This window comes from Bacillus sp. UNC41MFS5, assembly GCF_000686805.1.
On the sequence record NZ_KK366017.1, the window covers coordinates 1276525 to 1391867 of the forward strand.

The window sequence follows — 115343 nt, forward strand, 5'->3', positions numbered from 1 at the left end:
AACTGAGCAAGCAGCAATCCCATTGGAACACCAATACCATTGCGTTACTAGCAGGGGAGCTTTGTCTTCAAAACGATGCTTTTATTAAAAAGACACAGGAATTTATTGGTCGTGAGCGAAAGAGGCTATTTGCTTTTTTTTATCAAAATAACTATATTGCTTCGTCATCCCACGTAAATTTTTATTTACTACAGGATTCGCTTTTACAGGATCAGTTCTCATTATTTGAGTTTCTTCTTCATCAGGGCATCATCCCACGGCATACATTTAATTTCCCAGGTTTGGAGGGAAGATGGCTGCGTTTTGCGATAAAAGGTTATGAAGAAAATAATCGATTAATGGAGGTGTTAGCTCAATGGCGGCATCAACACTCATCTTCATAACGGGTGGTGTGAGAAGCGGGAAGAGCAGTTTTGCGGAGAGAAAAGCAATAGAAATCGCAAGTAATTCTGGAGGTCGACTTAACTATCTGGCTACGGGTGTTGCTTCTGATTCAGAAATGCAGGAACGAATTGAAAAACACCAACAGGGTCGCTTAGCAGGGGCCTGTCAGTGGAAAACATATGAACAGTCCGTTCAAATAGGGAAGATGGCGGATGAATTTAATGCCGAAGATGTGGTTTTACTAGATTGTCTCACCACACTATTAAATAATGAACTTTTCTCTACTGAGCAAAAATGGGATGAACGGTTTTTAACCACCGTTAAAGATACTATTCTCACTGGGATTACTTCTATAAAGGAACGTGCCGGAACCATGTTAATCGTGAGTAATGAGGTTTTAAATGAATCCTTACTTGGCGAAGAAATGGTGTTTACATATGGCCGTTTACTTGGACAAATCCATCAGTACTTAGTCAGGGAGGCGGACCAAGTGTTCTTAGTGGAAGCAGGGATTCCAATCGTCAGGAAAGGAGCTATATTATGAAAGGAATCATGATTCAAGGGACAGCTTCAGATGTGGGCAAAAGTCTAATCGTAACAGCCCTGTGCCGAATCCTTTCCAACGAGGGAGTAAGGGTCACCCCGTTTAAATCGCAGAACATGTCCAATAACTCTTACGTGACAAGAGACGGAAAGGAGATTGGCAGAGCACAAGGAATTCAGGCAGAGGCTGCTAGAGTAGAGCCTACGGTCTGGATGAATCCAATTCTATTAAAGCCCCGTTCCGCACAGGACGCTGAAATTGTTTATCTAGGGAAAGCGATCGATACCCTTTCAGGGTGCGGGTATCGGGATCACTTTTATGAAAAGGGATTAGCAGTGATTAAGAAATCACTACAGCATCTTGCAGATAAATATGAAGTAGTGGTAATCGAGGGAGCAGGCAGCCCAGTTGAAATTAATTTAAAGGATCGCGAACTTGTTAATATGAAGGTGGCCGAATTGGCGGATATACCAGTTGTCTTGGTTGCTGATATTGATCGTGGCGGCGTGTTTGCCAGTATTGTCGGCACGCTTGATTTACTGGAGCCTAACGAAAGGCAAAGAGTAGTCGGTGTGATAATTAATAAATTTCGCGGCGATCTTAGCTTATTTGAGGATGGCGTTCAGTGGCTCGAAGAGAAAACAGGTGTGCCTGTATTAGGTGTATTGCCGTTTGTGGAAAATCATATGATCGATGGCGAGGACTCATTATCGATCATGACCCAATTTGCCTCTCCGAAAAAAAGGACACTAGATATTGCTGTCATCCACCTCCCGTTTATTTCAAATTATAGTGACTTGGAGCCATTCTTATTTGAAGAAGATGTGACAATCCGCTGGGTCAAACATGCAAGTGAATTCGGACAACCGGATGCAATTATCATACCTGGTACAAAAAGTACCATCAGTGACCTGCAAAATATACGAGAAAACCAGTTAGATATTTTAATCAAAAAACATGTGGCAAATGGCGGTTTTATTGTAGGAATCTGTGGTGGGTACCAAATTCTCGGCGAAGAATTGATTGATAAAGCAGGCAGAGACACAAACATACCGAACTACAATGTTAAAGGATTAAGAATAATCCCAGCGATTACTACTTTTTATCAAGAGAAGGAAACGCATCGTGTCAATGCTCAGTATCACCAAGCTACTGGATTGCCTGCAAATCAACGGCTAGAGGGCTATGAAATCCATCTAGGAAAGACTAACTTCTCTAATGAGGCCATACCGTTTTTAACCTTAGCCAATGGAGAAGAAGATGGTTATTTTGGAAATGACGGTCAAATCATTGGCACATATCTTCATCATCTTTTTCATAATGATGAGTGGAGGAATCAATGGTTAAATATGATTCGGAAAAACAATGGGCTACCGATCCAAGGAATCCAATCGATAAGCGAGTTTAAAGATAAAAGATTTGATTTTTTAGCAAATGAGATGAAAAGTCACATAAAATGGGATCTAATGGAAAAGCTCATCCATCAATGGGGTTCAAAATGATGAAGTTCTGGAAAGGTTTTTTAATAGATCTTCAATTTTTTACGGCCATCCCAATCAGATTAGAATTGCCAATGGACCAGGAACATCTTAAAAAGGCAGTGCAAGCATTCCCGTTAGTAGGATTAATGCAAGGGATTATTTATTCAGTGGTTTTATATCTTTGTTTGGAATTTACTCCTTTTAGCCATCTTGCTTCAGCCTTCTTGCTATGGCTGGCAACAATTCTCTTGACGGGAGGAATCCATCTCGATGGCTGGATGGATGCGAGTGATGCATTTTTTTCCTATCAAGATCAGGGGAAAAGGCTTGAAATCATGAAGGACCCTAGAACAGGTGCTTTTGGCGTTCTGTCTATTTTGATTTTATTAAGCTGTCGATTTCTATTTATTTATGAAAGTATAGCGAATGTAGAAAACGTACTATATATCATGATTGCACTAATTCCGTTTTTAAGTAAAAATGTCATGGGAGTTCTGTTGTTAACAGTAAGGGCCGCCAAAAATGAGGGACTCGGCACATTGTTCCAAAATGCGGCGAAACCGCAGTCTCTTTGGCCGTATCCGATTTACTTAGTCTGTCTACTTATTTTAATTAGTTTTTTAAATAAGGAATTATTCATAATAGGTTTATTAATTCTGATTGCAGCCTGCTGTATATTTCTGTTTCGTCGGAAAGCTATGAACTGGTTTGGCGGTATTACCGGGGATGTCTTAGGGGGTGCTGTGGAAGGGACTGAGTTACTACTGTGGATGACCGTGTGGTTATTGCATTATTCCGTCATGGTGTAACCGAAGAAAATAAACGGAAAGCCTATTTGGGCTGGAATGATTCCCCCTTATCTCCTGAAACAAAGGATCTGGTCATTTCAAAAAGTTATGAGCATTATTATTCTAGTGATTTGCAAAGATGTGTTCTAACAGGAGAAAGATTATTTTCAAATGCTAGTATAAAGCTTGTCAAAGAATTACGAGAAATGAATTTCGGGCAATGGGAAGGGAAAACGTACGAAGAGTTAAAAGAAAATGTTCATTATCGCAACTGGCTGAAAGCTCCTACTATACATCTTCCGCCGGAAGGAGAATCATATCATGAATTCACCAGGAGGGTTGATTCTGGCTGGACTAAAATTACCGACGAGCTTCTTACGTCAAACTTTAAGAGCTGTGCGGTAATTACTCATGGCGGAGTGATCCGCTATCTGTTATCAAGGTATGCACCGGCCAAAAAAGAATTTTGGGCGTGGCAAGTAAATCATGATCAAGGGTACGAACTCATTTTTGAAAGAGAATCACTAAGGAGAGGTGAACGATGCATTTTATTATTGGAGGTGCCTTTAACGGCAAAAGGGCATGGGTAAAGAATACCTATAGCCGTTTCGAGAATAAACATTGGGTTTCAGCTTACGATGGCCACTCTCTCCCGATAAATCTAATTGATTTCGACCAGGGCGTGGTGATACTTGAAGGAGTAGAAATTTGGCTGAAAGATTTAACAGTGACATTCGATGCCGATAAGTGTCGGGAGATCTGGGCAAATTGTTTAGAGGAATGGAACACTTGGGAAAATACAGCCGAACATCGCAAATTAATTGTGATTGGAACTGATATAACCAAAGGAATTGTTCCAATGGAGGTAGAAAATAGACGATGGCGGGATGTAACCGGTTGGGCATATCAAGATATCGCCTCCAAAGCAGAAAAAGTTGACGTCATATGGTACGGATTAAACCAAACTTTAAAGTAAAGGGGAATATGACAATGAGAATTTACACAAGAACAGGTGACAAAGGAAAAACAAGCATCATCGGTGGACGGGTAGATAAAGATGACACCCGTGTTGAAGCATACGGTACCGTGGACGAAGTCAATTGCTTTGTCGGTCAGGCCATTCAAGAACTGGACCCAAATCTATTTAAGGACGTGCTGGCAGATCTTGAAAAAATCCAACATGAATTATTTGATTGTGGCGGGGACCTTGCAAATGTGACGGCAAAGCGGGAATTAAAACTTCACCAAGAATCGATTGATTATCTTGAAAAGAAAATCGATGAGTACATTGAAGAAGCGCCTGAGTTAGAGCGATTTATTTTACCAGGAGGAACCAAACCATCAGCTTCCATTCATATCGCTAGAACAGTGACAAGACGAGCAGAACGATTAGTTGTTAAGTTAGTAAAAGCTGATCCGAAAACATCTGAAATAGCCTTGATGTACCTTAACCGACTGTCAGATTATTTCTTTGCACTGGCAAGAGTGATTAACTTCCGCTTACAGGTCAGCGATGTAGAATATGTTCGCAGTGCGAATGTGTTCAGGGATGGGAAGCGTAAGGAGGAAAAGTAAATGAAAGGAAAATGGGTTAGTGGACTGGCGATGTTAACGGCACTGTCTGTGGTCGGAGCTATGATAAAGATTCCAGCTATTGTCGGAAGCGTCGCGTTGGATGCATTCCCTGCACTTTTGGCAGCAGTTTTGTTTGGAGCAGGGGCAGGTGCAATAGTGGGGGCATTTGGGCATCTACTATCGGCATTAATCGGTGGGTTCCCATTAGGGCCCATGCACTTTTTAATAGCTGTCGAAATGGCTGTGCTGGTTTGGGTTTTTGGGCGCATGTATAAAAATAATAAAATTTTTGCAGGTGTTGTTTTCATCATTGGAAACTCATTGGTTGCCCCGTTACCATTTATTTATTTAATGAATCTAGGATTTTATTTGGGGATTATTCCTTCCTTACTCATTGGTTCCATCATCAATACAGTCATCGCAATGGTTGCAATTCCACGACTAACTTCTCTCGTAAAACATGGATTACCCAATCGGGATGTCAAACAATGAGGGATATCGTAACCATTCCTTTTAGCGGTGGGGACTCCCTCATTATTACTTGTGATAATAGCGGAGCCATTGGAATGAAGGAGCAAGACCATGTTCATGTACCATATGAAATCGTAGCTTATTATGCATTCAGAGTTGCCGCGATGGAATGTATCGCAGCAGGAGGGGAGCCTATTTCAGTACTACTTCATAACTTTTGCGGAAATGAACCATGGGATGAGCTAGTTGGAGGGATCGAAAAGGGGCTTTCCGAACTAGAGTTGTCAGGAGTAAGTATTTCTGGAAGTACAGAAAGTAACTTTCAGCTTCTGCAATCTGCGGTTGGGGTGGTTGTTCTTGGCAAAAAATCACCTGCTAAAATAACCGACCAAACTTTCTCAGAACAATTGAAATTGGCTGTTGTTGGTTTATCGCTAGTTGGAGATGAAGTGATCGAACAAAAGGATCAGGTTGCACCTCTATCGATATTCAAAGAGGTCAGCAAGATTAAGGATATTATGCTATGGCCGGTTGGTTCTAAAGGGATTCTGTATGAACTCAATCAAATGTTTCCTAATGAAAAGATAACACATGACAGGGTGAGCACTACTGTTGATATAATCAAATCAGCTGGCCCATCCACCTGTTTCATGGCGTGTTTTCAACCCGATCAGGAAGAAATCCTCCGAAATATCACGGGGGACTTGTTCCATACCTTAGAAATAAAAAAATAGCACCGACATTGGTGCTATTTTTTATTACTGCTGAATTCTTTCAATGAGAGAATTAACTCCCTTGCCAACCTTATATAAAACTTGATCCAACTTTTCTTTCCAACCTGGAGCATTTTCTTTGATTGTTTGCCCGATTTTCTGAGCATTTTCATTTAATTCCTTGCTAATTTTCTTCGCCTGTTCTTTGATATTGACCTTTGAAGTGCTTTTACCTGCGAGTTGATCATTGATCGAAACAACCTCAAAACGCTCTTTAGGAAGATGTTGCACAGATTTCTTCATAATCTCCTTAAATATAGGCACCACATTGGCAGAACTTGGACTTGGCAAGTAATGTTCTCGGTCGGTTTGGTCAAACCCTATCCAGATGGCGCCAACCAAATTTGGTGTATACCCAACCATCCATTGGTCCTTCGTTCCACTAATATCATTATATGGTAACTGGGTCGACCCCGTTTTTCCAGCAATTTGCACATCAGGAATTCGGGCGCGCCTAGCAGTACCTGTTTCAACAACGTTTAAAAGCATTGATGTCATTTCATCCGTGACATCTTCTGATGTAACTTTTGTGGTTTTTGCTTCATGCTCCGCAATCACATTTCCAGTGGGGCCGACTATCTTAGTAATTAAATGACTGTCTTCCCGCTTTCCGCCATTCGGGAAAGCTGAAAAGGCGTTAGCCATTTGAAGGGGGGAGACCCCTGTACTCATCCCGCCCAGTGCAATGGCTAGGTTCTTATCTGCTTTTTCCACAGGGATACCGAACTTCTTCAAGGAATCGATCCCCTTATTTAAGCCAATCTCATTTAACAACCATACTGCTGGGATATTTAGCGACTTCTCTAGCGCTTTATACATTTCAACTTTTCCTTCATAGGTCTTTGAAAAATTCTCTGGCTTGTAGTTTCCGAAGTTGGTTGGTTTATCAACAAGTTCAGATGAGTATTTATATCCTTCTTCAAGGGCAGGTGTATAAACGGCCAGTGGTTTAATAGACGACCCTGGCTGTGCGCGTAATTGAGTTGCTCTGTTAAAGCCTCGGAATATATGCTCACCGCGTCCGCCAACTAGGGCACTCACTCCGCCTGTAGCAGGATCCATTAGAACAGAGCCACTTTGAACAAGTTTCCCCCCTTTACTACGAGGGAACAAGTAGTCTTCACTATATACTTTTTCAAGTTCAGATTGAAGATTTTGATCCATCGCGGTGTAGAGTCGATAGCCTCTAGTTAGGATTTCTTCTTGAGTTAAACCATATTTATTAATTGCTTCATTCAGGACCGCATCCACATAATATGGATATTTTCTTTCCACATTGCTACCGCCGCCATCCTTAAGGCGGATTTTTTCTTTTTTCGCTTTGTTATATTGCGAACTAGTAATCATCCCTAGTTCTTTCATTTTACTTAAAACAGTATTTCTTCTTTTCATGGCTAAATCATAGTTGTTATAGGGATCTAGGTAATTCGGTGAATGTAGCAATCCAGCAAGCATAGCCGCTTCACTGACAGTAACATCTTTGATATTTTTATCAAAGTATTTTTTTGATGCATTGCTGATACCCCAGGACCCGCTCCCAAAATAAACCTGATTAAGGTACATTTGCAAAATCTCGTTTTTGGAATAAACCTCTTCGATTTTTACCGCTAAAAAAAGTTCCTCCGCTTTTCGCTTATAGGTTCGTTCCGGTGACAAGAGGGCATTCTTCGTTAACTGCTGGGTTAACGTACTGCCGCCGCCGGTGATCCTGCCCGCAAACAAGTTACTGAAAAAGGCACGAGCAATCCCCTTAATATCAAAGCCGCCATGCTCATAGAATCGTTCATCTTCGATTGCCACGACGGCATTTGGGACATACTTTGGCAGTTCCTCGATTTTTATACCTTTGGTTCGATTGGTGGCAACATTACTTGCGATTTTCCCTTTTTTATCATAAATAACGGTCGGTTGACTGAGCCCTTGCTTCAGTGATTCTACATTCGCTCTCATCGCAATCCAGCCAAAGTAGAGAATGGTTGATAAAACAACGACTAGGATTATTAATAATAATATTTGTGTTAAATGTTTATTTTTCCAGAAACGAACAATCTTTTCCCAATAAGGATGCAATTTCTCCATGTGATCTCCTTACTTTCAATAAGTAATTTTCAATTCATTATAAATATTATCAATTAAAAAGACTAGTAAAAACACATATAGCAAGTAATATTCCCATATGTAACCAAAAAAACTTAAGAGACGTCTAACAGTTGTAAAAAAATATATAAACATTGTAGGGGTAAACCGAGTTTGCTTCGTCTATTATGATGAAGTGATTGGGAAACAGGAGGAAATTATGATAACAATAAAAAACCTAAGCCATGATTTTGTGATTGGAAAAAAAGGACGACAAACGATCATTCCAGTACTTAGAGATATTTCTTTTAGTGTTGAGAAGGGTGAAATCGTCACTATTGTTGGTAGAAGCGGGTCTGGAAAATCGACGCTCCTTAACTTAGTTAGTGGTTTCATTCATCCAAAAGTGGGTGAAATTTGGATTAGCGGGGAAAAAGTTTCAGATTTAAATGAATCAAAATTTGCTGACTTTCGGATTAATCATCTGGGATTTATTTTTCAGAGCTTTCAATTGATACCGAGCATGACTGCTTTTCAAAATGTGGAATTGCCGTTGATATTAAAAGGTGTAAATGAAAAGGAAAGAAAAATGCAAACCGAAAGTATGCTTCAAAAAGTGGGATTACTAGATTACCAGGATCATTATCCTGGAGAACTATCTGGCGGGCAGCAACAGCGGGTAAGTATCGCCCGGGCCTTAATTGTCAATCCCCCGATTATTCTTGCTGATGAACCAACGGGCAGTCTTGATAGTGAAACTGAAGAAGAGTTATTACTATTTATTAAGGAATTGAATAGGGACTTAGGAATTACGTTTTTAATTATCACCCATGATGATAAGGTAGCCGATATCGGTAACCGTAAAATAGAATTAAAAGATGGACGCATTGCCGAGGAGGTGTTGGTATGAAGCTAAGAGACCAATTTCGCTTCGTCCGCCAGAATATGAAGAAAAATAGAACAAGAGTATATATGACGATACTTGCAACCGCAATGGGTTGTGCCTTCTTAATTGTGCTCGCCTCTGTAGGATTTGGTTTACAGAAATCAGTGGTCAAGGAGATCACAGAACGGAGGGTCATAACCCAAATTGATGTTCATGGCAAAGAATCAAAGGACCAAGGTGTGTATCGGCCATTAAATGACAAAGATGTCCAATTGTTTGAAAGGATAAACGATGTTAAAGCAGTGACAAGAAGGAAAATGTTACAGCAGGAAGGTGATTTTACGATTGGGAAATATCAAGAATCGGCTCCAACCTTTGTGGCAAATTTTTCGGCTGAAATAAAAGCTGGTTTTGAATTATCTGAGGGCCGTTTACCAAAGGGGAAAAATGAAGTGGTCATTGGCTATAATTTCTTAACTAACCTTGCTGACAAGGATGCGGGCGATGAACTGTATGATGAAAAGGGGCAGATTAAAGCTGAGTATCTTTATAAAGGAGAATTACTTGGAAAAGACATTGTATTAACAGTCCGACAGTTTAAAGACGGAAAACAAATAGAAAAAATGATCCCATTAAAAGTAGTGGGTATCTCTAAAAAGCCAACAAAAGAATGGGCCCAGGATAGTAGTGTCTTTATTTCCGATAAGATGTTAACTGAAATTGAGAGGTTTACGGGGACACCAAAAGGTTACATGTTGGATGTAAATACAAAAGAGGTACCAGACGATCTTGTGAATAATAAAAATACTTATGATGAAGTAAAAATTTATGCTAAAAACATGGAAGCAGTCCAAAGTATATCTGATCATTTAAAAGAAAAGAATTATGCTACATATTCTGTTGTCAATGAACTAAAAGAGGTAAACATGGTGTTTATGATTGCAAAGGCTGGCCTTATATTTATTGGTACGATTGCTATTCTCATTGCTTCCATTGGTATTTACAATACAATGACGATGGCGGTGACCGAGCGGGCCCCTGATATCGGAATCATGAAAGCAATCGGTGCCAACCCGAAAACCATTAAACGAATCTTTCTGCTAGAAAGCAGTTATATTGGGCTAATCGGTGCCCTGATTGGTACGATTGTTTCTTATGGGATTAGCTATACGGTTAACTTTGCGATTCCCTTAATTATCAAACAAGCTTTTGGCCAAGAGACGGATTTGAACCTGATTTTTAGTGATATTCCACTTGTATTACCAATTATTTGTGTGGTGATTTGTTACGGTGTGACAATCATTTCAGGATTGCGCCCAGCACAGCGTGCAACAAAGGTTGATGTCTTAAAAGCAATGCGGAGAGAAGTCTAATGAGGTAAAAAAACATAACGATGATATTAGCGGACAACCATTCCCTTGGCCATGCATATGTTAATAGAAAGAATATTAACATTTTAGGAAAGGGAAGAGGTAGATGATTAACTGGAAAGTACGATTAAAAAACCGGAACTGGGTAATCGCATTTGTATCTCAAATTATGATTATTGCTCAAATGGTGTTAGCGTGTTTAAATTCTTTTGGAATTATTGATTTTCAACTTACGGATGCCATACAGAATGGTGTATTAACCTTCTTGAATGCTGTGTTTGTTTTGTTGTCGATGCTAGGGATGGTACAGGATCCAACCACAAAGGGTTATGGTGACAGTGAACGAGCGCTAACATACAAAGATCCAAACTAATGGTATTTTAGTCAGTTCCATAACGGAACTGGCTTTTTTGTTCTTAGAACAGTGAGAAAATTCTTTACATTAGCCATACAAATTGTTTTACTAGATATTGACAAAAAAAATTGTGAGAGGCCGTACATATATATGGTAAAAATAAAAAGCTATATCGGACAATTTCACCCAATCGTGTGGGTTTTATTAGTTGGAACCGTTTTATCAAGAGGCGCTTCTTTTATGACTCTTCCTTTCCTATCTATCTATTTATCTAGGCATATGGAACTGTCGCCAATCGTCATCGGCTTAACCGTTGGGATGAGTCCATTAATGGCAACTGTTGGTGGTTTTATTGGCGGTCATTTATCAGATCGATTTGGACGTAAACCTGTCATGCTCATCTCATTGTTTACAGTAGCACTTGTTTATTATGGGTTTACGGCGGCGAATGGTGAGGGCTGGTTTATCCTTTTAAACGCATTAAACGGACTGTGCAACTCGTTTTTTGAGCCAACCGCTCAAGCCTTAATGGCAGATTTAACCGATAAGGAAAAGCGGATGAAGGTATATTCCTTACGATATACTGCCATGAATATTGGGGCATCGGTAGGTCCGCTAGTTGGAGCCTACTTAGCTAGTACATCAGCAAAGTTATCGTTTGCAATAACCGGAACCACCTATTTATTGTATGCAATGGTGTTGGTGATCCTAATGAAGAAGCTTGTCTTAACAAAGCCAGGACAAAGCAAAAAGGGTGTCTCCTTTGGTGCTGCATTTAAAATTATTAGAACTGATAAAGCATTAAGGTATCTAATCATTGGTATTATTTTAGTCAACATGGGCTATGTTCAAATTGATTCCAACCTGCCGCAAATACTTGAAGGTGCAGTAGAAAATGGAATTGTCATTTTTTCAACGCTGATTACAATAAATGCAGTAATGGTTGTTTTCCTGCAAATGCCCATTAGTCATGTTGCTGAGAAGTTCAGGCTAATGCAGGTAATGGTTGTCGGAGCTGTATTTATGGCAGCAGGATTAGTCGCCTTCAGTTTTGTAAACGGCTGGGGTACTGCCATTCTGGCAATCGTGTTCTTAACAATTGGTGAAATATTAATTTTTCCATCCAACAGCATGATGATTGATCAACTGGCACCCGAGCATTTGCGTGGCACTTATTTCGGTGCAGCACAATTCCGGAAGATCGGAAACTTTTTAGGTCCTATTATCGGCGGCTTTCTTCTCAGTCAGTTTCAAGGCCAAATCATGTTTTGGGTTCTTACCATCACAACCTTGGGTAGTGTGGTTTTCTTCTTGGCAGGAAATAAATTTTATATAGACACAAAAGTGCCTCATAATAAAAAAACTACAAAATTTACCTAATAGTCCACAATTTAGTGAGTATTTGCTAAAATAAGAATATCCAGATAGTTCCATGGTGAACTGCGCATGATTTTGATCGTACTTTTCAGAGGTTTTTCGAATATGTTTAATCATCTGTTTGAAAAGGAGTCCTTAAAATGTGGTTTTGGATCATTATTTCGGCACTATTGTTCGTTCTTTTGCTCGTAGTTGAGGAATTTTTCTATTATTTTTGGAATCGTTATGTGTATGGGCCAAATATAAAAGAGAAAAGGAGATGGTTGAGTAGATTAGTATTAGGTACGCTTGTATTAATCAAGAGGTTGTTCCATAGAAGAGAAAAAGAATTACCAAAAACCAAGACAGATAAGGGCCTTCCATTATAAGGGAGGCTCTTATTTTATTTATGATAGGAAAGTATACGTTTTGAACTTAGATTACTGTCTAGCTCCAGCGCCCTAGCGGCTAGTGTCCTTCGCTCTCCGCCCTACGATAAGTCAACATCGAATCGCCTCCGGCTCTTCGTGTTTCCTTTATCTCGGTTGGAGCGCTCCAGGCCATACGCCGCTGACCAGAGCGCTTGCACTTTTCTTAATTGGAGGGATTCTGTTTTTCCTTTTTCTTATTTAAATAACCACCAAAGGTATCGATGAGGAAAAACAAAAGAAATAAAAAAATAATTACATATTCAGCTGGCTCCATTACTTTAAAAGGGTTTATTGCCTTCCAAATAATTCCTGAAATATTTATACCCATCAAAAGATCTAGTGAAACAATTAGGATTACACTAAAAGTCGCCAATAAGCCCGATACAAAAAATATCTTCAACCTCATCACACCTTTAGGGATTCTATTTCCTTTATTGTTCTATTCTTTGCAGATCCTTATTCCAGTTGGAAAATGTTCTTCATCCCATTTAAAAACCGCTTCCAATGGGATAAAGTGGCAGCTGTTGGGCATTATATCCAATATTGGATGAAATGTATTCAAATAATATTAAGCGAGGCGGGTATTGTGTCGATTTTGTCTAAAATGCTCAAAAATAAACAAAAAAAGAGACAGGACGATAATTATAGGCAAAAACAAGATCCGCAAAAACCAGAGGACTTGCCTATTCTAAGGGATTATCAAGAGAATATCTCTCGTTTAAAAGAGGAAGCTGGCAATAGTAGCGATGTAAACATTCGAGAGTTTAAGCTTGGTTCCCATAAAGGCGGACTTGTTTTTATTGACGGATTGGCTAGTGATCAAGCTATAGCAGACTATATTCTAGAATCCGTGATAGAAAAAGAAGTACCCGAAGGACCGATAGATATTTTTCAATTCATGATGGATGAAACAATGGCTCTGGGAAATGTAAAGACAATTGAAAATTGGAATCAAGTATTTGATTCATTATTGTCAGGAAATACAGTCATCTTTTTGCAAGGATGCAACAAAGCAATTAGTGGCGAAACCAAAGGATGGGAAAAGCGGGCCATATCAGAACCCTCGACCCAATTGTCGATACGAGGTCCAAAAGATTCGTTTACAGAGACACTCCGGACGAATACTGCTTTAATACGCCGTCGCATAAAAAGTCCTAATTTACGGGTAGATTCCATGAAAATAGGTACTGTTTCCCAAACTGATATCGCAATCTTGTATATAGATGGAATTGCCAATGACAAAATTGTTGGAGAAGTTAAAGAAAGGCTTCAACGAATCAATATCGATTCCATCCTCGGTTCTGGTTATATAGAGCAGTTAATTGAGGATCAAACTTGGACAACATTCCCAACCACTTACCATTCAGAAAGACCGGATGTCGTAACATCCCATTTATTGGAGGGGAGAATTGCGATCGTTTGTGATGGCACCCCATTTGTTGTGACGGTTCCAGCTATCTTTATTCAATTTTTCCAAGCACCGGATGATTATTATTCACGATTTGACATTTCAACTGGTATACGAATATTAAGAATTTTAGCCTTCCTTATTGCAGTAATTGGACCATCTGTGTATATTGCAGCGACTACCTTTCATCAAGAAATGATTCCGACGACCATGGCAATCGCTATTGCTGCCCAACGTGAAAGTGTTCCATTTCCTGCCTTTGTTGAGGCATTAATCATGGAAGTAACGTTTGAAATATTAAGGGAAGCGGGTTTAAGACTTCCAAGGGCTGTCGGCCAAGCCGTGTCGATTGTAGGAGCTCTCGTTATTGGGCAGGCAGCAGTACAGGCTGGGTTCGTCTCCCCAGTAATGGTTATTGTCGTTTCGATTACCGCAATCGCGAATTTTTCCACACCCGTTTTTGCTATGGCGATTGCAGCAAGATTAGTTCGCTTTGTTCTAATGGGATTAGCGACAGTGTTAGGATTTTATGGAATCATGTTAGGGCTAATGTTCATGACGATCCATTTATGTTCACTCCGTTCATTTGGAATTCCGTACATGATGCCGCTCGCACCTTTTAATCTTCATAATCAACAAGATGCATTTGTTCGTTTTCCTGTCTGGGCTATCAAAAATAGGCCCATGTTTATTAGTAAAGGCAATATGAAAAGGAGCGGGGAAAATCAAAAGCCACAACCCCCAAAGCAATCGGAAAATCAATCTAAAAATGGTGAAGAGTAATGAAAAAATGGTTGCTTGTTTTTTTGGTATTAATAATGTCTATGCCACTCCTAAGTGCATGCTGGAATCAGAAAGAACTCACAGATTTGGCCTTTGTGATGGCACTTGGTATTGATCGGGGAGAAGATGATTTGTACCATGTCTCGTTTCAGCTTGTTAATCCCGCGAACGTTTCAGCAGGACAAACTGGAGGAGGTCAGGGTCTGCCGATTGCTGTTTATAAAAGCACAGGCAGAACGATAACTGAAGCAGCGAGAAATGCAACGAAAAAGGTCTCGCGCCGATTATATTATGCACACACAAATTTAGTCGTTATTAGTGAAGAAGTGGCGAGAGAAAGAACGTCGATGCTTAATCTGTTAGATGCCTTTGCCAGGGATCCAGAATTTAGAACTACTACAGAGTTAGTCATTTCAAGAGATGCTACCGCAGAGGAAATCGTCACTACTCTGACTATTCTTGATAAACTACCTGTAACCAAAATTACAAAAGAGATAAAATTTGCTGAAGCAATGAAAGGGGAAAATCTAAGTGTAAGTATTGATGATATTATTGACGGAATCGTCGGAAACGGGAAAGAGCCTATTGTAAATGGCTATCGTCTAATTGGTATGAAAGAAGAAGCTAACAAGGCTACTAATTTGCAAAAAACGACCACTGATGCTTTACTTTCTGCGGATGGACTAGCAGTCATTAAAGATGGTGCAATGATAGATTGGATTGAGAGTAAAAAGTCTCGTGGGGTAATATGGATTTTAAATAAAGCAAAGAGCACCGATATTACTCTTAAATGGAATGGGAAAAAAAATGCCCTTAGTGTTGTCCCTATTCGATCAAAAACCAAGGTTTCACCGGTATTTAAAAACGGAAAACCCGTTATCAATATTAAGATTGAGAACGAGGGCTGGGTGAGTGAAGCAAATACAGCTATTGACTTGATGGATCCAAAAATAATTGGGAAAATTGAAAAGTTAACGGAGAAAGCGATTAAGAAGGAAGTACAGTCGACTGTCAAGGAAGCGAAGCGACTTAAGTGTGATATCTTCGGGTTTGGTGATGTTGTTCATAAAGCCAATCCTGTCTTATGGAAAAAGCTAAAGGGAGATTGGAACAATTATTTTGCAGATCTCGAGGTGAATGTTAAGGTGGATACTTACGTCCGGCGTGAAGGGGTTCGGACGAATCCGTTTTGGTCAGATATTAATAAATAAGGATATATGGAATGAGGGGGGGGCGCTCGAAATGGAAAAGGCAAAAATAAGTGGATTCCAATTGTTCGTGCTTATTGTATTGTTCGAAATGGGCAGCGCACTTCTCCTTAGTCCCGGATCAGAAGCGGAACAGGACGCCTGGATCGCTATATTGTTCGGCCTAGCTGGGGGAATCATTGTCTTTTTTATTTATTATCGCCTATATATGTACTATCCTGACTTGCCCTTAACTAGTTATCTTCAAAAAATAATAGGAAAATGGTTTGGAAAGGTTATTGGTTTTTTATATATAGTCTATTTTATCTATATCGCATCAAGGGTATTGCGAGATTTTGGAGAGTTATTAACCACAACGATATATAATAGTACACCACTATTTGTTATCAATACTTTAATGGTTGTAACTATTATCTATGGGATCCATAAGGGGTTTGAAGTATTAGCACGAGTTTGCGAAATTTATTTTGGAATTGTCTACATTACAGCGATATTCGGCATGTTGCTAATTACCTTTTCTGGTTTAATTCATTTGGGTAATCTCACCCCAATCTTAGAGCACGGATTGAAACCTGTTATTAAAACATTTTTTAAGACAACCCTCACTTTTCCCTTTGGAGAAATGGTTGTCTTTACGATGCTGCTTCCGTTTTTAAATGATAAAAAAAAGGCTAAAATCGTTTGTTTAGGCGGGATGATATTAGCGGGTATTAACATCACCATTACAACTGTAGTAAATATTTCTGTATTAGGCGTAGGTCTCTTTCATCGATCTACTTTTCCCTTATTAACTACAATAGGGAAAATCCAAATTGCCAATTTTCTTGAACGATTAGATGTATTATTTATGCTCTATTTAATTATTGGCGGTTTCTTTAAAATTGCTATTTTTTATTATGCTGCGGTGGCTGGTGCTGCTGATATCTTTCAGTTTAAAAATCAACGCAAGCTGGTGTTTCCAATTGGGATGATCGTACTATTTGGTTCGATAACAATTGCCTCTAATTTTGCAGAATTTATTAAGGAGGGATTAGTTTTTGTCCCGGTTTTTCTGTCGTGGCCATTTCAAATTATCATTCCCTTCATCTTACTAATCATTGCGTTTTTTCGTAATCGAAAGAAAAAAACAAGCCCTGCATAAGCCGAATTGGTTTTGGAAAAATCCGTATTGCTCAGATGTAATATATAACCCTTTTTAAGGGGGGGGAACATACGTCATGGAAAAGGTAAAAATAAGTACAACCCAATTGTTTGTCCTAGTCGTTTTATTTGAAATGGGCAGTGCAATTCTGGTTGGGATCGCGTCCGGTGCCAAACAGGATGCTTGGATAGCTATATTGTTGGGTTTAACCGGTGGATTAATAGTTTTCTTTGTTTATTATCGATTATTTGTGTACTATCCTGACCTGCCCTTAACTAGTTATCTGCAAGAAATAATAGGGAAATGGCTTGGACGGTTTATTGGGGTATTATATGTAGTCTACTTTTTATATTGTGCATCAAGAGTTTTACGCGATTTTGGAGAGTTATTATCCACAACCATTTATAACAGTACGCCTTTATTTGTTATCAATTCCTTAATGATTCTTACGATAATTTATGCTATCCATAAAGGATTTGAAGTATTATCAAGGGTTGGAGAAATTTTCTTTGGAATTGTCTATGTGACAGCGATATTAGGAATGCTCTTAATTGTCTTTTCTGGTTTGATCCACTTAGGAAACTTAAAGCCAATTTTAGAAAATGGGATGAAACCTGTCATAAAGACATTTCTAACACAAACCATTAACTTTCCGTTTGGAGAAATGGTGGTTTTTACCATGCTGCTCCCATTCTTAAGAGATAAAAAGAAGGCTAACATCGTCTGTTTAAGTGGGATGATATTAAGTGGAATAAATATTACCATTACAGTGGTGGTAAATATTTCTGTATTAGGAGTGGGGCTCTTTAGTTACTCCACTTTCCCACTATTAACCACAGTAGGGCGAATTCAAATTGCTGATTTTATTGAACGTTTAGACGTCTTATTTATGCTTTATCTAATTATTGGCGGTTTTTTCAAAATAGCGATTTACTTTTATGCAGCAGTGGCTGGTGCAGCGGATATCTTTAGAATTCCGAATCAACGCAAAATTGGCTTTCCTTTAGGATTGATCGTCTTATTTGCATCAGTTACTATTGCATCAAATTATGCAGAACATATAAAAGAAGGGCTAGTAGTCGTACCTCTTTACTTGCATTGGCCATTTCAAATTATCATCCCGTCTTCCTTACTAATTATTGCTTACTTCCAGAATAAGAAGAAAAAGAAAAGCCCGGCATGATAGCGCAGGCTTAAACTATTTGTTATACTTATTCATTAGCCAATAGATGGGTATTTTTGGAAGTGTTTTGCTTAACAGGCAGGGATATCTGGACAGATGTCCCTTGATTCTTTTGACTGTCGAAATGAATCGTGCCTTGGTGCGATTGAACAATCTTGAAACTTACCGTTAATCCGAGTCCTGTCCCTTTTTCTTTTGAAGAGTAAAATGGTTCGCCAATTTTCTCTAATCTTTCTTTTGAAATACCGCAGCCATTGTCATTAATGTTGATTACTATCTTATTTTCTTCTGACTGTTCTAAATCAATTGAAACAGTTCCACCATTTGGTGAAGCTTCAATTGAATTTTTAATAAGATTGATAAATAATTGCTTGAGTTGATTTGGTTCACACTCAATGACTATTTCATTTTCCGGAAATGAGGATTCGATTTGGACATTGTATAAACTGGCTTCTGTGCTTAACAGTGAAATGACATCCTTCAATATCTTTTGAAGGTTTGCCTTGGTATATTTTAAGATTTGTGGTTTAGCTAATAGCAATAGCTCACCAACAATATGATTTATTCGGTTTAATTCGTCCAACATAATTTGATAATAGTAATCGTGCTTTCCATCTTCCATTTGTAAAAGCTGTACAAACCCTTTTAAAGATGTCAGCGGATTCCTAATTTCATGAGCTACACTTGCAGATAATTCACCTACAATCGATAACTTTTCCGTCCTTCTAAGACGTTCTTCTGTTTCCCTTAATTTGGTAACATCACTGCCATAGCCAATAATTCCAGCAATCTTCCCATTAATAATGATTGGGAGGGAGGTACATTGTAATATGATCCGATTCCCGTTTGCATGTGGAATGTTTATCTCATACAAGACTGGTTTAATTTCTTCAACAACCGTGGATATAAATTTAGGCAGATATCTGACATACTTTTTCGGTAATAAATTTAAAATGTTTTCTCCAATTATTTCTTCTCGTTTGAAGCCGGTAATGACATCATATTGTGAGTTTAAATTGGTAATAGTTCCACTCAAATCCATCATATAAACAATATCTGGACTGTATTCAAACAATGATTTATATTGTTGCTGACTTTCTGCCAATTTTAACGCCATTTCCTTTTTCTCGGTAATATCCCGTCCGATGATTACCAAGCCTTGTCGGCTGCCATCACTATTAAATAAAGGCACTTTGATCGTGTCAAAGATTCTTGCTGACCCGTTTGGGACAGGAAGGACTTCTTCAATTCGAGTAATGCCCCGATTATTCCATGCCTCTTCATCAGAAATTTCACAATATCTAAGAGCATCACCATAAAAGTCAGTATAATTGGCTAATTCAGAGTCCTTTTTCCCTCGATAATCCACATTCTCAAGTTGAAACAATTGTAACCCAAATTCATTGGCTTCAATCCATCGGCCTTCGCCATCCTTAAAGTTAACAAAATCAACCATTGAATTAATTAATGTCGATAGACGTTGTTGATCTTCCTGAGAAACAGATAATTCCTCTTTTTTACTGATAAAAAAATAAAGAAATCCTCCAGTGACCATTATATATAACATCTCTTTTGCTCTTTCAACCACATCAACTATTGAAGAGGGAATAAATTTTTCAATTAAATAATTGGACCCAAAGATCCAAATAATACTTGTAATTAAGTAAAACAGGATCAGCTTTTTTTTATCCATGGAAATCTCCAGTTCTTTTCAATAAATATAGTACATAGTCTATAGTACTAGAAAATCCATTATTTTGGAATAATACAATAGTGAAAATAGTAGATTTAACTGTCTTATTCGATTCTTTTTCCTAAAATAAGTAAATCTCTCTCAACCCCGTCCAGTTCAGCTACATTTGGAAGGTGAGCCCATTTTTCAAAGCCAAAGCCTTTAAAAAGCCTGATACTAGGTTCGTTATGACCGAAAATAAAACCAAGCAGGGTTTTGATGTTCAAACCTGGACAAGCATCCATTGCTTTTTGAATTAAAAATTTACCCAGTTTTCTCCCACGAAAGTCTGGATGAATATAAACACTGATTTCCGCCGTTGCATTATAAGCTGGGCGCCCGTAAAAGGATTGAAAACTTACCCATGCGCAGATTACACCTTGGTCTTCAACAACCCATAATGGACGAAAAGCTGGTGAATGCTCATGAAACCATTGTAGCCGGTTCTCCACTGAAATTGGTTCCAAATCGGCTGTAACCATCCTGCTTGCTATGGTTGAATTGTAAATATTGATAATGGTTTCCAAATCCCTTAAATTTGCATCTCTAATCGTAAAGTCCTCAAACATGTCAATTACCACTCCAGTTTTTTTTATGTCTAATAGCTTTTATATTATCTTTTGGGAGTAACATTATCAATATTGTAATACCATAATCGTTAGAAAAAAGAAAAACCTTTTCTCGAAATTTTAATCCGAGAAAAGGCCTTTTCTTTTCATGACAATCTATTTCTAAACTGCCATTGCTCGTTTCTTGGCCAAAGCCTTACCAGCGGTGGGCCTTGGCATTACTCCTAAGAATGATCTGATTTTGTGACATTTGAGTTTGCCCGTTAATCTGTGCTTTGGTATGCTTCGCTCTCGTTGTACTATAATGAAATAGCTTTGAGTGCGGATCTAATTGATCTTTATAGCTCATCAAATCACCTCATCAAAGGATTTGAAACGAAGATATTCTACTGAATATCATATTTATCATTTGTAAAAAAACAGGAAAATAATCATTAAAACTGAAATAATTAAATCTAAATATATCCTTGTATTATCTGAAAGTTCGGAATAAAATAAAGTTACATACCAACCGGTAGGTATGCTCAGGACTGGTTTAGCATATGAATATTTAACGGCATTAAGCATTAATTTTAGAATAAGAATGGAGTGAATGTTATGTATTTACGTTTGACTGATGAACAAAAATTGGTTCAAAAAACAATTAGAAGATTCGTAGAAAAAGAACTCATTCCACTTGAAAACGATTGCCTTAGAAATGAACGTGAAGGTAAACCAAGTCTTCCTGCCGGAAAACTTAAGGAATTGCAATTAAAAGCTAAGGAAGCAGGATTTTGGGGAATAAACACACCAGAAGAATATGGCGGTGCAGACCTAGGCCAAATGATGATGGCAATTGTGCTAATGGAGGTTTCAAAAACCTTTGTACCGTTTCAGTTTGGCGGCAGTGCAGATAATATTCTTTATTATGGGAATGAAGAACAAAAGAATAAATATTTAATCCCAACGATTAATGGGGAGAAAAAATCTTGTTTTGCCATGACCGAGCCTGGTGCTGGTTCCGATACAAGAAATATTAAAATGACTGCCGTGAAAGATGGAAATGAATGGGTCCTAAATGGGGAAAAAACATTCATCACTGGGGGAAACGAAGCAGATTTTGTAATGGCGATAGCGATTACTGACAAAGAACTCCATCAATCAACACATGGGCGTGAGGGAGTAACATGCTTTATTGTCGACCGAGATATGGGCTGGAAATCAGAGTATATACATACAATGGGTGAATGGGGACCAGCTGGCCTTGTATTCGAAAATGTCCGTGTACCGGAGGAAAATATCCTGGGTGAGTTGCACAAAGGCTATAACCTTGGTCTAGAGTGGATCGGTTTTGCGCGCTGGGTGGTTGGTGCCAGAGCGGTCGGAACTGCCGAACGTTTGCTGCAAATGGCGATTGATTATGCGAAAGAACGAGTCACATTTGGTAAACCAATTGCCGAAAGACAAGCAATCCAATGGCAAATTGCTGATTCAGCAGTTGAAATTGAAGCGGCAAAGTGGCTGGTGTTGAACGCAGCTTTTACGCTTGATAACGGTGAAGATAACCGGCACTTAGCATCGATGGCAAAATTATATGGTGCGAATATGGGCAACAATGTCGTCGACCGTGTCCTTCAGATTCACGGCGGGATGGGGTATACAAGAGAACTACCGATTGAACGCTGGTATCGTGAAGCAAGACTTTGGAGAATTTACGATGGCACAGATGAAATTCAACGAATGATTATCGCGCGGAACCTGATTAAAGGCCATGTTAAGATCGGTCAATATGTATAAAAAATTGTAAGCGCAATCTATAAATGTATTAAACCGGAGGAGAATAGAAATGGCAGGAAGATTTGCAGGAAAAGTAGCTTTTGTAACGGGTGGAAGCCGTGGAATCGGAAAAGGGATTGTTGAGCTTTTTGCCCAAGAAGGTGCTAAGGTTGCATTAATTGATTTGAATGAAGAGGCGTTAAGTGAAACAACCAGTGAATTAAAAGAAAAAGGTGTAGACGTGTATTCGAAAGTTGCAAATGTCGTGGATGCGGAGCAAGTTGAAACCGCGATGAAAGAAGTTTATGAAGTATTCGGATCCATTGATATCTTAGTCAATAATGCGGGTGTAATCCGTGACAATCTATTATTTAAAATGTCGGATTCAGACTGGCAAATGGTCATGGATGTGCACTTGAAAGGGTCATTCAATGCTGCGCGCGCTGCCCAAAAATATATGGTTGAAAATAAATACGGGCGAATTATCAATATTTCATCGACTTCTGCATTGGGAAATCGCGGTCAGGCCAATTATGCTGCCGCCAAGGCGGGGTTACAGGGCTTTACAAAAACACTTGCAATCGAGTTAGGGAGATATGGGATTACCGCCAACTCGGTAGCCCCTGGATTTATTGAAACAGAGATGACCAAAGAAACTGCTGCAAGAATCGGGATTCCATTTGAACAGCTTATTCAAGCGAGTGTGGCAAGTATTCCAGTCGGCAGAAGTGGAAAGCCGGCAGACATTGCCAATGCCGTTTCCTTCTTTGCTGATGAAAAATCATCATTCGTTAATGGTCAAGTGATTTATGTTGCCGGCGGACCAAAATGCTAATAAGGTGAGGTGAAGATCAATTGTTTAAAGACAGGATCGATAAACAATCGAATAAAGTTAAAAATTCTGTTGAAAGAGGAGCAGTTAAGAGATTTGCGGAAGCAATTGGGGACCTTCATCCGATTTATTTTGATGAGGAAACGGGGAAAAATTCTAGGAACCAAACCAACATTGCTCCGCCTACTTTTCCAAGGACGTTTGATTATGGAGACATCGAAGGATTAAATCTGCCAAATAAAGGATTAATCCATGGTGAACAAACGTTTCACTATGAACGTCCCCTAAGAGTGGGAGAGGATATCTACTGCTATTCAAAAGTGAAGAACTACTTTGAAAAAAAAGGGAACTTTGGGGAGATGGGGTTTCTGATTCTTGAAAGCTTTGGTGAGGATGAAGCAGGTGGCTTAATATTTAGTTCAACTTCTACGGTTGTGATATCAGAGGCTGTGAGGAAGGTGTTGGTCAAATGAGTACACTCACACAACTACAAGTCGGAGAGTCTTTAAAAGAAATTCAACTGGATCCTGTTTCAAGGATGGATCTTATTAAATATTCAGGTGCATCTGGAGACTTTAACCCGATCCATACCATTGATGATGAGGCAAAAAAAGCCGGTTTACCAGGAATCATTGCTCATGGAATGTGGACGATGGGGAATCTTGCAAAGCTTTTTACTGCTTATTATGAAGAAGGCTTTATGAAGGATTATTCAATCCGCTTCAAAGGGATGGTCTTTTTGAATGATGTGATCACGTTGAAGGCAACATTGAAAGAAAAGCAGGATAAAAACCTCCGGTTTACGGTGCAGGCTGTGAATCAACAAGGGAATGAAGTACTAAAAGGGGAAGTTTTGTATCACCAATATTAAGCCTGATTGAATTTTGACCCAGCACCAAGAGGAGGACCTCTCTTTGTGGTGCTGGGTTTATTGTTATCTTACGACTGAAACTGACATGAAAAATGAAAAAATTGACGAATAAATAGACGTTGAATATTGTGAAGATTTTGATATTATAGTGATTATCTACATACCAACTGGTTAGTATTTAGTCTCTTACAGAAAATTTTGAGGGATTCGTCTTAGGCAGTCACAAGTTTTGGCTGACATAGTATTCGATTAAAAAAGATGCTTTTATAATAGGGGGAACGACCGATGAATGTGAAAGAGTTGTTTGATTTAACGGGAAAAGTAGCTATTGTTACTGGAGGAGGCAGAGGATTGGGGCAGCAGATTGCTGAAGGGTTTGCTGAGGCTGGCGCTAATGTAGTGGTTTGTTCAAGAAAATTGGAAGCCTGTTTGGAAATCAGTGATGGGTTAAAAAGATTAGGTGTAGAGAGTTTTGCATTAAAATGTGATGTCACAAATCCAGAGGATATTAAGAATGTCGTCGACAAAACAGTGGAGCGATTTGGGCGAATTGATATTCTCGTTAACAATAGTGGTGCATCCTGGGGTGCACCGGTCGAAGAAATGCCGCTCGAAGCATGGAAAAAGGTGATGGATGTCAATGTTACAGGTACTTTCTTAATGTCCCAGGCGGTTGGTAAGGTCATGCTCCAACAAAAATCTGGAAAAATAATCAATATTGCTTCAGTAGCTGGTTTAAAAGGCAGTAATCCCAAGTATATGAATGCTATCGGCTATAACTCTAGCAAAGGAGCAGTAATTACTTTTACGAAGGATTTGGCAGTCAAATGGGGACCAAGTGGTATTTATGTAAATGCAATCGCCCCAGGATTTTTTCCAACGAAAATGTCTAAAGGGTTGCTGGATCATGGGGGAGAGGCAATTCTTGAAGGCACACCCTTAAGGAAGTTTGGTTCTGAAAATGACCTTAAAGGCGTTGCCTTATTCCTAGCTGCACCAGCATCCGATTTTGTAACAGGTGATGTCTTAGTGGTCGATGGTGGTGCACATGCGATGTAGGGGATTCGATCATTGAAGTTGAGAATTCGCTCATTGAACCGGAAAATTCGATGATAAAATTTAGGGAATTCGTGTTGAACGGTAATTTTCTTGTAGTATTAGCAATTCGCCGATAGAACCGAAGAATTCGCTGATAGAACCGGAAAATTCGCCGATAGAACACAGAAATCCGCCGATAGAATCCCGTTTATACCCAACTTGTTAAATTGTATATGAGTTTTTATAAAATAACAGCGTTTACAATAAATTTTAACATTCTATTAAACAAGGAGTGAAGTTCCATTGCTAACCCTTCATTATGAATTTTGGCCTAAAATCTCTAAATCTTTAAAAGTTCCATCCACTTCTCTTTATGACAACCTCAAAGTCAATGCAAGCCGTTATCCAGACCAGGATGCCATTTACTACTACGGCAATAAATTGTCTTACGAACAGCTTGATATCGAGGTTAATGCTTTAGCGGGTTATCTCCAGCACAAATTAGGTGTCAGAACAGGGGAAAAGGTCTTGCTATTTATGCAGAATTCCCCGCAGTTTGTAATTGGCTATTATGCCATTTTACGAGCTAATGCCGTGGTTGTTCCAATCAATCCAATGTTACTTGCTGACGAATTGGAGTTTTATGTAAAGGACTGTGAAATCAAGACCGCTATCGCAGGGCAGGAATTATATGAGTGTATCGGTCCGTTGTTAGGAAATACGTCATTGGCCAATTTACTCATCGCTGCCTATTCGGATTATGCAGGTGAAAGCTTTGTAGGAATGCTTCCAAAAGATGTAGAAACTGCGAGATTTCCTTTTTCAGAAGGTGGTCATTATCTTTGGAACGAGGCAATCCAAGCAAATCTTACACCAACAGAGCATACCGCAAAGGGCGATGATTTGGCATGCCTTCCATATACCTCCGGAACAACTGGTCTGCCAAAGGGCTGTATGCATACCAATCGAACCGTAAATGCAAACACAGTGGGTGCTTATCACTGGTCATCAACGACAGCAAATGCTGTTCATTTAATGTCGTTGCCGCTCTTTCACGTAACAGGTATGGTCCACAGTATGCATATGCCAATTTACAGCGGGAGCACGATGGTTATCCTGACAAGATGGAATCGCGACCTCGCAATCGAAATGATAAAAACATTAAAAATTACCCACTGGGTGACGATTGCGACAATGATTGTTGATTTCCTATCCAATCCCAACCTGAAAGCAGAAGATATTGCCTCGCTAGCTTCTATTTCCGGAGGGGGTGCCGCCTTACCTGAGGCGGTTGGTGAAAAATTATTTAAACTATCAGGATTGCGTTTTGTCGAAGGTTATGGGCTATCCGAAACGATCGCACAAACCCATTTTAACCCAGCGGAACGTCCGAAAATGCAATGTCTAGGCATTCCCTCCTTTGATGTCGATGCTAGAATCATTGAACCTGCGACTGGAAAAGAGCTAGGGGTCGGGGAAGTTGGCGAAATTATCGTTAACGGGCCGCAGGTGATGGTCGGCTATTATAATCGCGAAGACGAAAATAGAGGTTCTTTTATTGACATCAATGGGAAAAAGTTCTTTAGAACAGGGGATATCGGACGCTATGACGAAGAGGGTTATTTTTTCATTGTCGACCGAGTCAAACGCATGATTAATGCTTCCGGCTACAAGGTTTGGCCAACTGAGGTTGAATCTTATCTTTATAAGCATCCCGCGATTCAACAAGCCTGTGTTGTCGGTGTACCAGACCCAAGACGGGGCGAAACAGTAAAAGCCTTTGTCATATTGAACGAAGGCTTTGAAGGGAAAGTGAGTGCAGAGGAAATTATTGAGTGGTCGAAACAGCATATGGCTGCCTATAAATATCCTAGACAGATTGAATTCAGAAAGCAATTCCCAATGACAACGAGCGGTAAGATATTATGGCGCACCCTCCAAGAAGAGGAAAAGGCGAAAGTATCAAGTAAGGTACAGTAAATGCATCTCAATAAGGGGAGCAGGACCATTTGGTTAGCTCCCTAGAACGTAAACAAGTTTATGAAAAAATATAGTTTGGATAGTCTATAGGTCAATCCTCCGGTCATAAACTAATATTTTCGAAGGGAGGGCGATCAATTGTTTAAAATTGTTCCGCTTGAATTAGAGACTCATTTTGCTGAAGGGATTGTAAATGCTTTTTTGGCGATTGGAGACTCAGTTACGTTAATAGACACGGGAAACCCTGGGAAAGTGTCATTTCAACAACTTAAAAGCAAACTACATACGCATGGGTTTACATTAAAGGATATTGATCAGATTGTCCTTACCCACATCCATATCGATCATGCAGGTGGAATTCCTTATCTTTTGGAAGAAAAAGAGTTTCCTATCTATGTCCATGAACAAGCGAGAGGGTCGATAAATGCCAGTATGGACGAGTTTCAACGAGTGCAAGCCTTTTTTCATCAATTTTTAACTAGTTGTGGTGCGGATCCATTAAAGCACATCATCAAACGGCCTTATAAAGAGGAAAAGTGGCGAAATGTTACCTTTATCAATGAGGGCGATGTTATTCAGTTAGGTGGGAAGAAGTTTGAAGTCGTTCATGTTCCCGGTCACAGCCAATCTGATATTTTACTATGGAATCAAGAAACTGGAGATACCTTTGCCGGCGATCACTTATTAAAGGCCTTTTCCGTGAATGCCTTTATCGAACCACCAAATCCTGGCGTGATCAATCGTCCGAGACCGTTAATACAATACCGAAATTCACTTAAAAAAGTAAGCAGACTGCCCTTGAAAAGGATTTATCCTGGTCATGGCGAGGCATTTAGTGATCATTTAGCATTGATCAAAACCAGATTACAAGAACAGGAAAAACGATGCGAGCAGATTCTCGCCATTCTTGCGAGCGGTGGTAAATGTATCTATGAAATTTGCATAGAAATGTATCCTCGTTTGCATGGGCAAACGGTGTTCTTAGGATTATCCCAAATACAAGGCCATTTGGACCTACTTGAAGAAAGGCAGCAGGTAAGATTTGAGCAAAAAGATTCAGTTATCGTCTATCGTTTGACTTAACAAAAATGTCTAGTAAAGGAGTGCTTGTGTGAATCTTAAGGACCTGCTAGAAACAAATATCGCTAAATTCGGTGAGTATCCTCTTATATATTACAAAGAAAAGACAATCACAAATGTGGAAACGAAGCAATACGCAGACCAATTTGCTTGTGGCTTACGACATCTTGGAATTGCTAAGGGTGATAGAGTTATGGTATGTATGTCTAATTGCCCGGAGGTCCTCTTTTCTTATCAAGGGATTACCAGAGCGGGAGCAACGATAGTCCCGGTCATGTTTACTTTGCATCCAAAGGAACTTCACTACATCGCACGAAATTCCGGAGCAAAAGCAGTCATTACTTCCTCCGCCGTACGGAATAATGTGGAACAATCACTAGAGGGCTTGCCAATAAAACCCCAGTTGATTGTTGTGGACCAACCTTCAGATGATCGAACCAAAAACTTTTACGATGTGTTAGTTCCCGCCCCCATATATCAAATGGATGAACAAGGAAACACAGACGATACGGCTGTCATTTTGTACACCTCTGGAACCACTGGAAATCCCAAAGGAGTCCAATTAACCCACAAAAACTTATATTCGAATGCCGAGAATTCCGCAAAACATAATGAAACAGAGCGGGGCACAACACTCGGAGTCCTGCCGCTAGCCCATGTGTATGGTCTGACAATCTCTAATATTTGCTTTCTAACAGGCAGCACAATCGTTATTTTTTCAAACTTTCAATTAGAAGGGGTATTTCAAGCAATTGAAACATATAAAGTGAAGACATTCTCAGCAGTTCCTGCGATGATACACGCTATGGTTTCTTATCCAAGAGCCGAACAATATAATACCACAAGTCTTGAATCAGTCGGTTCTGGTTCAGCACCGTTGCCTGTTGCCTTATTGTATGCTTTTGAACAAAAATTTGGCGCAAAAGTATTCGAGGGTTATGGGTTATCAGAGGCTGCTCCGGTAGTTACTGCTCACAAGAAAGGCATCGAAATAAAGCCCGGGTCGGTTGGGATTCCGATACCAGGGGTAGAATTGAGAATTGTCGATGAAAAGGGCGAGGACGTTCCAGACGGTGTAGTGGGGGAACTAATTGTCAGCGGTGATAATGTCACTCCTGGCTATTACCAAAATCCTCTAGAAACAAATCGAGTCTTAAAGGATTCATGGTTATTTACGGGCGATATGGCCCGGATCGATGACGAAGGCTATGTCTATATTGTTGATCGAAAAAAGGATTTAATTATTCGCGGCGGCTTTAATGTGTATCCTCGTGATGTCGAAGAAATATTAAATGCTCACGAACAAGTATTCGAGGCAGCAGTGGTGGGGGTTCCCGATGAACGAATGGGCGAAGAAATGGTTGCCTGCGTCGTAAAAAAGCCAGATTCAGAAGTAACCGAAAAAGAATTAATCAATTATTGCCAAGACCATTTAGCGAAAAACAAAACACCACGAAGAATTGTTTTTCTAGAGGCACTGCCTAGAAATGGTGTGGGGAAAATATTAAAAACGCATCTCCGCAAGCAGGCATCAGAAATTGTCATCAAACCGTAAAGGAAAAAAGGAGGAGAAGGTGGATGGAAAAAAGAACCATACTAACAACTAGTAGTCGAGGTTTACTTGAAGATTCATTCCCTTATCGTTTATTCCAAAAAGCAAAACGGTTAGGGACGTGGAACCCCGCTGATATTGATTTCAGACAGGATCAAAAGGATTGGAAAGCGATGAATGAGGAGCAGCAAGCAGATATTTTACGGCTGATTTCTCAATTTCAAGCAGGTGAGGAAGCAGTTACATTAGACCTGCTTCCACTCATTATGGCGATTGCGAAAGAAGGGCGTTTGGAAGAAGAGATGTTTCTAACAACCTTTTTGTACGAGGAAGCGAAACATACTGAATTTTTCCGGCTAGTATTGAATGCGATTGGTGAGCGAGGAGACTTATCTCATTTTCATACGGAAACCTATCAGAAAATTTTCTATGAAATTCTCCCAACGACAATGGAACGGCTTATTACTGACCAATCTCCAGAAGCGATTGCTGAAGCATCGGTGGTGTACAACATGTTTGTCGAAGGAGTTTTAGCAGAAACAGGCTATTTTTCCTTTTACAATGCCTTAGAAACGGCGGGAATTATGCCTGGTCTGCTTGAAGGGGTTGGTCATTTAAAAAAGGATGAGTCCAGGCATATCGGCTATGGAACTTTCCTTTTGCAACGCTTGATTTGTGAACATCCACATCTCTTTGATTTTGTGGCAGCCAAGATGGGCGAACTGACTCCGTTAGCGATTAGGTTAAACCAAGAAGGAATCGCAGGAAGGGAGGTAAGCGCATTCGGCGGGGACCCGGAGGACATCATGAACTTTACATTAAAACAACTCTCTGTTCGAATGGAGATCTTAGCGCGGGCAAAAGGCAAAAAAATTGAAGAGATTTATAGATTTTCAGATAGTGAGTTAGGAGTACTCTAAACCGGAAAAGGAGGAATTAAGATGACGGTAAAGGTAGATGTCCAAACATTTCCCCACTTTATTAACGGAAATTGGGTGCCTGCAAGCAGACAAGGAACATTTGATGTGTTTAACCCGGCAAATGGTGAACTAGTTGCAAGGGTGGCGAAAGGAACGAAGGAAGATGTCGACCTAGCTGTAAATGCAGCACGCGAAGCGTTTGACAAAGGGAACTGGAGAAATATGAAGCCCAAAGACCGGGCCAAGGTGTTATATGCAATTTCCCATCGAATTGCCGAACATGCTGAGGAGTTAGCATACTTAGAAGCTATTAGTTCAGGTGGAACGGTACGCCGAATTGGCAGCAGTGATATTCTGCAAATGGTTGATTTGTTCCAAACATTAGCCAACTTTACGGTAGACTACCCATTCTCAGAAACACTTCCTGTTCCGCCATTCCCAGGACCCGCCCACAATTTTATTTGGCGTGAGCCAATCGGAGTATGTGCAGCCATCACTCCATGGAACCTGCCGATGGTGATTGCGACATGGAAGATTGCTCCCGCACTTGCGATGGGGAATACGATTGTCATTAAGCCTGCCAGCTACACACCGCTGTCGACTCTAAAACTAGCAGAAATTATTTCAGCCGTGGTCCCTCCAGGTGTAATCAATGTGGTTTCAGGTCCGGGTGCAGAAGTCGGTGAAGCCTTAGTTAATCATCCAAAGGTTGATAAAGTGGCCTTCACTGGTTCGACAGAGATTGGCAGAGGTATAATGGGACTTGCTGCCGGCACGATTAAGAAAACCACACTGGAGTTAGGTGGTAAATCACCAAATATTCTCTTAGAGGATGCCGATCTTAACATTGCTCTGCCTGGAAGTCTGTTTGGAGTATTTCTCCATTCCGGACAGCTTTGTGAATCAGGGACTCGGCTTTTTGTCCCAGATAAGCTTTATGACCAAGTGGTTGCAGGATTGGCCGCACTCACTATGAAATTAAAGCTCGGTAATCCACTTGATCCTACCACCGATGTTGGGCCAGTAATCTCAAAAAAGCAAAAAGAAACGATCCTTTCCTACATTGAAACCGGTAAACAAGAAGGAGCTACGCTTTTATGCGGAGGCCAGGAAGTAAAGGTAGCTGACTGTGAAGAAGGTCATTTTATCGAACCAACGATTTTTACGAATGTCACCAACGATATGAAAATTGCCCAAGAAGAAATTTTCGGACCCGTCCTCTGTGTGATTCGTTATTCAGACCTGGAAGATGCGATTCGAATGGCGAATGACACCATTTATGGTTTAGCAGCAGGAGTATGGACACGCGATGTTAATAAAGCGTACGCAGTCGCGAGAAAACTGCAAGCGGGTATCGTCTGGATAAATGAATGGCATATGCTCCGCAGTGATGCCCCGTTTGGTGGGTACAAGCAAAGTGGAATTGGCCGCGAAATGGGACAGCAATCACTCGATGCCTATACCCAGGTCAAGCATGTACACACTTCGATGTCACCGGAGTTAGAGCGACGTAATTGGTATGGAATACTGTTTGGCCAAAACTAATGAAGAGGTGTGGATGAATATGAAAACAACCTTATCACAGTTTATGTTACGTACGGGAATATACAGCGGTTCAAATTCAAGGGCGATGGTCCCAAGTCTATTTGCAGGTCTGGGTGCTAAACGCGTACTTCTCTTAAGTGACAGAGGCTTAGAGGCAGCGGGCATTGTTGAAAAAGTAGCTGAAATATTTACCCTGACAGGACATGGCTCTGGTCCTGAATTGGTGGGGCAATTTTTAGATATTAAGCAGGATGCCGAGAGCCGATGTATTAATGAAGCGGTCCGCTATGCACGAGAAATCGGGGCGGATTCCTTACTAGCCGTTGGCGGGGGCAGTGTTCTTGATACCGTAAAAGGGGTAAAATACGCGCTCCACAAAGGATTGACAGATATAAAAGAGGCTATCCCAGGCGGCTTATTGTATGAGTCCTTTCCAAAAGCCAACTACATGCCAATTCCACATATAGCCATCCCGACAACAGCGGGGACCGGTTCAGAGGTTTCACCGATTGCTGTTATTTTTAATGAAGATATCCAAATGAAGACGAATATCATCAATCCATTTATTAATGCAGATATGGCAATCTTGGATCCGGATTTAACCGTTGGACTTCCACCAATGATTACAGCATTTACAGGATTTGATGCCTTAACACATGCCATTGAGGCACTCGCATCCCCGACAGCAACAGGTCTAACCGATGCCTACGCCCTCCATGCTATTCGCCTGATTGAAAAAAATCTGCCAATTGCCGTTGCTGATGGTTCGAACCTTGATGCCCGTATGGATTTATTACAAGCTAGCTTGATGGGGATTACCGCTTTCAGTTTTGCGTTAAACGCAATTCCTGTCCACAATATGGCACACGCCTATGGGGCTTTGTTCCGTATTCCTCATGGTCTCGCTAATGCCGTTTTTTTACCGGTAGTCATGGAGTTAGTCCCTGATTTATATCTTCCTAAGGCAGCGGAATTAGCACAGGCCTTGAATGTAGACGTAAAGGGGGACACCCCGCAAACAGCGTTAGCCAAAGTGATTGGAAAAATTAAATTGCTGCAGTATAAGGTAGGATTACCGGCTGATTTTAAGCAATTTAATATCACCGAAGAGGCGCTCCAACTGGCGATTCCAGCCGTCATGAAGGATCCTGCCGCATTGAGCTTCCCTATGCCAAAAGAATTAATTGCTGCGATTGGACAAAAGGTGGTTCCGTTGACAGTAAAATAGATACCATGAAAAACCATTATCGATGTAAGTGATTCATAATGGTTTTTCAATGATTATTGATAACAGAATAACCAAGATGTATTTCTGTGTTAAATAGGGGGAGAACCGTATGAATCTTACTATTAAAAAACTTATGGAATGTACCATCCAAGATACAATTACGGCTTGGAATAGAGGGTTTGAAGGCTATTTTGTGAATTTAGAAATGACATCTGATATATTTTTTAACCGCTTGGTCAATGAGGGATTATCTATGGAGCATTCATTGGTAGCTTTTGACGGTGAAGAACCTGTCGCGATTGTTTTAAATGGTTTCCGCGTCATCGACGGGAAAAAGACTTCTTGGAATGGCGGGACTGGGATTGCACCCGATTACCGGGGGAAGGGGGTTTCCCAGTTATTAATGGAGGCAGCCTTTAACGTTTATTCTGAGGAAGGAGTTGAAGTTGCCACCCTTGAAGCCATAAAGGAAAATGAACGGGCGATACGTTTATATCAACGATTTGGCTATGAAATAACCGATTCCCTAGTTTATTTAAGTGGGACATTAGATTTAATCCATACTTCTATACTTAATAAATCGATTCGGCCTGAGCAACTCTCAACTTACCATTTTTACAAAGAAAATCTTCCATGGCAATGTCAGTGGCAGAGTGTTAAGTCAGGGGAAGCACAAATTTATTTTGACGAGAAACAGAATCCGCTTGGATACTCTTTATTCAAAAGGGTTTGGAATCAACAAGGGCAGTTGGAGAGAGTATTGTTATATCAGATTGAACTATTTGCTGAAGCTAAAGAGGAAATGATTAAGTCAATTTTGAGTTCGATAACAGGGGAAAATCCGAATCCCATTAACTTTATGACGATAAATGCGTCAGTATCTAATCCTGTCATTCAAATATTAGAAGATTTAGGCTTTGTGAAAACAACGGAGCAAGTCCAAATGGTCAAAAAAATGAATCAATAAAAATTTTTTGAATCCTTAATCATATTATTATATAATTTTCGTTAGGGCCAATCTCAGGTCGATTGGGCTTGACCTACATAAATTAATAGGATTAGGAGAAATACAAATGGAAAAAGTACTTATTTTCGGACACAAAAATCCTGACACCGACACAATTTGTTCTGCGATTGCCTATGCAGACTTAAAAAAACAATTAGGGATGGATGTTGAACCTGTACGTTTAGGACAAATCAACGGGGAAACACAATTTGCTCTTAACCAATTTAATGCAGAAGTTCCACGTTTGGTTGAAGCAGTTGCTAGTGAAGTGAACTCAGTTATTTTAGTCGATCACAACGAGCGCCAGCAAAGTGCCAATGATATCGCGGATGTTCGTGTCCTTGAAGTCATTGACCACCACCGCATTGCAAACTTTGAAACAAGTGATCCATTGTATTACCGCTGCGAGCCTGTAGGCTGTACAGCAACGATCTTAAATAAAATGTATAAAGAAAACAACAAAGAAATTAGTAAACCAATTGCAGGCCTTATGTTATCTGCCATTATTTCTGACTCTTTATTATTTAAGTCTCCAACTTGTACACCAGAAGATGTGGCAGCAGCTCGCGAGTTAGCTGAAATTGCTGGAGTGGACGCTGATACTTATGGACTTGAAATGCTAAAAGCTGGGGCAGATGTTCGCGATAAATCCATTGCTGAACTCTTAAGCCTGGATGCAAAAGGATTTGAGATGGGTGCTAGTAAAGTAGAAATCGCTCAAGTGAATGTAGTTGACACAGACGATGTTCTTGCTCGCCAAGACGAATTGGAAGCGGCTATTTCTACCATTATCGAAGAAAAGAACTTAGACTTATTCTTGTTCGTGGTAACAGATATTTTAACAAACGATTCAGTTGGTTTAGCGTTAGGAAGCAAAACAACTGCCGTTGAAAAAGCCTATAATGTTTCCCTTGTAAATAACACAGCTACACTAAAAGGTGTTGTTTCTCGTAAAAAGCAAATTGTTCCAGTTTTAACTGATATTTTTACTAAAGGTGAGTAGTAAAATAGACCGTTCATGGAGATTTCCATGGACGGTTTTTTTCAGTTTTTAGACGAAACAAATAAATTCCTTCTTTCCATCGACAATCTTTTGTTGTAATCTATTAAATATTTAGAAAACCGAAATTATCTTAAAATACAACAGGAGGAAGGAATACTTGCATGCTGTTTTTGTCACTAATCAGTTCTTTTTTTAATGCGGTGAATGCGCTTTATGCCAAGAAGATTGTTGGAGAAATGAAGGATAATAATAGTTTCATTGTTACTTCATTTGCATACATAGGTTTATTTCTTGGATTAACCTTGCCATGGCTTTATTTATTCAAAGTAAACCTGATCTCGATTGCGTTATTAGTTTTGGTTGTCCTGCTCGATATGGCAGGGAATTTACTTTTCTTTAAAGCGATGAACAAAATCGAGGTATCCGTCCTTTCCGTTTACATGGCATTAACACCATTGTTCACATTTATTCCAAATAGCTTCTTGTATGGCTTCCATCCTTTTGTGCTCGTGTCTGTTTTGTTTATCATGGTAGGCGTCTATTTTCTAAATTTAAAAGGCCGGAACCCGCTGACCCCATTTCTTGAGCTTAGGAAGCCAGGTAATTTATTAGGAATTGCTTCAGCGATTGTATTTGGAGTGAGTATGGTGCCGTCTCAGCAATTACTTGTTCATGGCTGGGTCAATCCAGTGACACTTTATTTTTACCGAGCTTGCGGGATTGCTTTGATTACCTATCTGATTTACCGTCCAAAGGTATGGTTTCCGAGCTTGCATAAACATTTAAGTTTACGTGGAATCACCGTCATCATCCAATGGGTTTGCCTCTTTACGGCCTTAAAGTTTGCTGATGGAACACTGGTTGTCTCTTTGGCCTTCACCTCACCATTATTTGCCGTTTTCTTAGCGTGGTATTATTTTAAGGAACGCATTACTCCTGCGAAGCTAACGGCATGTGTGATTACTATTTTAGGAATTATTATTACGGTTGTTTAAGGGGAGTAATATATAAAGGAGGAATGAGCAGTTGAGCCGAAAGCACTCGACCACCATGTTCATGGCTGGTCTGCAATGGTTATTTTTTATGTTTGCAAATACTGTGGTCATCCCGTTAACAATCGGGGATGCCTTTGATTTATCAGCAGGGGAAATAGCAAGTTCCATGCAAAGAGCATTTATCTATACTGGCATAGCATGTATCTTGCAAGCATTATTTGGGCATAAGTACCCATTAATGGAGGGGCAATCTGGCTTGTGGTGGGGGGCCATCTTAAGTCTTTGTGCGTCTGCTTCTTCCGCTGGCATCAGTTTGGAAGAACTAGGCGGTGGACTTGCGCTCGGGATTATTGGTTCAGGTGTTCTAGTTATGATCCTTGGTGTGTTAGGGATGGGAACGGTGTTAAAGCGCTTATTCACACCAGTTGTGATGAGTACGGTCCTATTTCTCCTCGCGAGCCAGCTGATTGTCATTTTTACAAAAGGAATGCTTGGGCTGGGGACTGGGGATCAGATTGATCTTCCGACAGCAGGGCTTTCTATCCTGTTAATCATCCTCGTTGTATGGATCAATTTGAAGGGGCCTGGTATGATTCGGAACTTTTCCATCCTCATAGGAATTGTAACCGGGTGGGTGGTTCACGCACTATTCTTCCCAGCACCTGCTGAGAATGTAAGTACGTCTACGGAATTTTTTCATTTATTTCCTTGGGGGAAACCTAGTTTTAGCTTGGGTCTCATTCTAATGACGGTGATCACTGGTTTAGTTAATACAACGAATACCATGGCTTCGATAAGAGGGGTTGAGCCAATCTTAAAGACTTCAACCACAGATAACCAATACCGACGCTCATTTGTGCTAACAGGGATAAATTCGATTGTTTCGGGGCTGTTTGGGATGGTTCCATATGCGCCTTATATTTCTTCGCTCGGATTTTTACAGTCTACGCTCATATTTGAGCGGGCACCTATAATCATTGGTGGAGCGATGTTTATTGTCCTTGGCTTGGTACCTGCACTAAGCAATTTGTTTTCGACTTTGCCAATTAGTGTAGGGGATGCGGTTTTATTTGTTGCCTACCTACAATTATTCAGCGGTGCACTCACCAATCTGAATGGAATTCCTTTTAATCAGCGAACAATCTATCGCATCGCGGGTCCAGTGTTGTTGGGAATTGCCATCATGAATATTCCGTCTGAAATGTTTTCCTCGCTGCCAATGTTGGTTCAACCACTGTTATCGAGTGGCTTACTAGTAGGAATTTTGCTTGCGATTGTCCTAGAAAATACTATCGATTGGAATAAACTAGAGAACCCCGTGCCAAATACGGAAAGAAAAATTAGTTAATGAAAAGATAAAGGCGCCCCTAAAAAATTAGGGGCGCCTAGTTATTAGATATCAATATTACACCTGTTGCGTCAACTTATCTTTTAAAAAAGGATAGAGACTGATGGCGAGATGAATATTTAAAAATTGCTGGCTATCGGATAAATCTGTGGAAAGAATCTCTTCAATCCGTTTTAAGCGATACATCAAAGTGTTCGTATGAACATGGATTGACTCTGCTGCTTCCTTCGCATTTTGATTGTGTTCAAGATAGGCAAATAACGAAGGGAGGAGTTCTCCTTTTCGAGATTGATCGTATTCAAACAGCGGTCCTAGCACTTCGATTATAAAATCGATGAGTTCCTCCTCGCTGTTTTGGAGTAGAAGCCGTTGAACACCAAGTTCTTTATAACTAATGACCTGATTTTTTCCTCCAAAGCTTTGAAGGAATTGTAAGCATTTTGCTGCTTCCTGCATGGATCTTGTGACTTTTAATAAACTGGAATGGATTCTGCCAGTCCCAATAGAAACCGTTGTTCCCCAATTTTTTATCTGGATTTCCTGCTGAAATTTTGCAACAAGTTCCTTCACCCGCTGATGTGTATAGTTGGAGGAAACTTTTTGTTGAAAAGTTAGCAAGACAACGATTTGATCGTGATTACGTACGGCCATTCCTTTTAACGGATTTTTTAAAAATACACGGTTGGCCATTTGGACAAGATGACGGATGATACTGTTCTTTTTATGAGTATTGTCCATTTCATCAAGTCGAATCATTACTGCTAAATAATCCCCAAGGGGGTCGAAATCTAGCTGTTTCGCTTTTTGAAGAATAGTGCCATCCATTTTACCGGAGAAAAGAACATCAATTAGTTCCCCATTTATTGTTTCTTGTGCCTCAAATATAGCTTGCTCCTTTACTAATTCGAGGGATATGACCGTACAAGCATGCTCTAAGGCGGCAATATCAACATCACGCATTTTTTCTGGGGAAACGATTATAAGTGATCCATAAAGCGTTGGCTTTGCCCCAATTGGAAGGATGGTTATACATTGATTTTCTTCATTCATGTTTGTTTCAAACAATGAGCAGACGTTTCCAGGTGTTTTGATGGACTCCTGAGCCATATTGCGGATGGCAGATAATTCCTCATCGGATAGTTTGATTTTATATGCAGAGGAAATCAATTCGCCAAGATCATCAAATAACAAAATCGTCTCGCTGGTTGTGTCGTGCAAATAGGTAATTATGGAGTCAAGACCTTCCCCATGTAATACAAGTGCGGCTAACATATTATGGATATCGACTGAGCGGGATAACATCTCATTTTGTTTGGAAATCGTATTATTTAAATCTCCCAGCTGTCTCACAGCCTCTTCCTGCTCGCGGTAAAGGTTTGCTTTCTCCAGTGCAACGGCAGCCTGATGGGCAATCGCAGTTAGAAGATGAATATCCTCAGGGATAAAGTGAAGCGACGGATCAAATGAGTCAAGCGTAATCACACCGATACATTCTCCTTTTAACAAGATAGGAGCACAAATCGATGAATAAGGGAGCGTCGGAATCGATTGATTCATAAGCATATGATTCGTTTCCGATAGTGTGGCTGTTGCTTTTTCAACTTCTGTCCGGTTGTGAAAAATCAAGCATTTTTGCGCTGAAAAAGCTAAGCCAGTCATCGATTCACCGGGTTTCAACCTTACCCTTGTAATTTCAGATGTAAAGTTGCTGTCTGATTTTGGAATGAGCAGATCTTGGCTAGGGTCATAAAGGAACAAGACCCCTCCGTGGGCTGCATCAATGACTGAAACCGTTTGAACCATAATGGAATCGATAATCGTATCAATGTCTAGCGATGAGTTTAATACATTGGAGACATGGATTAATGATTGCAGCTGACGACGGCTAAGAGTTTCTTTCATCATGCACCTCTCCTTTTAATGATGTTAAAATAATGAAAATTTTCATTTCTTTTGTTTATTGTAACAAATTTCACAATAAAACGTGTGATTTTTGTCAGGAAGTATAAGGAAATAGAATGATTTTGATTATTTATTTGTGTTATTACACAAATTGTTTATTAAAAATTTTGTGTAAAATAACATAACAAATATTCTGATAAGTTTTATAATTATAAATACATTAATAATATACGCCATTCTATTAAAGCATTAAACAAATAGGAATGTGGCAGAGAGGATGGAAGAAGTGATTAACGAAGAGAGATTATGGGGTCGTTTGCAACTTCTTAGTGAAATTGGAAAAACTGAATCCGATGGTGTCACTCGTTTATCTTTCACTCCGGAAGAACGAGCAGCTAAGGATCTTGTAGCTACATTTATGAAAGAAGCTGGTTTGCAAGTACGTGAGGATGAAGTCGGAAACCTGATTGGCAGGAAGGAAGGCGTAAACCCTGATGCACCTCTGGTATTAACTGGTTCACATATCGATTCAGTATTTAATGGAGGGAATTTTGATGGACCACTTGGTGTCCTGTCGGCAGTTGAAGCCCTTCAAGTCATGAATGAGCAAGGAATTGAGACAGTACATCCGATTGAAGTGATTGCATTTACGGATGAAGAAGGGGCAAGATTTAGCTTTGGAATGATTGGCAGCCGTGGGATTGCTGGCACACTAACACAAGAGGAATTGCTTAATAAGGATAAGCAGGGGATCTCAATCGCTGAAGCGTTCGTCGCAAATGGACTTGAGCCGGAAGCAATCGGCAAAGCAGTCCGAAAGCCTGAAGAGGTGAAGGCATATGTCGAACTTCATATTGAACAAGGGAAGGTCCTTGAAGGACAAAATCTCTCAGCCGGAATTGTATCAGGATTAGCTGGTCCATTATGGCTCAAGTTTATTTTAGAAGGGGAAGTTGGTCATGCAGGAGCCACACCGATGTCAATCAGGCATGATGCCTTGACTGCAGCAGCAAGAGTGATGCTTGTTATCGAAGCAGAAGCAGGTAAAACTGAAACTACGGTTGGCACAGTCGGACAAGTTCAGGTGAACCCAGGTGGAATCAACATTATTCCTGGCCGGGTTGAATTCTCATTAGACCTTCGGGATATAAGTGAAGTCGTCCGCGATGAAGTAGAGGAGAAGATTAGAGTCCAGGCAGAGCAGATTTGTGAGGCCCAAGGTGTTAAGTTAATGATTGAAGACTTACAGCGTGTTGCACCAGCTCCATGTTCTGACATCGTAAAGAGTGCAGCGAAAGACGCCTTTGTTAAATTAGGTCTAGAAAGCTATTATCTTCCAAGCGGTGCCGGTCATGATGGAATGCAATTGATGGACTTATGTCCGATGGGGATGATTTTCATCCGTTCCAAGAATGGAATAAGTCATGACCCAGCTGAATGGAGTTCTAAAGAGGACTGTACAGACGGGGCGAATGTTCTTTATCATACGGTTCTAAATCTTGCGGTTCAAAAAGTGAATGTAGCAACAAACTAAATAGGAGATGACAAGCATGAGTAATAGTACAACAGTAAATCTTAATCAACTAGCTGAAGAAACAAAAGAACAAGTCATTGCCTGGAGAAGGCATTTGCACCAAAATCCGGAACTATCTTTCCATGAGGAAAAAACATCTCAATTTATTTATGATACATTACAATCGTTTGGAAACTTGGAGATTACTCGGCCGACTAAAACAAGTGTGGTGGCAAGATTAATCGGAGCTGAACCTGGTAAAACACTTGCGATTCGCGCGGATATGGACGCCCTGCCAATTCAAGAGGAGAACACTTTCGAATTTGCTTCCCAAAATCCTGGAGTGATGCATGCTTGTGGACATGATGGTCATACGGCGATGCTGCTTGGTACAGCAAAAATCCTTTCAAGTTTAAAGGATCAAATTAAAGGGGAAGTTCGTTTCTTGTTCCAGCATGCGGAAGAGTTATTCCCAGGTGGAGCTGAGGAAATGGTTGAAGCGGGAGTCATGGACGGTGTAGACCTTGTAATTGGTACACATCTCTGGTCACCAATTGAAAAAGGCAAAGTGGGGGTTGTCTATGGTTCAATGATGGCATCGCCAGACACCTTCTGGATTACTGTTAATGGTAAAGGTGGACATGCCGCACTTCCACACCAAACCATTGATTCCATTGCTGTAGCTGCACAAGTAGTAACCAATCTTCAGCATATTGTCTCAAGGAATACGGATCCACTAGATAGTTTAGTTATTTCAGTAACCCAATTTGTTGCAGGAACAACTCATAATGTTATTCCTGGCTCTGTGAAACTTTGGGGTACCGTGCGAAGCTTTGATCGAACACTTCGCGAATCGATCCCAGCTAAAATGGAACGCGTCGTTAAAGGGATTACAGAAGCACATGAAGCCACATATGACTTTAAATATGAATTTGGCTACCGTCCTGTCATCAATGATAACGAAGTGACAGCTGTGATTGAAGAAACAGTTCGAGAAGTATTTGGTGAAGAAGCACTTGATATGATGAGACCAAATATGGGTGGAGAAGATTTCTCTGCATTTATGGAAAAAGCTCCAGGCTGTTACTTCTATGTGGGAGCGGGTAATGAGGAGCAAGGAATTACTTATCCACATCATCATGAACGTTTCACAATCGATGAAGATGCACTAGAAATTGGGGTAAAAACTTTCTTACATGCGACATTTAAATTTTTAGCTTAAATCACGAAACACAGAACCTTCGTGCAAACTAAATAAATAAATACTTCACGAAGGTTCAGCAATATTAATAGAAAGAAGGCGTCATAATAATATAAAATTGGGGGTTTATCTATGAAATTACATCAGCTTCTTGCAATCATACCGTTTATTGGCTTACTAGGCGGAGTTCCTTTCGTCAATAAGGTCACTCCCTACGTGTTCGGGATGCCTTTTGTTCTCTTTTACATTGTTCTATGGGTAGTAATTACTTCAGTAATTATGGCGATTGTGTTTAAAATGGACCCAGCAAATCAGGAGGAGGAGATCTAAATGAATACTGCATTAATTATTATTTTCGGATTCTTAGCGTTATCTATCTTCCTCGGTGTTCAGGCCCAAAAAGGCAAGGAAATGAGTCTTGAACAATGGTCCGTTGGGGGCCGTGGCTTTGGCACCATCTTCGTATTCTTATTAATGGCAGGGGAAATTTACACTACCTTTACTTTCTTAGGCGGAAGTGGCTGGGCTTACGGTAAAGGTGGCCCAACTTATTATATCTTAGGATACGGTTGTTTAGCTTACATCATGTCCTATTGGCTGCTTCCAGCAATTTGGAAATATGCGAAAGATAACAAATTAATGTCTCAATCCGACTTTTTTGTTAGTAAATATAAAAGCCCATTACTTGGTGTTTTTGTATCTATAGTAGGTGTTGTTGCACTGATTCCGTATCTGGTTCTCCAATTAAAAGGTTTAGGTATTATCGTTTCTGAAGCTTCAGGCGGATCTATTTCATCAACTGCAGCAATCTGGATTGGTGTGATTGCTGTAACTGTATACGTGATGATTTCAGGAATTCACGGTTCTGCTTGGACAGCTGTAATCAAGGATATCATGATTCTAGGTGTTGTTTTGTTCCTAGGTATTTATTTACCTATCCATTATTACGGCGGCTTCCAGCCAATGTTTGAAGCAATTGAAGCTGCAAAACCAGGTTTCCTTGCTTTACCTGATACAGGATTAAGTGTATCTTGGTTTATTTCTACTGTATTATTAACTGCTCTTGGTTTCTATATGTGGCCACATACTTTCGGTTCCATTTATTCAGCACAAAGTGCAAAAGTTTTCCGTAAAAATGCAATTATTATGCCGCTTTATCAACTCGTGTTATTGTTTGTATTCTTTGTAGGCTTTGCAGCAATTCTTCAGGTGAAAGGGTTAGAGGGCCCGGCTGGTGACCTTGCCTTATTAAAACTATCAATGCAGACGTTTGATCCATGGGTAGTCGGATTAATTGGGGCCGCTGGGTTATTAACAGCGATCGTTCCAGGTTCGATGATTATGATGGCTGCGGCTACTTTATTAGCGAAAAACGTTTATAAGGTGTTTGTTCCGAAAGCCTCTGAACAGCAAGTATCTAAATTAGCAAAGAACTTAGTTCCAGTTGTAGCAATCATCGCTCTATACTTCACCTTTAAAGGTGGAGACACGTTAGTAACCTTGTTATTGATGGGGTACAGCCTTGTAACACAATTGTTCCCTGCATTAGTATTCAGCTTAGCTAAAAAGAACGTTGTAACAAAAGCTGGTGCTTTCGCGGGTATTGCAGTTGGTGTATTTACAGTTGCCTACATTACAATCAGTGCTTCAACTGTTGGGACTCTTTTCCCTGCACTTCCTCAATTTGTTAAGGATCTGAATGTGGGTGTAATTGCATTAATTATCAATTTAGTGGTTACATTCGCTGTTAGTTTCGTAACAAAATCTGCAACGGCTAATAACACGAATGAGCGTGTGGCTTAATTAAAAACAATAAAGACACCTCCAACATCGAAGTGCTTCGATGACTGGAGGTGTTTTTATTTTTGTACCAAGTAATTTTAGTCGATCTGATTTTGATTTTCTTCTTCTTTCCTCTGATTCATCATGAAAAATGTTAAAGGCTGTTCTGTTCCTGACATCAGCTTATACACATAGGAAGAAGTGATTTTATAGCCGTCGTCAATTTTCGTGGCCAAATAGTTCGTCCGTTCAAACAGGATCGAACGAATATGATTGATTTGCCGGGAGATTTTGTCCATCAGTGCTTCTTGATTGTCCAAACGCTGTAAAACTCCACCTTGAAATTCTTCTTGTTTAGACATTTTCTCGGCAACCACTTTTTGTAATTCCAACTGTTCATTCATTTGAAGGACAAGTTGATGATTAGCATTCTCGTTACTCTCCAACCGATTTCGTAAGTCGTTTAGTTGTTCATCTAAATGGTTCCAATGGATTAATTGTGTTTCTTCTTGCGCCTGTGTTTTAAAGCCTAATTCTGCTAATGCTTTTTCAAGTACAGCATTTGCCTTTTGTTGTTCATTAATTAGCTCAGAAAAAAAATCCTGTCTTGATAATTCTTGATTCGGTGTGTTTATCTCGTGTTTATTTTTGAAAACATTCGGATGTTCTCTATTATTAATGAATAATCCCATACCTCTCTCCGCCTTTTATGTTTTTAATTGTGATATTTTATGCTTGATGTTCATAAGAGGGGACATGATTGGGCTAGTTCACAGGAGATCAGTTTGTAGTTAACACAAAAAACGCTTGGGGTTCAAAGTGAATAACCCCAAGCGTTTGATGTAAGAATATTGATTTACACGAGCTGTGCTGTTTTCAAAACAAACTTTTCAACGACCTTTGCTACTCCATCATGCATATTAGTATCGGTCACATAATCAGCTTTTTCCTTAATATCTTCTGGTGCATTGCCCATGGCTACACCAAGTCCTGCAAACTCAATCATGGCTAAATCATTATAGCTGTCTCCCATGGCAATAACTTCTTCACGTTCAATTCCGAGCTGTCCAATTAAATGATGGAGACTTGTACCTTTGGTTACACCAGCCTCGGTAAACTCCAAAAAGAAAGGCTTCGAGCGCATCACGCTTAATTGTCCTGCTAACTCCATTTGAAGCTTTTGTTCCACAGCGGCAAGTTTCGATTCTTCCTCAAGCATTAACACTTTAACAACAGGTTCTTTCACAGAATCTACTAAGCTGTCAACCTCAAAGATTTCTAAACCAGTAATTTCACCTTCAATATCGGTATATTGATTTCCAGCTTCGGTTACAATGGAATCCCCGACATAGGTATGTATCCAAACATTCTCACGACGACTTAATTCGTAGAGATTATGAACTGTTTCTGGGGACAATGTACTGCTAAAAAGTTCTTCACCGGTTTGACAGTTTGTTATTTTTGCACCATTAAAAGAAAGAATAAAACTCCCAAACTCCTTTAAACGCAGTTCTTCAGCAATATCATACATGGCATAGGTTGGTCGCCCTGATGCTAATACGACCTTAACTCCAACTTCCTGGGCGTCCATTAACGCCTTCTTTGTACGTGGGGAAATTGTATGGTCGTCCTGTAATAACGTATCATCTAGGTCTAGTACAATCATTTTATATGTCATTTTTGTTTGTTGTCCTTTCCTTACTATATTTCTTTACCCATCTTACTATAATTTCTGGAAAAAAACTTATAACAATTGAATCCAATTTTGAAATAGATAAATAAAATATAGTAAAACTTTAAAAGAACGAGGGTGTGTTCGATGTCAATTTTCGATATTTTTAAAAGTAAATGCAGTTTTTGTAAAAGGAAAGTAAGTCCATTAAGAAAATATATAAATGATCGAGGGGAAACAGTAAAAGTATGTATCCCTTGCTCAGAGTATGCAGAAAGAAGGGCTTTTCGGAAAGTAACATAATAATTTAGCGGGCAATTTAAATGAATAGATTTATTAAGATAATCGATTCATATTTTTGAAAAAATGTGCAATACTTAAGTGAAAGTTTGTTTTTAAGCAACGTAGTAAAGGATGGAATGGGGAATTTCAAATATGAATCGCTGCGGATGGGTTAATCAGGATCCATTGTATATCGATTATCATGATCATGAATGGGGAGTTCCAGTCTACGATGATCGCCTTCTTTTTGAGTATTTGAATCTTGAAGGAGCTCAGGCTGGACTCAGCTGGTATACGATTTTGAAGAAGCGGGAGAACTATCGACAAGCCTTTGATAACTTTGAAGCTGAAAAAATTATCCGCTATGACGAAAAGAAAATTGAGGAACTAATACATAATGAAGGAATTGTCCGAAATAAGCTCAAAATCAATGCTGTCATTACTAACGCACATGCATTTTTAAAGGTCGTCGCCGAATTTGGCTCATTTAGTAAGTACATATGGTCATTTGTTGGAGGTAAGCCGATTCAAAACCACTTTAAAGAAATGAAAGATGTTCCTGCAGTCACGGAAATAAGTGATCAATTAAGTAAGGATTTAAAGAAGAGAGGCTTTAAATTTGTGGGCTCGACCATCTGTTATGCGTTCATGCAAGCTACAGGGATGGTGAATGACCATATTGTCACTTGTATCTGTTATCAAAATGAAGTTCAATTAACGAAATAAAGGAAAAAAGCGATTATCTCAAAGTGAGACATCGCTTTCTTTCGTTTGTGTAAAGAAAAAGATGAAGATGGCAATAGACAATAAAAACAGAAAAATCTCACCTTTTGTTGGCTCGAACGTTGGGAGGTCAGTTAAGGACAAAATGACCACTTCCTTCTTCATTAGATTAGTTTTTCAGGTTCGATACCAAAATGTTCAGTAACAATCCAGCGGAATTGTGTAAAAACCTTTTCTAAATCAGGCAATGCAGGTACGTGTTTAGGTACCCCGAAAATAGGACCAGTCATATTGAAGCTAAATCTGCCTGGTCCTAAAAAGATCCCTGACACATTTATCTGATCACTAATTAATAGGATGGCTAAAAGGATATCTCCAATGTCCAATAATAAGCTCAATGTTTTATTCCCTGATATTCCTTCTAAACGTCCTATTCCTGTTAGCGGTCCACCAACCGAAAGGGCAAATCCTTTTGGTTCTACTATAAGTCTGACAACTGTCACTTGACCTGTTAATAATAAAAATGCAGTAATAATATCAATATTCCGTTGGATAGATATAATTGATTGCAAACGTTTTTCTAAGTCACATGTATTATTCAAAGAATTTCACTACCTATTCAAACTTCATGTGCAACGATCATGACAAGACCAGAAATCTTTGCAGCTAAGACATATCTTTTGTATGGTATGAAGAAAATTGAAGGATGCTACTAAATTAACAAAAAAAGCCCATCAAACTTGATGAGCTTTTTTGATGAGCTATTTATAACTAATTACTTCGGTGATTTTTCAATCATAAAATCAGATGTTGAAATAGGTATAATCTTGCCGCCAATTTGCACATGAATCGTATCGTTGAAAATGGCTTTCACAATTCCCTTTAAGGAGATGGTTGAATTAACAGAGATTTTTTTTGATTCAGATTGATTTGCCACAATATCAACGCCCTTCAAAATTGTTAGAAACTAAGAACAATAAATCTATTAAAGATACATTAAATTATTCGGAAAAATATAATGAATTCCTGCAAGGACAGGATTATTTATTAAAAATCGGTCATGTTATGATCCAACTATTTTGTAAAGGGGTGTTTATACAATAATAGCGGTTTAACATGAACCGTAGTTCAAGTATCGCATGGATAGAATGGTCTGTCAACGAAAACGTGAACTATGGTTCAAATTTTTAAAAAGTGGTATGATATAAATGAGGTGATAAAATGCCAGACAATGATGACCTATTAATTGGTGAATTCCCTTTTCTCCCAAAACAGGAACGGGCGCAGCAAAAAAGGAATGCACTGCTCGAAAGTGGATTACATCTATTTATTTCTAGTGGGTACGAGCAAACGACTGCTAAGGAAATCGCAGCCCATGCCGGGGTGGCGACCGGAACCTTTTATCGGTATTTCTCCGATAAACGCCAGCTATTAATGTCCTTATTGGAAGATAAAATTGACAAGCTTCTTCCACCTGAACCGAGCTGGGCTTCAAGGGATCCGGAATCATTGTTAGCATCATTACTAGAAGCCCATAACAAACGACTTAGTGAGTTAGGTCTGCAGCGTGTCCTGCCTGAATTGGTGTTGAAAGACCCAGGTTTGGCTGAATTTTTAGGTGTTGCACGAAGGAAAATTTATTCAAGAATTCTGTTCGGTTTAAAGCAGGCCGAAGAAAATGGATTAACGTGGAAGGATTTGGATTTAGAAGCTGTCGCTTGGGCAATATTAGTTTTAGTGGAGAATAGTCACGGTAACGATAACCTTGGTGGGAAAAGAACAGATTATCAAGAGATTTCAAAAGTTATTTGCCGGATGGTATTTCCACCAGATATATTAGAGCAATTGCGTGTTTCCGATGAAAAAAATAATCCAAAATTCAATAGTTGAAAGCGGTGTCGACATGATCAATGTACAGGTCAAGGATTTTATGGTGAAGGATGTTATTTCAGCTCGTCCTAGTTCTTCCGTTAAAGAGGTAATGACCTTACTTGTTGCGAAAAAAATTGGCGGTGTACCCATTATTGACGAGGAAGGAGTCTTGCGTGGATTTGTTACAGATGGGGATATTTTGCGGGTAATCAGTCCAGTTGATCGACGCATTCATGATTATTTCTCTTTAATTACGTATGTTGCAGAAGAAAAAATGGAGATTCGTCTCAGCGAACTAGCTGAGCGTGAGGTCATCAGGATCGCTAAGACCCATGGAATCGTAACCATCCATCCTGAAGATGAAATGAAAAAGGTCGTCTCACTTTTGTCCAAGCATCACTTTAAAAAATTACCTGTTGTCAATGATTCCAATCATGTGGTCGGTGTAATCAGCAGGGGGGATGTCATTCGCAGTATTCAAGAAACGCTCATAAACGATTGGAAATGATTTTTGTCCATTTAACAACCCTTCACCGAAGAAGTGAAGGGCTTTTCTTTAGTAAAATACTATTTTCCTATTGCTATGATATACAAGATAAAAGAACTATTGGACTGGCTTTTCAATCAGCAGTTCAGAAGCTGGGAGCGTGATAATTTTACCGCCAATCTGCACATGAACGGTATCGTTGAAAATGGCTTTGACAATTCCTTTTAATGAAATTGTTGAATTAACAGAGATTTTTTTCACTTCAGCTTTGTTTGCCAAATTAACCAACACCCTTCAAATAGTTATGAAAATATTATATATGAAGATAAGGAAATAAAGCTAGAATAAATAATCAGAAAAGTTAAAAAATATTTAATTTTTAACCTTTCTTTATAGATATGTGGAAAATATGTAGAAGGTGTGTTTTTTATCTACAAATTGCGAACTTGCAACTTTAGTCCGTAATCGTAATGTGAATAAGAAGATTTCAGATCGACTGCTAATTAGCAGAAGAACCGCAACTCTTACTTCAGAGTGTGATATAATATTTTCAAAAAAGGAGGCGGAGCAATGTCAAATGGATTCGGGAAGGAAGAGGAGTTTATTGATGATACCTGCTGCTCACTTGATGCCAGTGATCGTAAGAGTCATCATTCCGATAAAGTGAAAAATAACCTTGTCACCAGATTAAACCGGATTGAAGGTCAAATTCGCGGCATTAAAGGCCTAATTGAAAAAGATACATATTGTGATGATGTCATTAATCAGATATCGGCCACTCAATCCGCCTTAAATAGTGTTGCCAAAGTCCTGCTTGAAGGACATCTAAAGAGCTGTGTTGTTGAAAGAATACAGGATGGTGATATGGAAGTCCTGGATGAGGTTCTGGTTACGATTCAAAAATTAATGAAAAAATAAAAATAATATTTTCGACGAGAATGTGCCTTTGGCACGTTCTTTTTTTATTTCCATAGGATATTTGGTCTATTTCCGTCGAATGATTTATTTTGTAATATTCTGAAATATGCATTATTATTATCTAAAATCAAAGCATTTTCCCAAATTTATGAAATAGCATAAGAAGATTGAGGGAGGGTAATAGATTTACCAGCAAATTTAGCAATCATCACTTTTTTACTAAAATTGTACGATTCACCTTCTTTTTCACCTATTACTAGGTGAAAAATGGACTGTACTGATTTTACATCATTACAAAGTATCATAAAAAATGAAAATTATTCTAGGAATTTTCCCAACTAATTCGGAATAGTTATTTAGGACTATAAGAAAGGGTTAATTTTAAGGAGGAAAATATGAAGCGAAGAGATTTTGTTAAGTATGCAGGGGGCGGTATTGCTACGTTATTCGTAGGAAGCATGATGCCTTCATGGATTTCAGGCAATAAGCTATTTGCGACACAACAAGTTCAAGAACTTAACTTTACTATTACTGATGGGATCAAGGACATGGCAGCGCATAATGCAATTAACAACGCTCAGTGCTACTTCTGGTTTTACAAAGAGAAAAATTTTCCGGCAGAGGTCCCTGGCCCTCATATTTTTACCACTGCAGGTAATACAGTTAAGGTCACAGTAACGAATGGTCTGGATGAACCCCATGCATTTTACATACCTGGACTAGTCGACACTGGTCCAATCAGGCCTGGAGGCACAATCACAAAACAATTTGTTCCTACTGTAGCTGGAACTTATTTATATTATGACAACCTTAATGCCCCTGTGAACCGAATGATGGGACTCCATGGTGCGCTTGTTGTCATGCCCAGTGAGGCAAAAGCAGGTCATCGTGTTACCCCGTATTCTAATCCCACATCAGCTGTGCAACAGATCTTTGATGACTTTGGCTCTACTGAACACTTCCCAGGGCTGGCTTGGGAGCAAAGCGACTTGTCAACCAATACTCAGGCTTTTAGGCAGTATATTTGGATTCTTCACGAAGCAAGTTCAAGACTGTTTGCAGAAGTCGGAAACTATCCGCCTGGAAAAGATTATCCAGCATCACAATTTGTGCAGGCCTTTGTAAATGATAAATTCCGGTCAGATGGAAAGAATAGAAAACCTGAATTTTATACAATCAGTGGACAATCAGGATGGTTTTCTGCACATAACCCTTATATTACCCCAAATCATCGGGTAGGAGAACCGTGCATTATCCGAATTCTGAACGCCGGATTATCGATGCATTCTTTGCATATTCATGCTAACCATGTCTACGTAATCGGGATTAATGGTGAGGTCCAAAGTAATCCGTATTGGATTGACACCTATACATCTCTCCCGCTTGAAATCGTCGAATGGGCAGTTCCTTTTATCAGACCACCTGATGTTCCCAATAAGCGTGGCATCGGACTTCCAGATGAACCGTTAATGTCAATCGCGAATCCTGCAATTCCCGGGTCGCAACCACATCCGGTTTGGCCGCCTCTTGAGGAGTTAGGAACTTATTTGCCTGAAAAAGGAACCAAAGCAGGGGATATTGATATTTCTGTTAGAATGTCCCCGATCTGTTACCCAATGCATGACCACTCTGAGCCAAGCCAATCCTCACAGGGCGGTAACTACGGACTTGGCATGATGAGCGGGATCCATTTTATAGGTGATCGTAACACAACTGGAGGAGTAACAACATTTCCAGAAGCTACGACTTATCATGGACCTGAAGAAACCGGCACGGCAGCTGGACCAGACGGAACTCATACAGACCATTAAAAAAATTAAATATTAAATAGCTAAAAAAGGAGAAATCATATGTCATTTTCAAAACCTGGGTACCATATCCCACGCAGGTCAGTTGCAGGCCATGAAGCCGATTGGGTGAAATCGTTTGATCCACCCAAAGCTAGTCCACCTACCCCGGATCTACTTGAACCGACAAATCCGGTTCCAGCATTTGTAGCTAGAAATGTGCCTGGAGCGACAATGCTTACTCCAAATACGCAAAGGGTCGACTTAATGCATGGAACAGAACTGAAGGCGTGGGATGGCAAGAAAATGGAATTCTTTATCCTTGGAAATCCTGATGTACCCATGGCAGCGAACGGTACGTTTCCAGGTCCAACCATTCGTGTTCCTCGTGGAGTCATCTTTCACGGTGAAGTCCAAGGACATGGGCAGCCGCCTCATACCATCCATTGGCACGGCATTGAGCCTACTGCCATTAATGACGGGGTGGGTCATACCTCTATGGAAATCGGAACCTATACGTATCAATGGCAACCTAACCATATAGGCAGTTATTTTTACCATTGTCATAGGAATACGATTCAGCATTTTGAATTCGGCCTATATGGATTCTTAATTATCGAACCGCCAGACGCATATGATCCGAAGGATGGTAAAAATGTAGGAGGGTACCCGAGACGTACCGCAGCCAACCTTGTGAATTTCCCAGAGTTTCCCGGATTTGTGGACGGTACCCTGGATAGTGGCGACCCACATGCGATGACAGTTCCATATGACGTGGAGGCACTCTGGGTTATAGACGACATTGATTCTGTCTGGCGGATTCAAGCGGAAAATGCACACCAAACCTTTCCCGAACACGGAGATATTCCTGGAGTCAACGATGATTTTCATAGTAATGACAAAGGCAGTTATGATTTTTTTGCTTTTCAGGATTACAATCCTGACTACTTTGTTGTTACAGGTGAATACTTCCCGGGGCGGGTTGGTGGAACAGCATCAATTCGTTCAAGTGTGACAATCCCACCCGAATTAAATAGTGGTGTAACGGGAATGCAGGTCTCTGTGAATGCCAAGGTTAATCAGACCATCCTTGTTCGAATGCTTTGTGGAGCGTATGTCAAAATCAAAGTTGTTTTTCCTGTAGATGTTGTTTGTATTGCCTACGATGGCCGGTCCCTTGGAGTACCGCCGTTTGGTAAGTATAACTATGCATATACCATTAAGGCCGGGACCCCGATTGAAATGAGTACAGCCCAGCGCTGTGATGTATTGATTAGAACGACGAAACCAATAAATTCCTATGCACAGGTGGAGTACAGACATCACCTCAGCGATGCTTTTCTATTTAATGGCAGAATCCCGTTTGTGGTGAAATAGGAAAATTAATAGAATCTTTGGTTCCATGATTGAAACAGGAGGGAAGTTATATGTTTAGTAATATTGGAGTTCCAGGCTTAATCCTGATATTAGTACTAGCTTTAATTGTGTTCGGGCCAAGTAAACTTCCTGAGTTAGGGCGTGCAGTGGGTACAACCTTGAAGGAGTTTAAAAAATCTACCAGAGAAACCTTATCTGATTTTGATTTCGAACAGGAAAAAGGAACGAAGGATAAACTTCCTCCTCTTTAAAGCTATCAATGACAATTTTTAATAAATAATAGTACTAAAGTCGTTGCCAAGTGATTAAATTCATTTGGCAACGTTTCTAATGATTCAGTTGAGGGCTCCATCATTTAATAACAAGTGCAATGGAAGGTGAGAGATCTTTGAATAGACTCATAGTATTATTTATAGCCGCATTTTTACTAATGCCGTCTTTCACAATGGCTCATACACAACTATCCGCATCTAATCCACGAGACGGACAAGTTATAACAAATGATCTCCAAGAGGTCTCACTTACCTTTGAAGGAACGATTGAAAAATTAAGTACGATGGGCTTGCTTTTCGATGGTAAGGCGATCCCATTAAACCAGATTCAAATTCAAGGATCAAAAATGGCAGGGTCATTACAGGAGCCATTAAAAAATGGAACGTACCGGCTACAGTGGAAAATAGCAGGACATGATGGTCATCCGGTCACAGGGGAAATACAATTTCAAGTGAAAAAAGAACAGGTGACTCAGAATCCAAATACACCGACATCGAATCAAAATCAAGGAACAAGTGGCGAAGAGACAAAAAAACAACCGATCACAAATCAAGTTCAGGCAGCATACGGTTCTGAGAAAAAATCGACATCGACCACCACGGAACAGCCAACTACCAAGGAACAGGTAGAAAAAGACACCAAGGCAGATTCTGGGAATCAATCATCAACAAATGTCATTATGGCTATTTTTATTGGACTATTAGTCATTTTAGTCATTGGATTTCTTTGGATATTAAGAAAGAAGTGATTTGTCAATGAGCTACCTAATCCCAATTACTGAATTTGGTCATTATATCCTATTTTCTATCTTGGTCGGGCATGTGGTCCTACAAATTATTCCAGAGTCGCGAAAACCAAAAATTCAGATTAGTAAGCCATTGTTGCTGCTTTGTCCGCTTGGAATCATCCTCTTTACCTATGCACCCTTATTGGAAGTAATTCTCTATTTTAATGACAGCGTTGGTTTTCGTTCAGCTGCTTTAACTGTCTTGAGCGAATTTGAAATTGGCAGGGCATGGATTTTTATTTGCAGTTTAGCGGTCCTCCTATGGATTACCATTTATATCGATGGATCTAGGTTTTTTCAAGCTCAATGGTTACTATTGATGATTTTTGCGATTGGAAATGCCAGTCATGGAGCTTCAATTGACTTCTGGCCGGGTGTTCTTTCACATTCTATCCATTTTCTTTTCGTTACGGTTTGGGTTGGTGTGTTACTACTTGTCGGTTGGTTTTCGAACGACCGAGAAAATTGGTCCAGCTTTTTAAGGTGGTTTACACCGCTTGCCATTGTCTGCTTTATAATGATTAGTTTGACTGGATTTATTCTCATGTTTGTTGTCATTGATAAACAACAATATTTAAACAGTTGGCTTGTCCCCTACGGACGGATGTTACTTATTAAGCATATAAGCATCATACCTGTTCTTGCATTTGCTTTCCTTAATGGTGTTCTATCCCGAAAAACAGTCAAGTTCCCAAGCTTTGATCCACGCCCATGGATAAAAGCAGAGAGCCTGATTTTAATGTTTGTTTTCTTTTGTACCGGAATATTAGGGACATTACCTCCCCCGCATGAAGTCGATGTCACACAGACAATTACAGCCGTGAATCCATCATGGCTAGAATGGTTAATGGCAAAAAATACGTTTATTCCAGGTCAAGTTGAACTTGCACCATCCATTTTTTCTGCACTACTCATATTGATCTCAGTTTTATTTTTATTTTTAATTCTGATTAGTTATAAAATGACGAATCATACCTTTGCTTTTGTTTTTGGTACTTTTTTTATCATCACCATTTATTTAGGACTGATGTTTTCTGTGAAATTGGATTCCAAGAAGGATGAACCGTTTCCGTACCAGGGGGTTATCGAAGCCCCGCAAAAAGGCATTCTAGAAAAAGATGCGAAAGGAGCAAAATTTGAGTAAGAAACCTCCTTTATTTCTATTAATCAGTTTCCTATTGTTATTGTCTATTGCATCATTCTCAGTTTCTTTCGCTATCCAATCATCCCAGCCCCCACATGGTGCGGCCATTGAAAAACGTGCACTTTCAACCGTAAATAAGGTGGCATCTAATACAATTGAATCAGAGGCTCAAATTCAAATTCCCATTCCAGTTCATACTTCTAGTCAGCACAAACCTGCCATCGACAGCAAAACCCCAACTAAAGAGTCTACTAGTAAACTAAATAAACAAACGACAAAAACAACTTTTGAAAAAAATAATATTAATCTCGCTAATGAAACCAATAATTTAAACAACCAGTGCAGAGAAAATGCACCCATCCGTAAATTTAATATTGGAGCAATTAATGTGGACATGGTTTACAACAAATTTGGTGATCATCATCCCGCCGCTAAAGTTTATGCCTTAGAGGAGGATATTGATAAAATACAAAAAGCGATTGAGTCCAATCCTGGTAAACCAGTAAAGGAATTGCAGCCACTTACTATTCGGGCAAACAAAGGAGATTGCGTCGAGGTCACTTTCTCCAATCAGTTATCAGAAAAATCATCCATCCATATTGATGGAGTAGGTTATGATGTTCAGGGATCTGACGGAACAGAAGCCGGATTCAATGCCAATTCTACTGCTGCTCCCAACAGTGAATTGATCTACCGTTGGAATATGGAAGAGGAAGGGACTTTCTTTTTTTACAATGGTGCGGATTTGACCTTTTATACAGACCCAACCGGTGGAAAAGGAACGATGGGAGATGGATTATTCGGTGCACTAATCGTGGAACCGGTTGGAGCAAAGTGGACTGATCCTCAAACAAGGGAAGAACTAGCGAGTGGTTTATATGCCAATATCGAGTTACCTAATCAACCAGATTTTCGTGAGTTTGCCCTATTCTTTCACGACGGAGTAAATGCTGTGGCTGGAAATCAGTCAGCAGATATAACTCCTAAAAATGAAAACGAAGGGGGAAATCCTGAGAATCCAAATGAAACCGGACAGGAACCTATTGACGCATTTGAGAAAGAGCTATATGCGGTTAATTATCGAGCAGAACCACTCGATGAACGGATGGAAAATGCCCTGACCGAAGATGGAAAAGACCCGACCATGTTTTATTCCTCATGGGTATATGGCGATCCAGCTACCCCAATTACTCCTGCCTATGTGGGAGATCCAGTGAAGTTTCGAGTGATTGGGGCCAATCAGGAAGAAAACCATGTCTTTCATCTACATGGGCACCGCTGGAAAAGCGACTCGAAAAAAACAAATACAGTGGATTCTGAAACACTTAATATCGGAAGTTCACAAACGGCCGAACTGACAAACGATGCGGGATATATCCAAAACGGCAAAGGAGCACCAGGCGATTACTTATGGCATTGCCATTTGTTTCCACATTATTTACAAGGAATGTGGGGACTTTTACGGGTTTTTGATAAGTTACAAGCAGATTTACTGCCATTAAAGGACCGAGAAGCACCGTCTGAACCGACAGCTAAAAACCCTGGTTTTCCGAATTACATTCCAGGGGAGCAAGGGAAGCGTGCTCCGAAACCACCCGACCCCGAACTGCGTCCAGCAACCGAAAAAGAAAAGGATTCTTTGGGGGCACTGGTTCCGGGCGCACCTAATTTTGACCGCTGTCCAAAAACAGCACCCATCCGTAAATATAACGTTGTCGGGATCCAAGCGGATATTGTTTACAATAACGAAGGTGATCACGACAAAGATGGAAGAATGTTTGTCCTGGCGGAAGATGAAGCCAAGATATTAAATGGCACATTAAGACCTCGTCCATTGGTCATTCGTGCCAATGAAGGTGATTGTGTAGAAGTAACTTTGGAAAACCATCTATTTAATGCGGTTGAACCAAATGCATTGTCGATGCACATTCATTATGTGGGCTTTGACCCTTTGGGTTCTGATGGAACAGCAGTTGGGTGGAATTATAATCAAGGCACAGAACCAGGCGAAAAAATTCGCTACCGCTGGTTTGCGGATGAAGAAGGAAACATCTTCTTCCACGATCATATGTCAGCGGGAGAAAAAGGCTTTCATGGGACTTTTGGTGCGTTAATTGTTGAACCAAAAGGATCGAAATGGTTGCATCCAAAGACGGGACTGGAAGTGAAATCAGGCACGGAGGCAATGATTGTCATTCCTGAAAAGGCGGACTTCCGTGAGCAAGTACTCGTCTATCATGATTTCGCAAGAATGTGGGATAAAAGCGGAAATCTGCTGCCACTTGAATCAGATCCGGCCAATACACATAAGGCACACGGATATGCGGCTGTTAATTACTCAAATGCTCCATTTTTTAGAAGGAATAATGCTGACCCAGCATATGTATTTAGTTCGTGGGTTCACGGTGATCCACAAACACCTATTATCGAAAGCTACCCAAATGATCCGATTAAAATCCGATTAATTCAAGGGGCCCATGAAACACAGCATAACTTTAATTTGCATGGATTAAGTTGGAAAAAAGAATCAGGTCAACAGGATTCTGAATTAACCTCTACACAAACAATCGGTATGTCAGAACAGTTTACTATGGATATCCAGCCCAATCCTGTGGGGATTAGGCAACGTGATTATCTTTGGTCTTCGCAGCCGATAGAAGATTTGTGGAGCGGTTTATGGGGATTTGTCAGGGTTTGGGGAGAACAGAATACGAACCTTAAAAAGCTGCCGGACCGTGTGGAGGTCAAGCAAAAAATTGATACGAATCGATTAAATAAAATGAAAAAAGAAGGGACAAAGCCGCCAAAAGCCATTGCGATGGGCAATATCTGTCCAGATACCGCAAAAATCAATACTTTCGATGTGACGGCATTTATGAAGGATATTGTTTACAACAAAGCTGGTGATCATGATCCCTATGGGCTGATGTTCGCTTTAACCAAGGATGTTACCGCCATCAAAAAAGGTACTAAACCAACCGAACCTCTGGTGATTCGGGCGAATGAAGGGGAATGTATCCAGATTAGGTTAAGAAATAACTTACCATTTAACCCGCCAGAGAATAAAAATGATCCTGATCTGCTAATGGCTAACCAAGTAGATTGGAAAAACTCTAACCGTGTCAGCCTTCACCCACAAATGGTTCAATATGATGTTCAAGGGTCTGACGGAGCTACCATTGGCTTTAACTATGACCAAACCATTGGTCCAGGCGAAACAATCACGTATGAATGGTATGCCGATAAAGAACATGGGGGAACAATTTTATACGATTATGGAGATATCCGCAGTCATCGCCTCCACGGTGGATACGGCGCACTTATCATCGAACCGAAAAACTCGGTTTACCGAAATCCTAAAACCGGTGAATCAATCATGTCTGGAGCATTGGCAGATATCATTGTTCCTGATAAACCAGATTTTAGAGAACAGGCTTTAATGTTCTCAGATGGTCTTTATACAATTGGAGCGGATGGCAGTGCACCAACTCCGGGGCAGGTGGATCCAATTACGGGTGAACTGTTAGATTTAGAGGACCATGGTGAAAAAGGAATCAATTATAGTTCGGAACCTTTTAAACATCGTTTGGCTGAAAATGCTGATAAATCATTAATTTTTAGCTCAGTGATCCATGGTGATCCATCCACACCAATACCAGAAGCGTATATGGGGGATCCTATTAGACTGAGAGTCATGCAAACAGCAGACCGTTCGAGAGGAAGTGTCTTCACCCTTCACAGTAATAAGTGGCGCTATCAATGGACGGATCCGAATTCCAAAGTGGTCGGAAGCCAAGGTTCGCTGACACCAGGAGATTCTCTAGATATTATCCCGATACAAAAGGAAGGTTCTTTCAATCCGGCTGGTGATTATCTGTACCGAGAAATGAAGCTTAGAAGATACCTAGAAGGGGGATTATGGGGCATTCTCCGCGTCCATGACCAACCAATGAATCAGCTCCTATCCTTACCGGACCGTCTGCCAAAAGCACCAATCAATGTTAGGACGGGAACGAAAGCTAACTCCATAATTTGGGATGTATTGGATAGCAAAGATCTTGTCGGATTCAATATTTACCGAAAGTCAATTCCGGAAAAGGAGTTCAAGAAGGTAAATAAAGAGATTAATAGGAGTGGTATTTTTACAGAAGAGGAAGTGCTTCCTTTTTCAACCTATGTTTATTCAATCAGGTCGGTGGATAAATTCGGCAATGAATCACTTAATAGTAAGGAAATTATTATTGATGTAGGTGGAGGAATAACCAAAACTGCTCAAAAAGAAAAACTAGTTCAGGCGGGTCAATCAGAAAGTAAATCATTAAAAGTGTTTCAAGAAACTGTAGAAATAAAAACAGAAGAAGCTCAAAGTATAGAACGCAGCTTTCAAATCTCCAAATTAGAATTAGATAAACTTGGAAGGAAACTCTTAGGCTTTATCAAGCCAGTTGAAGAACGGGATAAGACCTTTTAGAGGGATTCCTTAGTATTCATCATTTTTACTAATTTTTCTGGAAAAGGTGGGCTGCAAAAAATGGAATCACGAAAAGTAACACATGCAAAAAATAATTTTTCAAAAAGGAGGAAATTTGCGATTAAGCGTTTTTTCCTTGTTACCCTAACAGTACTACTTATGCTAAGTGGTGGAATAATTTTCACAAGTGCTGAGTATGGTATGCCCTTGGTAGATATTCCTAAATTAAAGCAAGTAGGACCAATTGGGGAATACGGTTATCCTGCGTGGTTTAGAGATTCACAAGGTAATCGAAATGAACTATGCTTAGATTTCGAAAACCCTTTGTGTGCTCTTCCAATCGAGGAAATACCTAATCCAGCAGAACCTTTTTCGATTGAGAAAGGGAATTTTCCAGAAGAGGCTTTTTATCAGCTGGCAGGCGCAGAGTTAGACCTTCCAAACGGCGGAAGAGCCGTAGCAACATTTGCACTTGAAGCAGCTTGGGCCAATGAAATCGTTCAACCAGGAGATCAAATCGTATTTGGAAGGGTCAGGTTCCGAATTGATGGCTTGGTTACTGGAGGTAAATACACGATTACTCATCCATATGGAATTGATACTTTCACAGCTGTAGCAGCAGATGAAAGGGATCCTTCAGAAGGTGGAGAAATCAGATTTGTAGAAGACATAGGGGTTCAAGATCCTTTTGAAGGGCCAATGAAGAGTCGTATCGGAACATTTTTAAGGTGGGATCCGGCTGTAGCACCTGCAGCACCGGTTGGTTATGTGGGCGATCCGGACGTAAACCATAAGGTAATTGGTGGTGTTAATGGCCAAAACTACTTTAAAATTCAAGGTCCTGGCATTGGTAACAATTGTGGTAATGATTGTACCATTCAAACTGATGAATTTAGTTTAAGTGGGAAAATAGCAACGAATTCCGGGGTAGATGTTGTACGTGCAACATATAGCAGAAATGTAGATGCAGATGGAAACCCTTTAGCTGGTGGTACTATTGATGTTTTTGCTTTTACTGAACAAGATAAGGATTATACATTACAAGTTACAGGTGCGGGAGATAAACCAGTCCCAATGAAAGGAACAAAAGGTAAATACTTTGCCAGAGTAACTTTTTCGGGTCCACTTCCAGAATTAACAGTTACCAACACGACGGATAATCCAGACAGTGTCAAAAAAGTTAAACCTGTTGATACGATCGTAGAACCAAGAGCCATATATCGTTCTGATCTAAAACCACAACAAATAATTATTACAGCATCCTCAAGTGATAATGTAAATAAACCAGAACTGAAGGTTTCAGAGTTTGGTAATCAAACTCTTTCTGATGGAAAGTTGGTCATAGAAAGTCCATCATTTATTCCACCATACATTACGATAAATTCTGCAAAAAATGGGACTGTAACGATACCTTTGGAAGTTGTCGGTGCGCCTGCAAATCCTCCAATTGCAGATGCGGGATCGGACCAAACCGTTAAAGCAGGAGACACTGTAACGCTTAACGGTAGTAAATCTGTCGGGGACTTTGATACAAATCTAATTAAATGGGAATTTGTTTCGTCTTCAACTGGACTTACTAATGTGGATTTAAAAGATGCTAACACGTTAGCACCTTCGTTCACAGCAGAACAAGGTATGGGAACACTGGTGTTTAAATTAATTCTTACAGGACCTAATGGTGATATTGATGAAAGCACTGTTAAAGTAATGGTTGAGGATGAGGTAGTTGCTCCTGAGGCAAATGTTGCGGGGAATCCTGGTCTAAAAGCTAAACAAGGTGATCCAGTTACGCTTGATGCCAGTGGATCCAAAAATGCAGTAGAGTATACTTGGACGCAGGTCAGTGGTCCAAAGGTAACACTTAATCTTTCTGACCCTAAAAAACCAACATTTAATTATCCAAAAGAAAACAAACCTGTAACATTAAATCTCACTGTAAAAGGTGTCGATGGAAAAACAGATAGTGAAGATATAACGATCACGACCGACTCAGAAGCGATTGCGATTACTGGAGCTGAATATCGCGCAGGAGAATGGAGAATTGACGGAACCTCTGTGGTAAAAGGACCTGGAGTAACGGTCACTATTTACCTTGGCCCTCCTTCTAACAACCAAATTATCGCGAAAGTAGCAGTCGACACTCTTGGTGCGTGGAGATACCGCGGTACTGGAACCGTAACAAATGTTCCTAGAACAGGAAATGTAACTGCCACATCACCTACAAGTGAACTTGTTCCAAGTTTTGCATACAGATTTAGGTGATTACTAATCTCAAAGCTGGAAAGTTACTAATATTGAGTAGCTTTCCAGCTTTTATTTAGGTGAAGAAATAATAGAACGTCCAATCCTATTGAGAATATACTATTTACAAGGAAGGGTGGGAGGCATATGTTTTTCTTTGTGATATTTCTAATTGGATTGGTCTTACCATTTATATTAATAAAGATTGAGTTTAGTTGGATCATCTGGATTCCGGCATTGATCTTCTTCTTAGCAGCAATTCTAGCAGTTATAAAGGCAGTTATTTTTCCAGGGGAAGGAATGGCGGATTTAGCTGAGCGAATCTATGTAATGATTTTTGGTACTGCGGCAATCGGTTCTATTGTTGGCGGGGGCATCGCGCATTTTATAAAAAGTAAAAAATAAATAATAAAAAATTGAGTTTCCTTCAAACCAATTGGGACTGATTCTCGTTACCTTTAACGAAGGCCCATAAAGAATGAAGGAGTTGCATGTGAATGAAAAAACGTTTAAAGGTCCTACTTGGTTTGGCAATGATGTCGATGTTTTTGTTTGGTGCAGTTGCTTTCGCAGCTACAGATTTTACCCAACTGGGATTTTCTAGGGTGGCCACAGAAAGAGAAGTTGGGGCAGGCGAAGCCGCAAAACTTAGTCACAGTGGGATTAAGATTCAAATACCTGAAGGAACTTTCACCACCGATGTCACTTTTCAAGTCCTAGAAGGAGATAATAAAAAATTTCAAAAAGTTGCTCCTGCTGGCGAAACTGTAATCATGAATTTTGCGTTTAGAGTAATAGATTCAGAGACTGGTCAACTGATTGATAAATTTAATAAACCACTCACATTTAGCTTTAAAGATAAAGATGTAAATAGTGGAAGCATTTACTATAACTTTACACCTGCGGGAGCTGCGGTTAATAATAATGCAGCCTCAGTAATCGACGGAAGAACGTTATCCCATCCCGTTGGAGGAGCACCTGTAGGCTGGTTTATTACATCACCTACTATAAGTATTAACAAATAAGGAATAATCCATTTATACTTAATGAAAAAAGCCCATGGTTCTCAGTTGTGAGAATCATGGGCTTTTACCATTTATGTTCCTAACACTTTTTTACCTCGCGGCTGGGTTCCATTGGCGTCCGGTTCAAGTGAGATCCCAATCGCCTCAAAAGAAGTTTCTTCTTTCAATTGATAGGTAAGGGAGCCATTCCCTTGCTCATCGACATGGAAGGTTCCTGCACTTTTTCGGTTCCCATCATGAATGAGCCAAACCTGATATGCCTCTGACCCCCTGGTATCATCAAGACCATTAACTTGGAAAACGAGCTGTTTTTTATCACCTTGTTTGTAAAGCAAAGCCTGCCCATTGGCAGAATCAACTCCAGGATTTGCCGTTTTTAACGTGTAAATTTCGATGACTTCAGTAGGAATATTAACTTGTTCCTTTAATTCTGAAACTTGGTCTCTAAGGTTTATATTATTCCAAATGACTCCCCCAAAGCTAAAGAGAAAAGCGGCGGCTGCTAATCCATAAAGAGAAGGGTGGAACTTTTTGTTCTTTCTGTTTGGACTAACCATTTCGATCGTAGGCTGGGCTGTTGCTTCAGCTGAGAAAATGGCATTCATCACTTCATCCTTTAAATCAGCGGGTACCTCGACATCTTCAAATTCATAAGGGAGCATGGACCACGCCTCCTGCAGTTCTTGAATGTCATTCGCGCAAGACGGACAATGTATAAGGTGCCTCTCGATTTTCATCCTTTCAACTTCAGATAATTCGTTAATCAAATAAGAGACTAATTCATTGGAAAATGAACATCTGCTATTTAGACTCATATTTTCATTCCCCCATCTCCATGACAATGTGTTTCCGCAAGACTTTAAGTGTTTGATGCAGCCGGCTTTTGATAGTGCCGATTGGTTCCTTCTTCATTTCAGCAATTTCACTGAGCGTATAACCTTCCCAATATAGCCATTGGATCAGTTCGATTTGATTTTTTGATAGATATTGGTAGGCTTTGTGTATTTGTTCTCGCACAAGTTTTCGTGATAAAATCTCTGCTGGATTGTTGGCGTGAGAACCTGGAATTTGTTCTAATTGTTCCTGGTCAATTGAAACTAGTGAAGCATCCTTTTTTTCTTTGCGGTGGTGGTCAATCGTGATATTACGAGTGAGGGTAAGGAGCCAATTGACGAATTGTCCTTTTTCAGGATTATAACCGGTCTCTGTTGTCCATACGCGGGTAAAAACGGCCTGAACAATCACTCTAGCATTGTCTTGATCCTTCGTTGATTTGATAACAAAGGAGTACACCAGCTTAATATAACGGTCATATATTTCTTCCAAAGCTGGACGATGCTTGGCTTTAATTAAAAGCATTAATTCGGCATCACTCAAATTTTGCATAAAAAGGCAGACCCCCTAATCATTTCCGGATCCCTTTATATAAATAAACGAATCTACAAGAAAATCGGTTTGTATAAGTATATAGTAATTTTGAAAGATTATGGTGACAAGCTCCATTTTCATAAAAAAATCATTATTTTCGCTTCGTCTTAGATCTATTTACGATTCAAAATGTTGTAAAATTACACCCTATCAGCGAATTTTAATGTTTTATCAGCGAATTACTGAGTTTAATCGGCGAATTTACCCGTTCAATCGGCGAATTTTTGAGTTTAATCAGCGAATCGCAGAATTCAACTTTTAGAAAAAAAAATAGACCTCAAATTGAGGTCAAGTAATTGTTATTGCGAAATCGAATTCGATTGTGAGATGTTGGATGATTCTGGTACGCGCAGTAGGATCGTGCCTCCGATGATAAAGAGAAGAATTAAGCTAAATACACCACTGTTTGTATTTCCGGTGATTTGTGCGGTGAAACCAACCAGGAATGGCCCTAATATTGCTGCAAATTTATAAAAAATACTATAAAAACCAAAGAACTCATTGGCATTTTCCTTTGGAACGAGTTTAGCAAAGTAGGAACGGCTTAGTGCCTGGATTCCACCTTGTGAGGATGCGACGAGCATCGCTAAGATCCAAAAATCTAATGTTGTCTTTAAGAAATAGGCATACGTACAAATGACAATATAAACAAAGATTCCCACGAGCAGCATCGTTTTGCCTTTAAATTTATCAGCTAATTTCCCATATAAAATGGCAAACGGTGCGGCCACTACTTGGGTGGCGAACAAGATAATTAATAGATTCGTAGATGAAATTCCAAGATCGGAACCATAGGCTGTCGACATGGTAATTATCGTATTGACACCATCAATATAAAAGAAATAAGCAATTAAGAACAGAAACAATGGTCGGTACAGCCTGATTTTTTTGAAGGTATCAAACAGTTGTTTAAAGCCGTTGGAAATCGGGTTTGGAACAGGCTCTTTATAATAAACTTGCTGGACATTTTTAAGCATAGGAATCGTGAATAATCCCCACCATAAGGCAGTAATCGCAAAGGCAGCTTGACTTGCGACAGTCACAGATAGGGGGATGATATTTTGCTGGGATAATATAATAAGTGCAATACTAATTATAAAAGGGATGGTGCTGCCGATATAACCCATCGCATAGCCTCGTGAGGATACTTGATTCATCCGATCCTCAGTCGTTACATCGACTAGAAAGGCATCATAGAAAATATTTGTTCCTCCGAAGCCAATTACGGTAACCATATAGCAAATTAATAAAAAAAGCCATTGGTTACTTGGGACCACTGCAAGTAGCAAGGTAAAGACAATTCCAAGGGCAAGGAAAAAGGTAAACAGGCGTTTCTTTAAACCTTTGAAGTCGGCGATACTTCCTAAAATAGGGGCACAAAGTGAAATAAGCAGGGTAGCAAATGAATTAGCATAGCCCCAATAGGCTGTAGAAGTCGAAGCTGCAAGTCCTGCCTCTTTCGCCGCTGCTTTAAAATACAATGGAAATATGGCTGTAGTAATGAGGATGGAGTAAGCAGAGTTTGCCCAATCATATAAAACCCAGCTCTTTTCTTGCTTTGACATCCGGCTCATAGATTTTCCCCCTTTTAAAATTTCAAAATCTCTTCGATAACCCTTCCATCTGTCTGACCTAAATTTACTCCTAATAGCCGTGCAAAGGTGGGGCCTTCATCAATGAGACGAATCGTAGGCAGGGTGACTGCTTGAATTCCTTTTCCAGCTGCCATAAAAATGGTTCCATAATCTTCTTTCTCAGGTGAATAGCCATGACAAGCTAAGGTGTACTTATGATCCCTTCTAACATCCTCCTTCGTAATCGTTTTGATAAACTCCCCCTCAAAGTCTTCTAAAAAGAAAAATCCCCTTTGTGCTTCAAGCATAAAGGCACAAGCTCCATCAGCTCCTTTTTCAGAAGCCTGTGCTCCGGTGAGTGCTGATTCAATTCCGCTTTCCGGATTATTAAGCAATAAATCTACTAATTGCCTTACTTCATTTGAGGTTGCGGTATCTTGATGGTCTTTAATGTAAATATATGCAGAGCCATCACAACTTTTACAATAGGCCTTCCAATTAATTATTTTCCCTTTCCCGTTCGAGGTGATCAAACCTTTCTCATGGAATAAAACATTGAGGTTTATGGCTTTATTTTCATCTAAGGCACTATGGTCACCTAGTGCCACCAGCGTGGAGTTCTCATAAATTCCACTTTCTTTTAGGGCACTGATAATCCTGCCAAGCCTGTAATTATGACGTTCGATTGCAGCCATTGCTTCCTTGGATGAGAACCCATGATAATGACGCTGTGTATCTAAATCGGTAAAGTGAACCATTAATAGATGTGGTTTCTTTGTTTTAATCGTATCGACAGTTGACTCTAGAACAAAGTCATCCAATTCCGGTTGATTGAGGCCTATACGAAGATGCCCATAGCGCCTATTAAGGTCCCATTGATAGCGCGGGCTGCCACTCATAAGTGAAACCAGAATTTGGTTATGCCAGGGGCGGTTCGCAAAAATTTCTGGCATATTGTAGTCAATATTTGCTTTCGCTGTTACAGGCCACAATAAGGCGGCAGTTGTCATATTGGCTTTTTTTACTTCGTCATATAACGTGGTCCCTTGTATACAATTCCGGAACCAATTCCAATCCGGAGAAAGTCTCCCTGGTTGTACTAGGGTATTATTAATGACTCCATGCCGCTTCGGATAATTACCCGTCACAATTGTTGCGTGACAAGGATAGGTGACCGATGGGTAAATCGATTTGACATTTTTGATCAAGGCGCCATTTTTTAAGATGGTTTGAAAGTGTGGGAGTTCGGATAATAGTGGGAAATCTAAAGCTGATAGGCAATCAAATGAAATGATAATTAAATGGTCTGTCAATCGCTTCATAAAAAGAAAAACCTCCGAAAAAGTCTAACAGATACTTCCATTGTACTACAGGTGGGCAGAAATGGAAGAATTCGTACGAATTTTTACAAAATTTTCGAAAAACAATAAAATCCTAACTATTTTATTAAAAGTTTTTTCTAGTATAATGATATTAGCAAAATTTGGATTTCAAAGGAGGTTGGGAGATGGCAAGTTTTCGAAGTTATTTGTTTGAGAAGGGGATTAAACTCTCGGTCGAACGTGCATTAAGGAAGGGGATTTCAGAAAGAGGATTGGATGAAAAAAGGCAGATGCTGGATACGGTCGCTAGAAAGTTAGCAAAACTGCCGAAAAATTGTAAGGTTCAGAAAATGGAGATTGAAGGATTGTATGCAGAGTGGATTTCCTCCGAAAACAGTTCGGAAGAAAAAGTAATCCTTTATTTACATGGCGGAGGATATGCATTTTGCTCAGCTAATACCCATCGACCACTTGCCGCTAGTATTGGGAAGGCGGCTGGTATGAAGGTTCTTTTTCCAGAATATCGTCTCGCACCGGAACATCCTTTTCCAGCTGCCATCGAAGATGCCGTCATTGTGTACCGCTGGCTCTTGCGTCAAGGGTATGATCCAGCCAATATTATATTTGCAGGTGACTCAGCAGGAGGAGGCTTAAGTGTTGCAGCCAGCTTAGTCTTAAGAGATCAAAATGAACCGCTGGCGAGGGCGATTGTTTGTTTATCACCTTGGGTTGACCTAACCGGAAGTGGGGAAAGTTATCGAAAAAACATAGAGGTGGATCCCTATCTAACGGTCCAAGGTGTTAAAGATGCCGCGCAAATGTATTCAGGACATAAGAAGCCCCTCGATCATCCGCTCATTTCACCTGTCTTTGCAGACCTTACTGGCTTCCCACCCTTATTTATCCAAGCTGGGAATCATGAAATTTTGCAAAGTGATGCGGAATTGCTAGTCAAAAAAGCACGACAAGCAGGCGTAGAGGTCACCTTTAAAATATGGGACAAAATGTGGCATGTTTGGCAAATCAGCGGGGATCGATTACCAGAGGCGAAGAAGGCTATAGGTGAAATAGGAGACTATATAAAAAAAGTATTCTATTCATAAAAAACAGTACTCCTGCACCGTAATTGCAGGAGTTTTTCACGTGTTAATCATGCAACATTTACACCATGAACTTTATGAACAAAATGGTAGTTAAGTTTTTAATGCCGTTTAAATGAATAATCTATGAAATCCTTAAAATTTTTGTAAAATTAAGAAAACGTTTACAAAGGGGGAAATGAAATGTTTTCGATGAAAAGAATTTCAGCAGTCATGTGTGCAGGAGCTTTGGCACTAAGCTTGGGGGCTTGCAGCAGTAAAGAAACAGCGAGCTCAGGTAAAAAAGAGACAGGAACTGGTTATCCAACCAAATCGATTAGTGTTGTCGCACCTTCTGGAGCAGGTGGAGGCTGGGATTTAACGGCTCGATCATTCACAAAAGTGCTAAGCGAAACAAAGTTAGTAAAACAGCCATTAACAGTTGAGAACAAGCCTGGCGGCGGTGGAGCCGTATTTATGGCAGAATACGCCACCCAGCAGGCAGAAAATAATGACATGTTGTTTGTCAATTCACCACCAATTATTATCAACAATTTAAAGAAAGAAGGAAACAGCCCTTACGGTTATAAAAATACCACTCCATTAGCACAGCTAACCAAAGACTATGGCGCGATTGTTGTCAAAACTGATTCCAAATTTAAAGATCTAAAATCAGTTTTGGAAGAGGTCAAAAAGGATCCAGCAAAGTTGACATTTGCGGGAGGATCCGCACCGGGCTCAATGGACCATTTAGTTTCGATTCTTCCAGCCTATAAATACGGGGTTGACCCAACTAAAATTAAATATGTTTCCTATGATGGCGGTGGAGAAGCAATTACAGCATTACTTGGAGGAAACGCAGATGTCATTGGAACTGATGCCTCTAGTGTGAAAGAATTCCTTAAAGCTGGTAAGGTTCGCGTGCTTGCAATTACTTCATCCGAACGTTTAGCTGGCGATTTTAAAGATGTTCCAACTGCGAAGGAACAAGGTGTTGATGCAGAATTTACGATTTGGCGTGGAGTTTTTGGACCTGAAAAAATGTCAGCGGAAGCAAAATCATATTGGGAAAAAACAATTGATAAATTAGTCCAATCACCTGATTGGAAGACGGAAGTCGAAACACAAGGTTGGGAATTAGAATATAAAAACAGTGCAGATTTTAAAAAGTTCCTGGAAGACCAAGAAACACAAGTTCAGCAATTATTAAAAGCATTGGGAATGCAGAAGTAATTAAAGCGGGAAGGAAGGACTTTCTCCTTCCCTTTCATTATTTTATTGTAAACGGATTGGAGGGATTCTGATGGACATTAAATTTGATCGCATTGCTGCTATATTGTTTCTAACTGTAGGAACCTTATTTATTATTGGAAGCAGGAATATTGCCAGCTCCTCTTATGGGAGTGTAGTTGGTCCGGATATCTTTCCATTTTTTCTCGGGGGTCTGTTAGTGATCTTAAGTATTCGCTTATTTTATGAAACCTTTAATGGAAAAAAGCAGGAAAAGGAAAAAGAAAAATTGCAGTACAAGCCTTTTATTATCATTTTTATCGCTACTCTCGTTTATATTTTGACACTAGAATCCGTTGGCTATGTAATCACAACCTTTCTATTTCTTTTTGTCTGCTTTCAAACAATGGAACGTGGAAAATGGCTTACTTCACTACTCATTTCTGGATGTTTCTCAGCATTTGTCTATTTCATATTTGTCGAAGTACTAAAAGGAACACTTCCTGGGTGGCCCATTTGGTTTTAGTCGATTAGATTATGGTGTCAGGCACCATATTTTTTAGGATGAATGGGGGATATAGAATGAATACTCTGGATTATTTGTTGCACGGATTTGGTTCTGCACTTATTTGGTATAATTTGATTTTTGCTTTTGTTGGGGTATTAATTGGGACAGCTGTTGGGGTGTTACCGGGGATTGGTCCGATGAGCGGTGTTGCCTTGCTTATTCCTGTTACCGCTTCCATTACGGGAGGTCTTCCTCCTGAGCAAGCGGCCACGAGCGCTATTATTCTCCTGGCCGGTGTATACTATGGGGCCATGTATGGGGGATCGACTACTTCTATTCTATTAAATACACCTGGAGAGTCATCTTCCGTCGTGACCACATTAGATGGTTACCAGATGGCTAAGAAGGGACGGGCAGGGAGTGCCTTGTCAATTGCCGCGATCGGGTCGTTTGTGGCGGGAATCTTCACGCTGGTCGCACTTATTGTCTTAGCGAAACCATTGTCAAATATAGCCCTTAAATTTGGTCCTGCTGAATATTTCTCGCTAATGCTATTAGGACTAGGAGCTGTAAGTGGGTTGGCAGGAAAGTCCGTTACGAAAGCGTTAATTATGACCGTATGTGGCTTGCTGCTTGCTACGATTGGAATTGATAATGTTTCTGGGATCGGCCGTTTTACTTTTGATTTGCCTTGGTTGTACCAAGGAATTGAATTCTTGACGATTGCGGTAGGTTTATTTGCCTTAGGAGAGGTTTTTAAAACAATCCTAGAAAAAGAAGAAGAAGATACAAAAATGGCAAAGATTAATAATTTAATCCCTTCTAAAGAAGAGTTGAAAGAATCAGCTGCACCAATCGCCAGGGGGTCGCTCTTAGGTTTCTTTATCGGGATTTTACCCGGAGCGGGCGCGACTCTAGCATCCTTTTTTTCGTACATTTTAGAAAAGAAGATAGCTAAAGACCCATCTAAATTTGGAACGGGGGCCATTGCTGGTGTGGCAGCGCCAGAATCGGCCAACAATGCGGCATCAGGCGGAGCAATGATCCCATTATTAACCTTAGGAATTCCAGGTTCGGGTACAACCGCCATCCTGATGGGGGCATTGATGATGTATAATGTTCAGCCAGGGCCGTTATTATTTGAAGATCATCCCCAAGTAGCGTGGGGCTTGATTGCAAGTATGTTTATTGGAAATATCATGCTACTCATTCTTAACCTTCCGCTTGTTAAGGTATTTGCAAAAATTATTCAGACCCCTAAGCAATATTTAATTCCTATTATTATTGCGATCTCTATTTTCGGTGTTTATGCGGTACAAGTCTCAGTTTATGACCTGTTACTATTATTAGGCTGCGGTGTCATTGGCTATTTCTTAAACAAACATGATTACCCGATTGCTCCATTAGTGTTAGGGCTTGTTTTGGGGCCAATGGTTGAGAATAATCTGCGCAGGGCCTTAACGATTTTCAATGGAGATTTTGGACCATTTTTCACTCGTCCGATTTCATTAGGATTCTTAATTATGACGGCTCTTTGGTTGGTGATCCCGGTATTAATGAAAATGAGAGGAAAAAATGTGGTCATAAACGAAGAAGCATGATGTTCAAAAAGTTCTGATTATTGCAAAAAACTCCTTTTTTTAAGGAGTTTTTTTATATATGATAGAAGTAGAGGTGCATGTATGCGATTACATACGAAATTGATGCTAGGCATTTTTATAGTAATTATCCTCATTGGCGGGATTTTCGAACTAACTTTTAAAAATATTATGGAGTCCAATCTTAAGCATGAAAAAGGAACGAAGGCTTTATCTGTGGCGCAGTCCATTTCAAATATACCAGAGATACAAAAAGCTTTTTCTAATAAAAACCCCTCTGCCATTATTCAACCAATCGCCGAAAAAATTCGCAAACAGGTTGGTGCGGAATTTATTGTTATAGGTAATCGCCAGGAGATTCGCTATTCTCATCCCGATCCTACCCGTTTAGGACAAAAAATGGTGGGTGGAGATAATCAGCGAGTCTTTAAAGGAGAATCAGTTATCTCTGAGTCAATTGGAACCCTTGGTCCATCTCTAAGAGGGAAGGCTCCTATTATTAGTGACGGCAAAGTAATTGGTGTAGTTTCAGTTGGCTATCTTCAAACGGATATTGAAAAAGAAGTAGGAAAGATACGAAGGAAAATTTTTATTACCACGATGATTATTTTACTAGGAGGATTACTGGCGGCATTATTAATCTCGTTAAATATTAAAAGAGCCATTTTTGGACTTGAACCGAAAGAAATTGCTTGGATGTACCAAGAGAAACATGCCATCTTAGAATCCATTCATGAGGGGATTATCGCCATTGATACGAATGGACGAATAACCGTCGTCAATGAAACCGCACATAAAATTCTCAATGTTCCGAGTGACGTTCTCCTCCGTGGAAAGAAGATTGATGATGTCATTGAAAATACGTCTCTTTATGAAGTGGTTCGGACGGGGTTGGCAGAATACGATCGGGAATTTACGATTTTTGGCGAGGTATTTTTGGTGAATCGTATCCCCATTTTTAATAAAAAAGACGAAGTAATTGGAGCAGTTGCTAGCTTCAGAAACAAGTCAGAGTTGTCCAATCTGATTCAGGAATTGTCCCATGTCAAAGCGTATGCTGAAGGCCTGCGGGCTCAGACACATGAGTATTCCAACCGGCTCTACACACTTCTAGGTTTGATTCAGCTGGGTTCCTACAAGGAAGCCATTGATTTCATTTCAAGGGAAGTGGATGTCGCACAAGGATTTATTAGCTTCTTAATGAAGGAAATTCCCGATCCGATCATTGCTGGATTTATATTAGGTAAGGTTAGTTTAGCCAGTGAATTGAAAATTCATCTTACAATCGAACGTGACAGTAGTTTTAGAGATTTACCAGAAGAAATCAGCAGGGATACGTTAGTGACGATTATCGGGAACCTTGTTAATAATGCTTTTGATGCTGTGAGAGAAAATGGGAAGGTAGAAAAAAGAGTTTCTCTATTTCTAACCGACTTAGGGAAAGACCTGATTATCGAAATTGAAGATAACGGGAAAGGCATAAATAACAGCATTAGTGAACAAATTTTCCAAAATGGCTTTTCTACGAAAAACCGTCAAAGCAATTCCGGAATCGGGTTAAGCCTTGTTAAGGAAGCGATAGCAGGCTTAGGGGGATATATAACATTTACCTCAAATGAAGGCGAAGGGACGATTTTCACAGTTGTGATTCCAAAACACAGGGGGTGTTTGAATGAATCTGAAACCCAATATAGAAGTGTTAATTGTTGAGGATGATTTACGGATTGCAGAAATTCAAAAGAGGTTTATAGAACAGATTGGTGGATTCCAAACAGTAGGAATTGCTGCAAGTTATTTAGAGGCAAAGACGTATATCGATTTATTACAGCCAGACCTTCTCTTGTTAGATGTCTATTTTCCGGATATGAATGGAATTGATTTGCTTAAAGAAACAAAGCAGCAAAGTAAGCAAATGGACGTGATTATGATCACCGCCACAAAAGAGATTCATAAAGTGCAAGAGGCAATCAGCATTGGTGTGTTTGACTATATTATTAAACCTGTTGTTTTTGAGAGGTTTAAACAATCATTGTTGAGGTATCAGGAATATCATTTAAAGCTAGCAGAATTGAGGAATGAAAATCTCCATGTCACACAGCAACAGGTGGACAAACTGCTGCGAAAAGAAATAGAGAGATCCAAAAGCGACAAACCTTACCTGCCAAAAGGAATTGATCCGCTGACGCTGGAAAAGGTCCTAGAGGTTCTGTCGAAAGTCGCGGAAGGCTTAACGGCAGAGATTGTTGCCAAAGAAATAGGTGTAAGCAGAACGACGGCTAGAAGGTATCTTGAGCATCTCATGTCTGAAGATAAAATTGATGCGGATTTAGCTTACGGAACGGTCGGGCGCCCTGAACGTGTCTATATGGTTAAGGGGGCAATAAAACAGCATAACCACACATAAAGAAGAGTAATGCGAATTTTCTCGGAAGATATCGAGAGTAGCCCTAAATTGTTCAATTGTAATAATATTGCCAATATTATTACAGGAATCGGTTTTATTTAGTTTTATAATAGAAGTGAATCTTCACAGCGATTTTTTGTCATGCAAGTTGAAGGAGGGGAAGGACATGAAATGTTTAATTGTTTATTGCTCATCCCATGGGACGACAGAGAAAGCAGTAAGGTTTTTAAGTGAAATTCTTAAAGGTGAAGTTCAGACGGTTGATTTGAAACGTGAGAAAGTGGAAATTGATCTTCGCAATTTCGATACCATCATTATTGGCGGCTCGATTCATGCGGGGAATATTCAAAGAAGAATAAAACAGTTTACTACTCACAATTACGATACTTTATTTGAAAAAGAAGTAGGACTTTTTCTATGCTGTATGCTCGATGGTGAGACGGCGATTGTGCAATTTAACCATGCCTTCCCGCAAGAATTACGAAAAAATTCTGCTGCAATGGGGTTATTTGGCGGAGAATTCCTTTTGTCGGAAATGAACTTCATTGAAAAACAAATCGTAAAAAAGGTGAGCGGAACAACGACCGACCAATTAAATTTAGATTATGATGCCATTAAGGAATTTGCTTTAAAATTAAATAATATCCAAACACTAGTACATTGATCGGTGTGTATCCAATTTAGGTGAGCGTTTCTGCATATGCAGAACGTTTTTTTTGTGTTTATAAAGAATATAGGGGTTATTTTCGAAGAATTGCATTTGAAAATGAATTTTTTGTCAAATTTTGCTTATAAAAAATGTCGAGAAAGACAATAATGAGTGAGGTCTTATTACAACAAGGAAGAGGATTGAAATGAAAATTTGGTTTAACAGATGGTTTACAACGGTTTCCCATTTCATAGACATGATTCGGGATAACGAAGAAAAGCGAAAATTTATTATTTATGGCACTAATCCGAACAAGGATGCCCTGTATTTACAAAATTGTGATTATGCCTTCGTCGAGCCGGATATATCTGGGGAGGAATATATTGATTTTTGTCTTGATTTTTGTCAGAAGCACGGGATAGATATTTTTATCCCTCGGAAAGAAAATGTCCTCATCTCCAAACGACTGAGTCAATTTGAGAAGTTGGGTGTTAAGGTGTTAGTTTGCCCAGATGCTGACCTCATGGAGACCATGGATAATAAAGCTGAGACATATCAAATGTTTACGCGCGGACCGGCAAACTCTTTGATTCCTGACTATCATGTCGTCAATAATCTCGAAGCGTTTAAAATAGCGTATGAAAAACTCAAGGAAAAAGGCCATACCGTGTGTTTTAAACCAGTGATTGGTGAAGGTGCGAACGGATTTCGGGTCATTAAAGACCAAATTGATTCCATTACCCAGCTTTTCAATCATGGAACGAGCTACCGTATTCCTTACAACTATGCCTGTGAAATATTAGGTCAGCAAGAAACATTCCCTGACTTAATGGTTCTTGAATTTTTAGAAGGCAGAGAATATAGTATCGATTGCTTATCATCCAACGATAAACTGTATGCTGCCATACCTCGGATGAAGGGGGATGGCAGAGTGAGAGAGCTGGTGGAGCAGGTGGAACTCATAAAACTGGCTCACGATTTTCATCAAGAATTTAGGGTGCCATATGTGTTTAATATCCAGGTAAAATACAACAACAATGGTGAACCGAAACTGTTGGAAGTTAATCCGCGCATGAGCGGGGGCATGCACTTTAGCTGCTTATCAGGGATCAACCTCCCGTATCTCGCTCTGAAAATTTTACTAGGTGAAAAAGTAGAGATGCTGAAACCAAGGTTTGGAATTCGGGCAAGTCATATTGAAAAAGAAATGATTCTGAAATATGGGGAAATAAGTTAATAGGGGTTCCATACAAAAAAAGAGCAGGTTTCTTTAGAACCCGCTCTTCCCACTATTTATAGAACACTTTATCAATATTGTATTTTGCATGTAAGGTATTGATGAGGTAGGTTTCGTAAATTTCTCTTTCCATTGGGTCTTCCACGACACATACCGCAATTTTATAAACTTCATCACGGTGCAATTTGATCGGTGAGACAGAATCTTCGAAATGTCTTTTTACACGAGGACGTAATTTCCTAGCTTTGCCGACAAACAGTAATTCATCATTTGCGTTTGAAAAAAGGATTATTCCGCCTTTGTCTCTTGGAATTTTATTGTAATCTGTAAAACCATAAACGCTGCTTAATGGCGCCTCTACTTTTTCGCCAACTTGATTTTTTTTCGTAATCACTATATCAGGATTAGGGATTTCAATTTTAATCATTTAGAAAATCTCTCCTTGCCTTGCTTAAAATAAACGGGCTTCCCGTTTTGCTAGCAGTTCATTATAGCATAAACAATCAATAATAGTTATCTTAACCATTTTTCGATGCTCAAAACCAGAGGATCTTGTATTTATTAAGGAGAAGGTAATTAAAAAGTAGAAAAATATTCCTTATTTTTGTAAACTTAAGGTGAAACATTGATAAAATTAAGATGAAAGGGTGTTTGTATGGCTATTTCATTATCTAAAGGTCAAAAAATTGATTTAACAAAAACAAATCCTGGTTTATCGAAGGTCGTTGTTGGTCTTGGCTGGGATACCAATCGTTATGATGGCGGAAAAGATTTTGATTTAGATGCAAGTATCTTCTTGTTAGCATCTAACGGAAAAGTTACGTCTGAAAAGGATTTCGTTTTCTACAATCAACTTGAAGGTGGAAATGGATCTGTAGTACATACGGGTGATAACCGCACAGGAGAAGGGGATGGGGATGATGAGCAAGTAAAAGTGAATCTTAGCGCGGTCCCTGCTCAGATTGAAAAAATTTCGTTTGTTATTACCATTCATGATGCAGAAGCCCGTGGTCAGAATTTTGGTCAGGTATCTAATGCATTCTGCCGCATCGTTAACGAAGAAACGACCCAAGAAATCATTCGCTATGATTTAGGAGAAGATTTCTCAATTGAAACAGCGATCATCGTAGGAGAATTATACCGACACAATGGCGAGTGGAAATTCTCAGCGGTTGGTTCAGGCTACCAAGGCGGCCTTGCCCGTATCGCAACAGACTTCGGCCTAAACGTGGGTTAAAAAATAGCAAATAAAAAGGACAAAAACTGTCGAGATACTGTTTTTTGTCCTTTTTTTGTTTATTGGAAGTGTCTCAATTCATAAAGTATTTATTTGTAGAGACAAGATATTTGGGTTATGGTAGAAATAAAATAAATTATTTGATTTGAGGCTGGTGCTGGTACCAATGAAACTTTTGCTGAAAACACAGGTTCTTTCTATTATTATTGCGATTTTTTGGATTGTATATCTCAACGTAGTAGCTATTTTTGATCGGCCAAGCCCGATACTTCAATACTTGAACTGGTTTGTTTATGGATTTGCTATACTGTTTGCCTGCATTTATTTACTTTTGACGAAATATATAATTGGTCACAAATGGCTGGCTATTCCTTTGGTAATTCTACCGTATCTGATGATTTACCAACCGATTCTTGAACGGATTCTATTAATCCTAGTTAATAAAAGCTATAGTATGACGATTAATTTTTTGTCTTTATCAACAGGATTCACGCATTTAATAGCGATATTAATTGGATTAGTTTTCGGGGTTATCATTTCTAATCGATATCATAGGGAGCAACAGCACTAATAAACATTATTTACCTTATTGCCACGAAAATGGCATAACTAACCAAGAGTCTACTAATGAAAGAAGGACAATAGATGGAAGGAAAGTGGCTAATTGCCGATCGCGATTTAAACGAACGTGAGGGATTAAAATGGTTATTGAAAACTTCCTCCATCCCAGTTAACAAGATATTGTTAGCATCTTATTATCAGGAATTTGTCGTTTTGTTTGAACAGGAAAAGCCAGATGTTGTGTTAATCGAACTTGATATGATTACTAGGGAAGATTGGTCAACTTTCCGTAACTTGATGCAGATTTATGAGCCTATTTTACTTTTAACTTCTGCAGAAGGAACCTTCGAAAAAGCGCGCCTTGCCATCGATATGCAAGCATTAGATTTAATGATTAAACCTTTTTCGGCAACCAAGGTGAAAACTGCCTTTCAAAAAGCCTCACGTAAACTTGAGGACAAAAGTCAGGCGGATGGAATTCACCATTCCAATCCCTATAAAGATATATCTTATGAAGCGTTATTACTATCGCAAGATCCGGGAGCAGAAACGTACCATGTCGCTGCTTTTCAAACGGAAAGTATCCATGCTATTCGGACTTTACATTCATTCTTAGCAGAATTTCCTTTTAAGGATGCCCACGGTATTTTTGGATTGGATGATATGGTCATTATTTTGTTCTCAGAAACGAGTCATAATATCACGGAACAGTGCCAAAAAGCGATGAGAAAGTGGGAGGAGGAATTTTCTGAGCCGTTAGCGGTCGTAGTTCATAAAGGAAATTCATCATCCGTAACTTTGAATCAAAAATATCTACAAACGAGGAAAATGCTGGAGTTGACCTATTATAAAGGGTACCGCCAAGTGGTTGAATTTGGACACTCACACACATGGGTCCATATCGATCCTTTTTTAGCTCCGCCTGAACAACGAACCTGGGTCGACATGTTGACTAATGTTGATTTAGAAAAAATAAAAAATTGGCTGTATGATGAATTTTTACATTTGAAAGATCCTTACCCTGAGCCAGGATTGGTCAGAATTAGATTAACGAGTATCTTGGCGCAGGTTAGAAGATATATGAAGACGTGTCACTTAGATGAAATTGAAAGCAATGAACAGGAATACCGCTATATTTTCAATTCGATTTTGTATGATCGTGTCCTTTATCGTACGGTTCAAAATCTCATCTTATTTATTCAAAAATTATTTTTGGGTGCAGAGAGCAGTGTTAGAAATCATATACAAGATCCGATTGAACGCGGCATATCCTTTATGGAGGCCAATTTTTCAAACAGCATGCTCAGGCTGGAGGATGTGGCAGCCTATGTGGAACGAAATCCTTCTTATTTCAGTCATTTGTTGATTACGAAAACAGGTTGTAGCTTTACGGAATCGCTAACAGCGTTTCGAATGAAAGAAGCGAAAAGATTGCTGATTGAAACAAATAAACCGATTAAAGAAATTTCAATCCTGGTGGGCTATCAAAATTCTAATTATTTTAGCCGGATGTTTAAGGAATTAATAGGTACTTCCCCTAGAGAATTTCGTTTAACTAAAGTGGATGAGGATGGTTGATTTATTAATTAATTTGAGGGAAGTGGGGAAATGAAGACGGTTATCGTATCTTTGGTTATTGTTGTCCTTGTTTTTTCATTCCTTAAGTTTTATCTCAATCGAAAATGGAGATTAATTTATACGGCGTTTGGATCGGATAACTTCTTTAGGGTCGTTGGGAAGTTAAATGCGGCAGGAATAAAATACAAAACGAACACGCCTGTTAATTTGCGTGTTGATGCTCGATTTAAGGATTTCACACAATACGATATTTTTGTTAAAGAAGAGGACGAAAATAGGGCCCAAGCTGCCCTTCGAAGGTAAAAAACGATAGTATAAGTTTAAGAGCAACAACACATTCATGCAAGAAGAGGACTGGTCATCACCATGACATGGTCTTTTTTTAAACGTATGAATCTAAAAATAATATAGATTTATAGGAATATTATTGGTTATGGGGACAGTGTATCTAAATATAATCTAGTTACTCCTATAAATACTTTCTTATTTCTAATATTCCCTTCGTATTTTTCTGAAGATTTTATTTTTATAATAAAAATAGATTAAAAATGAAAAAGGGAGTGGGATGGATGGAAACGAACACGGCGAAATCAAGAGTGATAGAAAATTATAAAGGAACGGAGTTACATGCGAAAGGGTGGATTCAGGAGGCTGCACTAAGGATGTTGATGAACAACCTGGATCAAGAAGTGGCGGAAAGACCAGAGGATCTAGTTGTTTATGGCGGGATTGGTAAGGCGGCCAGAAACTGGGAGTCCTATGATGCGATTGTGAAAACATTGCTAGAATTGGAGAATGACGAAACCTTATTGATTCAATCTGGAAAGCCGGTGGCTGTATGGAAATCGCATAAGGATGCCCCGCGTGTGCTTCTTGCTAACTCTAATCTAGTTCCTGCTTGGGCAAATTGGGAGCATTTCCACGAGTTAGATAAAAAAGGTCTAATGATGTACGGTCAAATGACAGCGGGCAGCTGGATCTATATCGGCAGCCAGGGAATTGTACAAGGAACATATGAAACGTTTGCTGAACTTGCGCGTCAAGCCTACGGCGGTACATTGAAACACACGATTACCCTAACTGCTGGACTTGGCGGAATGGGTGGTGCTCAGCCTTTGGCGGTAACAATGAACGACGGAGTGTGTTTAGCGATTGATGTCGATGAGACCAGAATTGACCGCCGTATTGAAACCGCTTATCTTGATGTAAAGACTAAGGATTTAGATGAAGCTTTGAAATTAGCACACGAGGCAAAAGTGGCTGGAAAGGCACTATCGATTGGATTATTAGGTAATGCGGCAGAAATTTTGCCATTGATGATTGAAAAAGGCTTTAATCCAGATGTATTAACTGATCAAACTTCTGCACACGACCCATTAAATGGTTATGTTCCAGTTGGTTTCACATTAGAAGAAGCGGCCGCATTACGAAAAGAAGATCCAACTAAGTATGTAGAACTTTCAAAGCAAAGCATGGCACTACATGTGAAGGCAATGCTGACGATGCAACAAAAAGGTGCGGTTACCTTTGATTATGGTAACAACATTCGTCAAGTAGCAAAGGATGAGGGAGTGGAAAATGCATTTGATTTCCCTGGTTTCGTACCAGCGTATATCCGTCCATTATTCTGCGAAGGAAAAGGTCCTTTCCGCTGGGCAGCACTTTCAGGTGATCCTGAGGATATTCGCAAAATTGATGATGCATTGCTTCATGAGTTCAAAGATGATGAACATTTATGCAAATGGGTAAAAATGGCCCAAGAAAAAATAAGCTTCCAAGGTCTTCCTGCTCGAATTTGCTGGCTTGGATATGGTGATCGTGCTCGCTTTGGTAAAGTTATCAATGATATGGTTGCTTCAGGAGAAGTATCGGCTCCAATTGTTATTGGTCGTGATCACTTAGATGCTGGTTCTGTAGCATCACCAAATCGTGAAACAGAAGCGATGAGAGACGGAAGCGATGCAGTTTCTGACTGGCCGATTTTAAATGCGATGATTAATGCTGTTGGCGGCGCGAGCTGGGTTTCATTACATCACGGCGGTGGTGTAGGTATGGGTTATTCTCAACACTCAGGAATGGTAATTGTGGCAGATGGGACAAAAGATGCGGAAGTTCGATTAGAACGTGTATTAACGACGGACCCTGGGATGGGTGTGGTCCGTCATGCTGATGCGGGTTATGAGATTGCGATCAAGACAGCAAAAGAAAAGGGCATCAAAATGCCTATGCTTAAGCAGGACTAAGACAGAGAGGATGATAGATTAATGAGTGGTCCAATTTTTATCAGAAACGCCTCTCAACTCGTGACGTTACAAGGGGGCTCCGCTGCTCCCCTTGTAAAGGGCGCGATGTCTGAGCTTGGTATTATTGAGAATGGCAGTGTTTGGATTGAAGAAGGAGTGATCCAGGCGGTTGGTACGGATGTTGAGCTTTTTGAAAAATATGCTGGTCGACTTGATGAGGCAGAACTGGTGGATGCGAGTGGTAAACTCGTAACTCCAGGACTTGTGGACCCACATACACATGTTGTTTTTGCTGGCAGCAGGGAAAATGAGTTTAACATGCGACTTCAAGGTGCCACTTATATGGAAATTATGAATAGTGGCGGTGGGATCTATGCAACGACTAGAAGGACACAGTCTGCGACGCATGAAGAGCTTTTTCAAGAAAGCTATGAACGCTTAAATCAATTCCTGCGCCACGGTGTTACAACCGTGGAAGCGAAAAGCGGCTATGGAATGGAATGGGAAACGGAATTGAAGCAACTTGAGGTAGCAAAACAGCTTAACCAGAAGCATGTGATTGATGTTGTTTCGACTTTTATGGGGGCTCACGCCGTACCAAAGGAGTACAAACAAAATCCAGATGAGTTTGTCCGCTTGTTGATTGAAGAAATGATTCCAAAGGTAGCGGAACTCGGACTTGCGGAATTTAATGATGTCTTCTGTGAACATGGTGTGTTTACTCCGGAGCAATCCAGGAAAATTCTTGAGGCTGGTCGTCGCTATGGCTTGATTCCGAAGATTCATGCGGATGAAATAGAGCCATATGAAGGGGCAGAATTAGCGGCAGAGGTTGGGGCCATTTCGGCTGACCACTTATTAAAGGCATCGGAAAAAGGTATGAAAGCGATGGCTGAAAAAGGAGTAGTCGGTGTGTTGCTCCCGGGGACAGCTTACTTTTTAATGGCGGAGTCGGCAAATGGTCGCAAAATGGTAGATTTGGGTGTACCGGTGGCACTGTCGACAGATTGTAATCCTGGTTCATCTCCTACTGTTTCCCTGCCATTCATTATGAATTTAGGCTGTTTAAAAATGGGGATGACACCGGCAGAAGTCATAACTGCAACGACAATTAATGCTGCCCATGCGATTAACCGAGGGCGCGAGATTGGTAGTCTTGAAGTAGGTAAAAAAGGAGACGTCACGATTTTTAACGTCGGTAATTATATGAAACTGCAATACTCTTATGGCGTGAATCATACAGATACCGTTGTGAAAAATGGTCAGGTGGTTGTCAGGGGAGGTCAGTTAGTTGAAGAGTTTTCTCTATCCTAAGTTAATTCCTCCTAGTTTTTCATGGATAAGACCAGATGAAGGGGCCGAGATTGCGAAGGTGCATGAATGGATCCAGCCACTAACGGCTGAGTCTGATTCTGAAAAAAGCAAGGAAGCAGACTTTGTCGTTGTTGGAGTTCCGCTGTCTCGATCATCCATTAGCGCGTCGGGTGCCTCAGAATTTCCTGAGGCGTTCCGACGAGCGTGGAAGGGGTTTACTACCTATAATCTTGACGAGGATATTGATTTGTCGGAATTGACGGCAATAGATGTTGGTGATGTGCCAATGCATGTTACGAATATTGGGCGCTGCCATGACAATATCATCGCTGCATCTTTTGCTCTCCATCAGCATTTTGAAACTTCCAAAGTCTGTGCGATTGGCGGTGATCATTCGATTACAGCAATGATGGTCAAAGGTCTGCATCAAGCGAAACCGGGGGAGAAAATCGGCATCCTGCAGTTTGATACTCATTTTGATTTAAGAGATATGACCGATAATGGCCCGTCCAATGGGACTCCCATGCGGAACTTAATTGAGAGCGGAGTAGTTGAAGGCAGCAATATGTACAATATCGGCCTCCATGGCTTTTTTAACACTAAAGATTTGAAGAAATACGCTGATGAAAAAGGCGTCAACTATATCACTCTTCGTGAAACAAGAAAAAAAGGGATAGAAGAAACGGTTTCGGAATGTTTAGAGGAGTTGGCTGGCAAGGTAGATACCATTTATTTAACAGTCGATATGGATGTTCTTGATATTGCCTATGCTCCAGGAGTACCGGCCTCAACGCCGGGGGGCATGACAACGGCGGAACTACTAGATGGGGTATTTACCGTAGCTAAGCACCCAAAAGTCAAAGCCATGGACATCGTCTGTCTTGATCCTCTTAAAGACACCCATGTACAACCAACTGTCAAACTCGGAACACACGTATTCCTAACCTTCTTAACAGGAGTAGCGCTACGATAAAAACCTGGTGTCAGGCACCACAAAAAGACACTTTTAAGCCAATGTCCATCCCAAGTGGACATTGGCTTTTTCGTTTTGGCTTTTAATAATAATATAAATTGTCAAGAAAACCCTTACTACACCTGTCCATTCCAAGATTTCGATTTATTCATATAATATTGTAATTCGTTTTCTACGAAGAGTCTGGCCGTAAATAAAAGGTGTAATTCAGCACCTGGGGATCAATAGAGAATAATCTAATTAATGTATCCCCTTAGTTACTGCTTATGGAAGGAGGGGATTGAACATGGCTGCAATTCAAAAGAGTGTGGACTCTTCAAGTTTAGCCGATATCATTGATCGGATCTTGGATAAAGGTTTGGTAATTGATATATATGCTCGGATTAGTTTAGTTGGGATTGAATTAATTTCAATTGATGCTCGTATTGTTATAGCTGGTATTGACAAATGGTTATATTATGCTGAAAAAGTAGGCCTTCTTGATAAACATCCACATCTCGATCAAGGGGAAGAAATTATACTAGGGGAAACACTTTAAAATAATTCGGGTGAAGAGGAACCAAGGCAGTAAACGCCTTGGTTCCTTTATTAAAAAAATTTAGTGAATAGAAGGAATGATATGATGAGTCAGTCAAAGAAAGAGGTCTTTGTCAATACTGCTTTTTTTGAGAAGATTATTTCAAAAACCATCAAATATATGAAAGCTGGATTTCCAGTACATTTCGTTGGACCATCGGGTATCGGAAAGACTAGTTTAGCCATATATATTGCCAAACAGTTTAACAGACCAGTTACAATTATCCGTGGACACGAAGAATTATCAAACAAAGAACTGTTGGGCTATCACTATGGCATGGTTAAAAAAGAGGTTATCGACAACTTTATTCATTCAGTCTATAAGACTGAAAAAGAAATTAAACCAATTTGGTCCAATGGCCAGCTTATTGACGCCGTAAAAAATGGACATGTGGTTATTTACGATGAGTTTTCACGTTCTCGCCCAGAGACGAATAATATATTTTTAGCACTATTGGAGGAGCGAATTCTTCCTATTTATGGGAAGGGGAAGGAATCCTTCATAAAATGTCATCCTGACTTTTCTATTATTTTTACAAGTAATCCTGATGAATATGCAGGAACATTTCATACACAAGATGCACTGCTGGACCGATTGATTACGATTAGTTTGGAAGGCTGTGACAAAGAAACAGAAATCGAAATTCTTAAGCATAAAACAGAAATTAATCATCAGGAAGCGGAGAGAATAGTGCAACTTGTTTCTAAATTAAGAAGTTCTGGAAAAGGATTTTGTCCAAGTTTACGAGCTTCATTGATGATTGCATCCATTGCCCAAAAAACGAATATACCCATTAATCACGAGGATAAAAACTATCAAACACTTTGTCTGGACGTGTTAACAAGACCAGTAAAACAAATTTTCCCGGATATGACTCGTAATGCTATTCAGGAGTTAATTATAAAGGAAATGAAGCGAAAGGAAGGGACTCAATGAGTATACAAAGTGGGGTGTATGTTTTTTGTGCGATTCGAGAAAAGGAACCACAGCAATTTGGAAAAGTAATTTTAAACGGTCAGGAGCATGAAGTTTATACACTACATCATCAGAATGTAGCAATGGTAGTTTCAAAGGTTGTTGATGAAGTTTTACCCGTCCGTAACAACTTATTCGCCCACCAGCAAACAATCTCGGAAGTTATGAAGCATTATAGCATTATCCCAGTAAGCTTTGGGAATGTATTTAATTTAGAGGAAGATGTTCTTCTCATTACGAAACATCTCAATGACGATTTGGAAAAATTATTTTTACTCTTGGAAAATAAAATTGAGGTAGGCTTGAAGGTCATCGCCAAAAAGGAATGGATGGAACAGGAATTAAATAATGATTCAACATTAAGACAGTGGAAAACCAACAAGTTGGATATCTCCGATCCAGCCAATTTTTATGAACAAATTCAATTAGGTGAACATGCCAAAAACTTTGTTTTGCGGCTAGAAGGAGCAGTGGCTGATGAGCTTTATGATCCCTTATTAGAGATTGCAGAGGCGGGAAAACAAAACAACACCATACCGGGAAAAGTCCTATTGAATGCTGCATTCTTAGTAGATCGCAAAAAAGAAGAGGCCTTTGACCAAAAAGTTAATGACCTTTATGAATTATGGAAGGAAAAGGCCGAGTTTAAGTATTCTGGACCATGGCCAGCCTATAATTTTGTCAATATTCGTTTAAGGATTGAAGAGAACAAATGATTTTTAAATTATTTTCATTGCCAATCCGTACGTTAATTAAAATTGGGGAAAAAATTCAGGAAGAAGCGGATCAAGAACTATACAATATCCCGTATATCCAACAGCAACTCATAGAATTGCATATGATGTACGAAATGGAAGAAATTGATGAAGAAACTTACGTTGAAAGAGAAGAGGAATTACTTAATAGATATAAAATAGCCAAGGAACGTGAAAAAAATGAACTATTAAATGAGTAGTATTTTAAAGGAGGAGGCAGTATGACTCATACTAAGGCCACAACAGACTTTATATATATGTACGGGGTCATTCTTGCAGAGGAGCTTCAGTCATTAGATGTTCCTGCTATAAAGGGTATTGATCAAAAGACGGTGACTTTGAAAATCTTTAAGGATTTTGCCGCTGTTATTACCCCGGTCAATGCCCAAAATTTTTCTCAAGAACAAATTGACCTTCAGTTAAAAAATGCAGACTGGCTGAAGGAAAAAGCATTTCATCACCATGAAATCATTTCTATTATTCACCAGCAATTTACAATCCTTCCAATGTCTTTTTGTACTATTTTTCAAAATGAGAGCAATTTAGAAAGCTTACTTGCCGATCAATACGGTGTGATTTATCAAAAATTACTTACCCTTAAGGATAAACAAGAGTGGAATTTAAAGGTGTTTTGTAACAATGAAAAAGCTTTATCCTTCGTTCTACAACATAATGAAGCAGTACTAAATTTAAGGGACCAATTAGCATCGATGCCAAAAGGTAAACAATTTTTAATGAAAAAGAAGCTGGAACATTTGATTCATTCACAGTTAGAAGTAGAACAATCCAAATGGTGGAATGAAATCAAACAGCAATTAACATCTATCGTTTCAGAAATAAATATCAGGCAAAATTGGGGCAAGGAAGTAACTGAACGAAAAGATGAGATGATTGTTAATTGTGATTTCCTCATTGATCAAAGCGTTTCAGAATCATTTATGAATAAAGTCACAGTTATTGAAAAAATATTTGAACCCTTGGGATGTATATTTCAAGTAACCGGGCCTTGGCCTCCTTATCATTTTTCAAAAATGACAAAGGAGATTTTGTAATGGAAAAGCATCATCTCTTTGAAAATAAAGAAATGACCTTATTAGATTTATTGGATGGAATCATTGATACGGGCGTCGTGGTCACAGGAGAAATAGTAATCTCTGTTGCCAATATTGATTTAATTGTCATCGATCTTAAACTTCTCATTTCTTCGATTGAAAGTGCTTTTGGTTCCAATGAGCGTAAAAATGTTGGGGAGGCAATTGTAAATGGAACGCTTGCCACTAGATTCGAGTAAGGTAGAGCAAGGATTAGCGAAGTTAGTTTTAACCATTATCGAATTACTTCGCCAACTTATGGAGCGACAAGCAATGCGGCGAGTGGAAAGCGATTCTCTGACCGATGAGCAATTAGAGGAATTAGGTTTAACGTTAATGAGACTGGAAGAAAAAATGGAAGAGTTAAAAATTATTTTTGGTTTAGAAAAAGAGGACCTTAATATTGAACTGGGCCCTCTGGGGAAACTTCTCTAAACCGGCAGGTAAGATAGGAGAGAGACTATGCCCATAAATCACCCGACCCAATCATCAAACTTGCTTGAAGTATTAGAAAAAATCCTTGATAAAGGAGTCGTTATTGCAGGAGATATTAAAATTTCATTAGCAGATGTCGACTTGTTAACTATTAAAATCAGGCTGCTGATTGCTTCTGTTGATAAAGCGCGGGAAATTGGAATGGACTGGTGGGAACAAGACCCATACTATTCTTCTAAAGGTAGATTAGTTGAAAAAGAGCATGCCCTGTTACTCGAAAGAATCAATCGAATCGAACAGCTGGTTGAGACAAAAGCACTCCCGGTTGAAGACAGAGCATTCCTTGAACCAGATGATGAAAGGATTTTACACCAACCGGTTGAAAAAAAAGCAGTGCTACAGCTTGATGAGGAAATAGATATAACAAAAGTGAAAAGGACTGATTTGACAAAAAATGAAAAAAAAGAGAACCCAGATAATAAGAAAAAGCATCCCGGTAAACAGTAGGAAAAAAATATAAATGTTTTTCATTTGGGAAAGTGGAATGGACACTTTCTTTTTTTATTGTTTTTCCTTGTGTATGAGTAATCAAAAAAGAAAGTACGGTAAGTGTATTTGAGTTAGCTTAAAACTTAATAAAGTAGATGACTCTATAAAAAGCAAAGGACTGCAATTTATTGTGAGGAAATAAATTGGGAGATTTGGAATATTTCCTTTGGAAAAAGGATAAAAAGTCGAAAAAGGTAGGTTTAAATTTCCCAAACCCAGCATTATTTAAGAGTCTGGAAAACCTTAATAAATTAGGGATTGATGACCTGTTATTAAGGAAATATGCTTAAAATATTCCTTGGGAAAGCGCACAAACAGACAATTATCGAGTTTTATTGTCGGAAAGTTAAAAATATTATAAAAGTAGAGTTGAACGCATTATTTTCAGTTGTACTAAGAATAGAGTATGATTATAAAAAGGCACGAAAAATCTACATTTGATGTCATTCATTTCGGGGGGTAAATTTGGCCGAGCATATCTTTTTTCAAAAGAGTCTACCGAAAAATAAAACAAAAGGGGAACAAGAACATTGAACAAGCAGGTAATCGTCTATACAACCAAAGATTGCATCGAGTGCACGATGGTTAAAAAAGTCCTAAGTGAGGAAGGAATTCCTTTCGAAACAAGAGATTTATCCGTCAATCCTGAATACCAAAAGGAAGTAGAGAAATACGGCTTTCTGGGTGTTCCAGTAACAGTGGTTGAAAATCGAGCAGTTAAAGGATTTACCAATGAACTGAAAGAGTTAATGGAACTGGCAAAAATTTAAGAAAGTCATAGAGTATTCGGTACTGCACCAAAAATCACGGTATAGATTATTAAAAAAGAAAAGGCTTGGAGGAAATCCCCCAAGCCATTTTGTTATACCCAATTATGCACTTATTGATTTATCTTCTTTTGCCGATTGGATCTCACTAGAAGGATGGAACTCATTCTCCATCTTGGAAACAACCACTGTTGCCACGCCATTTCCGATCAGGTTAGTAATCGCACGAGCTTCAGACATGAACCGATCGACACCTAGTAATAAGGCAATCCCTTCGACAGGAATGACAGGGAAAGCAGATAGTGTAGCTGCAAGAGTAATAAAACCTGAACCGGTTACACCAGCTGCACCTTTTGACGTCAACATTAAAATTCCTAACAAGGTGATTTGATGCCACAGTGTAATATCTACATTGTAAGCTTGAGCAATAAAGAGCGCAGCCATCGAAAGATAAATCGCTGTCCCGTCCAAGTTAAACGAATATCCAGTTGGAACAACTAGACCAACCACCGACTTGGAACAACCGTATTTCTCCAGTCTTTCCATCATTCTCGGCAGAGCAGATTCTGAAGAGGATGTTCCTAACACCAAGAGAATTTCTTCTTTAATATAAGCGATGAATTTCAAAATACTGAAACCATAAAGCTTTGCGATTGCCCCGAGGACAAATACGATGAAAAGAAACATCGTTGCATAAACGCTTCCCATTAATTTACCTAGTGAGACTAAAGAGCCCAGCCCAAAATTACCAATTGTATAGGCCATTGCACCAGAAGCGGCGATGGGTGAAAATTTCATTACCATATTAACAATCTTAAAAAATATCTCCGTAAATTGCTCAAACAAAGCAACGACTGGCTTCCCTTTTTGTCCTAGAGAAGCAAGGGCAATTCCGAACAGGACAGCAAAAAATAAGATTGGGAGCAGTTCCCCTTTCGCCATAGCCCCAACAAAATTATCAGGAATAATTCCTAAAACAAATTCCACAAATCCATGACTAGTTTCTTTTGCCTGCGTTGTAAATTGTGAAATGTCTCCGCCTTTGACAGAATCTGTATTAAACCCAGATCCAGGTTTGATGATATTAACAAGCAGTAATCCAATTGCCAAGGCAAAAGTGGTAACAATTTCAAAATAGAGTAGCGCTTTCCCACCAATACGTCCAACCTTTTTTAAATCCCCCATGTTTCCAATACCAATGACAATCGTAAAAAATACTATTGGAGCAATAACCATCTTAATTAACTTAATAAAAATATCCGCCAATACCTTTAACTCCGTACCGAATTTCGGAAAAAGAAACCCGATCACAATCCCAAGTACTATCCCCAATAATACTTGGACGGTCAAATTTTTAAAATTAATTTTCATTTTCCCGTACACCCCTTTGTTTAATTAGACCTGTTAACGCTTTCAGTCCATCCATTGACAGAATAAATGAAAATTCAGATAATAGTAAGATTTTGGTCATATTGGTCTTATTGTTCCTTTTGTTATAAAAATTACACAATAAAACATCGAAAAAAAATTCATCTATTAATTTATTATTTTGATAAAATAGACCATGATAAGAATATAAATGAGAGTTCTCTAAGGGGGAGCAGGGGATGTTTCCGTTAAAAGTAATATTGATAGAAGATGACCCGATGGTTCGGGAAGTACACCGTCAATTTATTGATAGGGTGGTTGGATTTTCGATTATCGGAGTCGCTGCCAATGGCATTGAGGGCCTGAGATTAATCAAGGAGCTCCGGCCCAACCTTGCTATTATCGACATTTATATGCCATATATGGGTGGATTGGAGATGCTACGAGAACTTCGTTCAGAGCCCTATTCTGTTGATGTAATTGCCATAACAGCAGCCAGCGATATTGAAACCATCCATGGGGTTCTTCAACAAGGTGCGTTTGATTATATCATGAAACCATTTACCTTTGAGCGCATAAAAAAATCACTAGATAACTATAAAACTTATCGTATGAAATTAGGGGAAAAGAAAGCCCTTATACAAGAGGAACTGGATCAAATCTTATTTATTGATCAAAAGGAAGAATATGAAAAAGACAACCTGCCAAAGGGGTTAAATACGAACACTTTAACGAAAATTACCGAATTTCTTTCGCAACAGAAAGAACCCGTTTCTGCTGAGGAGGTAGCAGAAGGAATAGGAATGGCTCGGGTAACAGCACGAAGATATCTTGATTATTTAGAAAAAGAAGGAAAAGTAAAGATACATATCCATTACGGAGGTGTGGGAAGACCAATCAACCGATATGGAGTGTGAGTATAAAATACGATGATTGTGAATAGGGAGGGAGAACGTTGGACTGGAAAATCAGGATTGGGAAACCAAATCTCCGTTTACAAACGACGATTACCCTGCTAGTTTGCATTGTAGTTGTGATGGCATTGTTCGTTACCGAGATATTAATTACTAATCGAATTTCACAAGAAACAAAGAAAGGGCAAGCTGAAAAAGCCTCGGAAATTGCGAGGATTGTTGCCGGGTCGCCTATTGTTGTAAATGGGCTGAGGAATAAAAAAGCAGAGAAGGACATCCAAACATTTGCGAATGATCTCAAACGGTACACTCATGTTGAATTCATCGTCGTCATGGACATGGATGGAATGAGAAAATCACATCCTAATCGGAATCTATTAGGCCTGCATTTTGTTGGTGGAGATGAAGGTCCGGTATTAAAAGGGAAAGAGCATATTTCGACTGCCAAAGGAACATTAGGATTATCATTACGCTCGTTCGTCCCTGTATTTGATGAGAAAAACAAACAAATAGGGGCCGTTGCCGTAGGTATCTCGTTAGAAAAAGTAAATCAGTCGATCGAACAAAGTAGAAGAATCATTTTGATTGGAGTCGGAGTTGGTATTTTAGTAGGAGTTCTAGGAGCCCTGTTTTTGGCAAGAAAAATCAAAACGATTCTGTTTGGAATGGAGCCTATTGAAATAGCCAAGCTGTTGGAAGAACGAAGTGCGATGCTGGAATCAACCAAGGAAGGGACTCTGGCGGTTGATCAAGATGGGATAACCACTCTTGTTAATAATGAGGGGGTTAGACTTCTTCAGATGGCAGGTATCGAAGGTCCTTTTTTAGGAAAAAGAGTGGACGATTACATGCCAAATACAAAACTCTCTACCGTCCTAGAGACCGGTGAAGCACAGTTAAATCAGGAACAAGAAATCAATCATATTACCATACTAACCAATCGTGTCCCAGTAATCGTGAAGGGAAAGATTGTTGGAGCAATTGCCACCTTTCGGGAAAAAACTGAAATTAAGGAATTAGCTGAACAATTAACCGGAGTCAAGTTATATGCAGAGGCACTAAGAACCCAATCGCATGAATTCATGAACAAATTGCATGTAATCTCAGGTTTAGTCCATATGAAGGACTATCAAATGGTTTCGTCGTACATCACCAAAATTGTGAATCACCAGCAGTCTGAAGTAGAATTTGTCGTCAGTCGTTTTAAAGATCCTGTATTAGCAGGTTTTATTTTAGGAAAACTTAGCTTTGCAAGGGAAAAAGGCTGTGAAATGATCATTGATGGGGAAGGGTTTGTACCAGAACCGTACAAGCAGGAAACGACACATGAAGTGGTCACGATCCTTGGGAATTTAATTGATAATGCACTGGATGCTGTCGCGGACCAGCCTCTTAAAAAAGTAACGGTAAGGTTTGATTATTATGATAAAATCCTTGTACTGGAGGTCCATGATACAGGACAAGGTATTAATGAAGAAATTAGAAATAGCTTATGTGTGAAGGGGTATTCGACAAAGGGTGAAAATCGAGGGATTGGGTTATTTTTGGTCCAACGAAGCTTGGAAAAATTAACGGGACAGTTAGAAATTCATTCTCAAAAAGGAAAAGGGACCACTTTTATAGTCACGTTCCCATATTTCAGTAAACAGTAAAGATATTATGTTAACTTATTTTTCTTAGAGTGGACAAATAATTATATTATGTAAACTATTATTGAATGAAACTATTTCCTTTACATTCTAGTATCATAGCGGTATTATGTACTTAATTTAATAAACTAATCGATCTACTAGGGGTGCCCTGTTATCAGGCTGAGAGAAAACGTTAACGTTTTTAACCCTCCGGACCTGATCTGGGTAATACCAGCGTAGGAAAGTAGCCAAGTGAATGTTTTATTTTTCTCTGACTAACTAACCAGGTCCGTTTAAGGATCTGGTTTTTTTATTTTTAATAATAGAAATGGAGAGATTACAATGGAAAAATTCAATTTATATGAAACGTTGGAAAAAGTAAGAGAGGTAAACCCGCTTGTACATAATATCACTAATGTCGTTGTAACGAATTTTACCGCAAATGGGCTTCTCGCTTTAGGTGCTTCACCTGTGATGGCGTATGCTGCCGAGGAAGTAGCGGAAATGGCCAAGATTGCCAGTGCACTTGTTTTGAATATTGGTACCTTAAACCCGCAAACGGTAGATTCGATGATTATTGCTGGAAAAGCAGCCAATGAATCCAGTGTACCGGTCATCTTTGATCCGGTTGGTGCTGGGGCTACTACGTACCGAACAGAAACTGCCCAAAGAATCATGAGTGAAGTAAATGTTTCAGCCATTCGCGGAAACGTAGCTGAAATCGCAAATGTACTTGGTGAAAAGTGGGAAATTAAAGGCGTCGATGCAGGGGCGTCAACAAATGGGGATATCGTTAGCCTTGCGATTAAAGCAGCAGAAACTTGGAATTGCGTTGTCATTATTACAGGAAAAGTGGATGTCGTTTCCGATGGAGAAACCACCTATCTTGTCCGGAATGGCCACCCAATCATGACAAAGGTCACGGGTATGGGGTGTCTGTTAACCTCTGTGATTGGGTCATTTGCTGGAGTCGAAAAAGATTTACTTCAAGCTTCAGTGGCTGCCTTAACATTTTACGGCGTTGCCGCCGAAAAAGCTGCGGCACAAACAGCTGAAAAGGGACCAGGAAGTTTCCAAATCGAATTTTTAAACCAATTATCACTTGTTTCAAATGAAGATATCAATCATTATAGTTCTTTCAAAAAAGTTAATTAAGAGGGGGAATTTTCATGAAAAAAGCATTAACTATTGCCGGTTCGGATAGCGGCGGCGGTGCAGGAATTCAAGCTGACTTGAAGACGTTTCAAGAGTTAGGAGTGTTTGGAATGTCGGCTATAACCGCTGTTACTGCCCAAAACACCTTAGGAGTTCACGCTGTCTATCCAATGTCAGCAGAGGCCGTGGTCAAGCAAATCGAAGCCATTGGCACGGATATTGGTGCTGATGCGGTGAAAACAGGAATGCTGTTCAATGCGCAAATCATCGAGGCGGTTGCCGCTCAGATTAAGAATTTTGGTTGGATGAATGTGGTTGTTGATCCAGTCATGATTGCCAAAGGTGGCGCCTCACTGCTGCAAATGGAAGCCATTTCTGCAATGAAAAAATATTTGTTGCCAGTTTCCAAAGTGATTACGCCGAATATTCCAGAGGCGGAAGTTCTAACGGGGATGACTATTCTGACCTTAGAGGATAAACAAGAGGCCGCTAGAAGGCTTCATGATTTAGGCGTGAAAAACGTTGTGATTAAGGGTGGTCACGATGAAAACAAGTCCGAGTCGATTGATTTATTGTTTGATGGGAAGGAATTTTACACCTTTACAAGTCCGCGAATCGAGACAAAAAACACACATGGTACAGGATGTACTTTTTCCGCAGTTATTACCGCTGAACTAGCTAAAGGTGCGACAGTTTATGAAGCCGTTGTGACAGCGAAAGATTTTATTCAGGCCGCAATTGAAGACCAATTGGAGATTGGTCAAGGACATGGACCTACTAACCATTGGGCGTATGGAAAAAGAAATTTTGTAAAGGAGCTATCGAGGTCATGATTGATTTGAGAGAGGCTTTACGTGTTTATTTTATTATGGGCAGCACCAACTGTTTGAAAGAACCTGTTGAAGTATTAACTGAGGCGATTTCAGGAGGAATTACGCTTTTTCAATTCCGCGAAAAGGGGGAGAGTGCACTAACTGGTTCTGAAAAATATGCACTGGCTAGAGAACTCCAAACCCTATGTAGAGACCATCAAATTCCTTTCATTGTGAATGATGATATCGAGTTGGCTGTGGCGATTGATGCAGATGGTGTTCATATCGGGCAAGAAGATGAAACGGTAAAAATGGTTCGAGAGAAAATCGGTGCGAACAAAATCCTTGGGGTATCCGTCCATACTACAGAAGAAGCCATGGCAGCGATCCAAGATGGAGCAGATTATTTTGGAATTGGCCCTGTGTTTCCGACAAAGACAAAAGCTGATGCCAAGCCATCGCGAGGGACGACACTGATTGAAAAACTACGAAAAGATGGTTGTGAGGTGCCGATTGTTGGAATCGGTGGAATCACTATTGAAAATGCTCGATCCGTCATTGATGCGGGGGCAGATGGAGTTTCTGTAATTACGGCTATAAGCCAGGCAGAATCCCCTTTGGAAGCTGCGAAAGCATTAAGAAATAGTGTGATTTTTAAAGGAGTGGTCAAATAGTGAATAAGACCCACAAATTGACGTTGACGGCCATGATGATTGCGATTGGAACACTTTCAAGTAACCTATTCTATATTCCAATCGGTTTTACAAAGGTCTTTCCTATTCAACATTTTATGAATGTCTTATCAGCGGTGTTGTTAGGACCTTATTATGCTGTTGCCCAGGCTTTCGGTGTTTCTTTGCTTAGGAATTTAATGGGAACAGGTTCGATATTTGCCTTTCCTGGCAGTATGGTCGGAGCCTTGCTTGCCTCACTATTATTCTGGAAAACTAGAAAACTATATCTAGCATTTATTGGTGAAGTGATTGGTACAGGAATCCTTGGTGCCATGCTTTCTTACCCTATAGCTACTCTTTTGCTTGGTCAAAAGGCAACATTATTTGGGTTTATTCCATTATTTATCTTCAGCTCGTTTGCAGGAGCGCTGCTTGGGTTCCTTATTTTAACTGTTTTTTTAAGAAAGAAAGTATTGATTGTTAATGAAAATGACACAACCATCAGGAATTAATGATAAGGGCGTGAACAAATGAAAGAGGACCTGCTTGGTAAAATCTCACAAGAAGTAGAAGCGAGAGAAGCGGAATTAATTGAATTGTTGTCGACACTCATTGCTTTCCCAACGGTTAGTCCTCCTGCACGGAATACGAATGAGGTGCAAGATTTTATAAAAAGATATTTAGAAGACCTGGGATTTCACACTGATAAGTGGGATGTCTATCCAAGTGACCCTAATGTCGTAGGTATTTTACCAGGGGAATCTCCTGATCAATTTAATAGTTTAATTGTAAATGGTCACGTGGACGTCGCTGAAGTGGGGGATTCTTCAGCGTGGAAGGAGTCTCCATTTTCGGCATATTGCAAAGATGGCCATATTTATGGACGTGGTGTCGCTGATATGAAGGGCGGAATTGCAGCATCACTGATTGCCATTAAACTTTTAAAAGAACTGGGGATTTCGCTTAAAGGCGATCTCCAATTTCAATCGGTTATTGGCGAAGAGGTTGGCGAAGCAGGTACCCTGGCATGCATGGAAAGAGGTTATACAGCTGAATATGCGGTCGTGGTAGATACAAGTGATTTACATATTCAAGGGCAAGGCGGAGTTATTACGGGATGGATTACTATTCAAAGCAACGAAACCTACCATGATGGAATCAGGAGGAAGATGATCCATGCAGGTGGTGGCGTTCAGGGGGCCAGCGCGATTGAGAAAATGATGAAGATTATTGCTGGACTTCAAGAGTTAGAACGTCATTGGGCAATTACGAAGAGCTACGAAGGCTTTCCTCCCGGCACCAATACGATTAATCCCGCGGTGATTGAAGGAGGACGCCATGCAGCATTTGTGGCTGATCGCTGTGCGCTTTGGGTTACTGTTCATTTTTACCCAGATGAAGACTATGAAGTGGTCATCAAAGAAATCGAAGAGCATATTGGGGCAGTTGCAGCCGCAGACCCTTGGCTGCGTGACAATCCTCCACAATTTGTGTGGGGAGGAAAATCAATGATTGTCGACCGAGGAGAAATTTTCCCTTCATTAGAAATAGATTCTGAACATCCAGGAACGAAGCTATTAGCGAACTCCTTTGAAAAATTATTATCTGCCAAGCCAACGTTTGGTATGTCCACCACTGTTACAGATGCAGGTTGGCTGGGACGTGCTGGGATTCCAACCGCTATTTTTGGACCTGGTAAATTGGAAGACGCCCATGCCGTTAATGAGAAAGTCGAAGTCAGTCAATTATTAGACTTTACAAAAGTGTTAGCTGTATTTATCGCTGAGTGGTGCAACACGAGAAAGGAGCAATAGGGGAATGAGATTTACCCATAGACTTTTTGAAAAGGTAAGTGATATTTGGGAAAAAACCCATCAGCATCCATTTGTTGTTGGGATGGGCACAGGAGAGTTGCCGGTTGAATCCTTTATCCGCTATATGAAACAGGATTATGTGTATTTAATCGATTACTCGAAACTATTTGCTATCGGGGCCGTTAAAGCAACAGACGTGGAGACGATGGCCGCTTTTGCGAAGCTTTTGGATGAAACATTGCATGGAGAGATGGACTTGCACCGTCAGTATGCAGAGAGGTTTGGGATTACTAACCAACAGTTGGAAGATACCAAACCAACGCCGATCAACTTAGCCTATACTCGGTATATGTTAAATGTTGCCCAGAATGGTTCGCTCGCGGAATTAGTATCTGCTCTCTTGCCGTGTATGTGGAGCTATTGGGAGATTAGCAAAGTGCTAGCAAATAACTATCCTGATGCTATTGATCATCTACTCTATGGAGATTGGGTAAAAATGTACTCTTCTGATGAGTTTGGTTCATTAGCAACCTGGCTTATTGATTTATTAGATCGATTGGCAGAAGGAAAACCGGAGCGGGAATTAGCCATCTTAGAAGAACATTTCCTTACAACATCTCGGTTTGAATATATGTTTTGGGACATGGTCTACCAGGGAGGCGAGTGGCCTGTCTAGCTCGACGATGTTATCCATTCAAGGCCTCGCCTATTCTTTTGAAGAAGAAAAGCCCATTTTCCAAGGACTTACACTTGATGTGAAACGAGGAGAATTTGTTTCCGTCATTGGTGCCAGCGGATCTGGTAAAAGCACTCTTTTCAAATTGGTAACCGGTTTACTTGAGCCAAATCAGGGGGACATCCTGATTGATGGAAAGCAGACCGGCAAGAGATTGGGAAATGTTGGTTACATGCCGCAAAAGGATTTGCTGCTGCCATGGAGGACCGTTTTAGAGAACGTGTTATTACCTCTGGAGGTTACAAAGGAGCGTAAACAAGCAAGATTGCCAGAAATAAAAGAGTGGTTAGCACGATTCGGATTAGCAGAATATGAAAATTCCTATCCATCTGAACTCTCAGGAGGAATGAAGCAGCGTGTTGCTTTTTTAAGAACGCTAATGACGGGAAAGGAACTTCTATTATTAGATGAACCCTTTGGTGCACTTGATTCGATGACAAAACGAAACATGCACAAATGGCTATTAGGGCTGTGGGGGGAATTACAAAAGACGGTATTGTTCATTACCCATGATCTTGAGGAAGCCATCCTATTAAGCGACAGAGTGTATGTGCTACAGGATGTAGGAATCAAAGAATTGAAAGTCAATTTACCTCGGCCAAGAAGTTCACAGTTTATCTATCAATCAGAGTTTTTAACAATGAGAAAAGAACTGGAGATGCTGATTCACAATGAAAGCTAGCCTGAAGAAATGGACAGATGATTACGGTTTGTTTTTATTGGTGGTCCTCCTACTTATCAGTGGATGGGAATGGGCAGTAAGGCAGGCCATGATTCCGTCATTTATTTTGCCTGCTCCCTCAGCCATTTGGGGGGCATTACTAGAAAACAAGCAGCTGTTGTTTGAAGAGCATTTGCCTGCTACCCTCAAAGAAGTTTTGATTGGTTTTGGGCTCTCCGTGATCGCTGGATTGATACTTGGAGTTGGAATGCATTTTTCCCGTTCAATTGAAAAAGTCCTTTATCCGTTCCTTGTAATCTCACAAACGGTGCCGCTTATTGCCATTTCACCGATTTTTATTATGTGGTTTGGTTATTCGATTTGGAGCAAAATTGCCGTGACCATTTTAACTGCCTTTTTTCCAATCGTCGTGAGTACGTATGATGGCTTGAAAACAGGGGGAAATGAATACCGTGAATTACTGTTAACGATGGGAGCGAACCGCTGGACAATTTTCAAAAAAATTCAACTGCCGATGGCTTTGCCCGCGATATTTTCAGGCTTAAAGTTGTCTGTCGTTTATTGCGTCGTCGGAGCGACGATTGGTGAATGGCTGGGTGCAAGTGAGGGTTTAGGATATTTTAGTCGTAGAATGTCTGGTAACTTACAGGCAGATTCCGTATTTGCATCGATATTCCTTTTATCCGTCCTGGGCATCGTGTTATTTCTATTAATTGGCTTATTGGAAAAGCAGGTATTAAAAAATAAAAATCGTTACAACTAGAGAGGACGAGATTTTAGATGAAAAAGAGTTTTTTGATTCTGGTAAGTTTTTTGTTACTTATATTAAGTGCTTGCGGGAAAGAAACAGCCGAAAAAAATGGTAGTTCGAATGTTAAGCTTCAAAAAGTAAGCTTAATGCTGGATTGGTATCCAAATGCGGTGCATTCGTTTCTATTTGCAGCTGAGGAGAAGGGCTATTTTAAAGAACAGGGCTTAGATGTTGATATCCAAATGCCGGCAGATACAAATGATCCGCTTAAACTTGTGGCAGCTAATCAAATTGACATGGCGATGAGCTATCAACCACAGGTGCTCGTGGCACGCAGTGAGGATATCCCTGTGCAATCATTTGGTGCGATTGTCCGTCACCCGCTAAATCAACTTATGGTGCCTGCGGATGGTCCGGTTCAATCCCCAAAGGATTTAGTAGGGAAAACGATTGGCTATCCATCGATTCCGTTGGATGAAGCGATCGTAGGAACTATGGTTAAAGCCGATGGTGGAGATGTTAATAAGGTAAAAATGGTGGATGTTGGCTGGGATCTTATTCCTGCAATGGCGACAAAAAAAACGGATGCCCTGATTGGTGGCTATATTAACCATGAGAAATTATTGTTAGATAAAGAAGGCCATCCAATGCGTACCCTGAATCCTGCTGATTACGGTGTGCCAGATTATTATGAATTAGTTTTGGTGGCTAGTGAGAAGGGATTAAAAGAGAAACCAGAAGTATTTAAAAAGTTCATGGCGGCAATTACCAAGGGGCAAAAATATGTTCAGGATCATCCTGAAGATGGCCTTTCGACATTAATGAACCATGAAGATAAAACATCACCACTTGAGAAGGATGTCGAAACCAAAAGCTTAGAAATTCTCCTCCCGTTAATGGATGCCAAAGAAAAACCATTCGGCTACCAAGACCCACAAACATGGGAGAAAACAGCCCAGTGGCTAAAAGACAACAAAGTCATCAAAGAAACCGTCAAAGCCGAAGATGCCTTTGTTAACTACTGATTTGAAGTGAAAACCGTTTGATGTAAAAACCCTATGGTGTCAGGCACCACAAAAATACAAAACAAGTAAACTGTCCGCCGCAGGCGGACAGTTTTTTTCGTAATGTTTTCACTATTCGAATGGCTGATTTGACTATAATGTTTGGTAGAATATAGATAAAATCTATTTTGAGGTAATAAGATGAAAATCTATGTAACGATGAAAAGTTTAGCTAAGAGGAAGGATTTTCTAACCAAACAAGAGATTGATTTAGAAGAAATTCCTCAAACCCTTCGACAGTTATTGACAGGATTAGTAACGACCCAAGTTCAAGAGTTCAATGCGAAAATATCAAAAGCCATTTTGGTAAGGTTCATTACAAACGATGATATCCAACAGCTGGTTTATACTGGAAAAGTAGGTTTTGGCACTAAATATAATGAACAACCAACCGTTTGTCACCACGCAGTAATGACGGCAATCCGAGCATATGAGGATGGTTTATTTCGAGTATATATGAATGAACAAGAACTGTCCGACTTAGATGGATCATTGGAAATAAAAGAAGGCGATCAACTTACTTTTATAAAGCTGACAATGTTAGCTGGACGTATGTGGTAATGGGGGAACTGTATGAGAACAAAAAATAAAGAATTATATTATGAAGGTTTGGTAGCGAAAGCAAGCCAAGAACTTACTGGTACCGAAAAGCAACTAGCACTCTTGATCCTAAAATTAGAGAATGCAATCTATCTGGTAAGAGACGCAAATCATCTAGAAATCAGAAAAATCATCCAGGGACAAGAAAGTCCAAGGGACCCCATTATTTACGAACCACTTGTGAAAATTGCCCACACCTTACTTGGGTCTAGGTACGGGACAATTTTTCAATATATCGTGGACCATAAGTGTGAATATCCATATAGTGAAGGATTTGATCGACGGCCATTTCGGACGAAAAATCTCGAGTATCACCATAATGGATTGATCGATAGTTTCTTGTACCTTGTAGACTTGGATTTCGAAGAATTTTCAATTATCGAATATCTAACTACTCGAGACAATTTGTCCATTTATAATCCTGTGATCGGGGATGTAATTGCATATGAAATTGACCAAAAAAATCAACAGGTAATCCAAGCCTTAAGAGAAGTTATTTTCAGTGAAAATAATGGTGCTTTGTTAAACTATGAGATGATGAAAGGTATATTTAAAAGTCATAGTGTAGAAGGATATAAAATGCTTGGCGATTTATTCCTAGCCGCGCGTCTCCAAGAGGGCTTACGTCAAAGTATCGTCGAAAATATGGATGAAGGTACATTAGAAGCTACTAAGTACATGTTAAAAATCATTCTCGACAACAATCTTATTCGTTACAGTTCTGTCATTCGGGCCCTTGACGTTTGGACCGGACTGGACCTGCATGCCTCTAATACAAGAGTCACTAAACAATCACTTGAATATGTGGCTGCTTCGTTAAGCGATCCACAATTAAGGGTACAAGGTCTGCAAAGTGAAAATCTCAATACTCTTTATATTAGTCTCTGGGCAACGGCCGCTCATGAAGAGAACGATGTTAAGGATGCGATCCGCTTCCTGATGGAAAATGGAGCAACCTATCATAAGGTAATGGCCCAATACTTTTTAACACAAAGTCAAAATTTGAGGTTGAGATTTGAGTTATCCTATCCCTATTTACATGAAACGAATTTAGAACTGCAATATTATCTGCTCTCAAACTATGTGTATGAATACGAGGTCCAGTGGTCGTATCATTCTGAAAAAAATGAAAGCACACTTTCAGTTCACCATATCCCAGTTTTAGAAAACAAGCAAGAACGCTCTCGTCATTTTGAGTTGTTCAAAAACATGTTTCTGCAAATGCCTAAAAGAGAGGTTTCCATCGAATCTAAAGCCATCAAAGGACTAACGATCACCTTCTCATTAGATGAAATAGCTAGAAAACTGATGTTCTTAACTGCTTATGATTTGGACAAGGATTGGTTACAGCAATTAATAGAATGGAAAGACAAACTCAGTGCAGACTTAAGAGAAAATCTCCTCTCTTTTTTTATTAAAGATTACGATGATCACATACAACGAGCGTTCCTATTTGCAAGTCTTGCTGACAAAAGTATCAATAATCGTGAAATTGCACTTGCGCACATAAAAAAAATAGACCTTCTACAAGGTGAGATAGAAAAAGTCGAAGCGATATTAAAATTAAAAACGGGCGCACTACGTCAAGGAGCCATTCAGATATTAATAGGGCTTTCAAGGGATGAACTAGCTGAATCAGTTGATCGCTTATTAACCAGTAAAGCGGAGCTGCAACGTGTCGGTGCACTTGAAATCATATCTGAAGTCAGTGACCAAGGAGAACGTGAGCGACTGGTTACCGTGTTTAAAAATAAAATCGCTCAAATGAAAGCTACCTCAAAAGAACAAATATTAATTGATAAGTTGTATCAGCCAGATGAATTCAGTCTTGGAAATGGGTTTGGATTATTTGACCCCAACCATCAAGTAAACCTAGAACTACTCGAGCACCCTAAACTAGAGTTAAATAACCTTTTCCATTCATCTACAGATACGATCAAACAATTTCTCCATGGTTTAGACGCTTTAGTTCATGAACATCGTCATGTCGAATATGAAGTTGAGTGGTATGATGGCTCCAAGGACACATTGCATATTGGCGAGGAATTAAGGTGCCCTAACCATGAGGAGGAACAACAGAAACTCGGGTATTTCCCGTTATCCGAAGTTTGGCAGGAGTATTTTAATGGCCAAGGTTTATCGGCATCAGCAATCATTCAAACGGCTTACTTCCTCCATTCACACAGGATTTTCACTTATTACCACAATATGCTGGATGTATGGGACGTAATGGATTATCCGAGGGTAGAGGGCTGGAGAAAAACATTTTTAGAAGAAATTTTACCAATCGCAAACATCGAAGAAATGAATGACTATATCGATGACCTTAATTATCGGTCCCAAGTAGAAACGCTGTTCGATGCTTATTTACTGAGTCAGAATTCGAAAGAATTTTTCGAAATCATCAGTTCGGTTTTAAATTATCTCGTGCATTCGATACCAGAGGGGCGGCTCAAAACTGAATACAAGTTGCTAGATTTTCTCGCCGAACCTTGGCTGGAATGGGCAGAACAATTTATCAATGATGATGAGGATTTTGATGTATATTTCAAACTTCATTATCAGTTATATACAATCGCTAATTTTGAGAGTTTTCTCCCTTCAATGGAAGATTTAGCAAAAGCTTATGATTGTAACCTTATCGATGAACAGGTGATTTTTCGAGAGCTGGTTGGTCGAAAGGAGACTAGTAGAGACTATCTTTCAGAATTAACCAATCCCAAGGGTCAAGTGATAAAAAAATATCCATACATGAAGCCGATAAAAGATCGAGTAGTTCAAAGGATTTTAGATATTGAGCTAAAACGAGGGGATCTCCAGACAGATGTAACCACCGTAGCTATGGGAATTGAACGTCATGAAGGCATAGAATCTTTTGTTCAAATCCTAGTAGGACTTGATAAAGAATCGTTCGTACGCGGATATATTTATGGTTATGGTAGCGAACTTTCGAAAAAAGAGGTGTTCTCTCACTTATTAAAAAACAGTTATCCAAAAGAGGGAGAAAGTGACGAACACCTCCAGGAATTTTTAAATGGAAAGAACATCTTGGAAAAAAGGTTAGTGGAGGCAGCCATGTATGCCCCGCAATGGCTAGACCTTGTGTCTAAGTACTTAAATTGGAATGGTTTGAGGAGTGCTGCCTGGTATTTTCATGCCCATATCAACGAGACCTTTTCTAAGGAAAAAGAAACGATTGTCGCACATTATTCGCCAATTTCACCTCAGGATTTTCAGGATGGTGCCTTTGATATCCGTTGGTTTAAAGAATGTTACGAGCAGTTGGGAGAAGAACGTTTTCAAATTCTTTATCAGTGTGCAAAATACATCTCGTCGGGTGCCAATCATCGCAGGTCACAACTATTTGCCGACGCAGCCTTAGGGAGGTTGGAACTTGAAAGCACGGAAAAAATCGTTCAGGAAAAAAGAACGAAGGATCAGGTGTTAAGCTATAGTTTGATTCCTGTGAAAAATGAACAAGATGTTCTAAACAGGTATGTATTCCTCCAAAAATTTTTACAGGAAAGTAAGAAATTTGGTGCACAACGCCGAGCTAGCGAAGCAAAAACGGTCACAATTGCTCTTGATAACCTCGCCAGAAATGCAGGTTTCAAGGATGTGACAAGGCTGAAGTGGGCGATGGAAGCCAAGAAAATGGAAGAGATTATGCCATATCTTGAGCCAAAAATTATTGAAGATTTAACCGTCCAGCTCGTAATTGATGCGAATGGACGTGCAGATATCCAAGTTGTGAAAGCTAATAAGGTTCTAAAATCTTTACCAGCTAAGTACAAGAAGCACGAATATGTGGGTGTCTTAAAAGAATATAAAGCTGATTTAAGGGAGCAACATAAACGAGCAAAAGAAGAATTGGAACGTTCGATGGAGCTTGGAAATAGCTTTGTTTTAGATGAAATAAACAAGATGATGAAAAATCCAGTATTGGTACCACTCATGACTGCATTGGTATTAAAGGTAGAGAATCATCTAGGCTATTTTGAAGACGGTTCTCTCATTGGGGTTGGGCAGGTTAATAAGTATTCAATCCAGGATACAGATGAAATTTACATCACTCATCCAGTCCATCTCTATGAAAGCGGGAAATGGAGTGATTTCCAGCGGGATTTATTCGCACGGAAGGTAAAGCAGCCATTCAAACAGGTATTTAGAGAAATTTATTTACCGAATCAGGATGAACTAGCAGCCGGAACGGGAACAGGGAGATACGCGGGTCACCAAATTCAGCCGCAGAAAACAGTGGCTTTATTAAAAAATCGCTTGTGGACGACTAGCTATGAAGTTGGCTTACAAAAAGTCTATTATAAAGAAAATATTATTGTACAGCTTAATACTTTAGCGGATTGGTTCTCTCCTTCGGATGTCGAGTATCCGACCTTAGAAACAGTGGAATTTTTCGACCGTCTGACTTTTCAACCGCTTGAAATAAAAAATATTCCGAAGTTGATTTTCTCGGAAACCATGAGAGATATTGATTTGGTTGTCAGTATTGCCCATGTCGGTGGGGGTGACCCAGAGGCGAGCTTAACGACGATTGAAATGAGAAGGGTTATTGTCGCGGAGTCGGTTCGATTAATGAAATTGGAAAATGTAAGAATTGAGGGAAATTTTGCGCTGATTGGGGGAAGTCTCGGCGAATATAGCGTTCATTTAGGTAGTGCAAATGTGTATAAGCAGGCAACAGGGGCTATTTATATTGTTCCGGTCCACTCGCAACAGCGCGGTCGAGTTTTCTTACCCTTCATGGATGAAGATTCTAAAACCGCAGAAATTGTTTCAAAAGTGCTCATGTTAGCGGAGGATAAGAAAATCAAGGATCCGTTTATATTGGAACAGATCAAAAACTAGCCATTTTTCGTTCATACAACAAACAGACCGCTGCTTAATTGGCAGCGGTCTTATTATGGTTGATAAATGTTAGACAAAACGGGTCTGGTGATAAGGTTCATTAGATAGGCAGGGATCCGAGCGTCGGGCTTTCTTTTTTTATTTAGGAAGGTAATGATGGTGTCTGCCTTTTTAATACCAACACCATGGCCGTAGTATTGGTCATCGGCCATAAAAATCACATTTTCGGCACGCCAATGGGATTCATTGGGATTGACGTCTGGATTATTAAAATGCACGATGTCACCAGGTATGAAATCATCCCCATATTTTTGAGTAAGCCTTAAATCGTTATCAAATTGCCAATCCAATAAGAGAAGACCGTCAAAAAGGAGGTCAAACCTTCTGCTTCCAATGGTATAAAGGGCAGCAAGATATAAGACAATGGCAATTCCTGTTGAACAATCAAACGCATAAAGCTTTCCATTCTTTAAGACATCCAGAATGGCCTCCGAGGGCCTTACATTTGGCTTTATGAGGAAACCGCCGTTACTTAAACGAGTCCAATACTTTTTATTGCAAAAGGCATACTCAAAGGTCGTAAACTGTACCTTACTATTATTAAGGGCTCGTGCTGCCTTAAGCGTATTGGTTCTATACAGCAGCACAAATTCCAAATGACTTATAGACTGGTACTGAAATATTTCCTTTGATTTGTCCATTCTTGTAATGATGTCTTTTTGTTCTTTCGTTGTTAGGATGTCACTGAGGTCGCCCACGTGAATCGTTTGCTGATTAATTTTTATCATCTATTCACCTGCTTTCCTTAAACAACAACTCCTCCTAAAAAAGTATGAAAGTTTCACACTAAAGTTTACAACAATTGAAACAATTGATTTAGTTTGGAGGTATTTTTAAAAAAAATTGTTGTATGTACGCATGTCTTACCTGGTTTTTCTTATATTAAAATAATTTTATGGAAGATTTTTCTATGAAAATTAAGAGTAAACTCAAATTTATGGCACCACGAGGAAAAAGAACTAGTGCGTATTACCTACAATATTTTACAAAATAAATAATAAATTCCTTGTATGCATTTGCATTGTTTACGACCATCTGTTATAGTAAGGGAGAATTATTTTTGTTTGTCGGTAAGGAATAAAAGGCGTAACTGCTTTTTGTCTGGAAGATTTGAACAAGGGTAGTAATTTTATTGTGTGCACAGCACACAGCAGGAGGATACAACAAATGGAACAAGGTAAAGTTAAATGGTTTAATGCAGAAAAAGGTTTTGGATTCATCGAGCGCGAAGCTGGAGACGACGTATTCGTACACTTCTCTGCTATCCAAGGCGAAGGTTTCAAATCTTTAGACGAAGGTCAATCAGTTACGTTTGAAGTAGAACAAGGCCAACGTGGACCACAAGCTACTAACGTACGTAAAGCTTAATCTAAACCACATAAATGTACGGAAAAGGCTCTCATGTAGAGCCTTTTTTTAATTTCTTAAAAAAGATTGGGAGAAGAGGTCGAAAAGCCCTTTTCCCTTTTTTATTGTAATATTTTAAAATATAATGAATCTAAGTACATAACGGAAGGAAGTGGCAGGATGATCATCCAGCGGCCTCAATTGGAGCAATCTGAATTAACAAAGTATATTCCACCAAAAGGTGATTATGAAACGTTCCGTGACAACGATCATTATAAGGAGAAATTGAAGGAATGGGGACTATCCTCTGCGCGCGAAGCGAAAAAAGAGTTCTGGTACAAGGACCGAAATTATCAGCGTATGGTGACCATTAAGGGTTACGAAACTTATGGAAATGCGATGGACATTAACACCTTAGTGATTGAATTCCAAGACGGAAATCTGACATGTATCCACCCGGCTTATTTAAAAGAAATGCAGCAATCAAGCTTTGGAAAAGAAAGCTTATTAACTTTTGATGAAAAAGAAACGCCTGACAAAGATGGATCTCAAGATGATGCAAATTTACTTGCAGAGGTTATGACAGAAGATACACCTTTAAACACCGAAGAACCTGCTAAAAAGGAAGAAGCATCGAAACCTGCAAAAGCGAAGGAATCAAAACCGAAGAAAGCAAAGGCTCCTAAACTTGATCTCCCGGTTGATAAGGTACATTTTACAGCTTGCGTCAAACAGTTCGCGCTCGTTTACAATCCATTTAATGAAGAAAATGATGAAGTGGTCGTCCTTGAAAATGTACAGATCGTCTCTGAGGAAAATCCTCTTGAAATCGGACTAGCTTGGTGCAGCCATAGCAAGACACTTAAAAAGTTTGAACTGGCTATCGGTGATTCCCTTGAATTTGATGGGAAAGTGGCTGCCAAGAAACTTGGAAAAGGGAAAGATGTGGAAGAAGAATTCTTAGTAGATGTTCCTGTTTTGTACAAAGTCAATAATCCATCGAAAATCGTAAAGAAATAGGACTCTCTTTATAGAGGTCCTATCTTTATCAAGTAAGAAAAAATGTCACTACTCTTTTTTGGAAACAGTTGAATAATACAGAAATGAAAAAACCACTTAGAGTGGTTTTTTAATCGCGCATTGCTCCTGCCTCTCGGGATGTCATTGCACCTTGTCCTTCGCTTACATCTTTTTGAATTTCTTGTTTTACTTTTTGTACATCCGTTCCTGCAAATTCGGGTTGCATAATGGAACCCAAATTCTCTTTTGCTTGTTGATCCTGTGGCATACAAGTCCTCCTCAACTTATGGTTTAACCATCTTATTTTTTACAACCACCCTCATTTTATTTAAAGAAATAGGACCATTCTGAATGTGTTTTTAAAATATAGACTCTTTAATGGCTCTCCAAATTAAATGAGGAATATTCATCCATTATAGAGTATAATGAAGGTTCGGATTTTTATTTTTCAAGGAGAATCTATTTATGAAGCAAACCTTTACTTTAAAGGAAAAAACAAAACAAATATGTATCTTGTTAATTCCAATCTTAATTACACAGCTAGGCATGTTTTCAATGGTGTTTTTCAATACGATTATGTCTGGAAAATATAACTCAACTGCGTTAGCCGGAGTGGCGATTGGCTCCTCCATATGGAGCCCCATTTTCACAGGGATAAGTGGAATTCTCCTTGCTGTCTCACCCATTGCCGCACAACGCTTTGGGGAAAAAAAGAGCCATGAAGTCGCATCTGTTGTAAAGCATGGAATTTATCTCTCATTATTGATTGCGCTCGTGGTTATCCTCTTTGGCTTCTTTTTGTTAGACCCTATTTTAGATAAAATGAATTTGAATGCCGGTGTTCAAGAAACGGCTTTTCATTATCTAATCGGACTTAGCTATGGAATCCTGCCATTATTTATTTTTAATGTACTAAGATCATTTATCTACGCACTAGGCAAAACTCGGGTCATCATGATTATCATGCTTTTGTCGTTGCCATTTAATTTCTTTTTAAACTATGTGCTCATCTTTGGAAACTTAGGCTTTCCAGAGCTTGGTGGTGCGGGGGCAGGTTACGCAACATCTATAACTTATTGGGGGATTATGGTGATGACTGTGTTTATCGTCAGAACTAAAGAACCATTTTCATCGTACCCGGTATTTGATGATTTCAAAGAATTTTCGTGGGATAAATGTAAGGAGATACTAAAGATCGGCGTGCCGATGGGGCTTTCAACGTTCTTTGAAACAAGTATGTTCGCAGTGGTTACGATTCTATTAAGTAAGTTTAATGTCACCACCATTGCTGCCTATCAATCAGCTTTAAATATCGTTTCATTTTTGTACATGATACCAATTAGTATTTCGACGGCACAAACGGTTCTTGTTGGGTATGAAGTAGGGGCTCGGCGTTATAAAGATGCTAAACAATACAGCTGGTTGGGGATTTATCTAGCGATCTTGATTGCCGTTTTCACGGGATTATTTGTCGTGATTTTCCGCTATCAAGTTGCCGGTTTTTACTCGAATGAAACAGAGGTTATTAATTTAACCGCCAATTTCTTAATCTTTGCGCTGTTTTTCCAAATTTGTGATGCCATTCAGGCGACGGCACAAGCGGCCTTAAGAGGATATAAAGATGTCAATCTAGCCTTTATTATGACCTTAATCGCTTATTGGTTAATCTGTCTTCCAGCAGGATACCTGCTTGCCCACTACACAAGTCTGGGAGCAAGAGGTTACTGGCTCGGATTAACCATCGGACTCCTCGCCGCAGGAATAGCCCTATCCATCAGACTTATCTACATCCAAAAACGGAAATTCGTCAAAGCGGTTATGTAGTGTGCCCAATTGGAAAAGTAAAAAAATGTAATGGCGTCTATGCCATTACATTTTTTTATTTTTTGCTCTGCGATTTTTGATAAATCTTCTAAAAATTCCTCCAATAAATGAAAAAGACGCCACTCTATGAAGAATGACGTCTTGAAAACTATTAATATAATTTTTTTAGATTAAATAATTTAGAGAATAAAGTTTGATTTTTATCCGTTATCATTAATTCTTCCATAATTAGTTTTTCTTGATTGGTATTAATCCAATTTTGTAATTCTTGTTTGTCTTTACAAAGCGTATAATATGTTTCTCCACCTTTTCCAAGTGCGTTGACAACATATCTACAAGTGTTCGCCATAATGTCCACCTTTAAATATAAATTAGTTTCATATATGGATTATAACAGGGTTAAAAAAATAGTCCATCATTATTTTTCCCCATTTTTTTCAAATATATAAGACACTAAAAATGGATAGTACTGTCTCTTTAGTATTTGAAGGTAGTTAAACGTTTTCAACATTTTTTTGGTTTATTGATTTTCTTTTGCATTCTAAAATGGTCAAGTTTATATTAGAAAGCACAAACATAAAGTAACTGTATACAAAAGAAAATTTATTACCCCCGTATCTTTTCATCCAACTTAAAACGTTAAAAGGGTAGAGAGTGCAAAAGGAGTGAAATGAATGTCACACAAACTCAAGATTGACAACATAGAAGGACTAGGACATGAGAGTAGGTTTGATGAAGATTATTGGATCGAGAATTATCCAAAGCTCCAACGATATTGTCATTTTCTCACCCGAAATCGATGGGATGGAGACGAAATCGCTCAGGAGACGTTTATTAAGGCTTTAAAATATGACAGCCACCAGTATAAGGTGTCGTCAGCTTTACTCAATAAGATTGCCTATAATCATTGGATTGATATGCTGAGAAAAAGAAAGAATGAAACCGTGGAAGCGGATCTTGATTTTGCCAATGATGCTTTCATTCATAAACTGGATGAGACAAGGGAAACGGTTGATCAACTCCTGAAAAACTTCACACCCAACCAGGCTATCATCTTTTTGTTAAAAGAGGGCTTTCAATATCATTTAAAAGAAATCGCCTTAATTTTGAACTCAACAGAAATGGCAGTGAAGGCCAATCTTCATCGCGCCAAAAAGCGGCTGGAAAAAGCAAACGAAGAGGGGTCGCTTCATTCGGTTGAATGGTTTTGGAATGAGGAAGAAAGGAAACTGCTCTCAGACCTATTTTATGAAGCATTGAAAAACCAAGATCCAACCATCCTCATTCAATCGATTCGTTCGCGATCAACGAATAGTGAAGCCCCTAAACTTGTTTCAGATAAAATACGTACCAAACCAACTTTCACTCCTTCAAGCACTCTCTGTATGGCTGCCTAGCCAAATCGCTTTCAAGGAGGGATTGGAATGAGTACCATTCCATATGTAATTGAACAATCTAATCGTGGGGAACGCTCCTATGACATTTACTCAAGACTGTTAAAGGACCGAATTATCATCATTGGTGATGAGATAAATGAACATACGGCCAATAGTGTCGTGGCCCAATTGTTATTTTTAGCAGCAGACGCACCAGAGAAAGAAATTTCACTCTATATCAATAGTCCAGGAGGTTTAACCACTGCGGGTTTTGCCATCTTTGACACCATGCAATACATTAAGCCAGATGTGAGAACGATTTGTACAGGGATGGCGGCCTCATTCGGGGCGATGCTACTCCTTGCAGGGAAAAAGGGAAAACGTTATGCTTTGCCAAATAGTGAAATTATGATCCATCAGCCTCTCGGAGGGGCAAAAGGGCAGGCAACGGAAATCGAAATTTCCGCAAGAAGAATTTTAAAGCTCAGAGAGCACATCAATCAAATTATTTCAGAACGAACCGGCCAACCGCTTGAAAAAGTAGCAAAGGATACGGATCGAGATTATTTTATGAGTGCCGAGGAAGCGAAAGAATATGGGATCATTGATGAGATTCTTTATCCACAATAAGTTTTCTTGAGATGAACCTCAGAAACATTAAATTTCCCAACTTTAAATTAAAGACTTCCGCTTTCGGGTGCTTTCTTATTAAAAGACACAAGAATTGACGTATGAATTGGCATACGTCATTTTTTTTATTTATCAAGGATCAAGAGGGTGCGTACTTTTCGGTTGGGGGATTAGGTTAAGCACCTAAGCTGATAAATAGACGGAAAAATTCCGCCTAATTCGTAATTATTATTAAAAAAGGCTTAAATAGACGGAGAGATTCCGCCTAATAACTCGAAAAACGTGAAAATAGGAGATTTTGCTTTGCATAAGCGGAAACTCTCCGCTTATTTTACTTTTGCTGTTTACTCGATTAAGGACAAGACATCTTATTTATATCTCAAAAATCCAAGAGGACCTCATTTTGTTGTATTACGGTGAGGATTGGTATTGAAAAGGACAAAAAAATTTTTTTCATCAAACCGTTTTAAAACATTGTCCGTTTCCTTTAATGTAAACAACCATATTTGAGGAGGAATTTAAATGAAAAAGTATGCATATTTCTTTTCCGTCTTCTTTTTACTCTTTTTGCTAGCTGCCTGCAGTAATGGGAAAAAGGAAGCTACAAAAGAGGATAAACCAAAAAGTGACACATCCACTATTGACAAAGGGAGTACAAATGATAGTTTACAATTATTAGAGGATGAAAAAGTAGGAAAATACTTAGCGGATTCAAAAGGAATGGCGTTGTACTATTTTACAAAAGATCAAATTGGGAAGAGTGTGTGTAGTGGAGATTGTTTAGTCAACTGGCCGGCGTTTACTGCCACAGATTTCGATGTTCCAGATGGTTTTAACAAAAGTGATTTTGGTACAATTAAGCGAGAAGATAATGGAGCCGAACAGGTGACGTACAAAGGATATCCACTTTATTACTGGATCAAAGATAAAGCAAAAGGGGATGTAACAGGGCAGGGTGTAGGAGATGTGTGGTTTATTGTAAATGCAGAAACCACTTTCAAATAGTATTAGGCTTTTACACAGTATATTTCGTTTAAGAAAGCTGCCATTGGCAGCTTTTTTGGTGTGAAAAGGAAAATAGACTAGCAAAAATCCAGTTAATAGGTTAATATTTTCCAATAAAAGGTCCTAAGGTGGGATGTTGTTTGGAAATAAAAATCGATGATTTAACCGGAACAGATGTTGCAAAATTGATAGGTGAACATCTTCACAATATGAAACAAAATTCACCGCCAGAAAGTATCCATGCCCTAAATCTTGATCAATTGCAAAAACCAGAGATTACTTTTTGGAGTGCATGGGAAGGAAAGGAATTACTTGGATGCGGGGCTTTGAAAGAACTTGATAATCAACATGGGGAGATCAAATCGATGCGAACCTCATCCTCACAATTAAGAAAAGGAGTAGCTAAACGTATGCTCCAACATATTATTGAAGAAGCAAAACAGCGTGGCTACAACAGACTAAGTTTAGAAACGGGTTCAATGGATGCTTTCGAACCTGCAAGAAGACTGTATGCAAGCTTCGGGTTCCGCTATTGTCATCCGTTTTCGGATTATACCGAGGACCCCAATAGCGTATTTATGACAAAGGAAATATAAGTTGGTTGGGAGGAATCGATAATGGAACACGAATTGAAAGAGGTAATCAAAAAATGTGACCTTGCCATCAAACAAGAAGATTTTGATACGCTGATGAATTACTATACGGATGATGCCATTTTGGTTGTTAAACCCGATATGATTGCACGAGGAAAATCGGAAATCAAACAAGCATTTATAGCCATTGCAAATTACTTCAATAACAGTATCGTTCCCACACAAGGGGAAATGGTTATTTTAGAAGCTGGGGATACGGCGTTAGTGGTTTCCCAGACGTTTCTTGTAGCTGATAGAGATGATTCGGAATATTCAATGGATCGAAAGGCAACCTATGTATTTAAGAAAAATTCTCAAGGAGAATGGCTTTGTGCAATTGATAACTCATATGGTACTGAATTAATAAAATAAATAGAAAAAGGAGTTGGTTACCTGCCATTAGTAGGTAATCAACTCCTTTTTTATCATTTAGCATAATTGGGACCAAATAGTAGATCGATCTTCTACATTATTTTCTATGATGGAGTAGGCAGCATTCGTAATGGCTTGTGAAAGGGTTTTGCCAGTGGCACGGATATCATTGAAGCTAGCCTCAGATTCTCCATTAGATGTAAATGTATAGCCATAATCCTTTAATCTTTCAACAATGAGCATGGCATGGTCAAGATTATGCTCAGGTTGAAAGTCTGATTCGTGAATGAATGTACCCTTTTCATAATCATACCACCGATCCCATCGATTTAACTTCCAACCTAGAATTCTACGTGCAATTGAATCCGTTTTGTTCATTCCATTTACCTCTTTTCTCCATTTTTTTAATTCGGCTCAACTGTTATGTAACAGAATGTTTATTATGTTTATATTGTATAACACGTAATTTAATTTGACTACTATTTATTTGAATTTTAAAAAAATAAATAATAATTATAAAGGGAAATGTTATTTTTGATCTTAGAATCGCATTATTTACACATTACAATAAAAAAAGAGGTGAACAATTCACCTCTCAATGGTACTGTATAATATTACTTCTCTCGGTGCGGGTACATTTGGTGCCATTGCTGCCATGTACCATGTGGATGTTGATGATGCCACTGCTCCCAAGGCACCCAAGGATGCTGTTGCTGCCATTGATGATGAGTACCATGAGGATAGTGGTGATGCCACTGCTGCCAAGGCATATAAGGGTGCTGATGATGCCATTGCTGCCATG

At 39.6% G+C, this 115343-nt stretch carries 116 protein-coding genes, 1 pseudogene and 1 riboswitch (2 of these 118 only partly in view); of the genes and pseudogenes, 96 read left to right on the forward strand and 21 right to left on the reverse strand.

What is annotated here, in order from left to right:
• The 9 genes in view from cobD to BR30_RS0122525 are tightly spaced (at most 14 nt apart) and all read left to right on the forward strand, a layout consistent with a single transcriptional unit that may run on beyond the window.
• Nucleotides 1-383, forward strand: partial view of a threonine-phosphate decarboxylase CobD gene (gene cobD / locus BR30_RS0122485; RefSeq protein ID WP_026566965.1) — the final stretch only. It extends 703 nt beyond the left edge of the window; the window shows 383 of its 1086 coding nt (coding positions 704-1086); its start codon lies off the left edge, out of view; it ends in the stop codon at nt 381-383.
• Nucleotides 356-928, forward strand: a complete 573-nt coding sequence (locus tag BR30_RS0122490) for a bifunctional adenosylcobinamide kinase/adenosylcobinamide-phosphate guanylyltransferase (protein ID WP_026566966.1) — start codon at nt 356-358, stop codon at nt 926-928. The genes cobD and BR30_RS0122490 overlap by 28 nt, the downstream gene beginning before the upstream one ends.
• Nucleotides 925-2430, forward strand: a complete 1506-nt coding sequence (locus BR30_RS0122495) for a cobyric acid synthase (RefSeq protein ID WP_026566967.1) — start codon at nt 925-927, stop codon at nt 2428-2430. Before BR30_RS0122490 ends, BR30_RS0122495 begins: the two co-directional genes overlap by 4 nt.
• Complete coding sequence (gene cobS, locus BR30_RS0122500; RefSeq protein WP_026566968.1) at nt 2430-3218, forward strand: adenosylcobinamide-GDP ribazoletransferase; 789 nt, start codon at nt 2430-2432, stop codon at nt 3216-3218. The genes BR30_RS0122495 and cobS overlap by 1 nt, the downstream gene beginning before the upstream one ends.
• Nucleotides 3188-3787 carry a histidine phosphatase family protein gene (locus BR30_RS0122505; protein ID WP_231507767.1) on the forward strand — a complete coding sequence of 200 codons (600 nt, stop codon included), beginning with the start codon at nt 3188-3190 and terminating at the stop codon, nt 3785-3787. The genes cobS and BR30_RS0122505 overlap by 31 nt, the downstream gene beginning before the upstream one ends.
• Nucleotides 3739-4173, forward strand: coding sequence for a bifunctional adenosylcobinamide kinase/adenosylcobinamide-phosphate guanylyltransferase (locus tag BR30_RS0122510; RefSeq protein ID WP_026566970.1), 435 nt, complete (start codon nt 3739-3741; stop codon nt 4171-4173). Before BR30_RS0122505 ends, BR30_RS0122510 begins: the two co-directional genes overlap by 49 nt.
• A gap of 14 nt (nt 4174-4187) precedes the next feature.
• Nucleotides 4188-4772 carry a cob(I)yrinic acid a,c-diamide adenosyltransferase gene (locus BR30_RS0122515; protein WP_026566971.1) on the forward strand — a complete coding sequence of 195 codons (585 nt, stop codon included), beginning with the start codon at nt 4188-4190 and terminating at the stop codon, nt 4770-4772.
• Nucleotides 4773-5264, forward strand: coding sequence for an ECF transporter S component (locus BR30_RS0122520; protein WP_026566972.1), 492 nt, complete (start codon nt 4773-4775; stop codon nt 5262-5264).
• Nucleotides 5261-5977 carry a hypothetical protein gene (locus BR30_RS0122525; RefSeq protein WP_026566973.1) on the forward strand — a complete coding sequence of 239 codons (717 nt, stop codon included), beginning with the start codon at nt 5261-5263 and terminating at the stop codon, nt 5975-5977. Before BR30_RS0122520 ends, BR30_RS0122525 begins: the two co-directional genes overlap by 4 nt.
• 24 nt (nt 5978-6001) lie before the next feature.
• Here the strand turns inward: BR30_RS0122525 and BR30_RS0122530 are convergent, their stop codons facing one another.
• Nucleotides 6002-8095, reverse strand: coding sequence for a transglycosylase domain-containing protein (locus BR30_RS0122530; RefSeq protein ID WP_026566974.1), 2094 nt, complete (start codon nt 8093-8095; stop codon nt 6002-6004).
• 217 nt (nt 8096-8312) lie between these two features.
• Between BR30_RS0122530 and BR30_RS0122535 the strand changes: the two genes are divergently transcribed.
• From BR30_RS0122535 to BR30_RS0122580, 9 genes are all read left to right on the forward strand, one after another.
• Nucleotides 8313-9002 (forward strand): ABC transporter ATP-binding protein, encoded by a 690-nt coding sequence (locus tag BR30_RS0122535; RefSeq protein ID WP_026566975.1) that lies wholly within the window; start codon nt 8313-8315, stop codon nt 9000-9002.
• The gene (locus tag BR30_RS0122540) at nt 8999-10351 is read left to right on the forward strand and encodes an ABC transporter permease (protein ID WP_026566976.1); all 1353 of its coding nucleotides are present in this window, start codon (nt 8999-9001) and stop codon (nt 10349-10351) included. The genes BR30_RS0122535 and BR30_RS0122540 overlap by 4 nt, the downstream gene beginning before the upstream one ends.
• 103 nt (nt 10352-10454) lie before the next feature.
• The gene (locus BR30_RS0122545; protein WP_026566977.1) at nt 10455-10721 is read left to right on the forward strand and encodes a phage holin; all 267 of its coding nucleotides are present in this window, start codon (nt 10455-10457) and stop codon (nt 10719-10721) included.
• A gap of 132 nt (nt 10722-10853) precedes the next feature.
• Nucleotides 10854-12083, forward strand: coding sequence for an MDR family MFS transporter (locus tag BR30_RS0122550; RefSeq protein WP_026566978.1), 1230 nt, complete (start codon nt 10854-10856; stop codon nt 12081-12083).
• Nucleotides 12084-12220: 137 nt separating this feature from the next.
• Entirely contained in the window at nt 12221-12448 is a 228-nt protein-coding gene (locus tag BR30_RS0122555) for a hypothetical protein (RefSeq protein ID WP_026566979.1), read from the forward strand.
• Between the two features lie 646 nt (nt 12449-13094).
• Entirely contained in the window at nt 13095-14681 is a 1587-nt protein-coding gene (locus BR30_RS0122565; RefSeq protein WP_155928793.1) for a spore germination protein, read from the forward strand.
• Nucleotides 14681-15892 (forward strand): Ger(x)C family spore germination protein, encoded by a 1212-nt coding sequence (locus BR30_RS0122570; protein ID WP_026566982.1) that lies wholly within the window; start codon nt 14681-14683, stop codon nt 15890-15892. Before BR30_RS0122565 ends, BR30_RS0122570 begins: the two co-directional genes overlap by 1 nt.
• A 31-nt stretch (nt 15893-15923) precedes the next feature.
• On the forward strand, nt 15924-17030 hold the full coding sequence (locus BR30_RS0122575) for a GerAB/ArcD/ProY family transporter (protein WP_026566983.1): 1107 nt from the start codon (nt 15924-15926) through the stop codon (nt 17028-17030).
• Between the two features lie 76 nt (nt 17031-17106).
• Nucleotides 17107-18213 carry a GerAB/ArcD/ProY family transporter gene (locus BR30_RS0122580; RefSeq protein WP_026566984.1) on the forward strand — a complete coding sequence of 369 codons (1107 nt, stop codon included), beginning with the start codon at nt 17107-17109 and terminating at the stop codon, nt 18211-18213.
• Nucleotides 18214-18241: 28 nt separating this feature from the next.
• On the opposite strand, the gene BR30_RS0122585 is transcribed toward BR30_RS0122580, so the two are convergent.
• The 3 genes from BR30_RS0122585 to BR30_RS36150 form a co-directional block, all read right to left on the reverse strand.
• On the reverse strand, nt 18242-19906 hold the full coding sequence (locus BR30_RS0122585; protein ID WP_026566985.1) for a PAS domain-containing sensor histidine kinase: 1665 nt from the start codon (nt 19904-19906) through the stop codon (nt 18242-18244).
• Between the two features lie 104 nt (nt 19907-20010).
• Nucleotides 20011-20514 (reverse strand): GNAT family N-acetyltransferase, encoded by a 504-nt coding sequence (locus BR30_RS0122590; RefSeq protein WP_026566986.1) that lies wholly within the window; start codon nt 20512-20514, stop codon nt 20011-20013.
• 196 nt (nt 20515-20710) lie between these two features.
• Nucleotides 20711-20863: a YpzG family protein gene (locus BR30_RS36150; protein WP_081825537.1), complete on the reverse strand. Its 153-nt coding sequence runs from the start codon at nt 20861-20863 to the stop codon at nt 20711-20713.
• A gap of 248 nt (nt 20864-21111) precedes the next feature.
• Between BR30_RS36150 and BR30_RS0122600 the strand changes: the two genes are divergently transcribed.
• From BR30_RS0122600 to BR30_RS34290, 15 genes are all read left to right on the forward strand, one after another.
• A complete protein-coding gene (locus BR30_RS0122600; protein WP_026566987.1) occupies nt 21112-22290 on the forward strand; it encodes an acyl-CoA dehydrogenase family protein in 1179 nt (392 codons plus the stop codon).
• A gap of 49 nt (nt 22291-22339) precedes the next feature.
• Complete coding sequence (fabG, locus tag BR30_RS0122605) at nt 22340-23104, forward strand: 3-oxoacyl-ACP reductase FabG (protein WP_026566988.1); 765 nt, start codon at nt 22340-22342, stop codon at nt 23102-23104.
• A gap of 20 nt (nt 23105-23124) precedes the next feature.
• Entirely contained in the window at nt 23125-23574 is a 450-nt protein-coding gene (locus tag BR30_RS0122610) for a MaoC family dehydratase N-terminal domain-containing protein (RefSeq protein WP_026566989.1), read from the forward strand.
• The gene (locus tag BR30_RS0122615) at nt 23571-23972 is read left to right on the forward strand and encodes a MaoC/PaaZ C-terminal domain-containing protein (protein ID WP_026566990.1); all 402 of its coding nucleotides are present in this window, start codon (nt 23571-23573) and stop codon (nt 23970-23972) included. The genes BR30_RS0122610 and BR30_RS0122615 overlap by 4 nt, the downstream gene beginning before the upstream one ends.
• Before the next feature lie 285 nt (nt 23973-24257).
• Complete coding sequence (locus tag BR30_RS0122620) at nt 24258-25031, forward strand: SDR family oxidoreductase (protein WP_026566991.1); 774 nt, start codon at nt 24258-24260, stop codon at nt 25029-25031.
• A 282-nt stretch (nt 25032-25313) separates the two neighbouring features.
• Nucleotides 25314-26990, forward strand: coding sequence for a long-chain fatty acid--CoA ligase (locus tag BR30_RS0122625; RefSeq protein WP_026566992.1), 1677 nt, complete (start codon nt 25314-25316; stop codon nt 26988-26990).
• 138 nt (nt 26991-27128) lie between these two features.
• Nucleotides 27129-28073: an MBL fold metallo-hydrolase gene (locus tag BR30_RS34285; protein ID WP_051633729.1), complete on the forward strand. Its 945-nt coding sequence runs from the start codon at nt 27129-27131 to the stop codon at nt 28071-28073.
• Nucleotides 28074-28101: 28 nt separating this feature from the next.
• Complete coding sequence (locus BR30_RS0122635; protein ID WP_026566993.1) at nt 28102-29625, forward strand: class I adenylate-forming enzyme family protein; 1524 nt, start codon at nt 28102-28104, stop codon at nt 29623-29625.
• Between the two features lie 23 nt (nt 29626-29648).
• Nucleotides 29649-30542, forward strand: a complete 894-nt coding sequence (locus tag BR30_RS0122640) for a R2-like ligand-binding oxidase (RefSeq protein WP_026566994.1) — start codon at nt 29649-29651, stop codon at nt 30540-30542.
• A gap of 21 nt (nt 30543-30563) precedes the next feature.
• The gene (locus BR30_RS0122645; protein ID WP_026566995.1) at nt 30564-32087 is read left to right on the forward strand and encodes an aldehyde dehydrogenase family protein; all 1524 of its coding nucleotides are present in this window, start codon (nt 30564-30566) and stop codon (nt 32085-32087) included.
• 19 nt (nt 32088-32106) lie between these two features.
• Entirely contained in the window at nt 32107-33315 is a 1209-nt protein-coding gene (locus tag BR30_RS0122650; protein WP_026566996.1) for an iron-containing alcohol dehydrogenase, read from the forward strand.
• Between the two features lie 109 nt (nt 33316-33424).
• Entirely contained in the window at nt 33425-34282 is an 858-nt protein-coding gene (locus BR30_RS0122655; RefSeq protein WP_026566997.1) for a GNAT family N-acetyltransferase, read from the forward strand.
• A gap of 106 nt (nt 34283-34388) precedes the next feature.
• Nucleotides 34389-35324, forward strand: coding sequence for a manganese-dependent inorganic pyrophosphatase (locus BR30_RS0122660; RefSeq protein ID WP_026566998.1), 936 nt, complete (start codon nt 34389-34391; stop codon nt 35322-35324).
• Nucleotides 35325-35494: 170 nt separating this feature from the next.
• Nucleotides 35495-36319 carry a DMT family transporter gene (locus tag BR30_RS0122665; protein WP_231507770.1) on the forward strand — a complete coding sequence of 275 codons (825 nt, stop codon included), beginning with the start codon at nt 35495-35497 and terminating at the stop codon, nt 36317-36319.
• Between the two features lie 31 nt (nt 36320-36350).
• The gene (locus BR30_RS34290; protein ID WP_231507771.1) at nt 36351-37667 is read left to right on the forward strand and encodes a uracil/xanthine transporter; all 1317 of its coding nucleotides are present in this window, start codon (nt 36351-36353) and stop codon (nt 37665-37667) included.
• A gap of 57 nt (nt 37668-37724) precedes the next feature.
• On the opposite strand, the gene BR30_RS0122675 is transcribed toward BR30_RS34290, so the two are convergent.
• Entirely contained in the window at nt 37725-39569 is a 1845-nt protein-coding gene (locus tag BR30_RS0122675; RefSeq protein WP_026567000.1) for a helix-turn-helix domain-containing protein, read from the reverse strand.
• Nucleotides 39570-39855: 286 nt separating this feature from the next.
• On the opposite strand from BR30_RS0122675, the gene BR30_RS0122680 reads away from it, so the two are divergent.
• The 4 genes from BR30_RS0122680 (at nt 39856) to BR30_RS0122695 (ending at nt 44086) form a co-directional block, all read left to right on the forward strand.
• Nucleotides 39856-41103 (forward strand): Zn-dependent hydrolase, encoded by a 1248-nt coding sequence (locus tag BR30_RS0122680; protein WP_026567001.1) that lies wholly within the window; start codon nt 39856-39858, stop codon nt 41101-41103.
• A 16-nt stretch (nt 41104-41119) separates the two neighbouring features.
• The gene (locus BR30_RS0122685; RefSeq protein ID WP_026567002.1) at nt 41120-42304 is read left to right on the forward strand and encodes a M20 family metallopeptidase; all 1185 of its coding nucleotides are present in this window, start codon (nt 41120-41122) and stop codon (nt 42302-42304) included.
• 111 nt (nt 42305-42415) lie between these two features.
• Nucleotides 42416-42613, forward strand: coding sequence for a DUF3311 domain-containing protein (locus BR30_RS0122690; protein WP_026567003.1), 198 nt, complete (start codon nt 42416-42418; stop codon nt 42611-42613).
• The gene (locus BR30_RS0122695) at nt 42614-44086 is read left to right on the forward strand and encodes a sodium:solute symporter family protein (RefSeq protein WP_026567004.1); all 1473 of its coding nucleotides are present in this window, start codon (nt 42614-42616) and stop codon (nt 44084-44086) included.
• A gap of 77 nt (nt 44087-44163) precedes the next feature.
• Here the strand turns inward: BR30_RS0122695 and BR30_RS0122700 are convergent, their stop codons facing one another.
• Together BR30_RS0122700 and BR30_RS0122705 are read right to left on the reverse strand one after the other, a co-directional pair.
• Nucleotides 44164-44757 carry a hypothetical protein gene (locus BR30_RS0122700; protein ID WP_026567005.1) on the reverse strand — a complete coding sequence of 198 codons (594 nt, stop codon included), beginning with the start codon at nt 44755-44757 and terminating at the stop codon, nt 44164-44166.
• 164 nt (nt 44758-44921) lie between these two features.
• A complete protein-coding gene (locus BR30_RS0122705) occupies nt 44922-45743 on the reverse strand; it encodes a Cof-type HAD-IIB family hydrolase (protein WP_026567006.1) in 822 nt (273 codons plus the stop codon).
• Nucleotides 45744-46172: 429 nt separating this feature from the next.
• Between BR30_RS0122705 and BR30_RS0122710 the strand changes: the two genes are divergently transcribed.
• Nucleotides 46173-46745: a DNA-3-methyladenine glycosylase I gene (locus BR30_RS0122710; RefSeq protein ID WP_026567007.1), complete on the forward strand. Its 573-nt coding sequence runs from the start codon at nt 46173-46175 to the stop codon at nt 46743-46745.
• Between the two features lie 18 nt (nt 46746-46763).
• Here BR30_RS0122710 and BR30_RS38125 read toward each other — a convergent pair whose 3' ends face one another.
• The 3 genes from BR30_RS38125 to BR30_RS37455 all read right to left on the reverse strand — a co-directional run bounded on the left by BR30_RS38125 (nt 46764) and on the right by BR30_RS37455 (nt 47679).
• Complete coding sequence (locus BR30_RS38125; protein WP_155928774.1) at nt 46764-46907, reverse strand: hypothetical protein; 144 nt, start codon at nt 46905-46907, stop codon at nt 46764-46766.
• On the reverse strand, nt 46907-47344 hold the full coding sequence (locus tag BR30_RS0122720; RefSeq protein WP_035445803.1) for a hypothetical protein: 438 nt from the start codon (nt 47342-47344) through the stop codon (nt 46907-46909). The genes BR30_RS38125 and BR30_RS0122720 overlap by 1 nt, the downstream gene beginning before the upstream one ends.
• A gap of 173 nt (nt 47345-47517) precedes the next feature.
• Complete coding sequence (locus BR30_RS37455) at nt 47518-47679, reverse strand: hypothetical protein (protein ID WP_197032385.1); 162 nt, start codon at nt 47677-47679, stop codon at nt 47518-47520.
• A gap of 284 nt (nt 47680-47963) precedes the next feature.
• On the opposite strand from BR30_RS37455, the gene BR30_RS0122730 reads away from it, so the two are divergent.
• A complete protein-coding gene (locus BR30_RS0122730) occupies nt 47964-48632 on the forward strand; it encodes a TetR/AcrR family transcriptional regulator (protein ID WP_026567010.1) in 669 nt (222 codons plus the stop codon).
• Entirely contained in the window at nt 48601-49122 is a 522-nt protein-coding gene (locus BR30_RS0122735; RefSeq protein WP_231507772.1) for a CBS domain-containing protein, read from the forward strand. The genes BR30_RS0122730 and BR30_RS0122735 overlap by 32 nt, the downstream gene beginning before the upstream one ends.
• Before the next feature lie 96 nt (nt 49123-49218).
• Here the strand turns inward: BR30_RS0122735 and BR30_RS37460 are convergent, their stop codons facing one another.
• Nucleotides 49219-49380: a hypothetical protein gene (locus tag BR30_RS37460; protein WP_197032386.1), complete on the reverse strand. Its 162-nt coding sequence runs from the start codon at nt 49378-49380 to the stop codon at nt 49219-49221.
• Nucleotides 49381-49671: 291 nt separating this feature from the next.
• On the opposite strand from BR30_RS37460, the gene BR30_RS0122745 reads away from it, so the two are divergent.
• From BR30_RS0122745 to BR30_RS34320, 10 genes are all read left to right on the forward strand, one after another.
• On the forward strand, nt 49672-50019 hold the full coding sequence (locus BR30_RS0122745) for a metal-sensitive transcriptional regulator (protein WP_026567012.1): 348 nt from the start codon (nt 49672-49674) through the stop codon (nt 50017-50019).
• Nucleotides 50020-50414: 395 nt separating this feature from the next.
• Nucleotides 50415-51830, forward strand: coding sequence for a multicopper oxidase domain-containing protein (locus tag BR30_RS0122750; protein ID WP_026567013.1), 1416 nt, complete (start codon nt 50415-50417; stop codon nt 51828-51830).
• A 39-nt stretch (nt 51831-51869) separates the two neighbouring features.
• A complete protein-coding gene (locus BR30_RS0122755) occupies nt 51870-53183 on the forward strand; it encodes a multicopper oxidase domain-containing protein (RefSeq protein ID WP_026567014.1) in 1314 nt (437 codons plus the stop codon).
• Nucleotides 53184-53233: 50 nt separating this feature from the next.
• Nucleotides 53234-53434 (forward strand): twin-arginine translocase TatA/TatE family subunit, encoded by a 201-nt coding sequence (tatA, locus tag BR30_RS0122760; protein WP_026567015.1) that lies wholly within the window; start codon nt 53234-53236, stop codon nt 53432-53434.
• Nucleotides 53435-53571: 137 nt separating this feature from the next.
• A complete protein-coding gene (locus BR30_RS35395) occupies nt 53572-54204 on the forward strand; it encodes a copper resistance CopC family protein (protein WP_051633731.1) in 633 nt (210 codons plus the stop codon).
• Nucleotides 54205-54211: 7 nt separating this feature from the next.
• Nucleotides 54212-55387 (forward strand): copper resistance D family protein, encoded by a 1176-nt coding sequence (locus tag BR30_RS34305; RefSeq protein ID WP_081825540.1) that lies wholly within the window; start codon nt 54212-54214, stop codon nt 55385-55387.
• Nucleotides 55380-59858, forward strand: coding sequence for a multicopper oxidase domain-containing protein (locus BR30_RS34310; RefSeq protein ID WP_051633732.1), 4479 nt, complete (start codon nt 55380-55382; stop codon nt 59856-59858). The genes BR30_RS34305 and BR30_RS34310 overlap by 8 nt, the downstream gene beginning before the upstream one ends.
• A 60-nt stretch (nt 59859-59918) precedes the next feature.
• Entirely contained in the window at nt 59919-62120 is a 2202-nt protein-coding gene (locus BR30_RS34315; RefSeq protein ID WP_051633733.1) for a PKD domain-containing protein, read from the forward strand.
• A 126-nt stretch (nt 62121-62246) separates the two neighbouring features.
• Nucleotides 62247-62504, forward strand: a complete 258-nt coding sequence (locus tag BR30_RS0122785; protein ID WP_026567016.1) for a hypothetical protein — start codon at nt 62247-62249, stop codon at nt 62502-62504.
• A 92-nt stretch (nt 62505-62596) separates the two neighbouring features.
• Nucleotides 62597-63124 (forward strand): hypothetical protein, encoded by a 528-nt coding sequence (locus tag BR30_RS34320; RefSeq protein WP_051633734.1) that lies wholly within the window; start codon nt 62597-62599, stop codon nt 63122-63124.
• A gap of 71 nt (nt 63125-63195) precedes the next feature.
• Here BR30_RS34320 and BR30_RS0122795 read toward each other — a convergent pair whose 3' ends face one another.
• From BR30_RS0122795 to BR30_RS0122810, 4 genes are all read right to left on the reverse strand, one after another.
• Nucleotides 63196-63939 (reverse strand): anti-sigma factor, encoded by a 744-nt coding sequence (locus BR30_RS0122795; RefSeq protein WP_081825542.1) that lies wholly within the window; start codon nt 63937-63939, stop codon nt 63196-63198.
• A gap of 4 nt (nt 63940-63943) precedes the next feature.
• Nucleotides 63944-64510, reverse strand: a complete 567-nt coding sequence (locus BR30_RS0122800) for an RNA polymerase sigma factor (RefSeq protein ID WP_026567018.1) — start codon at nt 64508-64510, stop codon at nt 63944-63946.
• A gap of 341 nt (nt 64511-64851) precedes the next feature.
• A complete protein-coding gene (locus tag BR30_RS0122805; protein WP_026567019.1) occupies nt 64852-66126 on the reverse strand; it encodes an MFS transporter in 1275 nt (424 codons plus the stop codon).
• Between the two features lie 14 nt (nt 66127-66140).
• A complete protein-coding gene (locus BR30_RS0122810; RefSeq protein ID WP_026567020.1) occupies nt 66141-67448 on the reverse strand; it encodes an alkaline phosphatase family protein in 1308 nt (435 codons plus the stop codon).
• A 185-nt stretch (nt 67449-67633) separates the two neighbouring features.
• Between BR30_RS0122810 and BR30_RS0122820 the strand changes: the two genes are divergently transcribed.
• The 8 genes from BR30_RS0122820 (at nt 67634) to BR30_RS0122855 (ending at nt 76153) form a co-directional block, all read left to right on the forward strand.
• Nucleotides 67634-68551 carry an alpha/beta hydrolase gene (locus tag BR30_RS0122820; protein ID WP_026567021.1) on the forward strand — a complete coding sequence of 306 codons (918 nt, stop codon included), beginning with the start codon at nt 67634-67636 and terminating at the stop codon, nt 68549-68551.
• 180 nt (nt 68552-68731) lie between these two features.
• The gene (locus BR30_RS0122825) at nt 68732-69760 is read left to right on the forward strand and encodes a Bug family tripartite tricarboxylate transporter substrate binding protein (RefSeq protein WP_026567022.1); all 1029 of its coding nucleotides are present in this window, start codon (nt 68732-68734) and stop codon (nt 69758-69760) included.
• Nucleotides 69761-69830: 70 nt separating this feature from the next.
• Nucleotides 69831-70283 (forward strand): tripartite tricarboxylate transporter TctB family protein, encoded by a 453-nt coding sequence (locus tag BR30_RS0122830; protein ID WP_026567023.1) that lies wholly within the window; start codon nt 69831-69833, stop codon nt 70281-70283.
• 56 nt (nt 70284-70339) lie between these two features.
• On the forward strand, nt 70340-71866 hold the full coding sequence (locus BR30_RS0122835) for a tripartite tricarboxylate transporter permease (protein ID WP_026567024.1): 1527 nt from the start codon (nt 70340-70342) through the stop codon (nt 71864-71866).
• A gap of 81 nt (nt 71867-71947) precedes the next feature.
• Nucleotides 71948-73573: an ATP-binding protein gene (locus BR30_RS34325; protein WP_035445808.1), complete on the forward strand. Its 1626-nt coding sequence runs from the start codon at nt 71948-71950 to the stop codon at nt 73571-73573.
• Nucleotides 73536-74267, forward strand: coding sequence for a response regulator (locus BR30_RS0122845; RefSeq protein WP_035445811.1), 732 nt, complete (start codon nt 73536-73538; stop codon nt 74265-74267). Before BR30_RS34325 ends, BR30_RS0122845 begins: the two co-directional genes overlap by 38 nt.
• Before the next feature lie 166 nt (nt 74268-74433).
• On the forward strand, nt 74434-74931 hold the full coding sequence (locus BR30_RS0122850) for a flavodoxin domain-containing protein (protein ID WP_026567026.1): 498 nt from the start codon (nt 74434-74436) through the stop codon (nt 74929-74931).
• A 190-nt stretch (nt 74932-75121) separates the two neighbouring features.
• Nucleotides 75122-76153, forward strand: a complete 1032-nt coding sequence (locus BR30_RS0122855; protein WP_026567027.1) for an ATP-grasp domain-containing protein — start codon at nt 75122-75124, stop codon at nt 76151-76153.
• Between the two features lie 52 nt (nt 76154-76205).
• Here the strand turns inward: BR30_RS0122855 and BR30_RS0122860 are convergent, their stop codons facing one another.
• Nucleotides 76206-76580 (reverse strand): nucleotide excision repair endonuclease, encoded by a 375-nt coding sequence (locus tag BR30_RS0122860; RefSeq protein ID WP_026567028.1) that lies wholly within the window; start codon nt 76578-76580, stop codon nt 76206-76208.
• A gap of 228 nt (nt 76581-76808) precedes the next feature.
• Here BR30_RS0122860 and BR30_RS0122865 point away from each other — a divergent pair, with 228 nt between their 5' ends.
• From BR30_RS0122865 to BR30_RS0122945, 16 genes and pseudogenes are all read left to right on the forward strand, one after another.
• Nucleotides 76809-77390, forward strand: a complete 582-nt coding sequence (locus BR30_RS0122865; RefSeq protein ID WP_026567029.1) for a TerD family protein — start codon at nt 76809-76811, stop codon at nt 77388-77390.
• Between the two features lie 166 nt (nt 77391-77556).
• Nucleotides 77557-77961 (forward strand): hypothetical protein, encoded by a 405-nt coding sequence (locus tag BR30_RS0122870; protein WP_026567030.1) that lies wholly within the window; start codon nt 77557-77559, stop codon nt 77959-77961.
• Between the two features lie 74 nt (nt 77962-78035).
• The gene (locus BR30_RS0122875) at nt 78036-79529 is read left to right on the forward strand and encodes a helix-turn-helix domain-containing protein (RefSeq protein WP_026567031.1); all 1494 of its coding nucleotides are present in this window, start codon (nt 78036-78038) and stop codon (nt 79527-79529) included.
• 30 nt (nt 79530-79559) lie between these two features.
• Nucleotides 79560-79832 carry a hypothetical protein gene (locus tag BR30_RS0122880; RefSeq protein WP_051633735.1) on the forward strand — a complete coding sequence of 91 codons (273 nt, stop codon included), beginning with the start codon at nt 79560-79562 and terminating at the stop codon, nt 79830-79832.
• A gap of 266 nt (nt 79833-80098) precedes the next feature.
• Nucleotides 80099-81772 carry a urocanate hydratase gene (hutU, locus tag BR30_RS0122885; RefSeq protein ID WP_026567033.1) on the forward strand — a complete coding sequence of 558 codons (1674 nt, stop codon included), beginning with the start codon at nt 80099-80101 and terminating at the stop codon, nt 81770-81772.
• A gap of 21 nt (nt 81773-81793) precedes the next feature.
• Nucleotides 81794-83086 (forward strand): imidazolonepropionase, encoded by a 1293-nt coding sequence (gene hutI, locus BR30_RS0122890; RefSeq protein WP_026567034.1) that lies wholly within the window; start codon nt 81794-81796, stop codon nt 83084-83086.
• Nucleotides 83064-84059: an agmatinase family protein gene (locus BR30_RS0122895; protein WP_026567035.1), complete on the forward strand. Its 996-nt coding sequence runs from the start codon at nt 83064-83066 to the stop codon at nt 84057-84059. Before hutI ends, BR30_RS0122895 begins: the two co-directional genes overlap by 23 nt.
• Nucleotides 84060-84345: 286 nt before the next feature.
• The gene (gene gvpJ, locus BR30_RS0122900) at nt 84346-84597 is read left to right on the forward strand and encodes a gas vesicle protein GvpJ (RefSeq protein WP_026567036.1); all 252 of its coding nucleotides are present in this window, start codon (nt 84346-84348) and stop codon (nt 84595-84597) included.
• 63 nt (nt 84598-84660) lie between these two features.
• Nucleotides 84661-85572: a gas vesicle protein GvpN gene (gene gvpN / locus BR30_RS0122905; RefSeq protein WP_231507773.1), complete on the forward strand. Its 912-nt coding sequence runs from the start codon at nt 84661-84663 to the stop codon at nt 85570-85572.
• A complete protein-coding gene (locus BR30_RS0122910) occupies nt 85569-86327 on the forward strand; it encodes a GvpL/GvpF family gas vesicle protein (RefSeq protein ID WP_026567038.1) in 759 nt (252 codons plus the stop codon). The genes gvpN and BR30_RS0122910 overlap by 4 nt, the downstream gene beginning before the upstream one ends.
• Nucleotides 86324-86566, forward strand: coding sequence for a gas vesicle protein GvpG (locus BR30_RS0122915; RefSeq protein WP_026567039.1), 243 nt, complete (start codon nt 86324-86326; stop codon nt 86564-86566). The genes BR30_RS0122910 and BR30_RS0122915 overlap by 4 nt, the downstream gene beginning before the upstream one ends.
• A gap of 21 nt (nt 86567-86587) precedes the next feature.
• Nucleotides 86588-87418 carry a GvpL/GvpF family gas vesicle protein gene (locus BR30_RS0122920; RefSeq protein ID WP_026567040.1) on the forward strand — a complete coding sequence of 277 codons (831 nt, stop codon included), beginning with the start codon at nt 86588-86590 and terminating at the stop codon, nt 87416-87418.
• Nucleotides 87418-87657, forward strand: a complete 240-nt coding sequence (locus BR30_RS34330) for a gas vesicle protein (protein WP_035445814.1) — start codon at nt 87418-87420, stop codon at nt 87655-87657. The genes BR30_RS0122920 and BR30_RS34330 overlap by 1 nt, the downstream gene beginning before the upstream one ends.
• Nucleotides 87629-87892, forward strand: a complete 264-nt coding sequence (locus tag BR30_RS0122930; protein WP_026567041.1) for a gas vesicle protein K — start codon at nt 87629-87631, stop codon at nt 87890-87892. Before BR30_RS34330 ends, BR30_RS0122930 begins: the two co-directional genes overlap by 29 nt.
• 27 nt (nt 87893-87919) lie before the next feature.
• A pseudogene (locus tag BR30_RS38130) lies at nt 87920-88207 on the forward strand (gas vesicle protein); the annotation flags it as partial.
• A gap of 764 nt (nt 88208-88971) precedes the next feature.
• Nucleotides 88972-89211: a glutaredoxin family protein gene (locus tag BR30_RS0122945; protein ID WP_026567042.1), complete on the forward strand. Its 240-nt coding sequence runs from the start codon at nt 88972-88974 to the stop codon at nt 89209-89211.
• A 102-nt stretch (nt 89212-89313) separates the two neighbouring features.
• On the opposite strand, the gene BR30_RS0122950 is transcribed toward BR30_RS0122945, so the two are convergent.
• On the reverse strand, nt 89314-90579 hold the full coding sequence (locus BR30_RS0122950) for a dicarboxylate/amino acid:cation symporter (RefSeq protein ID WP_026567043.1): 1266 nt from the start codon (nt 90577-90579) through the stop codon (nt 89314-89316).
• A gap of 236 nt (nt 90580-90815) precedes the next feature.
• Here BR30_RS0122950 and BR30_RS0122960 point away from each other — a divergent pair, with 236 nt between their 5' ends.
• From BR30_RS0122960 to BR30_RS0123020, 13 genes are all read left to right on the forward strand, one after another.
• Nucleotides 90816-91493, forward strand: a complete 678-nt coding sequence (locus BR30_RS0122960; RefSeq protein ID WP_026567044.1) for a response regulator — start codon at nt 90816-90818, stop codon at nt 91491-91493.
• Nucleotides 91494-91543: 50 nt separating this feature from the next.
• Nucleotides 91544-93142, forward strand: coding sequence for a DcuS/MalK family sensor histidine kinase (dcuS, locus tag BR30_RS0122965; protein ID WP_035446025.1), 1599 nt, complete (start codon nt 91544-91546; stop codon nt 93140-93142).
• A gap of 129 nt (nt 93143-93271) precedes the next feature.
• A riboswitch (TPP riboswitch) is annotated at nt 93272-93381 on the forward strand.
• An 82-nt stretch (nt 93382-93463) separates the two neighbouring features.
• Entirely contained in the window at nt 93464-94276 is an 813-nt protein-coding gene (thiM, locus tag BR30_RS0122970; protein ID WP_026567046.1) for a hydroxyethylthiazole kinase, read from the forward strand.
• A 14-nt stretch (nt 94277-94290) separates the two neighbouring features.
• Nucleotides 94291-95109 (forward strand): bifunctional hydroxymethylpyrimidine kinase/phosphomethylpyrimidine kinase, encoded by an 819-nt coding sequence (gene thiD / locus BR30_RS0122975; RefSeq protein WP_197032387.1) that lies wholly within the window; start codon nt 94291-94293, stop codon nt 95107-95109.
• Nucleotides 95106-95762 (forward strand): thiamine phosphate synthase, encoded by a 657-nt coding sequence (thiE, locus tag BR30_RS0122980; protein WP_026567048.1) that lies wholly within the window; start codon nt 95106-95108, stop codon nt 95760-95762. The genes thiD and thiE overlap by 4 nt, the downstream gene beginning before the upstream one ends.
• Entirely contained in the window at nt 95762-96274 is a 513-nt protein-coding gene (thiW, locus tag BR30_RS0122985; protein ID WP_026567049.1) for an energy coupling factor transporter S component ThiW, read from the forward strand. Before thiE ends, thiW begins: the two co-directional genes overlap by 1 nt.
• Nucleotides 96275-96292: 18 nt before the next feature.
• Nucleotides 96293-97576 (forward strand): acetylornithine deacetylase, encoded by a 1284-nt coding sequence (locus tag BR30_RS0122990; RefSeq protein ID WP_026567050.1) that lies wholly within the window; start codon nt 96293-96295, stop codon nt 97574-97576.
• Between the two features lie 4 nt (nt 97577-97580).
• Nucleotides 97581-98252 carry a thiaminase II gene (gene tenA / locus BR30_RS0122995; RefSeq protein ID WP_026567051.1) on the forward strand — a complete coding sequence of 224 codons (672 nt, stop codon included), beginning with the start codon at nt 97581-97583 and terminating at the stop codon, nt 98250-98252.
• 7 nt (nt 98253-98259) lie between these two features.
• Nucleotides 98260-98994: an ABC transporter ATP-binding protein gene (locus tag BR30_RS0123000; RefSeq protein ID WP_026567052.1), complete on the forward strand. Its 735-nt coding sequence runs from the start codon at nt 98260-98262 to the stop codon at nt 98992-98994.
• Entirely contained in the window at nt 98984-99757 is a 774-nt protein-coding gene (locus BR30_RS0123005) for an ABC transporter permease (RefSeq protein ID WP_026567053.1), read from the forward strand. The genes BR30_RS0123000 and BR30_RS0123005 overlap by 11 nt, the downstream gene beginning before the upstream one ends.
• A 17-nt stretch (nt 99758-99774) precedes the next feature.
• Nucleotides 99775-100770: an ABC transporter substrate-binding protein gene (locus BR30_RS0123010; RefSeq protein ID WP_026567054.1), complete on the forward strand. Its 996-nt coding sequence runs from the start codon at nt 99775-99777 to the stop codon at nt 100768-100770.
• Between the two features lie 180 nt (nt 100771-100950).
• Entirely contained in the window at nt 100951-101370 is a 420-nt protein-coding gene (locus BR30_RS0123015; protein ID WP_026567055.1) for a hypothetical protein, read from the forward strand.
• Nucleotides 101371-101382: 12 nt separating this feature from the next.
• Nucleotides 101383-106275, forward strand: coding sequence for a DUF4132 domain-containing protein (locus BR30_RS0123020; protein WP_026567056.1), 4893 nt, complete (start codon nt 101383-101385; stop codon nt 106273-106275).
• Nucleotides 106276-106328: 53 nt separating this feature from the next.
• Here BR30_RS0123020 and BR30_RS34340 read toward each other — a convergent pair whose 3' ends face one another.
• Nucleotides 106329-107063 carry a hypothetical protein gene (locus tag BR30_RS34340; protein ID WP_035445818.1) on the reverse strand — a complete coding sequence of 245 codons (735 nt, stop codon included), beginning with the start codon at nt 107061-107063 and terminating at the stop codon, nt 106329-106331.
• Nucleotides 107064-107502: 439 nt separating this feature from the next.
• On the opposite strand from BR30_RS34340, the gene BR30_RS0123030 reads away from it, so the two are divergent.
• Complete coding sequence (locus BR30_RS0123030) at nt 107503-107703, forward strand: cold-shock protein (RefSeq protein ID WP_026567057.1); 201 nt, start codon at nt 107503-107505, stop codon at nt 107701-107703.
• Nucleotides 107704-107862: 159 nt separating this feature from the next.
• On the forward strand, nt 107863-108702 hold the full coding sequence (locus tag BR30_RS0123035; RefSeq protein WP_026567058.1) for a hypothetical protein: 840 nt from the start codon (nt 107863-107865) through the stop codon (nt 108700-108702).
• 109 nt (nt 108703-108811) lie between these two features.
• On the opposite strand, the gene BR30_RS37465 is transcribed toward BR30_RS0123035, so the two are convergent.
• Complete coding sequence (locus BR30_RS37465; protein ID WP_197032388.1) at nt 108812-108970, reverse strand: hypothetical protein; 159 nt, start codon at nt 108968-108970, stop codon at nt 108812-108814.
• Between the two features lie 197 nt (nt 108971-109167).
• On the opposite strand from BR30_RS37465, the gene BR30_RS0123045 reads away from it, so the two are divergent.
• Nucleotides 109168-110526: an MATE family efflux transporter gene (locus tag BR30_RS0123045; protein ID WP_026567059.1), complete on the forward strand. Its 1359-nt coding sequence runs from the start codon at nt 109168-109170 to the stop codon at nt 110524-110526.
• 151 nt (nt 110527-110677) lie between these two features.
• On the opposite strand, the gene BR30_RS0123050 is transcribed toward BR30_RS0123045, so the two are convergent.
• Nucleotides 110678-110875 carry a hypothetical protein gene (locus BR30_RS0123050; RefSeq protein ID WP_026567060.1) on the reverse strand — a complete coding sequence of 66 codons (198 nt, stop codon included), beginning with the start codon at nt 110873-110875 and terminating at the stop codon, nt 110678-110680.
• A 325-nt stretch (nt 110876-111200) separates the two neighbouring features.
• Here BR30_RS0123050 and BR30_RS0123055 point away from each other — a divergent pair, with 325 nt between their 5' ends.
• From BR30_RS0123055 to BR30_RS0123075, 5 genes are all read left to right on the forward strand, one after another.
• Nucleotides 111201-111923, forward strand: a complete 723-nt coding sequence (locus BR30_RS0123055) for a sigma-70 family RNA polymerase sigma factor (RefSeq protein WP_026567061.1) — start codon at nt 111201-111203, stop codon at nt 111921-111923.
• Between the two features lie 27 nt (nt 111924-111950).
• Nucleotides 111951-112532, forward strand: coding sequence for an ATP-dependent Clp endopeptidase proteolytic subunit ClpP (clpP, locus tag BR30_RS0123060; RefSeq protein ID WP_026567062.1), 582 nt, complete (start codon nt 111951-111953; stop codon nt 112530-112532).
• 522 nt (nt 112533-113054) lie between these two features.
• Entirely contained in the window at nt 113055-113537 is a 483-nt protein-coding gene (locus tag BR30_RS0123065) for a COG4315 family predicted lipoprotein (protein ID WP_026567063.1), read from the forward strand.
• Nucleotides 113538-113677: 140 nt separating this feature from the next.
• Complete coding sequence (locus BR30_RS0123070; protein ID WP_026567064.1) at nt 113678-114133, forward strand: GNAT family N-acetyltransferase; 456 nt, start codon at nt 113678-113680, stop codon at nt 114131-114133.
• Between the two features lie 21 nt (nt 114134-114154).
• Nucleotides 114155-114541: a YybH family protein gene (locus BR30_RS0123075; protein WP_026567065.1), complete on the forward strand. Its 387-nt coding sequence runs from the start codon at nt 114155-114157 to the stop codon at nt 114539-114541.
• Nucleotides 114542-114598: 57 nt separating this feature from the next.
• Here BR30_RS0123075 and BR30_RS0123080 read toward each other — a convergent pair whose 3' ends face one another.
• Nucleotides 114599-114919 (reverse strand): BC1872 family protein, encoded by a 321-nt coding sequence (locus tag BR30_RS0123080; protein WP_026567066.1) that lies wholly within the window; start codon nt 114917-114919, stop codon nt 114599-114601.
• Between the two features lie 220 nt (nt 114920-115139).
• Between BR30_RS0123080 and BR30_RS36900 the strand changes: the two genes are divergently transcribed.
• Nucleotides 115140-115343, forward strand: the 5' portion of a protein-coding gene (locus tag BR30_RS36900; protein WP_026567067.1) for a hypothetical protein. The gene runs 42 nt beyond the window's last position; 204 of the gene's 246 nt are visible here — the first part of the coding sequence; it begins with the start codon at nt 115140-115142; the stop codon falls past the right edge of the window.

What these genes read in the sequence shown, in the direction of transcription:
- BR30_RS0122645 (WP_026566995.1), top strand. Translation starts at nt 30,564, where the DNA reads ATGACGGTAAAGGTAGATGTCCAAACATTTCCCCACTTTATTAACGGA.
- BR30_RS0122695 (WP_026567004.1), top strand. Translation starts at nt 42,614, where the DNA reads ATGAATACTGCATTAATTATTATTTTCGGATTCTTAGCGTTATCTATC.
- BR30_RS0122675 (WP_026567000.1), bottom strand. Translation starts at nt 39,569, where the DNA reads ATGAAAGAAACTCTTAGCCGTCGTCAGCTGCAATCATTAATCCATGTC.
- tenA (WP_026567051.1), top strand. Translation starts at nt 97,581, where the DNA reads ATGAGATTTACCCATAGACTTTTTGAAAAGGTAAGTGATATTTGGGAA.
- BR30_RS0122570 (WP_026566982.1), top strand. Translation starts at nt 14,681, where the DNA reads ATGAAAAAATGGTTGCTTGTTTTTTTGGTATTAATAATGTCTATGCCA.
- BR30_RS37465 (WP_197032388.1), bottom strand. Translation starts at nt 108,970, where the DNA reads ATGCCACAGGATCAACAAGCAAAAGAGAATTTGGGTTCCATTATGCAA.
- clpP (WP_026567062.1), top strand. Translation starts at nt 111,951, where the DNA reads ATGAGTACCATTCCATATGTAATTGAACAATCTAATCGTGGGGAACGC.
- BR30_RS0122615 (WP_026566990.1), top strand. Translation starts at nt 23,571, where the DNA reads ATGAGTACACTCACACAACTACAAGTCGGAGAGTCTTTAAAAGAAATT.
- BR30_RS34320 (WP_051633734.1), top strand. Translation starts at nt 62,597, where the DNA reads ATGAAAAAACGTTTAAAGGTCCTACTTGGTTTGGCAATGATGTCGATG.
- BR30_RS0122795 (WP_081825542.1), bottom strand. Translation starts at nt 63,939, where the DNA reads ATGAGTCTAAATAGCAGATGTTCATTTTCCAATGAATTAGTCTCTTAT.
- BR30_RS0122710 (WP_026567007.1), top strand. Translation starts at nt 46,173, where the DNA reads ATGAATCGCTGCGGATGGGTTAATCAGGATCCATTGTATATCGATTAT.
- hutU (WP_026567033.1), top strand. Translation starts at nt 80,099, where the DNA reads ATGGAAACGAACACGGCGAAATCAAGAGTGATAGAAAATTATAAAGGA.
- BR30_RS0123075 (WP_026567065.1), top strand. Translation starts at nt 114,155, where the DNA reads ATGGAACACGAATTGAAAGAGGTAATCAAAAAATGTGACCTTGCCATC.
- BR30_RS0122700 (WP_026567005.1), bottom strand. Translation starts at nt 44,757, where the DNA reads ATGGGATTATTCATTAATAATAGAGAACATCCGAATGTTTTCAAAAAT.
- BR30_RS0122880 (WP_051633735.1), top strand. Translation starts at nt 79,560, where the DNA reads ATGAAGACGGTTATCGTATCTTTGGTTATTGTTGTCCTTGTTTTTTCA.
- BR30_RS0122600 (WP_026566987.1), top strand. Translation starts at nt 21,112, where the DNA reads ATGTATTTACGTTTGACTGATGAACAAAAATTGGTTCAAAAAACAATT.
- BR30_RS36150 (WP_081825537.1), bottom strand. Translation starts at nt 20,863, where the DNA reads ATGAGCTATAAAGATCAATTAGATCCGCACTCAAAGCTATTTCATTAT.
- hutI (WP_026567034.1), top strand. Translation starts at nt 81,794, where the DNA reads ATGAGTGGTCCAATTTTTATCAGAAACGCCTCTCAACTCGTGACGTTA.
- BR30_RS0123050 (WP_026567060.1), bottom strand. Translation starts at nt 110,875, where the DNA reads ATGGCGAACACTTGTAGATATGTTGTCAACGCACTTGGAAAAGGTGGA.
- BR30_RS0123055 (WP_026567061.1), top strand. Translation starts at nt 111,201, where the DNA reads ATGTCACACAAACTCAAGATTGACAACATAGAAGGACTAGGACATGAG.
- BR30_RS0122920 (WP_026567040.1), top strand. Translation starts at nt 86,588, where the DNA reads ATGACTCATACTAAGGCCACAACAGACTTTATATATATGTACGGGGTC.
- BR30_RS0122785 (WP_026567016.1), top strand. Translation starts at nt 62,247, where the DNA reads ATGTTTTTCTTTGTGATATTTCTAATTGGATTGGTCTTACCATTTATA.
- BR30_RS34330 (WP_035445814.1), top strand. Translation starts at nt 87,418, where the DNA reads ATGGAAAAGCATCATCTCTTTGAAAATAAAGAAATGACCTTATTAGAT.
- BR30_RS0122520 (WP_026566972.1), top strand. Translation starts at nt 4,773, where the DNA reads ATGAAAGGAAAATGGGTTAGTGGACTGGCGATGTTAACGGCACTGTCT.
- BR30_RS34315 (WP_051633733.1), top strand. Translation starts at nt 59,919, where the DNA reads ATGGAATCACGAAAAGTAACACATGCAAAAAATAATTTTTCAAAAAGG.
- BR30_RS0122830 (WP_026567023.1), top strand. Translation starts at nt 69,831, where the DNA reads ATGGACATTAAATTTGATCGCATTGCTGCTATATTGTTTCTAACTGTA.
- BR30_RS0122550 (WP_026566978.1), top strand. Translation starts at nt 10,854, where the DNA reads ATGGTAAAAATAAAAAGCTATATCGGACAATTTCACCCAATCGTGTGG.
- BR30_RS0122640 (WP_026566994.1), top strand. Translation starts at nt 29,649, where the DNA reads ATGGAAAAAAGAACCATACTAACAACTAGTAGTCGAGGTTTACTTGAA.
- BR30_RS0122650 (WP_026566996.1), top strand. Translation starts at nt 32,107, where the DNA reads ATGAAAACAACCTTATCACAGTTTATGTTACGTACGGGAATATACAGC.
- BR30_RS0122845 (WP_035445811.1), top strand. Translation starts at nt 73,536, where the DNA reads ATGAATCTGAAACCCAATATAGAAGTGTTAATTGTTGAGGATGATTTA.
- BR30_RS0122860 (WP_026567028.1), bottom strand. Translation starts at nt 76,580, where the DNA reads ATGATTAAAATTGAAATCCCTAATCCTGATATAGTGATTACGAAAAAA.
- BR30_RS0122540 (WP_026566976.1), top strand. Translation starts at nt 8,999, where the DNA reads ATGAAGCTAAGAGACCAATTTCGCTTCGTCCGCCAGAATATGAAGAAA.
- BR30_RS0122855 (WP_026567027.1), top strand. Translation starts at nt 75,122, where the DNA reads ATGAAAATTTGGTTTAACAGATGGTTTACAACGGTTTCCCATTTCATA.
- BR30_RS0123000 (WP_026567052.1), top strand. Translation starts at nt 98,260, where the DNA reads ATGTTATCCATTCAAGGCCTCGCCTATTCTTTTGAAGAAGAAAAGCCC.
- BR30_RS0123010 (WP_026567054.1), top strand. Translation starts at nt 99,775, where the DNA reads ATGAAAAAGAGTTTTTTGATTCTGGTAAGTTTTTTGTTACTTATATTA.
- BR30_RS0122690 (WP_026567003.1), top strand. Translation starts at nt 42,416, where the DNA reads ATGAAATTACATCAGCTTCTTGCAATCATACCGTTTATTGGCTTACTA.
- BR30_RS34325 (WP_035445808.1), top strand. Translation starts at nt 71,948, where the DNA reads ATGCGATTACATACGAAATTGATGCTAGGCATTTTTATAGTAATTATC.
- BR30_RS0122685 (WP_026567002.1), top strand. Translation starts at nt 41,120, where the DNA reads ATGAGTAATAGTACAACAGTAAATCTTAATCAACTAGCTGAAGAAACA.
- BR30_RS0122850 (WP_026567026.1), top strand. Translation starts at nt 74,434, where the DNA reads ATGAAATGTTTAATTGTTTATTGCTCATCCCATGGGACGACAGAGAAA.
- BR30_RS0123030 (WP_026567057.1), top strand. Translation starts at nt 107,503, where the DNA reads ATGGAACAAGGTAAAGTTAAATGGTTTAATGCAGAAAAAGGTTTTGGA.
- BR30_RS0122915 (WP_026567039.1), top strand. Translation starts at nt 86,324, where the DNA reads ATGATTTTTAAATTATTTTCATTGCCAATCCGTACGTTAATTAAAATT.
- BR30_RS0122705 (WP_026567006.1), bottom strand. Translation starts at nt 45,743, where the DNA reads ATGACATATAAAATGATTGTACTAGACCTAGATGATACGTTATTACAG.
- BR30_RS0122730 (WP_026567010.1), top strand. Translation starts at nt 47,964, where the DNA reads ATGCCAGACAATGATGACCTATTAATTGGTGAATTCCCTTTTCTCCCA.
- BR30_RS0122735 (WP_231507772.1), top strand. Translation starts at nt 48,601, where the DNA reads ATGAAAAAAATAATCCAAAATTCAATAGTTGAAAGCGGTGTCGACATG.
- BR30_RS0122580 (WP_026566984.1), top strand. Translation starts at nt 17,107, where the DNA reads ATGGAAAAGGTAAAAATAAGTACAACCCAATTGTTTGTCCTAGTCGTT.
- BR30_RS0122585 (WP_026566985.1), bottom strand. Translation starts at nt 19,906, where the DNA reads ATGGATAAAAAAAAGCTGATCCTGTTTTACTTAATTACAAGTATTATT.
- BR30_RS0122960 (WP_026567044.1), top strand. Translation starts at nt 90,816, where the DNA reads ATGTTTCCGTTAAAAGTAATATTGATAGAAGATGACCCGATGGTTCGG.
- BR30_RS0123045 (WP_026567059.1), top strand. Translation starts at nt 109,168, where the DNA reads ATGAAGCAAACCTTTACTTTAAAGGAAAAAACAAAACAAATATGTATC.
- BR30_RS0122495 (WP_026566967.1), top strand. Translation starts at nt 925, where the DNA reads ATGAAAGGAATCATGATTCAAGGGACAGCTTCAGATGTGGGCAAAAGT.
- BR30_RS0122655 (WP_026566997.1), top strand. Translation starts at nt 33,425, where the DNA reads ATGAATCTTACTATTAAAAAACTTATGGAATGTACCATCCAAGATACA.
- thiD (WP_197032387.1), top strand. Translation starts at nt 94,291, where the DNA reads ATGAAAAAAGCATTAACTATTGCCGGTTCGGATAGCGGCGGCGGTGCA.
- BR30_RS0122835 (WP_026567024.1), top strand. Translation starts at nt 70,340, where the DNA reads ATGAATACTCTGGATTATTTGTTGCACGGATTTGGTTCTGCACTTATT.
- BR30_RS0123005 (WP_026567053.1), top strand. Translation starts at nt 98,984, where the DNA reads ATGAAAGCTAGCCTGAAGAAATGGACAGATGATTACGGTTTGTTTTTA.
- BR30_RS0122990 (WP_026567050.1), top strand. Translation starts at nt 96,293, where the DNA reads ATGAAAGAGGACCTGCTTGGTAAAATCTCACAAGAAGTAGAAGCGAGA.
- BR30_RS0123065 (WP_026567063.1), top strand. Translation starts at nt 113,055, where the DNA reads ATGAAAAAGTATGCATATTTCTTTTCCGTCTTCTTTTTACTCTTTTTG.
- BR30_RS0122565 (WP_155928793.1), top strand. Translation starts at nt 13,095, where the DNA reads ATGCTCAAAAATAAACAAAAAAAGAGACAGGACGATAATTATAGGCAA.
- BR30_RS0122620 (WP_026566991.1), top strand. Translation starts at nt 24,258, where the DNA reads ATGAATGTGAAAGAGTTGTTTGATTTAACGGGAAAAGTAGCTATTGTT.
- BR30_RS34305 (WP_081825540.1), top strand. Translation starts at nt 54,212, where the DNA reads ATGAGCTACCTAATCCCAATTACTGAATTTGGTCATTATATCCTATTT.
- BR30_RS0122575 (WP_026566983.1), top strand. Translation starts at nt 15,924, where the DNA reads ATGGAAAAGGCAAAAATAAGTGGATTCCAATTGTTCGTGCTTATTGTA.
- BR30_RS0122805 (WP_026567019.1), bottom strand. Translation starts at nt 66,126, where the DNA reads ATGAGCCGGATGTCAAAGCAAGAAAAGAGCTGGGTTTTATATGATTGG.
- BR30_RS0122535 (WP_026566975.1), top strand. Translation starts at nt 8,313, where the DNA reads ATGATAACAATAAAAAACCTAAGCCATGATTTTGTGATTGGAAAAAAA.
- BR30_RS38125 (WP_155928774.1), bottom strand. Translation starts at nt 46,907, where the DNA reads ATGAAGAAGGAAGTGGTCATTTTGTCCTTAACTGACCTCCCAACGTTC.
- BR30_RS0122870 (WP_026567030.1), top strand. Translation starts at nt 77,557, where the DNA reads ATGAAACTTTTGCTGAAAACACAGGTTCTTTCTATTATTATTGCGATT.
- BR30_RS0122910 (WP_026567038.1), top strand. Translation starts at nt 85,569, where the DNA reads ATGAGTATACAAAGTGGGGTGTATGTTTTTTGTGCGATTCGAGAAAAG.
- BR30_RS0122515 (WP_026566971.1), top strand. Translation starts at nt 4,188, where the DNA reads ATGAGAATTTACACAAGAACAGGTGACAAAGGAAAAACAAGCATCATC.
- BR30_RS0122825 (WP_026567022.1), top strand. Translation starts at nt 68,732, where the DNA reads ATGTTTTCGATGAAAAGAATTTCAGCAGTCATGTGTGCAGGAGCTTTG.
- BR30_RS0122755 (WP_026567014.1), top strand. Translation starts at nt 51,870, where the DNA reads ATGTCATTTTCAAAACCTGGGTACCATATCCCACGCAGGTCAGTTGCA.
- BR30_RS0122820 (WP_026567021.1), top strand. Translation starts at nt 67,634, where the DNA reads ATGGCAAGTTTTCGAAGTTATTTGTTTGAGAAGGGGATTAAACTCTCG.
- BR30_RS0122865 (WP_026567029.1), top strand. Translation starts at nt 76,809, where the DNA reads ATGGCTATTTCATTATCTAAAGGTCAAAAAATTGATTTAACAAAAACA.
- BR30_RS0122555 (WP_026566979.1), top strand. Translation starts at nt 12,221, where the DNA reads ATGTGGTTTTGGATCATTATTTCGGCACTATTGTTCGTTCTTTTGCTC.
- BR30_RS0122875 (WP_026567031.1), top strand. Translation starts at nt 78,036, where the DNA reads ATGGAAGGAAAGTGGCTAATTGCCGATCGCGATTTAAACGAACGTGAG.
- thiM (WP_026567046.1), top strand. Translation starts at nt 93,464, where the DNA reads ATGGAAAAATTCAATTTATATGAAACGTTGGAAAAAGTAAGAGAGGTA.
- BR30_RS0122490 (WP_026566966.1), top strand. Translation starts at nt 356, where the DNA reads ATGGCGGCATCAACACTCATCTTCATAACGGGTGGTGTGAGAAGCGGG.
- BR30_RS0123020 (WP_026567056.1), top strand. Translation starts at nt 101,383, where the DNA reads ATGAGAACAAAAAATAAAGAATTATATTATGAAGGTTTGGTAGCGAAA.
- tatA (WP_026567015.1), top strand. Translation starts at nt 53,234, where the DNA reads ATGTTTAGTAATATTGGAGTTCCAGGCTTAATCCTGATATTAGTACTA.
- BR30_RS0122750 (WP_026567013.1), top strand. Translation starts at nt 50,415, where the DNA reads ATGAAGCGAAGAGATTTTGTTAAGTATGCAGGGGGCGGTATTGCTACG.
- gvpJ (WP_026567036.1), top strand. Translation starts at nt 84,346, where the DNA reads ATGGCTGCAATTCAAAAGAGTGTGGACTCTTCAAGTTTAGCCGATATC.
- fabG (WP_026566988.1), top strand. Translation starts at nt 22,340, where the DNA reads ATGGCAGGAAGATTTGCAGGAAAAGTAGCTTTTGTAACGGGTGGAAGC.
- BR30_RS0123035 (WP_026567058.1), top strand. Translation starts at nt 107,863, where the DNA reads ATGATCATCCAGCGGCCTCAATTGGAGCAATCTGAATTAACAAAGTAT.
- BR30_RS0122530 (WP_026566974.1), bottom strand. Translation starts at nt 8,095, where the DNA reads ATGGAGAAATTGCATCCTTATTGGGAAAAGATTGTTCGTTTCTGGAAA.
- BR30_RS0122810 (WP_026567020.1), bottom strand. Translation starts at nt 67,448, where the DNA reads ATGAAGCGATTGACAGACCATTTAATTATCATTTCATTTGATTGCCTA.
- BR30_RS0122660 (WP_026566998.1), top strand. Translation starts at nt 34,389, where the DNA reads ATGGAAAAAGTACTTATTTTCGGACACAAAAATCCTGACACCGACACA.
- BR30_RS0122800 (WP_026567018.1), bottom strand. Translation starts at nt 64,510, where the DNA reads ATGCAAAATTTGAGTGATGCCGAATTAATGCTTTTAATTAAAGCCAAG.
- BR30_RS0122950 (WP_026567043.1), bottom strand. Translation starts at nt 90,579, where the DNA reads ATGAAAATTAATTTTAAAAATTTGACCGTCCAAGTATTATTGGGGATA.
- BR30_RS0122545 (WP_026566977.1), top strand. Translation starts at nt 10,455, where the DNA reads ATGATTAACTGGAAAGTACGATTAAAAAACCGGAACTGGGTAATCGCA.
- BR30_RS34340 (WP_035445818.1), bottom strand. Translation starts at nt 107,063, where the DNA reads ATGATAAAAATTAATCAGCAAACGATTCACGTGGGCGACCTCAGTGAC.
- BR30_RS0122745 (WP_026567012.1), top strand. Translation starts at nt 49,672, where the DNA reads ATGTCAAATGGATTCGGGAAGGAAGAGGAGTTTATTGATGATACCTGC.
- BR30_RS0122930 (WP_026567041.1), top strand. Translation starts at nt 87,629, where the DNA reads ATGGAACGCTTGCCACTAGATTCGAGTAAGGTAGAGCAAGGATTAGCG.
- thiE (WP_026567048.1), top strand. Translation starts at nt 95,106, where the DNA reads ATGATTGATTTGAGAGAGGCTTTACGTGTTTATTTTATTATGGGCAGC.
- BR30_RS0122525 (WP_026566973.1), top strand. Translation starts at nt 5,261, where the DNA reads ATGAGGGATATCGTAACCATTCCTTTTAGCGGTGGGGACTCCCTCATT.
- BR30_RS0122510 (WP_026566970.1), top strand. Translation starts at nt 3,739, where the DNA reads ATGCATTTTATTATTGGAGGTGCCTTTAACGGCAAAAGGGCATGGGTA.
- BR30_RS0123080 (WP_026567066.1), bottom strand. Translation starts at nt 114,919, where the DNA reads ATGAACAAAACGGATTCAATTGCACGTAGAATTCTAGGTTGGAAGTTA.
- cobS (WP_026566968.1), top strand. Translation starts at nt 2,430, where the DNA reads ATGAAGTTCTGGAAAGGTTTTTTAATAGATCTTCAATTTTTTACGGCC.
- BR30_RS0123015 (WP_026567055.1), top strand. Translation starts at nt 100,951, where the DNA reads ATGAAAATCTATGTAACGATGAAAAGTTTAGCTAAGAGGAAGGATTTT.
- BR30_RS0122590 (WP_026566986.1), bottom strand. Translation starts at nt 20,514, where the DNA reads ATGTTTGAGGACTTTACGATTAGAGATGCAAATTTAAGGGATTTGGAA.